The sequence below is a fragment of the Pedobacter sp. SYP-B3415 genome (assembly GCF_004138205.1).
Taxonomy (GTDB): domain Bacteria; phylum Bacteroidota; class Bacteroidia; order Sphingobacteriales; family Sphingobacteriaceae; genus Pedobacter.
The window spans coordinates 56,879-172,221 of the sequence record NZ_RXNQ01000033.1; the positions used below are offsets into that span (position 1 = coordinate 56,879).

Here is a 115,343-nt window from a genome sequence, read left to right on the forward strand (position 1 = left end):
TGAGTCGGTATTTGGGATTGAGCCTAACGACCATGCGATTTACTTAGATGTGAAGCAGTACCTTGCCAACCAGCGCCAGGGAACGCACAAAGCTAAGCAACGTAACGAGATTGCCGGTTCTACCCGTAAATTGTATAAACAAAAAGGTACAGGTGGTGCCCGTGCAGGAAATATCAAATCGCCATTGTTTAACGGTGGTGGTCGTGTTTTCGGTCCTCAGCCACGTGATTATGGTTTCAAACTGAACCGTAAACTGAAGTCTCTGGCCCGTAAATCGGCCCTGGCGTACAAAGCAAAAGACAACAATGTTGTTGTTCTTGAAGATTTCAGCTTTGATTCAATCAAAACCAAAAACTATATCAACCTGGTTAACGCCCTGAACCTGGGTGGTGAGAAAACCCTGTTGGTATTACCTGCGCAAAACAACAATATCTATTTATCAAGCAGAAACATCCAAAAGGCAAAAGTGATCACAGCTGCTGAGCTGAACACGTACGACGTGCTGAACGCCGGCAAACTTTTGTTGACCGCTGATTCTGTTAAAACGCTGGAGGAGGCATTTGCCAAGTAATATGGAGATTTTAAAGAAACCAATATTAACAGAAAAGGCTTCTGCATTAACAGAAAAGTCTAACCGCTTTACTTTCAAAGTAGATCACAAAGCAAACAAGCTTCAGATCAAACAGGCGATTGAAAAAATGTATGGCGTAAACATCGTTGCTATCAATACCATGGTAGTTGATGGTAAAGCTAAATCACGTTACACAAAAGCAGGTTTTGTTTCAGGCCGCAGCCCGAAATACAAAAAAGCAGTAGTAACGCTGAAAGCAGGAGAAACAATTGATTATTACGCAAACATTTAATAAGAATCATTTATAACTATGGGCTTAAGAAAATTTAAACCGGTTACTCCGGGCACCCGCTTCCGGGTCGGTGCTTCATTTACGGAGATCACAGCAACCAAGCCCGAAAAATCATTGGTTGTATCAGTAAAGAAGTCCGGTGGACGTAACAACAGTGGTAAGATGACTATGCGCTACCTGGGTGGTGGCCACAAGAAGTCTTACCGTCTGATCGATTTCAAACGCGATAAGTTTGATATCCCTGCTACAGTAGCATCTGTAGAGTACGATCCGAACCGTACTGCGCGTATTGCCTTGTTGCACTACGCTGATGGCGAGAAACGTTATATCATTGCTCCTGAAGGTCTTCAGGTAGGTCAGACGCTTGTGTCTGGCGTATCAGTAGCTCCTGAGGTTGGTAATGCATTGAAACTGGCTAATATTCCTTTGGGATCGATTGTTCATAACCTGGAGATCCATCCTGGTAAAGGTGCGCAGCTGGCGCGTTCAGCAGGTGCTTATGCACAGCTGGCAGCCCGCGACGGGAAATACGCCATCGTTAAAATGCCTTCGGGTGAAACACGCATGATCCTGGCTGACTGTATGGCTACCATCGGTACCGTATCTAACTCAGACCATGCAAATGAAGTATTGGGTAAAGCAGGCCGCAACCGTTGGTTGGGTCGCCGTCCGCGCGTTCGTGGTGTTGCCATGAACCCGGTAGATCACCCTATGGGTGGTGGTGAAGGCCGTTCATCAGGTGGTCACCCACGCTCACGCAAAGGTGTACTGGCGAAAGGTTACAAAACCCGTACCCTTAAGAAATATTCTAATCGTTTCATCATAGAGAGAAGGAAAAAATAATGGCTCGTTCGATAAAAAAAGGACCCTATATTGACCACAACGTAGAGAAAAAAGTAGTCTCTATGAATGATTCAGGCAGAAAGTCTGTAATCAAAACCTGGTCACGCAGATCAATGATCTCTCCGGACTTCGTTGGTCATACATTCGCAGTACACAACGGTAATAAATTTATCCCTGTGTATGTTACAGAAAACATGGTAGGTCACAAACTGGGAGAGTTTGCTCCGACCCGTACATTCAGAGGACACGCTGAAAAGAAAAAATAATTAGACAATGGAAGCAGTAGCAAAATTAAATAATTGTCCAACCTCACCGCGCAAAATGCGTCTGGTTGTAGATCTTATCAGAGGTGAACGTGTTGAGAAAGCATTGCATATCTTAAAATTCACCAATAAAGAAGTAGCAATCAGAGTTGAGAAACTTCTGTTGTCTGCCATCAAAAACTGGGAGAACAAGAATGAAGGTGCCCGCCCTGAAGAAAATCAGTTGTATGTTAAAACCGCAACTGTAGACGGTGGTCGTCAGCTTAAACGCCTCAGACCTGCACCTCAGGGACGTGGTTACAGGATCCGCAAACGGTCTAACCATGTTACGCTGGTTGTAGACAGCAAAATTCAAGAAACTCAAAACTAATAGGAGAAATGGGACAAAAAGCACATCCAATAGGTAACAGATTAGGAATCATCAAAGGTTGGGATTCTAACTGGTTCGGTGGCAACAACTACTCCGATAAATTAGTTGAGGACGAAAAAATAAGAAAATACCTTTCTGCGCGTATCGCAAAAGGTGGTGTAGCTAAAGTAGTGATCGAGCGTACGCTTAAACGCATCACTGTGACCATTCACACTGCCCGTCCGGGTATCGTGATCGGTAAAGCAGGCCAGGAGGTTGACAAGATCAAGGAAGAGCTGAAAAAACTTACAAAAAAGGAAATTCAGATCAACATTTTCGAGATCAAAAGACCTGAGCTGGATGCACAGCTGGTAGCAGAAGGCATCGCAAAACAACTGGAAGCAAGGATATCTTTCCGCCGGGCCATGAAATCTTCAATCGCCTCTACCATGCGTATGGGTGCTGAAGGTATCAAAATCATGACCTCAGGTCGTTTAGGTGGTGCCGAGATGGCACGTACCGAGCAGTATAAAGAAGGAAGAATTCCTTTGCATACTTTCCGTGCCGATATTGATTATGCATTGGCAGAAGCTTTGACCACCTATGGTAAAATCGGTATCAAAGTCTGGATCTGTAAAGGTGAGGTTTACGGTAAGCGTGACCTTTCACCAAACATCGGTGCAGCCAATACCAACACCAAAGGCGGTCCTCGCTCAGAGTCGGCTTCTTTCGGTGGAAGAGATAACCGTGGTGGCGGAAGAGACAATCGCGGTGGTGGAAGAGACAACCGTGGTGGCGGAAGAGATAACCGTGGCGGTGGACAAAACAGAGGTCCCCGTAAATAATTAATTCAGTTTATCATAATCGTTTTTAACGATCCTATTTTAAAAGAAAATGTTACAGCCAAAAAGAACGAAGTTCAGGAAGATGCAAAAGGGCAGGATGAAAGGTTTAGCCACCCGTGGGGCTGAGCTTGCATTCGGTTCTTTCGGAATCAAGTCCCTGGAAGCTACCTGGATCACCAGTCGCCAGATCGAGGCTGCCCGTATCGCCGTAACACGTTACATGAAACGTGAAGGCCAGGTATGGATCAGGATTTTCCCGGACAAACCGGTTACCAAAAAACCTGCTGAAGTACGTATGGGTAAAGGTAAAGGTGCCCCTGAATACTGGGTTGCCGTAGTAAGACCCGGACGTGTTATTTTCGAAGCTGAAGGCGTGCCTTTGGAAATTGCCAAAGAAGCAATGCGTTTAGCCGCTCAGAAATTACCGATCCAAACAAAATTTGTAGTACGTAGAGATTACGTAGAAGCATAAGTTCAAAAGTTGAAGTTAGCAGGCGCTTGAGGCCATCTCAAACCTGCAACTGTCAACGCAAAAGAAGAATAAAATGAAGAACTCAGAAATTACAGGGCTTTCAAAAGAGGAGTTAGTAGCTAAAATTGCGGAAGAAAAGGAAAACTTGACGAAGTTGAAGTTTGCCCACACCATCTCAGCTATTGAAAATCCTTCGCGGATATCAAAGGTGAGAAAAGATATCGCCCGCTTAACCACTCAACTGACTGCGGTGAAGAAAGCCGAGTCAGCTTCAGAAACTAAATAATTTTAGCGTCGAAATGGAAAGACAATTAAGAAAGACAAGAACGGGCTTAGTAGTAAGCAACAAGATGGATAAATCTGTTGTGGTTTCAGTTGAACGTAAAGTGAAACACCCGATCTATGGTAAGTTCGTAAAGAAAACTACCAAATTTATGGCTCATGACGAGAAAAACGAATGTGGTATCGGTGACACCGTACTGATCATGGAGACTCGTCCGCTGAGTAAGAACAAAAACTGGAGATTGGTACAAATTTTAGAAAGGGCTAAATAACATGGTACAGCAGGAATCAAGATTAAACGTTGCTGACAACAGCGGCGCAAAAGAAGTATTGGTTATCCGTGTGCTTGGTGGAACCGGCAAACGTTATGCATCTATCGGCGACAAAATCGTTGTTACCGTTAAAAGCGCATTGCCTTCAGGTAACATCAAAAAAGGAGCCGTTTCTAAAGCAGTGGTAGTAAGAACAAAGAAAGAGATCAGAAGAAAAGACGGTTCTTACATTCGTTTTGACGACAATGCAGCAGTATTGCTGAATGCCCAGGATGAGCCACGCGGTACACGTATTTTTGGCCCGGTAGCAAGGGAATTACGTGAAAAACAATTTATGAAAATTGTATCATTAGCACCGGAGGTATTATAAAATGGAAAAGAAAGTAGCAAATCCAAAATTAAAGATCCGCACAGGTGATTTAGTGAAAGTAATTGCCGGCGACTCAAAAGGCCAGCAAGGTAAAGTACTGCAGGTACTGACCGATAAAAACAAAGCCATTGTTGAGGGCATCAACCTGGTGTCAAGACACACCAAACCAAATGCTGCAACCCCGAATGGCGGTATCATTAAAAAAGAGGCTCCTCTTCATATCTCAAACCTGATGCTGGTTGACCCTAAATCAGGAAAAACAACCCGCGTTGGCAGGAAACTGAACGCTGATGGCAAATTGGTAAGAGTAGCTAAAATTTCAGGAGAGGAGATCAAATAATGGCACAGACACCAAGACTTAAAAGCAAATACAAAGAGGAGATCGTAAATAACCTCAAGGAGAAGTTTAACTATAAAACGGTTATGCAGGTTCCTAAACTTACAAAGATCTCCATCAATCAGGGTGTTGGCCGTTTTTCGGTAACCGACAAAAAGATTATGGACACTTCTATCGCTGAACTGACTACCATTACCGGTCAGCAGGCTGTAGGTGCCAAATCAAAAAAGGATATCTCTAACTTCAAACTCCGTAAAGGTATGCCTGTTGGGGTTCGTGTTACATTGCGCGACAACAACATGTATGAGTTTCTTGACCGCCTGATCGCTGTTGCCCTGCCACGTATTCGTGACTTCAAAGGTATCAATGACAAAGGCTTTGACGGAAAAGGAAATTATACCCTCGGTATTACCGAGCAGATCATTTTCCCTGAGATCAACATCGATAAGATCAATAAAATTTTAGGGATGGATATTACTTTCGTAACTTCGGCGAATTCTGACGTAGAAGCGCTGGAATTACTGAAACAATTCGGTTTACCATTTAAAAATCAAAATATCATTACTAATGGCTAAAGAAGGTGTAAAAGCGCGCGAATTAAAACGCCAGAAACTGGTAGCGAAATTCGCAGAGAAACGTGCAGCATTGAAAGCAGCCGGCGATTATGAAGCTTTGGACAAGTTGCCAAAGAATGCATCACCGGTACGTTTACACAACCGTTGCAAGCTTACCGGCCGTCCGCGTGGTTTCATGCGTACATTCGGTATCTCAAGGGTAACTTTCCGCGACATGGCGCTCGCAGGTAAGATCCCCGGGGTAAAGAAAGCAAGCTGGTAACAAGCCCGAAGGATCAAAATCAAAGACTGAAGCGCGCTCAGGCCGCTTTGGTCTTTGGTTTTACATCGTTTGGCATTTACAGAATTTTAACCGGTAGAAGGTCCGTTAATATTGGAGAGGAAACCACTACCACAACAAAATCATAATGAATACAGATCCAATAGCAGATTATTTAACAAGAGTAAGGAACGCCATTAAGGCCAACCACAGAGTTGTAGAAGTTCCTGCATCAAACCTTAAAAAGGAAATTACTAAAGTTCTTTTTGACAAAGGTTACATCGCGAATTACAAGTTTGAGGATAACAATGCTCAGGGAACGATCAAGATCGCCCTTAAGTACAATCCGATTACAAGAATTCCTGCTATTCGTACATTGGTGCGAGTAAGTAAACCAGGTTTGAGACAGTATGCAGGCGTAGACAATATGCCAAGAGTATTAAACGGTTTAGGTATCGCAATCTTATCTACTTCCAAAGGTGTAATGACCGACAAGGAAGCAGCCAAATTGAATATTGGTGGTGAGGTATTGTGTCACGTTTATTAATAGGAGGAAAGCACAATGTCAAGAGTAGGAAAAGCCCCAATTACAATTCCCGCAGGTGTAACAGTTACCGTTTCAAATGAAAATTTGGTAACAGTGAAGGGTCCGAAAGGAGAATTACACCAGGCAGTTGATTCAGACATCACTGTACAACAGGAAGACGGCGTTTTAACCGTTGTTCGTCCGTCAGATCAAAAAAGGCACAAAGCATTGCACGGTCTTTACCGCGCTTTGATCAACAACATGGTTGTTGGTGTTACCGAAGGTTACAAGGTTGAGCAGGAACTGGTAGGTGTGGGTTACCGCGCCAGCAACCAGGGAAATACACTGGACCTCGTTCTGGGTTATTCTCACCACTATGTATTCCAGGTGCCAAAAGAAATTAAAGTTACAACCGCTTCTGAGAAAGGCCAGACGCCAAAGATCATTTTAGAGAGCATTGACAAACAACTGATTGGCCAGGTAGCGGCAAAAATCCGCTCACTGCGTGCACCAGAGCCATACAAAGGTAAAGGTATCAAGTTTGTGGGTGAGGTATTGAGAAGAAAAGCAGGTAAATCAGCATCTAAAAAATAAGGAATCATGGCAGGTAAAAAATTATCACGAAGAGATCGTATCAAAAAAGGGATCAGAAAAAGACTTACCGGTTCTGCTGAGCGCCCTCGTTTATCGGTATTCAGAAGCAATAAAGGCATCTATGCGCAGGTTATCAATGATGTTACAGGCAGTACCATCGTTTCAGCCTCAAGTTTGTCAAAAGATTTTTCTGCATCAGGCAGCAAATCTGAACAGTCTCAGGCTGTTGGCAAACTGATCGCAGAAAAAGCCATTGCAGCTGGTGTAAAAGAAGTTGTTTTTGACAGGAATGGTTACTTGTACCACGGACGTGTCAAATCACTTGCAGAAGGTGCACGTGAAGGTGGTTTAGTATTTTAATTCATAACACAGATCAAATGTCAACTATCAATATAAAAAGAGTTAAGTCTAGCGAGATCGAGTTGAAAGACCGTCTGGTTAGCATTCAGCGTGTTGCCAAAGTAACCAAAGGCGGCCGTACCTTCAGCTTCTCTGCCATCGTGGTAGTAGGAGACGAGAACGGTGTTGTTGGTTACGGTCTTGGTAAAGCGAAAGAGGTAACAGAAGCGATTGCCAAAGGTGTGGACGACGCGAAAAAGAACCTGGTTAAAGTTCCGGTTCTGAACGGTACAGTTCCTCACGAGCAAATCGGTAAATTTTCAGGCGGTTTTGTTCTGATCAAACCAGCTGCAGTCGGTACCGGTGTAATTGCCGGTGGTGCGATGCGTGCAGTATTGGAGAGTGCAGGTATCCATAACGTACTTGCCAAATCAAAAGGTTCATCCAACCCACACAACGTGGTAAAAGCAACTGTAGATGCATTGACTAAAATGCGCGATGCCTACACCGTTGCACAACACCGTGGGGTTGATCTTAACAAAGTATTTAACGGATAATAAAATGGCTAAGATTAGAATAACCCAGATTAAAAGCGTTATCGACAGAAGCGAGCGCCAAAAGAAAACCGTTCAGGCTTTAGGTTTGTCAAAAATAAACCAATCTGTAGAGGTTGAAGCTACTCCCCAGATTATCGGGATGGTGAGAAAGGTAAATCACCTGGTAGCTATCGAAAGTATATAATTTAAAAAGCTGTATCTGTCTTCAGGCAGGTACGGCTTTTCATCATGTTTAATCGTTGTCCCTGATTAGTGAAAGCGAAGGGCAACACAACAAGTTTTAAAATGAACTTAAGTAATCTGAAACCTGCAAAAGGTTCTGTTAAAGGTGGTAAAAGAATTGGTCGTGGTACAGGTTCAGGCCGTGGTGGAACATCTACACGTGGTCATAAAGGTGCCGGATCCCGCTCAGGAACAAGCACAAAGGTAGGTTTCGAAGGTGGTCAGATGCCACTTCAGCGCCGTGTACCAAAGGTTGGTTTCAAACCAATTAACCGTACAGAGTATGTAGGTGTAAACCTCGACGTACTGCAGGGTCTTGCTGAAAAATTCAATTTGGAAAGCGTAGATTTCGCAACCTTGAAAGAACATGGTCTTGTTTCAAAGAACGACCTGGTAAAAATTCTTGGTCGTGGCGAAGTTAAAGCTAAATTGAATGTTAAAGCACACGCCTTCTCAGCATCTGCACAAAAAGCGATCGAAGCTGCCGGCGGGTCAATCGAAAAATTGTAATGAAAAAGCTATTTACTACTTTAAGTAATATCTGGAAAATTCAGGAATTAAAAGAGCGTATCTTATTTACGCTCTTAATTCTTGTTATCTACAGGTTCGTGTGCCAGGTTGTATTGCCGGGCGTAGACGCGAACGTGTTGGGCCAAAATCAAAAATCAGGTCTGCTCGGCCTGTTAGACATGTTTGCCGGTGGTGCCTTTTCGAAGGTTTCTATCGTGGCGCTTGGCGTAATGCCATACATCTCTGCCTCTATCGTGGTGCAGTTGCTTGGTATCGCCGTTCCCTCTTTCCAGAAAATGCAGAAAGAAGGTGAAAGCGGACGCAAAAAACTAAACCAGATTACCCGTTACCTTACCGTTGCCATTACCATCGTTCAATCTGTTGGTTATGTGAAAACGCAGGTTCCGGAAGATGCTATTCTGATTAACCATACCCTGTTCTACATCCTTTCTACTTTCGTGCTTACTGCGGGAACACTTTTCGTGATGTGGCTGGGTGAAAAGATTACCGACAAAGGTATCGGCAACGGAACATCACTTATTATCATGGTCGGCATTATTGCGCGCCTTCCTATTGCATTGCAGCAGGAAGTAAGTTCGAGAGCTGCCGGACAAGGCGGCGGCCTGATTGCCCTCGTGGTAGAGATCGTTGCACTGTTTGCTGTTGTGATGTTTACCATCCTGATTGTTCAGGGTGTGCGTAAAGTTCCTGTTCAGTATGCCAAAAAAATTGTAGGCAACAAACAATTTGGCGGTGTAAGACAATACATCCCATTAAAGGTTAATGCTGCCGGTGTAATGCCGATCATCTTTGCTCAGGCGCTGATGTTTATTCCTGCGGGTCTGACCGGGTTTTTCCCGTCGCTTCAGAACAGCTGGCTGAGCGCGTACAGCGACTATACGTCTGTTACCTACAGCGTAACTTTTGCAATTCTTATTATCGCGTTTACATTTTTCTATACAGCCATCACGGTTAACCCGACTCAGATGTCTGACGACATGAAAAAGAACGGCGGCTTTATTCCGGGTATCAAACCAGGCTTTGCTACATCAAGCTTTATTGATGATGTGATTTCGAAGATCACCTTTCCCGGTGCAATCTTCCTTGCTATCATTGCAATTCTGCCATCTGTAGCTGTTAAATTTGGTATCGCTTCTGAGTTTGCACATTTTTACGGTGGTACATCACTTCTTATCCTGGTGGGCGTTGTTCTTGATACGCTGCAGCAGGTTGAGAGTTATTTGCTTATGCGTCATTACGACGGTTTGATGAAAACCGGCCGTGTAACCGGACGTACAGGTATTCCTGCAGCAGGCAATAACGCCGCGTTGTAATCAGCACTGATGTCAAAGATACGGTACAAGACAGACGACGAAATCGAATTGATCAGGGAAAGCGCGATGTTGGTTTCCCTGACTCTTGCTGAAGTAGCAAAAGTGATCGCTCCTGGCATTACGACACTGCAGCTCGATAAGCTTGCGTATGAATTCATCAGCGACCATCAGGCTATTCCCGCGTTTTTAAACTATAACGGGTTTCCATATTCTTTATGCATATCGCCTAACGAGCAAGTGGTTCACGGCTTTCCGGGCGATCATGTGATCAGAGAAGGTGACCTGATCTCGGTCGACTGCGGCGTAATCAAAAACGGATTTTTTGGCGATTCTGCCTTTACGTTCTCGATTGGCGAAGTGAGCGCTGAAAAGCAAAAGCTGGTTCGTGTTACGAAAGAATGCCTGGATCTGGCTGTCAGTAAAGCCACAGCCGGAATGCGTGTTGGCGATGTTGGTTTTGCCTGTCAGCAGCATGCTGAGGTAAACGGCTTTGGTGTGGTTCGGGAGTTGGTTGGTCACGGCGTAGGGTTTGAACTTCATGAAAAACCGGAGGTAGCCAACTATGGGAAACGCGGCAGCGGAATCAAACTCGAAGAGGGGATGGTGATAGCGATTGAGCCTATGATCAATGCCGGGGTAGCCGGTGTTAAATTCTGGCAGGATGGCTGGACAGTTACAACCAAAGACAACAAGCCTTCCGCTCATTTCGAACACACGGTAGCCGTGCGTAAAGGGAAACCCGACGTGTTGTCGAGCTTTTCTCCCATAGAGGAAGTTTTGCAACAAAAAAAATAAATATTTGATTTTTTTTATTTAATTTTGCAACCCTGTTTAGAAGCAGCTAATTAAGTAAATATCAATAAAATATGGCTAAACAAGCCTCAATTGAACAAGACGGAGTAATTAAGGAAGCATTGTCAAACGCTATGTTCCGGGTAGAACTGGAAAACGGGCATGAGATTATTGCACATATTTCGGGCAAGATGCGGATGCACTACATCAAAATTCTTCCCGGTGATAAAGTAAAACTGGAGATGTCGCCTTACGACCTAACGAAAGGCCGGATCACTTATAGATATAAATAACAATGAAAGTAAGATCATCAATCAAGAAGCGTAGCGCTGATTGCAAGGTAATTCGTCGTAAAGGGAAGCTTTACGTGATCAACAAGAAGAACCCGAAATACAAGCAACGTCAAGGTTAGTAAAGAAAATTAATCAATTTTTAAAGCTAAGAGTCGCCGGCTAGAGGCCGGACGATACTTTAAAATAACAAAAGCATGGCAAGGATATCAGGTATTGATTTACCAAGAAACAAAAGAGGAGAAATCGGACTAACCTACATCTACGGAGTAGGCCGGTCAACTGCGCAGCGTATCTTAACGCAGGCAGGTATCGATTTCAGCAAAAAAGTACAGGACTGGTCTGATGACGAACTGTCAGCCATCCGTACCATTATTAACGACGAGATCAAAGTAGAAGGTGCTCTGCGTTCTGAAGTTCAACTGAACATTAAACGTTTGATGGATATTGGTTGCTATCGTGGTCTTCGCCACAGAAAGGGTCTCCCTTCACGTGGACAGCGTACAAAGAATAACTCACGTACCCGTAAAGGCAAGAGAAAAACAGTTGCAAACAAGAAAAAAGCTACTAAATAACAAGTAGTATCAAACAATAATCATGGCTAAGAGTAAAAAAGTTACCAAAAAGCGTATTGTTGTGATCGAACCTGTTGGGCAGGCGCACATCAATGCTACTTTTAACAATATCATCGTTACCCTGACCAACAACAACGGTCAGACTATTTCATGGTCTTCTGCAGGCAAAATGGGCTTCAAAGGTTCTAAGAAGAATACGCCTTATGCAGCAGGTCAGGCAGCTTCAGATTGCGGAAAGGTCGCTTTTGACCTGGGTCTTCGCAAGGTTGAAGTGTTCGTTAAAGGACCAGGTGCTGGCCGTGAGTCAGCAATCCGTACCCTGCAGGTTGCAGGTATCGAAGTAATGTCTATCAAAGACATCACCCCGCTTCCGCACAACGGTTGCCGTCCTCCAAAGAAAAGAAGAGTTTAATCAATCACTTTTAAAGCTAAGAGTCGCCGGTTAGAGGCCGGACGATACTTTAAAATATACTACAATGGCAAGATATACCGGACCAAAATCCAAAATCGCCCGTAAATTCAGAGAGCCGATCTTCGGCCCTGATAAGGCATTAGAAAGAAAAAATTACCCTCCCGGACAACATGGTGCGTCTAAAAGAAGAGGTAAACAATCAGAGTATGCAATCCAGTTAATGGAGAAGCAGAAAGTAAAATACACTTACGGTGTATTGGAAAAACAATTCAGTAACCTTTTCAAAAAAGCATCTTCACGTCAGGGTATTACTGGTGATAACCTGCTTCAATTGCTCGAGGCACGCCTTGACAATACTGTTTATCGTTTAGGTCTTTCGACTACACGTTCAGGTGCAAGACAGCTGGTTAGCCATAAACACATTACAGTGAACGGCGAAGTTGTGAACATTCCTTCTTACCAGCTTCGTGCCGGTGATGTTGTTGCTGTTCGTGAGAAGTCTAAATCGCTTGAGGCCATTTCTGCTTCGGTTGCAGGCCGGAAGATCAATAAATTCTCCTGGTTAGACTGGAATGCTGATGAGTTGAGCGGAAAGTTCCTGACTTATCCAAACCGCGATGAGATTCCTGAGAACATCAAGGAAAACCTGATCGTCGAGCTTTACTCTAAGTAAACTTTTAGTGTCGATTGCCTGTTTCAGGCAATTGGCATTTTTGGCTTTACATAATTAATAACGAAAAAGAAACATTATAAATGGCAATTTTAGCATTTCAAAAACCGGATAAGGTGATCATGCAGAAATCAACAGATTTCGATGGTACATTTGAATTTCGTCCTTTAGAACCCGGTTTCGGTGTGACAATCGGTAATGCCCTGAGAAGAATTTTACTTTCTTCTCTCGAAGGGTATGCCATTACGACCATTCGGTTCTCTGGTGTCTCGCATGAGTTTTCAACCATCAAAGGTGTAGTAGAAGACCTTACCGAGATCATCCTGAACCTCAAACAAGTTCGTTTCAAAAAAACCGGTGAGTCTGGTGATTCCGAAAAAGTATTCATTATCGTTAACGGACAGGACCAGTTCAAAGCCGGCGACATCACTAAGTTTTCTAACAACTTCACCGTTCTGAATCCTGATCTGGTGGTTTGTAACATGGAAAAATCTGTAACCCTGGAGGTCGAACTGACCATCAATAAGGGTCGCGGTTATGTTCCTGCTGAAGAGAATAAATCAAGTGATGCTGTGGTTGGTGTGATTGCGATCGATTCGATCTACACACCAATGAAAAATGTAAAATACACCATTGAAAACTATCGTGTTGAACAAAAAACTGACTATGAAAAGTTAGTGCTTGATATTTCAACAGATGGTTCTATCCACCCTGAAGAAGCACTTAAAGAGGCTGCGAAAATTCTGATTCAGCACTTTATGCTGTTCTCTGATGAGAACCTTGTACTTGAGTCTCAGACCAAAGAAGAAACCAAGGAGGTTGACGAGGAGATCCTGCACATGCGTAAGATCCTCAAAACTGAACTTGTAGATCTTGATCTGTCGGTTCGCGCATTGAACTGCCTGAAAGCGGCAGACATCCGTACCCTGGCTGATCTCGTTTCTTATGATGTAGCTGATATGCTTAAGTTCAGAAACTTTGGTAAAAAGTCACTTACCGAAATTCAGGAACTGGTAAAATCAAAAGGTCTGTCTTTTGGCATGAACCTGTCCAAGTTTAAACTGGACGAAGAGTAAGCAATGTTTTGCCGCAGCGGGGTGCGCCCGCAGTGGCCTGGCATAGAATAAAATAATTATTCACAGTGCATAATTCCCTCGCAAAGAGACGGTATGCACTCAATTAAATAACAATGAGACACGGTAAAAAAGTAAACCACCTAGGAAGAACCGACAGCCACCGCAAAGCAATGCTTGCTAACATGGCTTCATCACTTATTCTTCACAAAAGAATCACCACCACGCTTGCTAAAGCTAAAGCATTGCGCACGTATGTTGAGCCAATCATTACTAAATCAAAGAATGATACAACCCACTCACGTCGTACTGTATTCACTTATCTGCAAGATAAAGAGGTAGTGAGCATTCTTTTCCGCGAGATTGCAGAAAAGGTTGCAAACCGTCCGGGTGGTTATACAAGGATCATCAAGTTAAACAACCGTATGGGCGATAACGCCGAGATGGCACTGATTGAACTTGTTGATTATAATGAAGTTTACGGTCAGGAAGCTGCTGCGAAGGAAGAAAAGAAAACTACACGTCGTGGAAGAAGCAAAGCCGGTGCTGCAAAAACAGCTGATGCTCCTAAAGCAGAGGCGAAAGAAGAAACTGCAGCTCCTGTTGCGGAAGAGGCTGCACCAGCTGCTGAGGAAACTCAGGCAACTGAAGCACCTGCCACTGAAACTGAAGAAAACAAAGAAGGCAAAGGCGAATAATTTTTTCGTCGGTCTTATCGAACCCCGGGACATCAGTCCCGGGGTTTTTTGTTTAAATGGAAAATGCCATCCTCGGCGCGGCAGAGCTTGCATAATATGTCAGCCTCCCCGGCTGATTGCTCCTGGGGGCGTGGAAACCTTTTTTTTACCGAGATGCGCTCAAGTCATTTCAGCCAGAAAAAATCCCTGCTCACTTCACTATTACGCGAAAAGGCTTTCAAGACTTAGTTGTTTTGGACCTGCCAGAAAACTAAACTCATGAAAACGCTGCCATGCACGTCCGTCATGTTTCAGCAGCGTGAACCCCGATGATACAAAAGATGCAAAAAACTTTCTGCGTTTAAAACGGCCCATGATAAGTGGGTAGACTTCTGCAATATCACGATAGGCAATTGTAAAATGAGGATGAAACGGTCCGGAGGGTGCTTTAACCGGGAGGTTGGAAACGATTTCTTTGCGTAGCCGGGTGAGTGCAGCCGTTTTTTTTACATCGATAAACACGGCCACATTTTCAAAACCACCGAAGTTTTCAAGCTCAACATTGAAGGGACTTTGGTTACAGGCGCGTTCAAGGTTGGTAACGAGGTTTTGCTCGCGCGAGCTGTCCATACGCAGCGGCGCAGCAAGGGTCATATGTACCGGCGGCCGCAGGGATGCCAGTGTGCCAAAGGCCTCAGCACATTCCTGACGGATCAGATGCACGCGTGCAGAAATATCGGGCGGTGGCAAGATCGCGATGAGATACATTGATTCCATGGCCGAAAATACTAAAAATATTAGTAATTCATCCCTTTCGGTTGATTTTTTTGCGTTCGCAGGTAAAATAGTTCTGCAGGCCGGGCCATTTAAACCCGGGCGCAGCGGCAGCCCCGAAGTATGAGGGCTATAGCGAAGCACGGGGCAAACGCTCATTTCTCAAGAGGCCGTGCTTTCCAGATGTATCATTTTACATAAGCCAGGGCATGCTACTTCTGCCTTTCTTGGCCGAAAATGGTACCTTTGCAATGATGTCAGAATCAGGAACAAGCCCGGAAACATTTGCCAGCCGTGTAGCGGAGAGCCTTCATAATAAAACCTTTGTTAAACTTTCATTCGGTAATTATCGCGGTGAAGAGCCGGAGCTAAAGCAGGTTCTGGTGCGTGAGGTGGAGATCAAACGAAAGCAGATGCTGGCGTTTACATTCCGTTACCGGAGCCGCGATATCGTGAAGAACTTTACACTTGATGAGGGAACGGATAAGGCGGCCACGCTTTTGAATTCCGGCTTCCGCATAGCAACCCACTTTTCTACAACAGCAGATTTTATTATTGAATACAGGGAGAGGACTGGCTGGTCGGCACGGCAGCAGCAAGCGAGCCGTCGCGAAAAGCCTTCTGTATCGCATGACCATGCAAAAAAACGTTTGATTACGGCCGGTTCAAAACCTTATCTGCATGCGCTTGGCATAACCGGTTCTGATGGACAGGTTCTTAAAAGTGCTCAGGATAAGTATAAACAAATTAATCACTATATTGAACTGCTGGATCCGCTTATCCGGGAGGCAGGAACGATACGTCATGTAGCTGATATGGGATCGGGAAAGGGGTATCTGACGTTTGCCCTGTACGATTACCTGAAGAATGTGCTGGAGACGGAAGCTACGGTGACCGGTGTTGAGTACCGGCAGGACCTTGTCGACCTCTGCAATGCCATTGCTGCTGAGAGTAATTTTGAAAGTCTCAGCTTTGTGCCGGGAAGTATTTCAGACTATAACGCCGCCGGTACAGATCTGCTCATTGCCTTACATGCATGCGATACGGCGACAGACGATGCTGTTTATAAAGGTATTGAAGCCGGGGCCAAGTTGATCGTGGTAGCGCCATGCTGCCATAAAGAGGTGCGTCGTGAAATGGAGAGAAACAAGGCTGTCAACCAGGTTTCATTTTTAACCAGGTATGGCATATTTCTGGAGCGCCAGGCCGAAATGGTTACTGACGGCTTGCGGGCTCTGCTTCTTGAATATGCTGGTTACAAGACGAGGGTTTTCCAATTCATATCAGATTCACACACCCCTAAAAACGTGCTGGTTGTTGGCATAAAGGCTAAAGAACCAACGGCAGCAGACCGGGTAAGGCTGCTCGACCAGATTAATACAATAAAAGCTGACTTCGGAATTAAACGTCAGCACCTTGAACAGCTCCTGTTTTCAAAGTAAGACGATCGCTTGGAGGAAGGATGATCGACAAGGTTTGCTTTACCTGCAAGCCATCAGATTCTTTACCGGCCGCCCCGGTAAGACAGCAACGGGTGAATTGTAGATGAATCTTTAGTCTGACAAGGCCCCGCTGGTAAAATGATATGGCGATATCCTCAAAAAAGTCGTTTGTTCTGACAACGTGTCAGCGTGGCGCAACATGGCAACTGTCGAAATTTTCGCGAAACTGCAGAGAGAATGACAATTTGGTGTGAAAACTCTCTTGGCACAAGCATTGTTCTTAGAGAGAAAACGAAAACAGAAAAAGGAAATATACATCAAGATGGGAAAAATAATTGGAATAGACTTAGGAACAACCAACTCGTGTGTTGCAGTAATGGAAGGCAGCGAGCCGGTCGTTATCGCAAACAGCGAAGGTAAACGTACTACACCGTCTATTGTTGCTTTTGCAGACAACGGTGAACGTAAAGTGGGTGAACCGGCAAAACGCCAGGCGATCACCAACCCGACAAAAACGATATATTCGATCAAACGCTTTATGGGCAGCAGCTTTGACGAGAGCAGCAGGGAAGTTTCCCGCGTGCCATACAAAGTGTTGAAAGGCGACAACAACACGCCGCGTGTTGAAATTGATGACCGCAAGTACACGCCGCAGGAAATTTCTGCTATGGTACTTCAGAAAATGAAAAAAACGGCTGAGGATTTTCTTGGTCAGGAAGTAACAGAAGCAGTAATTACTGTTCCTGCATATTTTAACGACGCGCAGCGTCAGGCTACTAAAGAAGCCGGTGAGATTGCTGGTCTGAACGTAAAACGTATCATTAACGAGCCTACTGCAGCCGCGCTTGCTTACGGTTTGGATAAAGCACATAAAGATATGAAAATCGTTGTGTTTGACTGCGGTGGCGGTACACATGACGTTTCAGTGCTTGAACTTGGTGACGGCGTGTTTGAAGTAAAAAGTACAGATGGCGATACACACTTAGGTGGTGATGATTTTGACCATGTAGTGATTGAATGGCTGGCTGATGAGTTCAAAAACGAAAATGGCATGGACCTGCATAAGGATCCAATGGCATTGCAACGTCTTAAAGAAGCTGCTGAAAAAGCAAAAATCGAGCTTTCAAGCACTACTTCAACAGAGATCAACCTGCCATATATCACTGCAGATGCGACAGGACCTAAACACCTTGTGCGCACCTTGAGCCGTGCAAAATTCGAGCAGCTGGTTGGCGACCTGGTGAAGCGTACTATTGAACCATGCAGATCTGCCTTGAAAAACGCAGGCCTGAGCACTTCAGATATCGATGAGATCATTCTCGTTGGCGGTTCTACCCGTATCCCTGCTATCCAGGAAGCGGTGAAAGCTTTCTTCGGAAAAGAACCGAGCAAAGGTGTAAACCCTGACGAAGTTGTAGCAATTGGTGCGGCAATTCAGGGTGGTGTTTTAACCGGTGACGTAAAAGACGTTTTATTGCTTGACGTAACTCCGCTTTCTCTCGGTATCGAGACCATGGGCGGTGTAATGACTAAACTGATCGACGCCAATACAACTATTCCGACGAAAAAATCTGAGACTTTCTCGACGGCAGCAGATAACCAGCCATCTGTAGAAATTCACATTCTTCAGGGCGAACGCCCGATGGCAAACCAGAACCGTACCATCGGCAGGTTTATCCTTGACGGTATCCCACCTGCACCACGCGGTGTGCCTCAGGTTGAAGTAGCGTTCGATATTGATGCAAATGGTATTCTGCATGTAAGTGCGAAAGATAAAGCAACCGGAAAAGAACAAAAAATTCGCATCGAAGCGTCTTCAGGTCTTACTGATGAAGAGATCAAAAAGATGAAAGAAGAAGCTGAGAGAAATGCTGACGCAGATAAAAAAGCAAAAGAAGAAGCAGATAAGATCAATGGTGCCGATGCACTGATATTCTCTACTGAAAAGCAGCTTAAAGAGTTTGGTGAAAAATTATCAGCGGATAAAAAGGCGCCAATCGAAGAAGGGCTGAAAAAACTGAAAGATGCTCATGCCGCCCGTAATTTCGCAGACATCGATGCCGCTCAGGCCGAACTGCAAAATGCATGGAATGCAGCTTCTGAAGAAATGTACAAAGCGGGTCAGGAGACACAGGGCCAGCCTGGTGCTGAACAACCTCAGGGTGGTGCTCAGTCACAAGACGGAGGCGACCATGTAACCGATGTTGACTTTGAAGAGGTAAAAGAAGACGACAAAAAATAAATCGTCTGCTCCAATTAAAAAAAAGCCGGTTATCATTCGATAACCGGCTTTTTTTATTCTCTGAAAGGCGATTTTATGCCCAAAGGCTTTCCGGATAACTTCCGTTGTTGACAAGTTCTGTAATGCTGTCCTGAACAATCGGCTTGTCTTCTTTATAGGTTACACCAAACCATTTGCTGCTGGTTGGAATTACTTTGAAGTCTGCTGTCTGAGTTTGCACCAGGTGATCGGCTACAAGCGGAATAAAAAATTCTGCCTTCGGTTTGTCTTTGTTATCTGCTGCGAACTTTACGAAAAGTTCTTCAGTAGTCTTGAAGACCTCAGGCGTAAAGCCCCAGAAATTCATTGATACGCGCGTATCGGGAGAAAGCGGATATTCCTTACCATCCTCTTCATAAACCACAGTATCATCTTTTCTGTAAACTTTCGTGCGCTCGTTGATGTCTGTAAGTTTGTCGTTCTCAACGTTACACACGCCACGTGACACTGATCCGTAATCAGAAAGGGTTTTACCAATCTCGTAACCTACCAGTGAGTAGGTGCTTCCGTTTGCCTCAGATGTAAGGAATTCTACCATCTTTTTGAATGCATCAGGACCGTAATAATCATCTGCATTGATCACACAAAAGGGCTCGTTAATCACTTTACGCGCGGACAGGATTGCATGTGCGGTTCCCCACGGCTTTTCGCGGTAGATCTCTTCGTTGATGCCGAACTGTGTCAGGTCAAAGTTTTGAAATACGTAGTCGGTTTCGATCTTGCCATTCAGTTTTGGCTCAAAGATAGACTTGAAGTTGTCCAGAAATTCTTCTTTGATAATGAACACAACCTTGCCAAATCCGGCTTTGATTGCGTCATATATCGAATAGTCAATGATCGTCTCTCCGTTAGGGCCAAAACCATCAATTTGTTTCATGCTCCCGTAGCGGCTCGCCATTCCGGCTGCCAAGATTAATAAGGTTGGTTTCATTCACGAAAATAACAATTCAGGACTAATTGAGTTTACCCGAAGCAAAAAATTATTGTTTTTGTAATCTGCCGTTCACAGCCTTATGTGCTATGCCTCAGGCAGTAAACATATTCGCTGCCCCAAAGGCTATGCTTGCCCGGCACCACAATTTTGTTATTTTTGCAGACCTTAGGGTGCAAGACACCCTGATTAAAAAGACAATCATGAGTATTCAAGCAAAGAACGAAATTTTCGACAATGTAGCCCAGCGTCTTAAGCTGGAAGGTTTCAATGTTGTAACAAAAGATGACACGCGCCCGTGGGGTGGCTTCTTCGTTTTAGACGAAGCCCAGGCCCAGCAATTCGCCGATACCTATTTTGATGGCCTTGATGTAAACAGCCTGAAAATCGGCGGAAAACTGAGTCCAAAAATTTTGGTAGTTGCGCCTGAGAAAAGACTTTCGTGGCAGTATCATCACCGTCGTGCAGAGATCTGGCAGGTTGTAACCGGTACGGTTGGCATCAAAACCAGTGAGACTGACGAAGAGGGCGAGATCAAAACATATGGTCCTAAAGATCAGATCAAATTGCAGAAAGGTGAGCGCCACCGGCTTATCGGTCTCGATGACTGGGGTGTTGTAGCAGAAATCTGGCAGCATACAGACGCGTCTAACCCTTCGGATGAAGATGATATTGTTCGCGTACAGGATGATTTTGGCAGATAAGTGAGTATTCCAAGAACTAAAGACCAGCTTTTAGCGTATTAACAGGTACAAGACACATACATGATTATTCTTATATTTTTTCTTACGCACTGGTTTCTATCACTTTTCTCGCAGACATTTTTTCTTCACCGGTATGCATCCCATAAGATGTTTAAAATGGGAATGTTCTGGGAGCGTTTTTTCTATGCCTTTACGCTGGTAGCACAGGGCTCTTCATTTTTGAATCCCAGGGCTTACGCCATTCTTCACCGGATGCATCATGCCTATAGTGATACTGAAAAGGATCCGCATTCGCCGCACTTTTTCAAAGATGTATTCGGAATGATGATCGCGACTAAAAACATGTACCTGAACTACCTTCGTTTCAAAATTGAACCGGAGCCGGCGTTCAGAGGCAAATACCCCGAATGGCCACTTGTAGACCGCATTGGCGATTCATGGTTTTGGCGGATTGGCGTTGGTTTGTTGTATATCGCATTTTATGTAACCTTCGCTACCCACTGGTGGATGTACCTCTTACTGCCGGTTCACTTTCTGATGGGGCCGATCCACGGGGCCATTGTAAATTGGTGCGGTCACAAATACGGGTATTCGAATCACGAGAATGATGACCATAGTAAAAACTCATTACCTCTCGATTTTCTGATGCTGGGTGAGCTGTTTCAAAACAACCACCACAAGCGGCCGAACAGCCCGAACTTTGCTTCGCGCTGGTTTGAATTTGATCCGACCTATCCTGTAATGAAGGTGCTTCACTGGATGCGTATCATTCGCATTCGGAAGGTCTAAATTGATGTGCGCCATGCTTTGGCGCAGGGCCAAAACAAGGTATAAAGCATAAAAAAGCCACCGGATATTCCGATGGCTTTTTTCTATTGGTGCCTGTTTCCGCGGCTGTAAAATTTCCGCTTGTTTGCGCTTTTAGGTCCGCCTTTGCTGCCTCCTCCTTTTGAGTCTTTCTGCGCCGGCCGCTTCACCTCGTTTTTTGCCAGCATGTTCTGCCAGCTAAGCGGGTAGGGGTGGTCTTCGATAATTGGAATGGTCCGTTTGATGAGTTTGTGGATATCGATCAGGTACTCATTTTCTTCAGAGTCTACAAATGATATCGCGTGACCACTTGCTCCGGCCCGACCTGTACGACCGATACGGTGCACATAGGTCTCAGGGACGTTCGGCAAGTCATAGTTGAATACATGCGTCAGTTCATCGATGTCGATACCGCGGGCGGCAATATCTGTGGCGACCAGGATTCGGGTGCTTTTATCTTTAAAATTGGTCAGAGCCCGCTGACGCGCGTTCTGCGACTTGTTGCCATGTATCGCCTCAGCCTTAATACCTGCCTTCCACAGGTCTTTTGCAATGCGGTCGGCGCCATGTTTGGTACGGGTAAACACAAGTGCCGTTACAATGTTTTCATCCTGCAGCAGGTGAATCAGCAATTTCTTTTTCTCGTTCTTGTCTACAAAATAAACCGACTGGTTGATGGTTTCAGCCGTCGATGATACCGGCGTTACCTCTACAGTAACCGGGTTGTTCAGGATCGTGTTTGCCAGCTTTTGAATCTCAGGCGGCATCGTTGCCGAGAAAAACAAGGTCTGTCGTTTCTGTGGCAATTTTGCAACTACCTTTTTAACATCATGAATAAAACCCATATCAAGCATGCGGTCGGCTTCATCCAGAACGAAAATTTCCAGGTCGGCCAGGCTGATGTGACCCTGGTTCATCAAATCGAGCAGGCGTCCGGGTGTAGCAACGAGGATATCAGTTCCCTTTCGCAGCGCATCTACCTGGGGTTGCTGGCCAACGCCGCCAAAAATAACCGTCGATTTTTCAGGCAGGTTTTTGCCATAGGCTGTAAAACTTTCCTGTATCTGGATAGCTAGTTCGCGGGTAGGTGTGAGAATAAGCGCTTTGATTGCCTTTTTCGGTTTCTGTCTGTGCCGCATATGCAAAATTTGCAGCATGGGAATAGCAAAGGCGGCTGTTTTCCCGGTTCCTGTCTGTGCACAGCCAAGAAGATCTTTGAGTTTTAATATACTTGGTATAGCCTGTTCCTGAATCGGGGTAGGCTTGGTGTAACCTTCGCTCTGAAGTGCCTCGGCAATCGGTGCGATCAGGTTCAATTTTTCGAATGACATGTCAATTAAATAAAGCAGATACGCTCTGTCGGTATCTGGCCTGCAAAGATACGGCAAAAAGGTGGGATGGGGAAATGCTGCCGCGCGGCAGGGGGGGGGGCCAAGGTCTATGTGCAGCATCGCGCCCCAGTCGCCTGGATAGAGCTCGACTCCTGCAAAGTTGGTAGCTTTCGCAAAGCTACCAACTTTAAGTTAAAAAAATACTATTTGTAGCTAATTTCTTTCCTTAAAACGACTAAAACAAAGTAAGGCTACTACGCATAGTACAAAGCCTAGGATACCGTTTAGCCGTAGGCCGAAATCATTTCCCGGGTCTTTGCCGTAAACCGTCAGCATAGCGAAAACACCTATACCGATAGTCTGACCAAGTTTAACAAACAGATATTTGACCGCGAAAAACATGCCTTCGCGGTTTTCGCCGGTTTCTTCAGCCTCCCGTTGTGCAATGTCGGCCAGAATGGCGTTAGGCAAAATGCCCAGCGCAGCAAGTGGAAACGATGCCGATACAACAAGTACTCCGATCTGCATCTTTGGTGTCATGGGCAGGCGCCCCAGAAAATAGATCGTTACGAAGATCAGACTGAGTACCGCAAACGCCACCAGAACGATTGGCCGTTTACCAAATCTTGCTGAACCATAATTGATCAGCGGATAAAACAGGAGGGAACTCAGTACCATGATGGCCATGAATTTTCCGCCTTCTGCTTCGGGCAATCCCAGTAATACCGTTACGAAATACAGAAGTCCGCTTGAAATGATGCTCAATGCAGTATAGTAGGCGAAGTCTGAAATGAGATAGTATTTAAAATTGCTGTTTCTGAAGGTGCTTTTAATTGCACGAAAAAATGGGATGTGCGCCGATTGACCACGCGTAAACTTTCGCTCATCAATAGACAGGATCGGCAGCAGCATCGCAGCGCCTGCAAGTGTAGCCAGCGACCAAATCGTAAACTGTACAGCCCGCGCCCGTTCCGGTACCGCAAAAACATCCTGAACCAGATCTGCAAAGTTATTGACGAGCGCAGAAATGATAATGCCCACCACAAACCCAACCTGCTGAAATGTGGAGAGTCTTACCTTCTGAGGCTGCGTGTGCGCCAGTTCGGCAAGCAACGCATTATAGGGAATGATGTAAGAAGTTACTGAAACAAAAAACAGACACAGCAAAATAACCAGCCACCAGGCGTTACCTGTGCTTGCTGCGGCGTGCGGCGGTGTGAAGACGAGGCAGCAGCATACCACGGAAGGAACAATTGCCCAGCGCATGATCGGTATGCGCCGGCCCCGGGGGTTCGTGCTTCTGTCGCTCACCGCAGCGATGAACGGATCGTACAAGGCATCAACCAACCTTCCAGAGGCCGCGATCAGCGACAAAACATTAAAAATGCCAAAAAAAAGCAATTGGGGCACGAGCACGGGCAGCCCGGCATTGTTGGGCGGCAGGTAGAAATAGGGAAGCATGACGATGATCAGGTTGCTCATGATGCTCCAGCCCATCATGCCTGCTGCGTAAGCGTATTCTTGTTTTTTATTCAGAGTGATCGGTAGGGATGACATCAAGTCGCGGTTTTTCTCTTGTTTACGGCATGAAAGATAAAGTAAATGAGGCAGAAGCCTGCAAATGCGCCGACCCCTGTCAGTGCAGCCGCGGGATCATCGCCATAAATGCTAACGGCTACAAATACATAGGCCAGGATGAACAGAAGAGGGATAAACGGGTATAACTTTACTTTGTAAAAAGTACTCTCATCCTTCCCTGCCTGCGCTTTTCTTAACATAAAGATCGCTGCTGCGCCGCTTGCCATGCTGATACATTCCAGGAAAATAGTGTAGTTTAAAATCTTATCAAAGGTCTTTGCAAAGAAAATGATCAGTACAGCCATGGCCGTATATACGCTCAGACTTACTGCCATGACATTTTTCCTTTTCGTAGTTTGGGAAAAAACCGCAGGCAGGGCGCGCTCCTGACCCATGGCAAACATAATGCGTGGGTTGCTGAGCAGATTCACGTTTACATAGCCTAAAACCGACAGAAAAATAAGCACCGAAAGGATGGTATAACCCTTTGGCCCGAAAATGCTGCCAGCCAGTATAGCTGCTATACTGTCGGCCGAGCCCAGTGCGTCAAAGCCGATTACCCATACATAGGCGTAATTGATCAGGAGATACAAAGAGATAATGAGCAGGAGACCGATAATAATGGCACGCGGCAAGATACGCCTTGCCTCTTTGGTTTCGCCGCCAAAGTTTATCGTGGCCTGGTATCCGGCGAAGCTGAAAGAAACGGCGATCAGGCACAAACCAAGCATTTTCCCGTAATCCTGCCAGCCCGTTGCCGCCGGCAGAACTGTCCCTGATGCAGGCGCCTGAGGAGTGAAAAGTATTGCAGAAATCAGTACCACTACCGTAAGAATTTTTACAATGGTCAGCACATTTTGTGTCTTCGAACTTGCTTTTAACCCAAGCAGGTTTATGCAGTATAACAGTAATATGCTTGCAATGGCAATGCCCCCGCGGTATGTTTCGTCGGTCGCTTTTTCCGGGAAAAAGATGGCGCAGATATATTCCGAACCAATCAGTGTTACCGCCGCTACCGATGCAGCTGAAGAAACAATTCCTATACAGTTGATTGAAAATGCAACCGCCGGATGATAACCAATAGAAAAGATCTTATAGTATGCTCCGGTCAGCGGGTAACGGGAGCCGATCTCGGCAAAAGTGAGTGCGCCGCAAAGCGCAACGACCCCGCCGGCTATCCAGGCAGCAAAAAACAACTCGACACTGCCCGCCTTTGCAGCCACGTTTACCGGGGTGCGGAAAATGCCCATCCCGATGACCAGGCTTACAACAATCATGGCCAGATCAAAAAGGGAAAGTTGTTTTTTTATTTGCATGTTTGGTGAGTATGGGGGCTGAAGATACGGCTAATTGTGTATTTGTTGAAACTTTCAGGCTGTGTCAGCCATAGAAAAATCATAAATTTGTATGTCGTAAAATCCTGCCTTCCGGCGATGCCTGGCATGCGCAGCATTCATCACCGCTAACTTTTGAAACATATGGCTGAAGCTACTTATAATGATGACAGTATTCGCTCGCTCGATTGGAAAGAACACATCAGGCTGCGTCCGGGTATGTATATCGGGAAACTTGGCGATGGCTCTTCGGCAGATGACGGCATTTACGTGTTGCTAAAGGAGATCGTAGACAATTCAATCGATGAATTTGTGATGGGTACGGGTAAAACCATCGAAATCAACGTATCAGACCAAAAGGTAAGCGTGCGCGACTATGGTCGTGGCATTCCCCTGGGTAAAGTCATAGACTGCGTTTCCAAGATCAACACCGGCGGTAAATATGACAGCAATGCGTTCCAAAAGTCGGTGGGCTTAAATGGCGTTGGTACAAAGGCAGTAAATGCACTTTCAACCGTATTCACTGTGCAAAGCTACCGCGAAGGCAAAACTAAAAAAGCTGAATTTTCAAAAGGTGAACTGACGACAGAGCATCCTGAAATAGAGACCACCCAACGCAATGGTACGGCCATCAACTTCGTGCCGGATGAAAGTATTTTCCGGAACTTTCACTTTATCCCTGACTTTGTTGAAAAGATGATCTGGAACTATGTGTTCCTGAATACCGGGCTTACCGTCAATTTCAATAACCAAAAGTATTTTTCAGAGCGTGGTCTTTACGATCTGCTTATGCGTGAGGCCGACGTAGACAGTCTTCGGTATCCAATCATCCACCTGAAGGGTAATGATATTGAGGTTGCCATGACGCATGGTCAGCAGTACGGTGAAGATTATCACTCTTTTGTGAACGGCCAGCATACTACGCAGGGAGGCACACACCAGGCCGCCTTTCGTGAAGCGGTTGTAAAAACCATCAGGGAGTTTTACAAAAAAGAGTTTGATGCGGCAGACGTTCGCGCTTCTATCATCGCTGCGGTGTCGGTGCGGGTGCAGGAGCCCGTTTTCGAATCCCAGACAAAAACAAAACTCGGCTCTCTGAATATGGGCCCGGACGGACCAACTGTAAGGACCTTTGTTAATGACTTTGTAAAAAAGGAGCTTGATGATTACCTGCATAAACATGGTGACGTTGCTGATGCGCTTCTGAAACGTATTCAGCAAAGTGAACGTGAACGCAAGGATATAGCCGGTATCAAAAAACTTGCGAACGACCGTGCGAAAAAGGCCTCACTTCACAATAAAAAACTCCGCGACTGTAAGGTACACTTCAACTCGACTCATGAGCGGCGCTACGAAACAACCCTTTTTATTACGGAAGGTGATTCAGCTTCGGGATCGATCACAAAATCGCGCGATGTCGAAACTCAGGCTGTATTCAGTTTGAAAGGCAAACCGCTGAACTGTTACGAGCTTACCAAAAAGGTGGTGTACGAGAATGAAGAATTTAACCTGCTGCAGCATGCGTTAAATATTGAAGATGGCATTGAAAACCTACATTACAACAATATCGTAATTGCTACAGATGCAGACGTGGATGGCATGCATATCAGGCTGCTGATGATGACGTTCTTTCTGCAGTTTTTCCCTGACCTGGTCCGTGCAGGCCATGTGTATATTCTCCAGACGCCTCTTTTCCGCGTGCGGAACAAGAAGGAGACGATCTATTGTTACAGTGACGAGGAGCGGCGTAACGCAATTGAAAAGCTGGGTAATAAACCGGAAATTACCCGCTTTAAAGGCCTTGGAGAAATCTCACCTGAAGAGTTCGGCCTGTTTATCGGTGCAGACATCAGGCTTGATCCGGTTATTTTGAAAGAACAAACCATCAAAAGCCTGCTCGAGTATTACATGGGTAAGAACACGCCAGAGCGGCAGCAGCATATTATCAGAAATCTGCGTATAGAAAAAGATGAAATTGCCCCTGAAAAGGCAATTGACCTGGACGACTCCGTAGTGACCGGTGAAGTAGCTTAATATCAGGATTCCGTCGTTTCTTCCGGATGCTGCGGCGGCAGTTCGCTTACTTCTTTCTCAATGATGACGGTTTTCAGATGCACCGCGTATTTTGTGGGTTTTATCCCTTCGTCAAACTTTTCGGCGAATGCCTGCGTAAATTCTGCACCGAAGTACAGAATAACTGCAGTATAATAAATCCAGGTAAGAATGACGATGATTGATCCGGCGGCGCCGAAAGCAAGTCCCGGATTGGATTTCTCCAGATAAATGCCGATTGCCCATTTGCCAAGGCCGAATAACAGCGCCGTGAATCCGGCTCCAACCAGCGCGGATTTCCATCTCAGGACGACATCCGGTAATACCTTGAAGATAATGGCAAAGATTGTCGTTACGACTGCAAACGTCAGCACGTTATTGACAAGCATGACGATAAATGTCGTGGTGCTGTCTATTTCAGGGATATAACGGTGTAAAAATCGCTGAATTTTATCGCCGAAGCTAAGCACAATGCTGTTGATAACAAGCGAAACCAGCAGCAAAAAACCCATGGAGACGATCAGAGAAAATGAGAGCAGCCGGTTGGTGATTAGTTTCTTCCAGCCTTTCTTTGGCACGGCCTTCACCTTCCAGATCATATTTATGCTGTCCTGGATTTCGATAAAGATTGCTGTTGCACCCATAATAAGGGTAACAATACCGATGATCAGGCCGATCGAACTTTTGCCAGACAGGTTGGCATTGTTTACGAATCCCTGGATTTGCGCGGCGGCTTCGGCCCCGACAAATTCATTAATCTCCCCGAATAGTTTACCCTCCAGCGCTTCCTCCTTGTACAGAATGCTTGTTACCGAAAGAATGATCAGCAGCAGCGGAGTAAGCGAAAACAGGGTATAATAGGCCAGGGCAGCGCTGAGTTTCATAACCCTGTCTTCGCTGAAACCTTTGCCGGCTGCGGCCAGCAGCTGGTAAGTATTTGTTCCGAATTTCTTTATCTTGTTTATTGTAGTCATTGTCTAGAATGGATATCCGATACCGATATTGAGGATCAGGTTTTCTCTTCTCCAGCCCTTATCGCCAAAGGCCACCTCATCAAATACCCAGCGTTGCCCCTCAGGCAGGTATGGTTTACGGATAGGAAAAGCAAGGTCAAGACGAACAACAAATATGCTGGCATCTACACGTAAGCCGGCACCGGTACCAACCGCAAGTTCATCAAACGCATTTGAAAGCCTGAATTGTGATCCGGGCCGGAGCGGGTCTTCCCGTCTTAGCCAGACGTTACCGGCATCGACGAACAGGGCGCCATAAAGTACACTGACAAGTTTTGCACGAAGTTCTGTATTCAACATCATCTTCACATCACCGCCCTGGTCTGCGAAGAGCGCATTCGGGCTTACGCGGTAGGTGCCCGGACCGAGCGATCGGGCTGCAAAAGCTCTGATGTCATTACTTCCGCCTGCAAAGAACTGCCTCACAAATGGCAGAGAGGAACTGTTGCCGTATGCATACCCGTAACCGAGGTTCAGCCGGTTTGCCCAGGTGAGCCCCCGCGTGATTTTGAAGTAATCGCGCAGATCTGCCTCGAAACGCACAAACTGTGTAAGGGATGTATTAAAAAGGCGTTTTGAACCGTCCTCTTTTTCTTTAAAGAACAACCCGACCACATTACCTGCCGTCTGCACATTGCCCATAAAGAAGAGGTTATTGCGGCGGGTCTGATCAATCTGGTTATTGTACGTATAGGTATAGTTTGAACCGATGATGAACTGATTCTCATATGTGCTGAACAAAACAGGGTTGTTCTGTCTTGCCAGGCGGAAGGAATCCGTCTGACTGATCAGCTTCACGAAGTTGATGGAGATCGGGTTTAGTACGTGTTCCTTAAATGCGCTTTCCTTCCAGTTGTAACCAAATTCGCCTTTGGCAGAACCCATAGAAAAATAATTGGCGCGGTTGATCAGCTGGAAGCCCAGCGTCACATTGGTTTTGGGTACGAAAGCACTTGTGCTCTTTGGCTCAAAAAACGGCGTGATGAAACGCGGGAAAGAAAGTTTTCCTTCGGCGCTTAGTGAATAAGAGCTTACACCAGCCTGCGTTCCTTTAACCTGTGTTTCGAATCCGCCGCCTACACTTATATTAAGCTGTTCGGCACCGCGGAATACATTGCGGGTCAGCTGTGTCAGCGTTACTTCAGAACCGACAAAGTTATTTGATTTACTTGTTCCGGTAACAGCGAGTGAAAGCGAGTTTCTTTTCAATGGTGTCAGATACACACTTAAATCAAGCTGGTTATTTTTGAAACTGTCGACCGGATTAAATTCTGCCTTTACAAACTTAAAGGTGTTCAGGTTCACCAGACGGTTCAGTGAAAGATTATGGTCCCTGCGGTTATAAACATCCCCTTTGTTGAAGAAGATCATGCGCTCAAAAACCTGCGGTTTGAACGTGTTGCGCCGATCATATATCTCAAAATCTTTGTATTGAACCGGTTTGGTTCGTCTGATGACAGAATCAAGGTTCAGGTAATAGTTAGGATAGATCCGGATGTTGTTGATCGTATATGGTTTCAACGACGCATCAGGCGTTGTTTCTTTAACCCTGAGGTTTACGTTTACTTCGTGTTTACCTATCGTACTGTCTACCTTCAAGATCATATAGTCGGGGCTGAAATAAAAGAAGCCCTTTTCTTTAAGGTCATTGTCTATTCTTTCGCGTTCCTGTTTAAATACATCCAGACTATAATAAGAGCCCGGTTTCAACAGCGATTTTTCTTTGTTCGCATTCACAATTGCTGCGATAGGGGAGCTATCCGGCGGAAATGTCACCCTGTTTATCTTGTATCGCTGGCCCGTATTAGCCGTATAGATTGCCTTGGTTTTGCGGTTTTTAGTTACGGTGTCGCCGGTTACAGTAGCCTGCAGATAACCCTGGCTGATCAGGTTGCTGCGCAACACGTCATTATTCAGCTTCAGTCTTACCTCACTGCTCAATACAGGCGGTTCACCCACCTTGGTACGAAGCCAGTGGCGAAGGCCCTTTTTCTTCTTAGGTTCACCTGCGATGTTATAGATGTACAGCTTCGGACGCAGTCCAAGAATTTTCTTATTGGGCTTAGGTCTCGTTTTACTTTTCAGTTCAGCCTTCAGTCCCTTCTCGTCTTTAACCCGTCCCGAAGAGTCTGGGTTGATAACAATCTCCGCACCGGTATAGAGGTTTTGTCCCGGTTTCAGGTATTTAATGTTGCTGCAAGCGGCCAGTAAACCGGCAACCAGCAGGAGGCATAAAGGGTTAGTCTTTCTTATCATCCCTTGGTCTTTGTTCTTTATTCTTTTTTTCACGGCTGCGCTGGAAGATTTCGCGGAAACGGTTGTAGTCTACCACCAGGGCAAAGCCGACACCTGTTTCAATAATCTGCCCTTCTATAATGCCTTCATATTCGTTCCGGCGATATGCGCGAAGGCGGTACCGTCCATCATTCGAAAGCAGGTACTCAATGTTGACATTTCCTGCTATGTTACTTGTTTTCTGATTGTCCGGTCTCGGTCCTTCGAGTCCGAAAGAACTGCCTACAGATACTGTAAGGCGATCGTTCAGCAGGCGTTTTGACAAGCCTACTTCCAGGTCTGTTTTATTTTCCAGCTGACCGGTAGAGTAGTCTTCGGTAGAATTTACGCCAAAATTAAGATCTACACCTTTGATCAGGTCTGAGGCGAGGTTGTTCAGCTGCTCGGTAAGGAGTTTACTCACGCTCTGACGTGCCAGCGTAGATACGCCACCGCCGCCTGCAAGGCTTTGGAATGGATTGTCAGCGATAAACCTGCCCAGTGCAAGCAGTGCGAACACTTGTTTATTCAGTTCATTCGGATTCGCATTAACCTGCTGAATCTTCGTTTCTGTCTCAGCGCGTACAGGTCCGCCTTGTCCTTCCGGCATTTCCAGTGCGAAACTGATATCGGGTTTCATAAGTTCACCGTCAAGATTAAGCAGCACCCGGAACGGGAATTTTTGTTTGAAGCGGTTCTGCTCGAGCGTAGAACGGTTTTCAATCTGGTCAGCGACCAGGTCAATCGGAGCGGCTTCCACTTCATAAATGGCGGTCATATCCAGATTTGCCGAAGTAGGTTCTCCTGTCCAGGTAATGGTGCTGCCATTCTGGATCTTAAACTCCCGCTTCAGCGGGCCTACACTTAGATTGTAGCCGCCATCATTCAATTCATAGGTGCCGGTAAGACTGATCTTTCCGCTTGGATCCATAGTGGCATTCAGTTCAGCCTGTCCCTTTACGCGGAGGGCATCACCATTTGCGGGATCAACAACCACGTTGAATTCAGCGTCTTTGTCGATATCAATGTTCGCACTGAAGCTGATTCCTGAAATAGGCGATTTGGTCAGGCTGTCTACATTTAGTGCCGGTTTGCCGTTAAACGGAGCGGCATCTTCGTCAATAAACTGAACAATTCCATCCTGCTCTATTACTGCGGGGTCATTCGACGGAATAGCAAAGTAAAACTTGGTCTTGTCATTGATACTGATGTCTGCATCAACATCGGGTTGATTCAGATCACCCCGCACTTTTATGTTGCTGCTCAGGAAAACGGTTCCATAGAACAATTCGTTGTCTGCAACCGTCGAATTTAATACCCGGAAGTTGTCTGTTTTAATGTCTAAACCAAAACGGAAGTCGCGGAAGGTCTGCGTGTAAACACGTCCGTCAATAACTGCTTTCTGGTTCAGGGAATCGATCAGCGTAAAATTATCAAACGCAATGCCCTGGTCATCGAACAGGATCCGTTCGTTTGGCAAACGGAAGAATGAGTTGATCATGGCTACATTGAAACCGGCATTGCGGAATGTCAGGTCGCCGTTTACGCGGGGTGCGGTCAGGCTTCCTTTTACGGCAAGCTGTCCGGTCAGATTTCCGGTTCCCTGTCTTATTTGTCCGCCAGATAAGCTTTCTATTTCTTTTAAATCGATCTTATCGATATTCAGGGTCAGGTCTATTGAACTCTGCGGTGCCGTGTAATAAAACCCGTTTGCACGTAACTCATGTACGCCGCTCAGCGCAATATTTGTTTCAAACGCATTCTCTGTGTTATTGTTAACTGCTACGCGCAATGTTCCGAGCTGATCTTTCTGGTAGCGTAGCTGGTCAATCGTGAGATTCGCTTCAAACTTAGGCGAGCCGGTAAGGTCTTTGGCTATCGCATTACCATTGATTTTACCACCTACCAGCGTTGTATCTGTTTCAGCCAGGCGGGTGATGGTCTCAATCTGGAAGTCTTTAAATGTAACTTCCAACGGCGAGTTGGGGGTCGTACCTGTGCTGTTGATGCCCAGTAGCTGATTGTTGTTACTCAACTGGAACTGATTAACAAGAATACCCGATTTTCCAAACTGGATGAAATTGTCGGGAGAAACCGCCCATTTCTCATATGCGAGAACGAGTTTGTTTGGATCCATGCTGAAGCGGTAGTCCTTGTTAATGGATTCAAAGGTTCCGCCGAGCACATACTTATCCTTTGCTCCGCTGTCGCGAAGGAAGATATTCACGAGAAGTTTGTTGTTGGCTGCGTTGCCGGTCAACTCTGTATTAAACAACTGGATCGACGGGTTTTTAAGGCTTTTTACAAATAAGCGGTAATCAAGACGCTGATCCTTGTTGTCAACAACCAGGCGGGTGCTGTCTATCGCGAAGTCGCCGTAAACGATGCCGGGGAAGTCCGCATTAATCTTCAGGCTGTCTTTTTGCGTATCAACAAGGCCGTAAAATACTGCGGGTTTGAAAGTGGTCAGTTCTGGCACAAAATCCTGGATGATCTTCGGGTTCTTTATGCGCATGAAAAACCGCAATCTCTGGTCAGGTATGTTGGCAACCGTACCAAACTGGTAGTATTTGTTTATCTCATTGATAACGGCAGAGCCCACTTTTGTAAGCTGGTATTTTCCGTCGATTGTGGCATCGAGGATCTCAGAACGCAAGGTCAGGCTGTTTTCTGCAGCGCTGCTTGCTGCGCGTACTGAAATTGTGTCTACGTTAAAACGGCGGCCGTCTTTGGCAAGCTGCAATCCGGTTAAATCAAGGCTTCCGTTCAGGTAATCGGCATCGGCCGTTGCAAAATCTGCTTTGATGAGGCCGGCGGCGCTCAGCTCAGTTTTGCTGAAATTGAGTTTCTGAAGATCGAGCCTGCGGAGATCCAGATCGAGTTTTACCGCAGGATATTTTCCGGCCAGGCTTGCAGCGGCATCAAGTCTGAAGTTGGCATTGCTGTCGGGCATACTGCCTTTCACGGTAACCCGCTGCCTTGCATAGGTTCCCTGAAGCCTGAGATTCCGGTAAGTATAGTTGTTGTAATAGGCGTTGACAAGATCGGCGGTAAACCTCGCGTTCAGTGTCTTTGGATCGATACCCGTTCCGGCAACTTTCGCGCGAACAGTGACCCGGCCAAGCTTTGGCTGCTGTTTGAGCAAACGACCCACGTTGAAGTTGTTCAGCGCTACGGTGGCATCGTATTGTTCGCGGCCCTTTGGCCCGCTCATCTTCGCGAGGATACGGGCATTACCCATGTCGCTGCGCAATTGCAGCGCGGTATTGAAATTGGTCACGCCGCCGCGAAACGTTCCGTTCAGGTTAACAGTATTCGGGAGCGTCATATTTGACGGAAGCGATTTTCTTGGAATCACTACCAGAAGATCTTGTTTGGTCAATGAGAACCGTTTTATGTTCAGATCGAGGAAGGCCTTGTTTACGTCAGGGAGACCTTTGGCCGTTCCGCTGACGTCGATTACGGTGTTTTTGAGACCGTTTACCTGCAGCTGCGGAATGTTCAGGTTGTTCATGTAACCGTCAACCCGTGCATTAATGCGCAGGGTTTCATTGCGGTAAGCAGCAGGAACAGCGTCAGAAAAGTAGCCGGCATCTTTTACGCCGATGACAGTGTTGGTTAATTTCAGATCTATTTTTACACGTTCGGGATGTTTGGTCAGATCGTCGAGCGAGCTGAAACGGAGATCGGTACTGTTGTTAATGGTTGTGTTTGGCGTGCGCAATACAAAATTCTGCAGGCTGATCATCTGATCAGTATACACCGCATTGCCTTTCAGTTCTTCCAGGACAAAGCCGCTTTTGTCTTTCAGCGAGGCGTTGTTGACCTTCGCGCGAATCCCCGCTGCGCCGTAACTGATCTGTTCAGCCCCGAGGTTAAGTCCTGAAATAAGCAGGTGGTTAAAGTCCAGGCCGCGTTTGGCCGGTTTTGCAGCCAGGTTGTCAAACCGCACCGTATTATTTTTCAGGTTGATTTTTTGGACAACCAGCGCGAGGCCCTGGGTGTTATCGGCAGCCGGCTTTGTTTCTTCAAGTGCCTTGTCAACTTTTTTAACCTCGGCTGGTTTGAACGCAAACCGGATGTCGGAGTTATTTAATAATGCATCGTTCACGCCAAATTTCGAGTCGGTGAGATTTACTGACAGACCCTTCAAGCCAAGCTCGCCCACCTTCAGATCGGCATTCATATTTGAAATACGGTCATTGAATGCCACTTTAACCTGCTTGAAACTAAAGTCTTCAACTTCAATATATGGCAGCTTGCCTGAAGAGGCTTTTGCTGTATCAACACTGTTTTCAAGATGATTGGCCAGCTGCACGAGCGGCTTTTGCTGCATGTAAGAAAGATTCGTGTTGTCCAGACTGAAACGGCTGATTACGTACCGCTGATTTGCCAGATCAAAATCCTTGATCCGGGTTGTGAAGGCACCGAGGTAAACCCTCACGTCGTTACCGGCAACATCATCCCGGTAGTTGATTCCAATATCCTCAAACTCTACTTTGCTTACAGAAAATTTCAGGGTGGAGGTGCTGTCTTTCACGGTTTCTTCTTCCGGCTTTTTCTGATCCGATGCAAAGGCATCGACGAGGAAGGAAAAGTTGAAACTCGTATCGGGAGCAATCCGTTTAACGTTTGCCCGCACATTACGAAGCTGTATATCGTTTACCTCAACCTGGTTTTTCAGCAGTTTAAGCAGGCTGATGTCTACCTGTAGCTTGCCAGCATACAATAAAGTGTCTTTGTTGCGGTCTTCAATGTAAAACTTGTTGAGCACAACATCTTTAGGTAATGCAATCTTGATACTCTCCAGGCTAACCTGGGTATTTGTCTTCTTTTTAAGCCAGGTAATGGCTTTGTCTTTTACGAAGTTCTGAACGGCTGGAATGTTTAATGATGCAGCGATGCCAACCACAAGGACAATGATAATGGCTACAATCCAGAGAAGTACTTTTAGGGTTTTGCGTATGTATTTATTCAAGGGTAATGGCAGTTTGCGGTTACTAAAAAGAGACGGTCTCACACTTCATGCCGTTGTTCGTCACCTTTAATACAAAAAATCAATTAAATTGTTCAGGAAATAAACAAATGTTACAACCCGGGCTGTGAGACCCGTTTTTACCGTTATGGAAAAAATCAGTTTACATATTCACTATCATCGGTTTACGAGTGTCGAGGCACTTAATGAAAATGAGCAGCGGCTTTGCAGGGCGGCGGTTTCAGCCACCGAAACTTCTTATTCACCTTATTCTGAATTTCGCGTCGGTGCTGCGCTGCAGCTTGAAGACGGGCAGATCGTATCAGGCAGCAACCAGGAAAATATCGCTTACCCGTCAGGCCTGTGCGCGGAGCGTACAGCGTTGTTTGCCGTTGGCACACAATTTCCGGGTACCGCCATTACCGTCATGGCTGTAACAGCCCGGACAGATCGTTTTGTAATCAGGCAGCCTGTCACTTCCTGCGGTGCCTGTCTGCAGGTGATGGCTGAGTTTGAAAAACGCCAGAAGCAGCCCATCGCCGTGCTTTTTTATTGTATTGGCGGGGAAGTGATCCGCGTAAATTCAGTACGCGACCTGCTTCCTTTTGCTTTTAACGAAGAGCGGCTGAAAGCCTGACTTTGTGCTTCTAACATCTGTGTGTTTAAAACTTGTACGGCAGAATAGTGCTGCGCATGATTATCTTTACGGTTTCCAAATAAACAGGATAGAATGAGTGAAGAACTGAACGACAACATCAGCGATGAGAGCATGCATGCCGTTACGCCCATAACCGGGTTGTATGAAAACTGGTTTCTTGACTATGCCTCTTATGTGATACTTGACCGCGCAGTACCCCATATCAACGACGGACTAAAACCTGTGCAGCGAAGAATTATGCACTCGCTCAAGGAAATGGACGACGGCCGGTTTAATAAAGCCGCAAACGTGATCGGCAATACGATGAAGTATCATCCGCACGGTGATGCATCTATCGGCGATGCGATGGTACAGATCGGGCAGAAAGATCTTCTTATTGATTGCCAGGGAAACTGGGGGGATCCGGTTACCGGCGACAGTGCTGCGGCCCCCCGGTACATCGAGGCGCGGTTATCAAAATTTGCCAACGAGGTTGTATTTAATCCTGACACAACCGAGTGGCAGCTCAGTTACGATGGCCGTAATAACGAACCGATCACACTCCCTGTAAAATTCCCGCTCCTGCTTGCCCAGGGCGCAGAAGGTATTGCTGTCGGTCTGGCGACCAAAGTGATGCCGCATAACTTTATCGAGTTGCTTGATGCCTCAATTGAGGCGCTTAAAGGCAATCGGCCAAACATTCTTCCTGACTTTTTTACCGGCGGCATGGCCGATTTTTCGGCATACAACGAAGGCATGCGCGGCGGCAAAATCCGCGTTCGGGCTAAAATTACCGAACGTGACAAAAAGACGCTTGTCATTACCGAAATTCCCTTCAGTACCACAACCGGTTCTGTTATAGACAGTATACTTTCTGCCAACGATAAAGGCAAGATCAAGATCAAAAAGATCGAAGATAATACTGCTAAAAACGTAGAGATCGTTGTTCACCTGGCGCCCGGCATTTCTCCTGATGTGACAATCGACGCCTTGTACGCTTTCACTGCGTGTGAGGTTTCGATCTCGCCAAATACCTGTATCATCCGGGATGACAAACCACACTTTATGAGTGTGAATGATATCCTGATAGAGAATTCAAAATTTACCAGGGCGCTGCTCAAGAAAGAACTGGAGATCCGTCTGCACGAACTTCTCGAAAAAATATTCTTTTCATCACTCCTGAAGATATTTATCCAGGAGGGAATGTATAAAAACCCTGAGTACGAAAATGCCGGCAGCTTCGAACATGTAGTTGATGTCTTAAATCTGTTGTTTGCTCCGTTTAAAGAGTCGCTTTATCGCGAGATCCGCCCTGAAGACCTGAAAAGGCTTATTGATAAACCAATGAGCAGCATTACAAGGTTTGATGTAAAAAAGGCCGACGAGCAGATGCGCGCGCTGGAGGCCGACATCAAAATTGTTAAGAATCACCTGAAACACCTGACCGACTATGCCATTGCCTGGTTCGAGAAACTGCGCGATAAATATGGTAAGGGCAGAGAGCGCAAAACCGAGATCAGGCTCTTTGATAAAGTAGAAGCGGCAAAGGTGGCGCTTGCAAATGTCAAGCTTTATATGAATCCGCAGGATGGCTTTATCGGCACCGGATTGAAAAAAGATCAGTTTGTTGCAGATTGTTCTGACCTGGACGAAATTATTGTCTTTCGTGAGGATGGGAAATGTATTATTACCAAGGTTGCCGATAAAACATTTGTCGGCAAAGGAATCCTCCACGCACAGGTGTTCAAGAAAAATGATGAACGTACCGTTTACAACCTGGTATATCGTGATGGCGCTTCGGGGGTATCGTATGTAAAGCGCTTTTCTATACTGGGCGTAACCCGCGATAAGGAATACGACCTGACAAAAGGAAGTAAGGGGTCAAAGGCGCTTTATTTTACAGCAAACCCGAATGGCGAGGCTGAAGTGATTAACGTGCAGCTTAAGCCTCATTCCAAGTTACGCAAACTGCAGTTTGACCTTGACTTTGCAGAGATAGCAATAAAGGGTCGCGGCTCGCAAGGCAATATCGTTTCTAAATATCCGCTGAAAAAGATTACGCTGAAAAGCAAGGGCGTGTCTACTTTAGCAGGACGCAAAATCTGGTATGATGATTTGCTGAAGCGATTGAATGTGGATGCGCGTGGCCTATATCTTGGCGAGTTTGACGGCGACGATAAAATACTGCTTGTTCACAAAGATGGCTGGTATGAGTTATCATCTTTTGATCTCAGCAACCATTTTGATGATGGCCTGGTGCTGATACGTAAATTTAACGCGGAAGAAGTTTTTGCCGTAGTTCATTATGATGGGAAAGCGAAAAATCATTTTATAAAAAGATTTACGTTTGAACCTGTTGTGGTAGGCAAAAAGGTTTCTATAATCAGTGAGGAACCGGGATCCCGTATGCAATACATTACGTTTAACCCCGGGGCGACGCTTGAAATCGATGTGCTCAAAGGGAAAACGCAGATACCGGAAACGCTTACAACCGCTATAGCCGAAATGATTGATGTGAAAGGGATGAAGGCAAATGGTAACCGTGTATCAGCACACGATATACAAAAAATTACGCTTCATGAGCCCGAGGTGATCGCGGCTGAAGAGGAGGAGGGGCCCGGTGATAATGGGGGTGACGCGGGTACTTCAACAGAAGTGGACGGTCAGCCCGAAACAAATTTACCGGAAGATGTACAGGGCAACGTAGCCGATAAACCGGATGAGCCGCAGCCGGGCAGCGGCCCAGCTCCAGCGGCTGAGGAGAAACCTGTTCCGGAACCCTCAGAATCGTCGCCGGTTCAGAAGCCGGCAAAAAAGATCGATTTCGAAATCACGAATAAAGACGATATCGAAATAGATGATAAAGGACAATTAGGTTTATTCTAAAAAAGAAGCCTCCGGTTGTTCAGGAGGCTTCTTTTTATTCAAACAATTCTGGTCGGATTTTATCACGAAATTCTTCGGCAAATTTGTTCAGCTTCGGCTGAATGACAAAACTGCAATAGGGCTTGTACATATTTTGCATGAAGTAATTCTGGTGATATCCTTCAGCCGGATAGAAATCGCCTGCGGCCGCCAGTTCGGTTATGATCTCCCCGTCGAAAATCTTCCCGTCAGTAAGTTCCCTGATTATCTCCTCAGCCTGTCGGCGCTGCGTTTCGCTATGCCAGAAAATGACCGAGCGGTACTGTGATCCGATGTCATTTCCCTGCCGGTTTCTTGTTGTTGGATTATGTGTCCTGAAAAAAATAAGCAACAGTTCGGGGTAACTGATCTTTTCCTCGTCAAATTCAATCTGAATCACTTCTGCGTGCCCGGTATCACCATTGCTTATTTCCATATATGTCGGGTGCCGCGTTTCTCCGCCGCTATAGCCCGACGTTACTTTCTCAACGCCGCTTAACGTCTGAAAAATAGCCTCGGTGCACCAGAAGCAGCCACCGCCAAATGTTGCTGTTTGCATATCTTAATAAACGAATTTCGCAGACACTTGGTTTTCAGGTTCAAACAGCGTTGTCAAGCCTGAATATCACAGCGCAATAAAAAAGCCCCTTTCGGGGCTGTGTATTATTGATACTGAATGTAGATCGGCTTAGGTTTTAGCTTTACAAGGTCTTCCGGTGTCATCAAAACGTTCGGCGACTTTTTCAGGTCGTTCTTATAAAAGATTTTAAATCCGGTGAACTGAACAGGTTCTGAATAAATGAAGTGACGGTAGGTTCCTTTTTTAAGCTCTGGTTCGCCCCAGCCATCCATATGCATGACCACCTGAACTTCGCGTGTAGGTTTAATGTTTGCACTATTTGTAACCATCTTTTTAGTGAAGCGGTGTACCACGAATACTTTTGGCGGCAGATTATTGTCTTTTACCAGCTTTCCAAGATAATTTATGCAGTAGTTGATGTCAGCAGCGTCATAAGTGCCGATCCGTTTACCTGGTCTCGAACCGTCCTTCATTGAGAACTCAGGGTCAATACCAAGGTGTACATTTGGCAGTTTCAGGTATTTTTCCAGGCGAGGCAGCTCATCGCGGATGGTACTGAGCGAAACCTGAATATCCAGGAATACGATCATGTTGTTGCGCATTTTTGATATGGTCATAACCGAATCAATCTGTTTGTCTGGCATCCGGAAACGGTATTTGCCGTCCTTACCGCCATCGCCCTGCGCCACAACGGCGATATAATGAAGGGCGGGCTGAACAGGAGTTCCCGGATCAGCTTTCTCCCATCTCTTCACCTCGATATCAAGTTTGGCCAGCATTTGTTTTGGCGGCAACTCTCCTAAAATACCCATGTTTTTCGAATACAGGTTACCGTAGTAGGCCACGATGCGTTTATAAGGAAGGATAGCGCCGTCTTTCGGATAAATTTTTGATTTAACCGGCCATTTTCCGGTGGTGTCGCCATTGGCAAGCTTGCGCATCAAAGAGTCGTACACAACGGTATCAATAGGTTGCAAAACCTCTTCTTTTGCTGCGGCTCCCTTCTTTGTTGTGTCAGACAGTCCTGTTTGTTTGTTTTTTGCATCTGTGCTGCAGCTGACCAGCAGCGTACAGGCCGTCAGCGCAGTGAAAAAAGTTGCGGCCAATTGTGGCATTTTCATAGTGATCTTGGGTTATATTTCTTGTAATCTGTTGTTCATTTTTCATAACTTGGCCCACGCAGGATTGTTCCTGCACGGGCGCCCGTATGTTTTTCATTGTCGAGGGTAAGTGCACCATTTACAAGCACATACCTGAACCCGGTCGAATACTGGTGCGGCTTGTTATATACCGATTTATCGGCAACTGTAGCCGGGTCAAACACAACAACATCTGCTGCCATGCCCGCTTTGAGCAAACCGCGGTCCTTAAATTCCATCTTCTGCGCAGGCAGCGATGTCATTTTACGGATGGCGTCTTCCAGACGGATGATTTTCTTCTCTCTTACATAACGTCCGAGTACGCGGGCATTACTGCCATATCCCCTGGGATGAGGGACGCCCTCGTTCCATACCCGGATTGAAGCATCAGAGGCAATCATGGTATAAGGGTATTGCATGATCTTTTCTACATCCTGCTCATCCATTCCATGAAAAACCATTTGGGCACCTCCGTTTTCCATCATTTCCAGGATGGTTCGGATTTCGTCTGCCGGCCGGCTTTTCCTTCCGCGCAGCCTGTTTATTTCCATGATGCTTTTCCCGTTCAGGCTTGTGTCTGCCCTGTAGTTAGCTACCATAGCATAGTCAAAGTTTTTTCGCTGACGGCGTTTCAGGTCGCCAACCATTTCCGCTTCGAGTTTTTTATAAATCTGTGGATTTTTCAGGCGGGCCTTCAGTGAGTCGGTTCCGTCTGCCAGGGCCCATGACGGGATAATAGAACTCAGGCCGGTACTGCTCGCCGTGTAAGGATACTGATCTACGGTAACATCGATTCCTTCCAGTCGTGCATCTTCGACTTTTTCGATCATTTCCGCTGTCCGGCCCCAATTTGGTTTGCCCACCTTAAAATGCGATATCTCTACGCGCATTTTGGCCTGACGGCCGATGTTGATCGTCTCATCGATGGCCTCAAATATCTTATCAGCCTCACTTCGCATGTGTGAGGTGTAGAGGCCGCCGTAGCTGGCGGCAACTTTTGCCAGTTCGATGACTTCCTGCGATTTTGAGTAGGTTCCGGGGGTGTAAATAAGCCCCGTTGAAAAACCTACGGCGCCGGCTTTCATTGCTCCTGCAATATGGCTGCGCATTTTGTCCAGCTCTGCAGCACTTGGTTCGCGCATAGCCATGCCCATGGCGGCCCTGCGGACGTTATTGTGACCGATAAATGAAGCGACATTTACCGATAACCTGAGGCTGTCTATAAAACTGAAATACCTGGGCAGGTCGTTTTCAGAGCTGCCGCAGTTTCCTGTAACAACTGTGGTTACGCCGTCATAGATAAAGTTATCGGCCGTTGGTTGTTTGCGCTCGTCATCCTCGATATGCGTATGCACATCAATGAAACCCGGCGCAACGACAAGGCCGCCGGCATCCAGGGTTTTCGCTGCGGTGGCATTCTGCAGATTGCCAACCGCAGCAATCTTACCGGCCTTGATTCCCACATCACCTTTAAACCAGGGATTGCCGCTGCCATCAATGATCCTGCCGTTCTTAATCAGCACATCAAAGCGTTGCTGCGCAGCTGCACCAATGAAACAGGCAGCAAACAGAATAGACAGCGCAGTTTTTCTCAATTTTTTAATTTTTTTTGAAAATTAGTTGAACAGCAGGTTTTTTCGAAATAAAGTATTCAACATTTACACACTGCAGAATTTGCCGAAAACGCCGAGCGGAAGTTTTACACCACTTGTTGCCTGCAGAAATAATTCTCCGGTTTCGAGATTTTTAACCGCCGGGAACGACGTTCGGATCAGATTTTCTACGATAACCGATGAAAAGCCCAACGAATAAGTGTTCAGGATCAGGAAATGTTCCTTTTCATCCAGAAGCTGTACAACATCCTGCATCATTTCCTGAATGTGGTCTTCCAGTTTCCACTTTTCACCATTTGGGCCATGGCCATATGCAGGCGGATCGAGAATAATACCATTGTATTTTTTACCCCGTTTTAATTCGCGCTTCACAAATTTAAGGGCATCTTCAACCAGCCACCTGATATCTTTCAAACCTGACAGTTCCTGGTTTTCATTTGCCCAGGTAACAACCTGCCTGATCGAATCAACATGCGTAGTATCAGCCCCTGCTGCGCGCGCAACCATGGTAGCTCCCCCTGTGTATGCAAACAGGTTCAGCACTTTTGGCTGGGGCGTCCGGAATTTTTTTATAGACGAAGAAATATAATCCCAGTTTACTGCCTGTTCCGGAAACAGGCCCACATGTTTAAAAGAAGTAAGTGCAAGCCTTAGTTTAATAGACACATCCTCGTTTCCATAAGTGACGTGCCAGCGGTCAGGAAGTGACGGTGTTTTTTTTACCCATTCGCCCGATGTCGCCGAGCGACCCCTGAAGGTAATATGCGCAGCTTTTTTCCACTCCTGCTCGCTGAGAATTTTTTTCCAGACAGCCTGGGGCTCCGGCCTGATCATGACGACGTTCCCGAAACGCTCAAGCTTTTCAAAATCACCGCAATCAAGCAGTTCGTAGTCTTTCCAGTGCCGGGGGCTTAATAGTTGAATCATAAAGGCACGAAGATAGGGAGTTTTGCTCAATAGACCATGAACTATGAACCACGGTCTACAGACTATAGTCTATCTAAAACTTCGCTTTCGCAGCTTTCATAAACCGGCTGGCAAAAACAAAGTCGTTCAGTTCTTCGATGTCGGTATGGGCGATCTCCTTGTTTGATCCTTCCCAGAACTTTTTGCCTTCGTACAGGAACAGGATATAGTCGCCGATACCCATAACCGAATTCATGTCGTGCGTGACCACGATCGTTGTCGTGTTGTATTCTTCGGTAATTTCTTTGATGAGTTCATCAATAACGATCGATGTCTTCGGATCAAGCCCGGAGTTCGGCTCATCACAAAACAGGTACTTCGGGTTCATCGCAATGGCCCGCGCAATACCCACACGTTTTTTCATGCCACCCGAAAGCTCTGCCGGAAACAGCTTGTTCTTGCCCTGCAGGTTTACGCGTTCCAGGCAAAAATCGACCCGATCCCGCTTTTCGGCCAAAGACTGATCTGTAAACATGTTTAGCGGGAACATGATGTTTTCCTCAACCGTCTGGCTGTCGAACAGCGCTGATCCCTGGAAAAGCATGCCGATTTCCTTACGGATTTCAATCCGCTCTTCGAAAGTCATCGGTGTAAAGTCCCGGTCGTCATAAAGCACTGAGCCCGAATCCGGCTGGTGGAGTCCGACCATACACTTTAGAAGTGTTGTTTTACCTGACCCTGAACCGCCGATGATCAGGTTGGTGACACCAGATTCGAACTTACTGGAAATTCCTTTCAGCACCTGGTTATTGTCGAACGACTTGTTGATATCCCTGATCTCGATCATAGCAGCAATTGGGTTACAATGTAATCGCAGGCAAGAATTGAGATACAGCTTACCACGACCGCCCGCGTACTGGCCTGCGATACCTCTACTGCACCACCTTTAACATAAAAGCCTTCGTATGCCGGCACAGACGTAATAACGAACCCGAAAACAAATGCTTTAACCAGTGCAACCACGATCGTGTAAGGATTGAAGTCTGTGGTAATACCCTGCATATATTCTGCCGGTGAAACAGCTCCTGAAAGCGTACCGCCGATGTAACCACCGGTAATGCTCAGAAACATTGATATAATTACCAGCAAGGGTACCATTGTAATTCCGGAGATAATTTTCGGAAGGATCAGGTAGCCCGGTGCGTTGATTCCCATAATCTCCAGCGCATCAATCTGTTCGGTAACACGCATTGTTCCGATCTCAGAGGAGATGGCAGAGCCGATTTTCCCGGCTAATACAATGGCGCTGATCGTCGGACTAAGCTCTAAGATACTTGAATCGCGATTCACAGAACCAATAATTGTTTTCGGAATAAAATCACTAACCAACTGAAAGGCGATCTGCAGCGTCATTACCGCACCGATAAAGGTGGAAATGATGGAAATCAGTCCAAGCGATCCAACTCCTATATAGTTCATCTGCTTGACCAATTCCCGGATGTAGATTTTGAGTTTCTCGGGTCTTCTGAAAACTGCCTTAAGAAGAAGCAGATACCTGCCGAAGTTGGTAAAATTCATTCAATAGTAAACATTAACCGTGTTTGTACAATACTAATACAAAGAAACGATAAAATTGTTGGGACCATTAAAAGATTGTTAAAATATACAGGCTTTCTGCCATCTTTACCACAGCATATTTAATAAACAACAAGAATTATGAATGCAGTTATTACAGGTGCGACGCGGGGCATAGGGCGCGCTGTTTCGCTGAAGCTGGCGAGTCTGGGTTACAACCTTTTTGTGTGTGCACGAAATGGATCTGAGCTTGAAGAGCTTAAGATTGAAGCGGGTCAATCAGGGGGCAAAGTTTACACCTTTGCAGCAGATGCCGGCAATAAGGAAGAGCTGCGAAAGTTTTGCGAAAATATAGCGGCTAAGGTTTCAAAAATCGATGTACTGGTTAATAATCTGGGCATATTCAGACCAGGGGGGCTGCTTGATGAAGATGATGAAGCCCTCGAGACACAACTGCAGATAAATCTGAATGCGGCATATTATTCCAGTAAATTTATCGGCAAAATGATGCGTTCCGCAGAAAGCGGGCACATATTTACCATATGTTCGGTAGCAAGCAAAAAACCAGAACCGAATGCCGGAAGTTACAGTGTAACAAAAGCGGCTCTGCTAAGTCTTAATGATGTATTGCGGCAGGAACTGACCCCGCATCGCGTAAAGGTAACGGCAATTTTGCCGGGCTCAACATACACTTCCTCATGGGAGGGAACAACGCTTCCGAAAGAGCAGTTTATACAGCCCGAAGATATTGCAGAAACCATCGGCAGCGTACTCCGGTTAAGTCCCGGCGCGAATGTTGAAGAGATCGTGATCAGACCGTTGCAATTCAAGGGATGAATTAGAAAATAGAGGAGAATTAGTCATGGAAAACAGGCTTTATAGAAACGAACATAATAAGATGATTGCAGGTGTGGCCTCAGGCCTCGCCGATTATATGCAGGTAGACATTACCATCGTGAGGCTGCTGTTTGTGCTGGCCGGAATCTTCATGTTTGGTACCGGGTTACTGGTTTACATCGTGATGTGGATTATCATTCCGGTAAATAACGATCCTGTGGCACGTTTTACCCGGTTCAATGAATACTTTGCGAAAGAACAGCAGAAGTATAATCCGTTCGGTGCGCCACCGGTCAATGCAGAGCCGGGCGCTTCAAATGCAGGAAGTCAGCCAGACTGGACCAGCACCAGTTTTGGTCAGAAACCTGCAGATTTCAAAACCACACCGAGAAACAATGATACCGGACGCATCGTGGGCGGATTGTTTCTACTCGTACTGGGGTGTTATTTCCTGTTGGATCAGTTTGATTTTATACCCTACTGGTTCAGTTTAACGAAGTTATGGCCCCTGATTTTTATAGCGATCGGCGTTATCTTCATTGCCAGATCGAGACGAAAGAATGAATGGGAAAAATTCAAGGCAGCTAATGCTGATGAGCCTGTTGTTACAAACTCAGCGCCTGTTGAGCCGGTTCCGCCAGCAGACGTGCCTCCCGGTCAGGTTGGTGGTACCTATGGCGGCACAGAAACGGGAAGTGTTGATCCGCACAAACCTGATCACAACTAACAAAAATGAAAACGGTGCTCAGGCATCAGTAAAAGCTTTCTAAAATGAAAACTGATAAATTAATCTGGGGAATTCTGCTGCTATTTGTGGGTGGCGTACTCCTGCTCGAAAACTTTGGCGTCATTGAATTTTACTGGCGCAATGTATGGCGCTTCTGGCCTGTATTCCTCATCATTGCAGGCTTGAATGTGCTCTTTAACCGCAACAACTCAAAAACCGGCGGAATTATATCACTGGTCGTGGTAGTAATCGTGCTTGGTTTTGTATTTGTCAAAGGGCAGGAAACGCCGCGTAACCGTGGTTGGTGGGCTGGTAAGCTCAAGGAAGATATAGACATTGAACTTGGCGACCGCGAAAAAAGACAGCTACATTTTTCTGAGCCGTTTTCTGCCGGCACAACACGTAAAACTATTCTGAATATTTCAGGCGGTGGTACTACATACACCCTTAAAGAATCGACAGACGAATTGGTTACCGCAGATGTAGAAAACCGCTCCGGAAACTTTTCCCTTCAAAAACAGGTGAGCGACAGCGTACAGGAGGTTTCTCTGAGAATGAAAGAGCAAAACCGGAAATGGAACTTCAGTGATGGAGGGAATGATGTAACGCTCCGTATTAACAAAGAGCCGGTTTGGGATGTAAATATGAAAGTTGGCGCCGGCGAGGTTAATTTCGACCTGAGCCAGCATAAGGTGCGCAACTTCGTTTTTAACGGTGGTGCGGCGGCTCTTGATATCAAATTCGGAGACTTGCTTCCCGTTGCCGATGTAACCGTAAAATCCGGCGTAGCCGACGTAAAGATAAAGATCCCGAAAGCTGCAGGCTGCAGGATCAGGGCAAAAGGCGGCTTATCGGCAAAAGACTTCACCGGTTTTACCAAACTGGACAATGGCCTTTATGAGACACCCGGATATGCATCTGCTGCAAACAAGATTTTCATTAACTTCGATGGCGGGCTCAGCAACTTTGAAGTAGACCGTTATTAAGCAGTAGAAATATGGATGGCTACCTTGTTGTCATAGGCGGTAAACCACAGGGACCGTACAGCCTGGAACAAATAAAACAGATGTCGATCAGCCCCGGAACTTTTGTCAGAAAACAGGGTATGGACGATTTCAAAGAAGCTCACGCAGTGGAAGAACTGCGTGAGCTTCTCGGTTTTAAGTTCAAAAAAACCGCTCCCCAGTACTTTGCAGGTTTCGATCAACGGCTACTGGCCAGCGCTATTGATCATTTTATGATTTTCGTTATCTACACCATGCTGGTGCTCGTTTCCTTTTTATTTGTCACTGGTAAGGATGAGCGGCTTATCGTGTTTCTGGCGCCCCTTCCGGTTATCTTTATTGTCAAACTGATTTACGGAAGTTTTGCAGAATCATCGCCGGGACAGGGTACGGTCGGGAAGAGACTTGTAAACATCAAGGTGACCGGTCTGGATGGCAGCCCAATCGGCTTCAATCAGGCACTCGGCCGGAACTTCGCCAAGGTCCTTTCCGTTATACCGCTTTTTTTCGGGTATTTGTATAGTTTCTTTAACCGGAAAAACCAATGCTGGCATGATATCGCCGCAAACACGCTGGTGATCAAAGACCGTCTGCTTTAAATTTGACCTGTCGCCAAACCGGCCGGTAAATTTTCCGGAACCAGACATCTCCGATTTCAATCTGTATCTTTGCAACCAAATGGAACAAGCAGCAATACATAAGCTAGCAGGTGCTTACTGCAATGACCTGAGCAATTACTCACGTTTTATAACCCGTGAAGTCATGATAGGCGATATCGGTATCGGAGGGAACAATCCGATCCGGATCCAGTCTATGACGACAACAGATACGATGGATACCCTCGGCACGGTCGAGCAGACCATCCGGATGGTTGAATCAGGATGTGAGATTGTCAGAATCACCGCGCCAAGTGTAAAGGAAGCTGGAAACCTGGCACAGATCAAAAAGGAACTGCGCGCGCGGGGATATACGGTGCCACTTGTGGCCGATATTCATTTTACACCAAATGCGGCAGAGTCTGCGGCACGTATCGTCGAGAAGGTTCGCGTTAACCCCGGCAATTATGCTGATAAAAAGAAATTTGAAAATATAGACTATACCACGGCTGCTTATCAGGCAGAACTGGACCGTATTTACCAAAAGTTCACTCCGTTAGTTAAGATCTGTAAAGAATATGGAACGGCCATGCGGATCGGAACAAACCATGGTTCGCTTTCAGACCGGATTATGAGCCACTATGGCGACACGCCGCGGGGTATGGTCGAGTCTGCTATGGAATTTATCCGCATGTGCGAAGCACAGCAATTCTATAACCTCGTCATTTCAATGAAAGCCAGCAACACGCAGGTCATGGTTCAGGCTTATCGCCTGCTGGTTGAAAGCATGGTTAAGGAAGGCATGAATTATCCGCTGCATCTAGGGGTAACGGAAGCGGGAGATGGCGAAGATGGCCGAATCAAATCTGCTGTTGGCATCGGCACGCTGCTTGAAGATGGGCTTGGTGATACCATTCGCGTCTCGTTAACCGAAGATCCGGAGTTTGAAGCGCCTGTTGCCCGGGATCTGGCTGCCCGCTATGTGAACCGTGAACGCAGGCCTTCTGCCTATGCCGCGTACCTGAATACCTCGCCGGTAAGTTACAGCCCTTATGCCTACCAGCGGCGCGTTACTCAACCGGTTGCCGGCATCGGCGGGCATCAACACCCAGTGGTCATGCTGGATATTTCAAAACAGAACCTTAAAGATCCCTTTGTACTGAATGGCTGCGGTTACCAGTATAGTGCCGTGCTTGATAAATATAACCTGAGCGACCAGGCCTGCGACCTGGTCTATTTAGGTGCATCGCTGCCATCCTTTTCTTTTCCCGGCGGGCTCAAACAGATCTATGACTATGAGACCTGGGTGGCGCTGGCCGATCAGATGAATTGCCATCCGCTTTTTACAGTCGAGACATACATGACGGCGGCTCCGCGCGACACGCAACTGAATCTTTTGTCTGTAGATGCTTCAGCCATGTTACCGGGGCAACTGCCCGAGATCGATCATACCACTGTAGTGGTGCTGGAAACCACCGAAGGATCAATGTATGATCAGCGCGGCTTTTTCGAACTATTGAATCGGTCGGGCTCGCATGTGCCCGTCATTATAAAGCGCGTATATCCTGAGACTGACAGCAGCAGCCTGATGCTTGATGCAGCAACAGATCTTGGTGCTTTGCTCACCGATGGTTTCGGAGACGGGATATGGATTGAAGCTCCGGCGGCTGAGCTTGCCCCGGTTAATTCAACCTCATTCGGTATTCTGCAGGCAACCCGCACCCGGATCAGCAAAACTGAATACATCTCCTGTCCAAGCTGTGGCCGTACCTTGTTCGATTTGCAGGAGACCACCCAGATGATACGGGCAAAAACCGATCATCTGAAAGGTATCAAAATTGGTATCATGGGCTGCATTGTAAACGGACCAGGCGAAATGGCCGATGCAGACTATGGATATGTCGGCACCGGCCCTGATAAGATTACCCTGTATCGCGGCAGGGAGGTTGTAAAAAAGAATGTACGCTCTGCATTTGCCCTCGATGAGTTGATTGAGCTGATACGCGAAGATGGCAACTGGGTAGAGCGGGCTGTCTAATCTGTGGTTAAAAAAGCTGTGCTTCTTTCCACAACCTTCAGCAGCTGTGCAGGTATGGTATCGCTGCGATGCGGATGCGTGGCGCCGAATACGTGATTTGCTTTTTCAATTTTAAGCAGACGGCTGTTAGGCTGCGCATCGGCCAGGCGCTGTGCCACTTCAAAGGGTACATTTACATCCTCATCGCCCTGAACAATCAGCCAGGGGATATTGATTTTTTTGGCGGCAGACAAAATGTCTAACCCGGCGGCGTTTTCATTCAGATCGTCGAGCAGGGTCTTATCAACAGGCATGTCTTCGCCCGTACGTGCATTCTTTACATAAATGCGGCCGGTCCTGTTCCATTCCTCTTCCTGCTCAGGTTTCCAGAGACTTTTAAAATTGTCTATTGCACTTAAGGTGATCAGCTTTTTGACGCGGGTATCTGTCGCTGCCTGAATAATGCTTAGCCCGCCGCCGCGGCTGTGACCAAGCAGATGCAGGCTGTTATCCGGACTATAAGATTCGAGGATAAAATCGATCACTTTTTTAAGGTCAAAAAGCTCCTTTGAAACCGTATTCGAAGCAAACACCTCAAGGTCAGTCACGTCATCAGGCTGTTCTGCAGTGACGCCATTGTGTGAAAAATTAAACTTGACATACCTGAAGCCACTGGCTGCAAACTGCCGCGCTACCAGGTTATGGGCTCCCCAGTCCTTGAACCCTTTAAACCCGTGTACAAAAAGAACCACTGGCTGCTGTACATTCTTCTCTTCAAATGTTACATCGCCGGTAATCAATTTTCCATCTGCGCCAATCAGGCTAAAATCATGTTGTACGATCATATGTTGAATTTTTAGGTTTAAATGTATGCAGGTGTGTAAAAGGTGGGCTGCCAGGACTATTGCGTTGCCGGTTCATAATTAGCTCTGTATGCACCGGAGGCGATAAAAGTCATTGAAGTTCATTGATATAGACCTCAATATAGGCTGTGTGAAACCACCTTCCAGATGGCGAAAGCAGCTCGGGAAACTAAAAAACGGTGTTTTCAATGGGTGCAAATGAAGGATATAAATCATTGTTAATTTATTTATAATCTTTCTAAATTAAGGCAAATTACAGCTCAATGACACGAGAATATAACGGCTGTATTACTTTTGTACCCGTTATAAGTAAAGACGGGAACCAACTTGGAATTTTTAAAAGTAATAGCTTTCACGCATCATCACATCGACTTGAAGTCTCTGGGGAAACTGGTCATTTGTGATGAGAACTTAGAAGGCAGGCTAAAAAATATCCAGTCTCAACTTAACATCAGCGAAATATTCTACATCGGTACCTGTAACCGCGTCGAATTTGTGTTTTTAACAAAAGAACGCACCGACAAGGCCTTTATTGCCAAATTTATGCAGGTACTTGACATGGGGCTGGCTCCTGAATTTATGGAGCGGTTCTTAGACACCCTGACCCTGTATGAGAACGAAGACGCGTTTAATCACTTACTGAGAACGTCCTGTTCGCTGGAAAGTTTGATTGTTGGTGAAAAAGAGATTCTTGCACAGGTGAGGCGGGCTTATGAGAACTGCCGGGATGCGGGCTTCACCGGTGATCACATGCGTCTGATTATGGACCGGGTGGTCAAAACCGCGAAAGAGGTTTATACCCACACCAATATTTCAAAAAACCCCGTATCTGTGGTTTCACTGGCTTACCGTAAACTTCGTGAACTCCAGATGTGCGGTAATTCACGCATTCTGATGATCGGTGCGGGAGAAACGAACCAGAATATTGCCAAATATCTTAACAAGCATAAATTTTCCAATTTTTCTATATTCAATCGTACTTTCTCTAAGGCGGAAGCACTGGCGACAGAGCTTAACGGCAAGGCATTTACACTTGACGAACTTGAGCATTATACAGAGGGATTTGATGTAATAATTACCTGTACCGGGGCAACCGAGCCGATTCTGACCAAGGGATTATATAGTAAACTGCTGAATGGAGACACCGGGAAAAAGGTCATTGTCGATCTCGCGATTCCAAATGATACGGCACCGGAAGTAGTACATGATTTCCCGATCCATTATATCGAGGTTGAGTCATTGAAAGAGATTGCCCGGAAGAACATCCAGGAACGTTATACCGAACTGGTGCACGCCGAGCAGATCATTGCTCAGAATACCGAAGAGTTCGAAAAGGTTCTGAAACAGCGCAGAATTGAACTGGCCATGCGTCAGGTGCCTATTAAGATCAAAGAGATCAAACAAACTGCTATTAACGGCGTATTTGCTGACGAGATCAATCAGCTTGACGAGTCATCGCGCGAGCTGCTCGAAAAGGTGATGTGTTACATGGAAAAAAAATACATCAGTGTACCCATGGTGATGGCAAAAGAGATCCTTGTCAAGAACGCCTAGTTACATCAAATCATAAAACATTTTCTGGAAAACGTGCCGTATTTTGGCGTTTGAACACAGATTAATTCTGTTTTTTTATCGTATTCCTATAAATTTGAGAAATTTTTATCATAGTGAAGAAACTGATCATCGGAACCCGGGGAAGTGACCTTGCTTTATGGCAGGCCAATCACATCATGAGCGAACTTGCAGGCATTGGCCTGGAAGCAGAAATCAAAATCATCAAAACCCAGGGAGATAAAATTCTGAATCTTCGGCTTGATAAACTTGAAGGAAAAGGCTTTTTCACAAAAGAGCTGGAAGATGAACTGATGGCGGGCAGTATCGATATAGCGGTACATTCGCTGAAAGATCTTCCCACTGTTAACCCGCCGGGCTTAACTATTGCGGCAATTCCCCAACGTGAAGAGGCTACCGAATATCTGCTGATCCTGAAAGATTGTGTAGATGTTTCCCAGAAACTTTCGCTTAAAAAGGGTGCTATGGTGGGTACATCATCAAACCGGCGTAAATCGCAGCTGCTTGGGTTACGGCCCGACCTGGAGATTGAAGATTTGCGCGGTAATGTCCCAACGCGTATCGGCAAGCTGCGCAATGAAGACTACGATGCGATTCTGCTGGCCAAAGCAGGAGTAAAGCGGCTGGGGCTTGATCTGAGTGACCTTCATGTTGAAGAGCTCCAGACAACAGAACTGATCTCGGCTCCCGCCCAGGGCGCACTTGGTATCCAGATCCGCGAATCAGACACCGAACTCTACCAGGCGCTGCAGCCTTTAAACAACCCCCGTACAGCCGAAGAAGTTGGTGTGGAGCGCAAAGTGCTGAATTTATTTGAAGGCGGCTGCCATATGCCGCTGGGGTGCTATTGTAAAAAAGAGGCGGATGGTTTTGAGGTCTGGACCGCAATGGCCGATACAGCAGAGGACTTTCCGAACCGCTTATTTCTTCGTGCGAACGACAGCGCCGGACTGGCTGAAAAAATCGTTAGTGCGTTCAACAAAGAGAAAAAGAGACCGTCGAAAGTTTTTATCTCGCGCGAAATCGGCGAGTACAGTTACTTCAGGCGGGCGCTAACCCAGAATGGTATTGAAATAGAAGGACGATCGCTCATCCGGACTTTTCCTATCGTAAACATTCTTGATCCTTTTTATCTGAAAAACATAGACTGGATATTCTTCAGCAGCCGTAACGGCGTCGAATACTTTTTCAAACTGAATCCACAGCTTTCGAAAAGGATAAAATTCGGTGTTGTCGGCCACGGATCTGAAGATGCACTGCGGAAGTTTGGACATTTCGCCGATTTTGTAGGTGAAAGCGGCGATATTGCGGAAGTGGCCGCAGATTTTGCAGCTCTTGTTGCCGGTGAGACCGTTTTATTTCCGCGGGCAGCTGACTCTCTTCAAACAATCCAGAAATCGTTGTCTGCTGAAACAAAGGTAATTGACCTGCCGATATACGAAACCGTGATCGAAGAAAACATCGATGGTTCATCAGCCGACGTGCTTATTTTCACAAGCCCCTCAAACGTCGATGCGTATTTTGCCGATAACCTGCTCGAACCAGGCCAGCAGGTCATCGCCATCGGTAACTCCACCGGACGGAAGTTTGATGAGATGGGCGTTGCCTATACACTGCCGTATGCGCCTGATGAAATTGGTCTTGCGGAAGCCGTGTTTGGCATGGAAATCAGATAACACAATTTGATTGTGCCGTGATTAAAGCTTGACATGGCCATGATGCAAACCCTGTATTTTTCGTGAGGGTATGCGGATATTTGCACCCATAAACAACACACAGTTATATGTTACACCGGCCGCGAAGATTGAGAAAAAATCCCCTTGTAAGGGAAATGATTGCTGAAACAAGGTTGTCAAAGGATATGTTCGTGTATCCTTACTTCGTTGTTCCGGGAAAGAACGTGATCCGCAATATCGATGCAATGCCGGGTGTCAGTCATTTCTCAGCCGATACCCTTGTCGCCGATGTGGAAAAAGGACTGGAGAAAGGTCTCAACAAAATCATGCTTTTTGGTGTGGGCGATGAGAAAAGTGAGGATGCGCGGTCGGCATACGATCCCGACTCGCTGGTCCCTGAAGCCGTAAGACTTTTGAAAAAGCAATTTGCTGACGATCTTTATATTGTAACAGACGTTTGTGTGTGCTCGTATACCAGCCATGGTCACTGCGGCATTATGCACGATGACTATGTGCACAACGATCTGACAGTAGAACTGGTTTCAAAAATGGCCGCTGTTCATGCTGAGGCCGGCGCGGACATGCTGGCCCCCTCAGATATGATGGACGGCCGTGTGGAAGCCATCAGAAAAACCCTTGATGAAAAGGGATATGTGAACACGGCGATCATGTCTCACGCTACAAAATTTGCTTCATCTTATTACGGACCATTCCGTGAAGCCGCAGACTGCGCGCCGAACAAAGGCGACCGCAAGGCATACCAGATGGATTTCCGGAACCCCGGCGAGGCGCTTCGCGAAGCGCTTCTTGACGAAACACAAGGTGCTGATGTACTGATGGTAAAGCCGGGACTTGCCTATCTGGATATCTTAGCCCGTCTGAAAACGGTTGCTTCATTACCGCTTGCCGTTTACAATGTCTCGGGTGAGTATTCCATGATCAAGGCAGCAGCTGAGCGGGGTTGGATCGACGAACAAAAGGTAGTCATGGAAACTATGCATTCCTTTGCCCGGGCGGGTGCCAGCATTATAACAACCTACCATATCAAAGATATTTTGAATCAAAACTGGTTATAGCACCGTACAGGTGCACGCCAAAAACACGATACATGTTAGACTCATTGAAAAAGATGTTTGCCGGAAATGAATCGGATATTCCGGTACACCAGGGAAGCAAACCGGATATTTCCAGAGAGAAATCTGCCGAGCTGTATGAAAAAGCAAAAAAGTATTTTCCGGGGGGAGTAAACTCACCCGTTCGTGCTTTTAAGTCAGTGTATGGTACACCACTCTTCATCCAGAAAGGGGATGGCTGTTTTGTATGGGATGCGGATGGCAACCAGTTTATCGACTTTTGCGGCAGCTGGGGGCCGCTCATTCTTGGTCATAATCATCCTAAGATACGCGAAAAAGTTACCGAAATCATGCAGAATGGTATGAGTTTCGGCGCGCCTACAGCGCTTGAAAATGAACTGGCAGAGTTGCTGCTCAAACATAACCGCTATATTGAAAAAATCCGCTTCACAAGTTCGGGCACCGAGGCGGTCATGTCTGCAATTCGGCTCGCGCGCGGATTTACCGGTCGCGATAAGATCATCAAGTTTGATGGTTGTTACCATGGTCATTCAGACTCCCTGCTTGTTAAAGCGGGATCGGGGCTGGTCACCTTTGGCGAGACTTCGTCTGCAGGTGTGCCAAAATCATTCGCAGAAGAGACAATCGTTATTCCTTTAAACGACCGCGAAGCCGTAGCGGCTGCGTTTGCCCAGTTCCCTGAGCAGGTTGCTGCGGTAATTATTGAGGGTATACCTGCAAACAACGGATTGCTGCTTCAGGAACCTGAGTATATGAAGTTTCTGCGCGAAACCTGTACAGCAAACGGGGCGTTGCTGATTCTTGATGAGGTGATTACAGGTTTCAGGATCGGGCTTGAAGGTGCTGCCGCACATTATGATATCAAGCCAGATATTCTGACTTACGGTAAAATTATTGGCGGTGGTTTGCCTGTAGGGATGTATGGCGCTTCAAATGAAATTATGTCACATATCTCTCCGGACGGCGGTGTTTATCAGGCAGGAACGCTTTCAGGGAATCCGGTTGCCATGGCCGCAGGCATCGCACAATTAACAGAGCTTTCCAGATCAGGATTTTATAAGGATCTGAATTCAAAAGCCCAGGAATTTGTAGCCAGCATTCAGCGATTTGCCGCTGCCAGAAACTACCGCTTTAAGGTCTTCACCGTGGGGTCCATTTTTTGGTTTGCCTTTACTGATCAGGAGCATATCCGCACATCGGCAGACATTGATGCGGCCAGCATGGATAAGTTCAAAATCATGCACCGTGAACTCCTTAACCGGGGCGTTTATCTTGGTCCATCGGGTTATGAAGTTGGTTTTGTAAGCGCGGCGCACAGCAAGATTGAACTGGAGAAAGCCAAGCGTGCTATCTTCGAGGCGCTTGACGTGGTTTTCAGCAATAAATAATTGATACATTTGAGCATCAAAAAGATTCGGAATTGAAAAAATCGCTGTTGATATTTTATGTGCTGCTGGCCTATGCGCTCATGGAAATGTTCTGGTGGGGTGTCGTCATTGTACGTCTTAAACCAGACCGCATGAGTATGCTGATGGGCGAAGGTGCAGTGTTTCTTTTTCTTCTTTGCGTTGGTGGATACTTCATCCACAAATCGATCAGGAAAGAAGATAAGATGCATGAACAGCAGCAGAATTTCCTGCTTTCAGTAACGCACGAGCTGAAATCGCCCCTTGCCGCGATTAAACTGTCTCTCCAGACTATTATAAAACGTGATCTGGACAAACAGAAACAAAATGAGCTGCTTGGCAATTCGCTCAAGGATATTGAGCGGCTTGATGACATGGTAGAAAATATGTTGCTTGCTACCAGGATCGAAAACCGGTCGTATTCGTATCCGAAGGAAGAGTTTGACCTTTCAGAACTTGTACTGCGTATTACAGACAGGCTCCAGATTCACTCATGCGGCTGCGAGCAGATCATTAAAACGCATATTGAACGTGGTATCTCGGTTGTTGCCGATCGTTTTGCGCTGTCGTCTGTGGTAACCAATCTTGTTGAAAATGCTGTTAAGTATTCCGGCCCCTGCGCCGAGGTGTATGTCGAGCTGACACGCAAAGATGACCATACGATACTCAAAGTGGCAGACAAAGGACCCGGTATACCGGATAATGAAAAAATGCTCATATTTGATAAGTTTTACCGCGTGGGCAACGAGAATGTGCGGAAAACAAAAGGGACCGGCCTGGGTTTGTTTATTGTGAAAGAAGTGGTTCAAAGTCACGATGCTGATATCATCGTAAAAGATAATGCGCCCCAGGGTGCCATTTTTGAAGTAACATTTAGTTAATCAACGTATGTCGCAAAAACAAAGAATTTTACTGGTTGAAGACGAAGATCACCTGTTGGATGCCATCAAACTGAACCTTGAACTTGAAGGCTATAAAGTACATGCGGTAAAAGACGGGAAGACTGCCCTTAAAGTTTTTAAGGAAGAACGTTTCAACCTCATCGTTCTTGATGTCATGCTGCCGGAAATGGACGGCTTCCAGGTGTGCGAAACGATTCGCCTCGAGAACACTGAAGTACCTATTTTGTTCCTGACAGCGAAAAATACCTCTGAGGACCGTGTTCTTGGTTTGAAAAAAGGTGCAGACGACTACCTCGTAAAACCTTTCAATCTTGAAGAGCTTATCCTGCGCGTTGGCATTCTGGTTAAACGCAGCCTGAAGCCTGATGATCTGAAAGAACTTAATTCGTACCGCATCGGTGACAAAACCATCTATTTTAACTCGTTCGAACTTAAAAATGATGATGGCACAATTACGCCGCTGACCAAAAAAGAGACGATGCTGCTTAAGTTGCTTATTGAACGTAAGAACGAAGCCGTTTCGCGCGAGCAGATTCTGGAAACCGTTTGGAATTATGACGTTTATCCATCGACCAGAACAATAGACAATTTTATCCTGACTTTCAGAAAGTACTTTGAGCCTGATCAGAAGAATCCGATATATTTCCATTCAATCAGGGGCGTCGGCTATAAATTCACCGAAAACGCGTAATGTTTAATGCCCGTGCGCGGTATACCCTGATGGCCGTTTTTGGCCTGAGTGCGGTGGTATGCCTTTTTTATCAACAGTATCAGCTTGCTACCCTCGGAGCTTTCTTCGTGGGTTTTGTGCTGTGGAGTCATTTTAAACAAGGCTCTGTACTTCAGGCCTCAAAATATTTTAAGAACGGTGATCATGCCCGAGCGGCGGCACTGCTTGCTGAAACCAAAAATCCCGACCGGCTGGCCCGAAACCGCCGGGGCTATTATGAATTCATGCTTGGCAATATTGCCTTAAAGCAGGAAAATTTCGATGCTGCCGAGTTACATTTTCAGATTGCCAGCAGGTTTCCTGTTGGCGGGAAAAACGACAAGGCTTTTGTACTGATCCACCTTGCCAACCTGGCGCTTCGCAGGAAAGATAAGGAGCGGGTCACCGCCTATATCAAACGCGCAAGGGAACTGGCTGTAACCGAACGTGCCAAAAGCATCATTGAACAAATAGACAAGCAGGCAAAAAAAATGCCTTCCCAGACCGGACCCGGTGCCGGACAGGAAAATTAACCATACATATGCAAAATACTTTATTTTTAGATGCCGCCTTTTCCAGGCCTACGCCCCGCCCACCCGTATGGATGATGCGCCAGGCCGGACGTTTCATGCCGCAATACTGGGAGATCAAGAACAAATATTCGTTTCTTGAGATGTGTAAAACGCCTGAAATTGCGGCAGATGTAACCATGCTGCCGGTAGACCTTCTCGGCATAGATGCGGCTATCCTGTTTTCTGATATCCTTGTAACGGGCGAGGCAATGGGCGGAGACCTGAGTTTTACCCAAGGCGTCGGACCAAAGTTTGCGAATCCGGTGCGTACCGCTGCGGATGTAGACCGCCTGGAAACAGATGTGAATGACCGGCTGCAATACGTTGCAGATGCCATCAAAGTAATTCAACAGCGTCTGAATGGCAGTATCCCGCTGATCGGATTTGCAGGCGCGCCCTTCACCGTAATGAGTTACCTCGTTGAAGGCGGTTCTTCCAAAGATTTCAAAACAACGAAGCTGCTGCTTCACAATGAACCGGAACTGGCACACCGCCTGCTGGCAAAAATAGCAAAGGTTACTACCGCATATCTGAACCTTCAGATCGAAGCCGGCGTAAATGCACTGCAGATTTTTGACAGCTGGGCCCTGGCGCTTTCCTGGGATGATTATGCCGAGTTTTCGCACCACTACATTACCGAGATCATCAGCGGACTTAACCGCAAGGATGTTCCCGTCATCTCATTTTGCAAGGGAAGTTCCGTATTTGCGCCCATGATGGCAGAAGCCAGGCCGGATGTCATTTCGGTTGATTGGAATGCCGATCTTCTGAATATCAAACAGACCCTGCCATCGGGCATTGCCGTTCAGGGAAATCTTGACCCGCATATTCTTTACGCAGATAAGCCTGTTATCAAAAAACATATCCATAAGCTCTTTGAGCGTATGCGCGGCGAGAATGGCTTTATCTTTAACCTTGGCCATGGGATTATGCCAGACATTCCTTTCGATAACGTGAAATATGCGATTGAAGTAGTCCGGCAATTCAGCTATTAACTATGAACGCCTACAATTACGTCCTCGCCATTCACATCATTTTTGTCGTCAGCTGGATGGCGGGGCTGTTTTATATTGTTCGACTGTTTATCTATCACACCGAAGCAAATGACTGCCCAGAGGCAGAGCGGCTTATTCTGCAGCGGGAATATATCAAGATTGAAGGCCGGCTCTGGTCAATCATCACTACGCCCGCCATGCTGTTAACGGTTGCTGCCGGCATAACCATGATCTTTTTGAATCCGGGGCTCCTTCAAACACCCTGGTTTCATGTTAAACTTGGTTTTGTCTTGCTGCTTCTGGCGTATCACTTCAAATGCCAGCACATCCTGCGGCAGCTGCGTCAGAATATTTTCAGGTTCACATCATTCAGGCTGCGGCTGTGGAATGAAGTGGCAACAATTCTTCTTGTCGGCATTGTATTCACAGTAAAACTAAAGAGTGCCGTCGATTGGGTTTGGGGTCTGCTTGGTCTCCTGCTCTTTTCTATGGTCATCATGACCGCCGTCAAATTGTATAAGAATTACCGCAAAAAGAAGGGAATCTAAACCAGTTTCCCTAGAAAAGTTTAGTTTTTTCCTGAAGCGCAGGGGCAGGAAGCCCTATACACTCTGCAGTCCTGCTGTCCGCTTTAGCCTTCGTTCCTCAGGGCTGCCGCTTCCATCAGGGCTATCAACCAAAGTATACTCTTCGAACGCAGGGATGCAAGACATAAACAGTTGCACGATCTCAAGCACAGAAATTTTTCAGCTGAGCATAATTAATATTCGTCTGCGTCGTTTTTAGTGTTGACTGTGGCTGATTTTCGCTACCGTCATACCACTGCCGCTGCAGTTTCTGCGGCAGGTAACACATCAATCTTCAGGGGGTCATTTTAAGGAAGCCATTCCGGCTACCGGTTTTTTTTATCGCGCAGCTGCGCAAAAAAAGTAGAAATGACAAAAATACACCACATGATCCCTGTGGCAAAAAGTCGTCTTCCGTATCAGCCCCGCGAGCCAGGACGGTCCCTTACCGCCGCATCCTGATATGCTGCGTTGTTCGCTGACGCATTTACTCCATCATCCTCTACAAGAACACTTATGAACATCCCCATCATCCCCCTTCAGCTGATCAAGGCTAACAAACCAGCCATGAACAACACGGCGGTTCAGCACGTGAGCAAACACTTTGACATTGTGCTGGGCATCGACTTTCACTGGACGGTTTTTCCGTTTATCCCGTCGTTCAGCATCATACCCTTTCCCTTGCCGCATCCCTTTGTCGGTATTGTTTTCGACCCGGTCGATTACCTGCGCTTCAATATCCCCGTACCTTCCTTTTTGCAGGGCATGCTGGGTACGGAAAGCATCCCCATGGGCGGTTCGATCTTTGTACACGGGCGGCATAAGGCGACCACCACCACATCTGTAATGGGGGTGCTGCTTCCTTTCAGGCACATTACCTCTATTCCGGTTTATTTTATCGTTAACATTCCCGGCTCGCCGCATGAGGGGGAAGTGTACTGGGGTTCAAAAACAGTGCTTGGCCAGGGTGCAGAAATGAGCGGTTCAGAACCACAACAGGTGCTGACCTGCTGGTGCCCGCCTATGGGCTTAAAGCCTTTGCCTACCGTTCCGGGCAAAATCAAAAAGAATCCGCTGGCTTATTTTGCTTTTTACAGCGATCTGCTGAGCATGTATGTGCAGATCAATACCGGCAACCCGGTGCTGATCGGCGGCGAGTTTATCCCCCACAAATACACACCCGGCGAACTGCTGATGCGTTTTGCAGCCATCGGGATCATGCGGGGCCTGACCAAAATAGGAGGCAAGGCGCTTAAGGGACTGAACCAGATGCTGCAGAATATGTTCGGCAAAAACAATCCGCTGTCAAAGCTGCTGTGCCACTTCGGACTCGAACCGGTCAACTTTGTAACCGGGGCCATGTTTTTTGAATGGACCGATTTTGAACTGGAGGGTGGCAGGAAACTGGAATGGAGGAGTACCTGGCGAAGCGATAAGCCGTTTAGCGGTATGCTGGGCAATGGGGTATACAACAATTATGACCTGTACATCTACCCGGATGAAAAGGCAGGTATAGCGGGCTTTAACCATCCGGCTGAAAATATGGTGATGCCTGTGCAGGTGATCGCGCCCGGATCGGGCAGGCACTATGACCGGGAGCAGCGGCTCTGGCAGGAGCGGCCTGATGAGGAGAGCTGGATCATCACCCTGGGTGCTGACCGGTATGAGTACCGGAGATTCCGGGAAGAAGAGTTTGGATCCATTTACCGGATCAGCCGGATCAGTTATAAGGAAGGCGTCATGCTTACTTTTCGTTATGACACGGGTGGCAAGCGGGCCATGATGCAGGAGATTGAAGATGATTCAGGAAGAAAACTGGTGGTGCAGCCAACGGCAGACGGTCGGTACATACAAACGGTGCATTTCTGTTACGGCGATACCGATGACCTGCTGGTTCGTTACCAGTATGATGAAAAGGGAAACCTGACACATGTTTACGACCGGGCAGGGAAGAGCCTCCGTTTCGGTTACGATCAGGAGAACCGGGTTATCAAACGGCGCAACCGCAATGGCATGGAGTACAGCTGGAGGTATGATGAGCACGGCCGGGTGGTCCATACCGAAGGTGAAGGCGGCTTTATGCGGGGCGAGATCAGATATCACCCGAAGGAGGGCTACAATGAAGTGATCTACCGCAAAGACAAGATTGAGCAGTACTGGTATGACGAAAGTCAGCAGGTGTATAAAAAGGTAGATGCACTGGGCGGGGAGACCTGGTATGAATACAACCGCTACAACGAACAAACGATGGTGTCGAGCCCTGAGGGACGGGTAAGCGGCCGGGAATATGACCAGATGGGCAATATAACGACCTGGCACCTGCCCGACGGCGAGCAGGAACATGCAGCGTATGATGAGGCAGGCCGGATGATCAGTTTTACCGATGCTGCAGGCAATAAGGAAAGCTGGACGTATGATGAACTGGGGAGGCTGGAAACACACCGACAAAAAGATGGTCAACTGATCACCTATACATATAAAGGCGGAACAAGGAAACCGGCTGCTGCAACAGACGGGCACGAAGTGGAGGTACGCTGGCAGTACAATGCATTTCATCAGGTGGTGTTGTCAGAAAGCGGCGAAGGGCTGCGAAAGCGATGGGAATATGATAGCTATGGCCGTTTAAAAGTCTATGATGCAGACGGCGGCAGCGAAACGAAGTGGATCCGCGATGAACTGGGGCGTGTAAACAAACTACAAGTTAAAGGATCCCGGGACCTGGAAATTCGCTACGACGCCTATGATCTGCCCGTATTCGTCTCAGACGGCAGGGAAGAATGGCAGCTCAACTATACCCCCATGGGCAAGGTAAAAACCCAGGTTCGAAAAAGTAAAAACGGCGCGGATACGCAGGCGCTGAAGTTTACCTACGATAGTTGGGATAATTTGTCGGCGGTAGTCAATGAGAAAAATGAAGCATACAGGTTTGATCTTGATGCCTGTGACCGGGTCATCAAAGAAACTCACTTTGATGGACAAGAGGAACACTTTAGGCTGAATGCCGATGGACAGGTAGTTCAAAAAAGCTTTGCTGACGGGGCAGTCAGTTACCATTCGTATGACCAGGGTGGGCGGCTGGTCTACACGCGTTTTGACGATGGCACGTATGAAGCCTTCCAATATGATAAAAACGGATTACTTGTACTGGCAGAAAATGAAAATTCGACAGTCAACATAAAACGGGATGCGTTTGGACGGGTGACGGAAGAAGATCAGAATGGTCACAAAGTGCGATACAGGTATGATGCCGGCGGAAACCTGCAAACCTTAAACACTTCGCTGGGCGCTTCGGTCCGGTATCAATATGATCCGCTCGGTTTTCTCAAAGACATGTCTGGTAGTTTGCCTGGCATGGACACCTGGCAGGCGGCAATTAGCCGCGATAAGTTTGGGCGGGAAATTGCGCGAAACTCCGGAAACGTCCGGCAGGTTCAGGAGTATGATCCGGTTGGCAGGCCATCTCTTCAGCGTGTAGAAGCGGGCGGTACACTTCAGACCTACCGGCAATACAACTGGGCTGGGAGCGACAAGCTCTTGGCAGTGTTAAACAATGTAACGGGGAGCCGTACCGATTACAGGTATGATACATTCGGCAGTTTGTTTGCGGCCAGTTATAGCGACGATGCAGTAGTTCAGTACAAGGCCCCAGACGAAACCGGCAATCTGTACAGGCGTGCAGACCGTACAGACAGGCGTTACGGCCCCGGAGGAAAGCTGTTGAAAGACGATCAATGGTACTATCAATACGATGCGCGCGGTAATCTGATCCAGAAAAGTAAACGAAATATCAACGGGCTGATAGGGGCAAAACGCAATGAGCCGGTACGAGAGGGGCCGGCCGGGCTCTTTGACACCACGGTTAGCTGGAAAACAGTATTGCCCGGAATGGCCACAGACCAACAGGTTAGCGGTCTGGACGATTCCGAACCGTCTAACCCCGGATGGCAGCCAGGCGACTGGTCTTACAGCTGGGACGCTAATGGCATGCTGCAGGCAGTTAAAAATCCGCAAGGTGAGTTGATCCGTTTCGAATACGACGCGCTGGGTCGGCGTACAGCGAAGATTTCGGCCAACCGCATCAGGCGTTTTGTCTGGGAAGGAAATGTATTGCTGCATGAATGGGAGTACGCGCTCGCTGAACGGCGGGGCGCCGGGGTTTCGGCCTCAGGCAAATTAGAAGCCGGGGCAGAGCCGGTAGAAAACCTGATCACCTGGCTGTATGACCAAAGCAATTATACGCCGGTAGCAAGGTTGCAAGACGGCAGGCGCTACACCATTGTGAGCGATTACCTGGGCACTCCGACTGAAGCCTATGACGAGAACGGACGCAAGGTGTGGAGTTGTGAGCTGGATATTTATGGCAAAGTACGTAAATTGACCGGCGACAGGGGTTTTATCCCTTTCCGGTACCAGGGGCAATACGAGGATGCGGAAACGGGTCTATATTATAACCGCTTCAGGTACTATGACCCGGAGAGCGGGTTGTATATTAGTAAGGACCCGATCGGACTTGATGGCGGCGTGAAGCTCTATAGTCATGTGGAGGATACCTGCCGCCAACTGGACATTTTCGGGATGGAAGAAACGCCCTGGCATCAAATGGCGGCCAAAAACCTCGACTGGACGCCACATAACAACAAACATGTAAGTCCGCCGATAAATAAAGCAGATTGGCCCGCTATTGTAAAATCGACAAAAACTGGCCCGGCAAAGTATCTTCCCGGAACCGACATTGAAGCACTTGAGCGAAGTAAGTGGGATGAAGGGACACCGGTGACAAATGGCAAAACTTGGAAGGTCTTTGATTTCGGGGAGGAAGTGATTGGGGCCTCCGAGGGTCGGGAGGCAACAAAAATGCGTATAGAGATGAGCGCCAATACCATCCATGGCCATCCGATAAGTGACGCGGAATTCCGAAAGCTTACAAAAATTGCCAAAACAAAAAAAGGAAAGTACAAGTAACATGAGCGATATTAAATCGATATTAAATACAGCCCGGGGTAAAATCGTTTTCGATGACCTAAGCATGCTTGACGTTGTAAATGATACCGTTGCAGACTCGGATGATCTTAAAGAGGATATGCTACAGATTCAATATGACAACAACCTCATTATAGATGTTGGTTGGTACCCTTCATTCTCCCGCAAAGGGAAATTTACTGTGGTGCTTATTTACAACATGGACTGGGACAACCCCGTCCGAAAGAAGACGGCCAGGACATGGTCGACTTTGCTAGAGACGCTTAAAGAAATTATTGCTGTGGCTAACTCGTTCCAGGCCTGAGGCAACATTTCGGGGCCGAATATCTTTTGGGCTTACCTAATCCCGAATGCGGGGATGGCAATCCGGTTTAATCAGGAACCCAACAGCTGAACAGGCGATAAATCATTTAGAATTAACGGTTCGGAGAACATTTCTGAGTTTGGGCAAGAATTATAACTAACTATGAATTGGACAGGCGAACTATATGGCTTCTATACGAACAAAACAGCAGCGGTCATTTTTGAGAAGATGAAAAAATCCGCCCTCGAGCTAGGATATCAGTATGAATACACGGATTCAGGCTTTGATGAGGTGCTTTTTTTCTATCGCGATCAGGCGATGCTGGACCACCACCTGGAGCACGGATATAATACCGATCCTAATGGTAAAGGGTGTTTCTCTTTGGAAGCGAAGGTCGTACGTCTCGATGCGATCGCCTCGCTTCATGAACTTGAGGGAGCTGCCGATTTCGAGCCTTACGACATCAATCTTGCTTTTAACGAAGTTACTTACATTGTACTTGTGTTGCCAGATTTCGTCGAAAATTCGGCTTTTGCGGCGGAGATCCATGCGCTGTTCAAATCACTTCTTCTCACTTGATATGATGGGCCGAGTTAGCTGAAAGTTATGTCTGAGGTACCTGGCCATGTAGCATTTTGGGAGCAGTTTTTCGAACACTTAGCGGCCGGAAAACACAAGGCCGCCGACTGGCAAATGCCCTTTTACAACACGCGTTTTGCCGATGGAGAAGAATTTGGCGATGGCAATCCAATCTACTCCGTAAAAAATCTGAAAACCGGAAAGTTTGTAAAGATCGTACAGGAACATCCTGCTCCGGGTGAACGGCTGCTGAGCCATTGGGAGGAAAAGCATGAGAAGGATGAACTTGTTGTGGTTTGCGGTACGGACGCTGCCGATATGGAGCGCGCGCAATAAATAATCGCTGACTGGCTTACAATCCAGCCGGAGGACCAAAATTAGATCCCTGATTCTAACCCGGTTTTTTCCGGTACTTTTTCCTGAAGCATATATACCAACGCCGAAATAAGGCAGGTACAAGTAGCATGAGCGATATTAAAGCGATATTAAATACAGCCCGGGGTAAAATTGTTTTCGATGACCTAAGCATGCTTGCCGTTATAAATGATATCGTTGCAGACACGGATGATCTGAAAGAGGATATGCTACAGATTCAATATGACAACAACCTCATTATAGATGTTGGTTGGTACCCTTCATTCTCCCGCAAAGGGAAATTTACTGTGGTGCTTATTTACAACATGGACTGGGACAACCCCGTCCGAAAGAAGACAGCCAGGGCGTGGTCGATCTTGTTGAAGGCGCTTGAAGAAATTATTGCTGTGGCCAACTCGTTCCAGGCCTGAGGCAATGCTTTTGGGGCCAGGCACCTTCCATCATCTAGCCTGGAGTAGCAATTAAACGCATTAATGAAACAGATTTGCTCTTTTTGCAAATTCTATGCACCTTCATCGCAGCACGGTCTGCAGTTCGCTAAACCCGGTTGCAGCGAAAAGCCCGCAGCGAGGTATGAGCGAGGACTTGCAGCGGAAAACGGTGCTGCCGGAACCGACTGCCACAGATTTCGCTTTCATGAAAAGCATAATAATGTTGCCGCTGAAGCATAAAACGTAACCCCGCAGACAGATAAAACCCATAAATTAGCGGCATAAAAAAATATCATGAATCTTCGCCCCTGGGCTCTACTTCTAATAGCGGTTGCTTCCTGGCTTCCGGCGGCTGCACAATTTGACAACAGCGCATTTTATAACCGGATTAAAACCGACAGCACAGAGACCGGCTCACTTCGTCTCGACTTCTATAATTTCAATTACGTCCGCAATTACGAGTTCTTCGGCCCCTTTCAGGATGGTTATACGCTGTATGGCACACAGCTGCAACCCAGGCTGGTCTACCAGGCGCATCCGAACCTGGTTGTATCCGCCGGCGCCTGGCTGCGAAAAGATTTCGGCGCAAACGGCATAACCGATGCTAAACCACTTTTCCAGCTCAAGTACCAGAAAGCCGCAACCTCGCTGATCTTTGGTAGCCTGGAGGGCGGCCTGCATCACCGGTATATTGAGCCGCTCTATGACTTTGAACGCCAGCTTACAAATCCGATCGAATATGGGACGCAACTGCTTATTGACAGGGAAAAGTTTTTCCTTGATGCGTGGATCGCGTGGCAAAAGATGATTTACAAGGCATCGCCGGTGAAAGAGGAAATCCTCGCAGGATTGTCGGTCGAAAAAACTGCTGTAAAAAATGATGATGTGCAACTCAGCTTCCCGCTTCAGCTTATGGTTTACCACCAGGGTGGACAGATCGACACGCTAAAATCGGTGCCGCTGTCAACGCTGTTCAACGGCGCTGCGGGATTCAGGTTGCATAAAACGTCTCCCGGTTTTGTGGCTGACGTTTTTACAGACAATTACCTGGTCGCGTATAAAGATTTCTCACCAGACAAACGCCGCGCATTTGATGGTGGTTTCGGGCTCTGGCTGAACGCGGGTCTGCGGACGCAAAAGTTCGGTACCTTTATCACATCCTTCTGGCATGGCAACAAATTCCTGTCAGTCAAAGGTATGCCACTGTATCAGAGTGTGTCCCAGAACATGGGCCTGGAAGGGTATACCGAGCAAAATCGCGATGTGCTGATGTTCAGGTACGTGTATCAAAAGGAACTCCTGCCGAAGCTGTTTCTTGATGTGCGGCTGGAGCCACATCTGGATCTCAGCAGTCCGAAAGTTTCGCAGATCGAGTTTTCAAACTCTTTTTTCCTGACCTACCGGGAGGACTTCAGACTCTTTAAAAGAAAAAAATAAATTTTTTTTGCGACCCCTTGCAACCATTACCTGATACCGGTCATCTTCTCTATACAAACACACAATGAAATTGACGCGAAGATATACGATAGATGATTTACTTGAAGGTTGTAAAGCCGGCGACCGCAAAATGCAGGAGCAGCTTTATCGCCTGACCGCCCCAAAGATGCTGGCCGTTTGCCTTCGCTATGCTAAAGACCAGATGGAAGCCGAAGATGTTTTACAGATGGGGTATGTAAAGGTTTTTAAAAAGATCAATGACTTTCGTGGAGACGGATCATTTGAAGGCTGGATCAGAAGGGTTATGGTGCATACGGCTATTGAAAGCTTCAGGAGAAACCAGCGGGCGCTTCAGGTTGTAGAAATAGACGAAGCATATGAGCAACCGTCTACCGGTTTTGACTTTAGCCGGCTCGGCATGCAGGACCTGATGAAAGCCATTCAAAAACTGGCAGACGGGTATAAGATGGTCTTCAACATGTACGTCATCGAAGGTTACTCGCACAAAGAAATAGGAGAAGCCCTGGGTATTTCAGAAGGAGCAAGCAAATCGCAGCTTTCCAGAGCCAGAGCAATTTTAAAGGAAGAAATTATAAGAATGGAGGGATTTGGTTATGCAAACTATGCAGGATAACGATTTTGATAACTTATTCAGAGAGCGCTTTGAAAATGCAGCGGTCGAGCCGAAGAAGGATCTTTGGGCCGGAATCAGCCAGGAACTGGAGCCTAAAAAAAGAAGACTGACACCAGTTTACTGGAGCGCCGCTGCGGTTGTGTTGCTTGGTGTTGGCATCGCTTTCCTCTTCAGGCCGGAAGAAAAGGTGCAGCTTACAGCGCACAACAAGCCACAGCGTATTAAGCCGCAGGCAGTCCAGGATGCTTCTGAACAGACAGCAACTCAGCAGCAAGTTTCACGGGACCTGGTAAAAGAAACGCCGGCAGTCCAACCTGAAAAGTCTATTGTTACTGAGGAACGTAAACCTACAGAAAGGCAACCGGAAGAAGCCGCGCAGCCAAAGGAGCAGCATGCGCAACCTGAAACGATGATAGCCGCAACAGATACGCGGAGAGAAAACAACACAGATGTGACGGGTCAGATTTCGCAACCGGAAACGGTTATCGCCAGGGTAGAGCAGCCGCAATCAGGCAACGATGGCTTTCGCACAAAACCGGCGTTCCCTGAGGCTGCAGCAGACAGGGCAGATGAAAATGAACCGAAAGAGCGTGGCGCAAGAAGAGAAAAAGGTTTGTTCGCTTTCGTCGGAAAGGTGAAAGAAAAGTTTGACAAAACGACAAAAAATATCATTACAGAAAAGAATGGAACCATGAGCATCGACCTCGGTTTCGTGAAAATAGACAAAGAAATAAACTAACACTCAACACACACATAACATGAAAAGGATAGTTCTCGCTGCATTGTTAACAGGTTTTTCGATCAGCACCTTCGCGCAGACAGATTCGGTACAGACAGATACGACAGGTCGCAAAAAAGCAACCATCAAAATAAAAGAGGTAGGCGTTAAGTCAAAAAGTGACCGGGCATATTTCGGTATCGGACTCGGCTTTGACTTTGGCTGGAACAGGTTTATCGACCAGGGCATTGCCGCTAACCCGCAGCAGGTGAAAGATCTTGCGCTCGAACGCGGTCCTAACTTTGGTTTCAACCTGATCACGGCTCGTGTAGACCTGGCAAAAAATCATGCTGTCCGCTTAAAAACTGCCCTGGGTCTGGACTATAATACTTACCATTTCCGCAAGGCAATCACCTTGCAACCTGATCAGGATGTTCTGACCTATACAATCGATGAGAACAGAAATTTTGATAAAAACCTGCTTCGTTCTACCTATCTGAGAATTCCATTATTGCTTGCAGTAAGGCCGGTTAAGGATTCCAGTTTTGAACTGGCCGGTGGCGGCGAAGTCGGCGTACTGATCTGGGGAAAAACCAAACAGATCAGTGATGAAGCCGGAAAAGTGAAGATCAAAGACACATATAACCTGGAACCCTTTCGTTACGGTTTAACATTCAGGGTTGGTTACAGCGGCTTTAACCTGTATGGAAAATATTACCTGAATGATGTCTTTGCTAAAAATCAGGGTCCTGCAGGGCTGAGTAACGTTGCCTTCGGTATCTCGTTCGGCGGAATTTAAAGAAACACAACTACACACAAATCAACCGGTCCCGCACCCCAGAAGGTGCGGGATTTTTTATTAGGCTGAAAGACACCTCGCCTGTTCCCTTCGCTTGTCGCAGCCTTTTTATTTATCTTTACCGGGTGAGCACAACCCTAATCAGCGTTGATAAGCTGAATAAACAATACCTTCCAGGTCAGGCTTCGGGCATATCTGATCTGTCTTTCGATATATCATCCGGCCAGATATTTGCCATTATCGGCGAAAGCGGCAGTGGTAAATCAACACTGTTAAAAAGCATTTACGGTTTGTTAAAGCCAGACAGCGGAACCATTCTTTTTGAAGGCAAAAAGGTGAAGGGACCGGATGAACAACTAGTGCCGGGACACCCGCAGATGAAAATGGTAACGCAGGATTTCTCGTTGAATATTTATGCCAAAGTTTATGACAACATAGCCTCACAACTTTCCAATACCAATGTCAGGCTCAAGGAAAGTAAAACCCTGGCCATGATGGAACAGTTACGTATTGCTCATTTACGCAACAAAAAAATTGTAGAGCTGAGCGGCGGGGAGCAACAGCGCGTTGCGATTGCCCGTGCCCTGGTGAGCGATACCCGGGTTCTTCTTCTTGATGAACCGTTTAGCCAGGTAGATTCCCTGCTTAAAAATCAGCTTCGCGCAGATATAAAAAACTTGGTTGCAGAAACGGGTGTAACAGTGATCCTGGTTTCGCATGATCCGGCAGACGGACTTTTTCTGGCAGATCAGCTGTTGATTCTTCGCGCAGGTAAGCTGCAGCAAACCGGTACACCCAGAAACGTCTATGAACATCCTCAGAATATCTACACAGCGAAATTGCTCGGTAATGCGATTGTCTTAAACCGCAGCGAGGCTGATGCTATAGGGATCAAAACGGGGAAAGAACATGTCGTTATATACCCCGAATGGGCCAGCCTTAACGGCGGATGGAACAGCCGCCGGTTCGAAGTAAAAGAAATTTTTTACAAAGGCTTTTACGAAGAACTGGTATTGGAAAGGAATGGAGTTGAAATCCGCGCGCTCCAACTTAACAGCACTGCACATAAGAAACATGAGCATGTGCAGGTACAGCTAACACGTTTTCTTGAATTTTAATGAACTGACGGCCGGTCATAAAAAAGGGGCAGAATCGAATTTGGTTCTGCCCCTTTTTTATTCATATTTCCTTTACTATTCAGCAGATGCAACCAGTACAACCCGTGTGGTTATTTCAGCGGTAGGCCTTGCCGGCAATACGTTCTGATCGTATTGATTTTGAAGATAAATACGAACTTTTCCAGGATACGACGTATAGCTGTAACGAACACCACCGAAACTAAATGGCAGTGCATCGTATCCATCATCATTGAACCTTGCAATAGAGACAATTACGCCGTCTACTTCGTAACGTTCAATTTCCTGATTGTTGATGTCTACATAATAATAACGGCCTTCGCTATCCTGCGCAGTTTGCCATTGTGTCGGCTGAATGCTGGCAAAAATTGTAAAGTTCTGGGTCTGCGGCGCGATGACGTCTTTTTTGCATGACACAAAGCCCAGCGTTGTGATGCAGAGGAGTAAAAATGTTAATCTTTTCATGGTTATAGTATTTGTGTGTTTTTTCACAGAATACAACTATACTGCCAAAGTTATGAAGCACCATGTAACAACTCAGATATCGATTAATTTGTTGATATACAAGTTGTTGAGTTTATGGCGGCGTCTTTCGCTGTATTGTGTAAATGACAACGCTTCTGACAGCTGTATAGTTTTAGCCAATAAAGTCTTCGCGCGCCGGGTTAAAGACATCGATAAGCAGACCCGCTTCCAGGCAGGTCACGCCGTGCGTTACTGCCGAAGGTGCAAAAAATACATCGCCGGTTTGCAGGATACGTTTCTCCTCACCGATCTGAACTTCAAACTTCCCGGTCGCCACATAACTCATCTGCAGATGCGGATGCTGGTGCAGGTAACCGACAGCGTCTTGTTCAAAGCGCACCTTAACAAGCATCAGTTCGGGTGTATAACTCATTATTTTACGCGACACGCCGGCATCGACCTGCTGCCATTCGAGCGAGTTATCTTCGGTAAAAATCTGGCCTGGATCAATCATACAAGATATTCAAAAAGGGTTTGGTCCTGATTTAATTCTATTACATTGAATTTGAAATCTCTCATGCGCTGCAGGAGGCCCTGGTAATCCTGTGGATCTTTCAATTCAATCCCAACCAGTGCCGGTCCATTTTCACGGTCTGTCTTTTTTATAAATTCAAACCGGGTAATGTCATCATGGGGGCCAAGCACGTTTGATACAAATAACTTCAGTGCTCCCGGCCGCTGCGGAAAACGTACAATGAAATAATGTTTAAGGCCTTCAAACAAGAGAGATTTTTCTTTGATCTCCTGCATCCGTTCAATGTCATTGTTCCCGCCGCTTACGACACAAACAACCGTCTTGCCGCTTATTTGCTCGGTCAGCTGGTCTAGCGCGGCAATAGACAGGGCACCTGCCGGTTCGGCAACGATGGCATCTTCATTATACAGTTTTAAGATCGATGTGCAGATCTTTCCTTCAGGAACGAGCAGCATTTCGTCAAGGAGAGAGCGGCAGTAGGTGTAGGTTAGTTCCCCGACCCGTTTAACGGCGGCCCCGTCTACGAAGCGGTCAATGTGTTCAAGCGTAAGCGGTCCATCGTTCTCAAGCGCGCCTTTCATCGAGGGAGCGCCCAATGGTTCGGTGCCAACCAGCCGGACATCTGGTTTTACGGTCCGGATATAACTGGATACTCCCGCTGCCAGGCCGCCGCCGCCCACCGGCATCACGATCATATCGAGATCGGGCAGGTCTTCAAAGATCTCAACACCGACTGTGCCCTGGCCCTCGATAATCTTATGATGATCAAATGGCGGGACAAACTTCATCGAATGTTCTGCTGTATACTGAAGCGCTTCGCGCAGGCAGTCGTCAAAGGTATCACCTACCAGCACAACTTCAATGTTCTCGCCGCCAAACATTTTTGTCTGTTTAACTTTCTGTTTCGGTGTGATCTCCGGCATGAAGATGACGCCTTTTATATTCAGTTTTTTGCAGGAGTAAGCCACACCCTGGGCATGGTTTCCGGCACTCGCGCAAACCACACCGTTGCGGGCCTCGGCAGGTTCAAGCGAGCTGATCATATTGTAGGCGCCCCTTAGTTTATAAGAGCGTACAACCTGCATATCCTCCCGCTTGAGGTAAATATTTGCATTATAATGCGCAGACAAGCCTGCATTAAATTCCAGCGGTGTGCGCTTTACAATGCCACGCAGCCTGGCGGCGGCGGCTGTAAAATCAAGGGAAACGGCGGGTTCTGTGGTTTTCATGTATCGTCTTGGGGCGGTACCCCATTTTTGTCAAACAGGCGAACCGCTCAAAGCTGGTTCGCCTGAAGTGGATAAGTTATGCGCCTGCTTTGACCAGGTGTGTAACAACGAGTTGGTTCAGGTCAGCATCATTGATGTCTTTTTTTGCATCGGCAAGGTCCAGGAAAGCCGTGTACAGAACTGCGAGCTGTTCTTTATCGGGCGAATGCCCAAGACGCTCCAGGTGGTGTTTGAGGGCATGGCGTCCGCTGCGTGCTGTAAGTACGATCGCGGCAGACGGGAAACCAACATCTTCCGGCTTGATGATCTCGTAATTTTCACGGTTTTTCAGGAAACCATCCTGGTGTATACCTGAACTGTGCGAAAATGCGTTTGCACCGACGATTGCTTTATTTGGCTGTACCGGCATGTTCATTTGCGACCGCACCGTGTGGCTGATCTCGAAGAACCGGGTAGCATCGATATTTGTATGCAGTCCGAGTGTTTTGTGCGTTTGAAGGATCATAACTACCTCTTCCATAGATGTGTTACCGGCCCGTTCGCCGATCCCGTTTATGGTACATTCAACCTGGCGCGCCCCGTTCTGGAGGCCTGCTATGCTGTTGGCTGTAGCAAGGCCAAGATCGTTATGGCAGTGTACAGAGATAATCGCTTTGTCAATGTTGCTGACGTTTTCTTTCAGAAAACGGATTTTCGAGCCATATTGGTCAGGCAGGCAGTAACCGTTTGTGTCAGGAATGTTGACAACGGTTGCGCCTGCCGCGATCACCGCCTCGACCATACGGGCAAGGAACTCCACATCTGCACGCCCCGCGTCTTCTGCATAAAATTCTACATCCTCAACATATTTTTTTGCGTATTTCACCGCCTCAACGCCGCGGGCAAGAATTTCATCGCGGGTACTGTTGAACTTGTGTTTGATATGGAAATCAGATGATCCGATACCGGTATGGATGCGTGGCCGCTTTGCATACTTGAGCGCATCTGCGGCCACGTCGATATCATTTTTGTTGGCGCGTGTCAGCGCGCAGATGATCGGATTACTTACAGCTTTTGAAAGTTCAATCACGCTGTTAAAATCACCGGGACTGGAAACCGGAAAGCCGGCTTCGATGATATCCACACCCAGTAACTCCAGTGCTTTTGCGATTTCAATTTTTTCATGGGTTGCCAGCTGGCATCCCGGTACCTGCTCACCATCTCTGAGGGTGGTGTCGAATACATAAACTTTGTTTGGGTCGTGAAGCATGGTTATTAAAGTTTAGTTTGCTGTTTGATTGTTTTGCAGGTAGCCGAGGACAAGAGCACCCATTTCGGCCGTACCTAAAATTTTGTTGGTATCGGTTGCTGCGTCTGCGATATCACCTGTACGGTAGCCCTCTTTCAGTGCACGGTCAACAACGGCTACAACAGCTTTCGCTTCTTCGGCCAGACCGAACCCGATTTCCAGGATCAGCGCTACTGAGAGGATAGAGGCGAGCGGGTTGGCTTTATTCTGACCTGCAATATCGTGCGCAGAGCCGTGAATAGGCTCATAGAAACCGGTACTTTCACCAACTGAGGCCGAGGCGAGCATGCCCATAGATCCGGCGATCTGCGAGGCTTCATCGGTCAGGATATCGCCGAAAAGATTTGCAGTTAATACAACATCAAATTGTTTAGGGTTTTTGATCAGCTGCATGGCGGCATTATCTATAAACATGTGTTCTGTTTGTACATCAGGGTACAGTTTGGAAATTTCCTGAACGGTCTCGCGCCATAGCCTTGAGCTCTCAAGTACGTTTGCTTTATCAACTGAGCACAGGCGTTTGCTGCGTTGCTGCGCTGCCTGGTAGGCCTTGTGTGCGATGCGCTCAACTTCATAGCGGTGGTAGATCATTAGATCTGATGCGGTATTGCGGTCTTCTGAGCGAATTTTTTCACCGAAGTACACGTCGCCGGTCAGTTCCCGGAAGAAAAGTATATCGGTGCCTTGTAAGATCTCGGGTTTGATGCTTGATGCTTGTAACAGCTCATCAAACAGCATAATTGGTCGCAGGTTCGCGTACAGACCCAGCTCTTTGCGAATTTTAAGAAGACCCTGCTCAGGCCTCACCTTTGCAGAAGGATCATTGTCATACTTGGCGTGGCCAACGGCACCAAACAAGATGGCGTCAGATTTTCTAGCTTTATCAAGTGTCTCATCAGGCAGCGGACTTCCTGTGGCTTCGATAGCTGCATGCCCCATCAGGGCTTCGTCAAAAGAAAATTCATGGCCAAAAGATGCGCCTATTTGCTTAAGCACGGCTTTTCCCCAGGTGGTCACTTCCGGACCTATCCCGTCGCCGGGTATAACTAAGATGTGTTTCTTCATAAAATGCGTTCAAATAAATCTTCGGCAAGTTTGACCTCGCCTTGTTCAAGTATAAGTTTTTTTTGTATGCAGGATGGCAGCGCCGATTCGAAATGACCCACATAAATCATGGTCAGGCCGTTTTCGGCAAGTGCATCAACCAGCCGGTTAAATTGTGTTGTCTGCTGATCGTCAAGACCCTGGCAGGGTTCATCAAGGATCAGCAGTTCCGGATTCTTTATAATTGTTCTGCCAAGCAGCGCAAGACGCTGTTTACCCAGAGGCAGGCTGCCCAGTGGCGCATTGCGTTCGGCCGCAAGCCCCAGGAAAACAAGCAGAGCATCTACCTGCCGGCTTTGTTTGTACCCGGGCTGCTTATACAGGCCAATGCTGTCAAAGAACCCCGACGCAACGCTGCTAAAAACGGTTGTGCTGGTATCGAAATACCAGTGCAATTCAGGAGATATAAGTCCAATTCGCTGTTTAATATCCCAGATACTCTCTCCGCTGCCACGGCGGCGGCCAAACAGATGGATGTCGTTTGCATAAGACTGCGGATGGTCACCGTTTATCAAACTCAGCAGCGTGGATTTACCGGAACCGTTGTGTCCCTGCAAAAGCCATTTCTCACCTGCCGCAATCTTCCAGTTTATGTTTTTAAGTACCTGTTTGTCGCCATAGCTGATATTTACATTCGCCATACGGACGATTTCATCAGACGTGTATGCAGGCGGTAACTGAAGAAACTCGGGCAGCGAAAGCTCAACAGGCACGTGATCTGCCTGTATTTCGCCAATTCCACTCGTTTCTATCAGGTGTCTGTCTCTTATTTCTGCAAATTTATTTATGCATGATGGCAGCCCCGCATGGTTACTGATAATGATCAGTTGTGTGCCTGATGCAGCCAGTTGGTTAAAAAGCCGGTTCAGCTTTTCCCTTGATTCCCTGTCCAGACCGGTGTACGGCTGGTCGATAACAAGGTACTGCGGTTTCAGCCAGAGCGCTTTCAGCAGCTGTAATTTTTTATGTTCCCCGCTTGAAAGCTCGAGCAGCGTAGCATTCATCAGCTTTGAAAAGCCCAGTTCTGTTGCCAGCACACCGGCTGCCTGGGGATCAAGACTATGCTCAGCGCCAAAGTTGTTCAATTCGCCACGAACACTGATCACGTCTTTTGCTTGCAGGCTGGTGTACCTTTGCTGATAGTAAAAGTTTGCCGCACCTTCCAGGTTCTTAAACTGGTACCAGCTTGCTACATACAGCACCTGCTGTGGCAGCGGGCTAAGCGGATCAAACCGGATATCTAACGCGCCATGACTACCAATCAAACCACCAAGAACCTTAGCAAGTGACGTCTTCCCGCTTCCGCTCGGTCCGCTCAACAGCCAGTGCTCACCCTCGCGGATGATCCAGTTGAGGCCATCAAACACCGTATTTTGCTGGTATCTCAGTTTAAGGTCTCGTATATGGATTAATCTGTCCATGCTGCTTCGGTGATGTTATGCGTTTGCGCGCTCGTTTTCGAATTTTTCGATCAGCTCTTTTTGATTCAAAATAAAATCGATGTCGTCATAACCATTGATCAGACAGGCTTTTTTATAAGCATTGATCTCAAAGTTTTCACTCAGCTCTGCTACCGGCAGGCTGATGGTTTGGTTTTCAAGGTCGATAACTATTGCAGTGTTCGGATCTTTGGAAACGGATTCAAAAATAGCGTGTAAGAACGCGTCAGAAACCTGTACCGGAAGCAGGCCATTATTCAGGGCGTTGCCTTTGAAGATATCGGCAAAGAAGCTGCTGACCACAGCATCAAAACCGTAGTCTTGTATGGCCCAGGCGGCGTGTTCACGACTGCTTCCGCAACCAAAATTTTTCCCCGCAACCAGGATTTTTCCTGTATAAATTGAGTTATTTAATACAAAATCCGGCTTAGGTTCGTTTTGAGCATCGAAGCGCCAGTCGCGGAACAGATTATTGCCAAACCCCTCGCGGGTGGTGGCTTTCAGAAACCGGGCAGGTATAATCTGGTCGGTATCTATATTTTCTATCGGCAGCGGAACCACTGTCGATGTAAGTTTTTCAAATTTCTTCATTTCTTATTTGTCTTGCTTAACGTTTCCAGGCTTTGATACGGAGCCGTTTATAGTCAGCGACCCACGCGCCATCAACAAAATTGGTTTCTTTTAAAATGGCGACGGTTTGCTGCTGGACACGCTGTTTCTCAGCCTGGGTCATTTTTTCGAAGGCTTGAGCTGGAAATTGTTCAAGCCAGGCGAGCATACCGTCTTCGCCGTTCAGCTTTGTCGGGCGGTCGAATAACCAGGCGTGTTCAATTGCGAACCCATGCTTCTCGAGCAGGGTGGTGTATTCAGCTACGGAAGGGAAATACCAGAAATCGCTCACCAGCTTCTTTTCGAGACCCAATGTTTTTGCAGCCCGGGCAATTGCCGACATCATGCTTTGAACGTTGTCTTTGCCGCCCAGTTCAGCAACAAGCCGCCCGCCGCGTTTCAGAGCCGAAAACATATTTTCGGTCACCTTCTCCTGCTCTTTGATCCAATGCAGGGTTGCATTTGAAAAAATTGCGTCAAATTGCGCGAAATAGGAAAGACGGGCTGCATCGGCCTGTTTAAATACAATTTCCGGATGTTTAGCCGTAGCAACGGTAATCATCTCCTGTGAGGCATCGAGGCCGGTTACTTCGGCTCCTGTCTGAGCAATTTTGGATGTAAGCTGTCCGGTTCCGCAGCCGAGATCAAGTATGTATTCTCCCCGCACCGGTTGCAGCCATTGTAAAAGGTCTGCACCATAATCAGTTACAAAGTGATGACGTGAATCGTATAAATTGCTGTCCCAGATCATTATGCCAGTTCAGGTTGATTTAATAAAGTTCTAACATCGGTAATTTGGCCGGTAATAGCTGCAGCCGCTGCTGTCAGCGGACTGACCAGCAATGTTCTTGCATCAGGGCCCTGGCGGCCTTCAAAGTTCCGGTTTGATGTTGAAACGCAGTATTTTCCTGCGGGAATTTTATCTTCGTTCATTCCCAAACAGGCGCTGCAGCCGGGTTCACGAAGCCTGAAGCCAGCGGCTTCGAATACCTTGTCAAGTCCCTCTTCAATAGCTTGTTTTTCAACTTGTTTTGAGCCAGGAACGATCCAAACTTCAACACTTTCGGCTTTCTGTCTGCCATAAACGAATTCGGCTACCTCCCGCAGATCCTCAATCCGCGAGTTCGTACAGCTACCGATAAATACATAATCGACAGGTTTACCGATGAGCGGTTCATCGTCTTTGAAGCCCATATAGTCGAGGGCTTTCTGATATGAGAACTGCTCTGTTTCCGGCTGCGACCCTGTGGCCGGTATGTGCTGGGTAATGCCCATACCCATACCCGGATTGGTACCGTAGGTAATCATCGGCTCTATATCGGCAGCATCAAACGTAAGTACACGATCAAATTTCGCGTCAGCATCGCTGTAAAGCGTCTGCCAGTAAGCAAGCGCCTTATCCCATTCTTCACCTTGCGGTGCAAATTTGCGGCCCTTTACATAGTCAAAAGTGATCTGGTCGGGAGCGATCAGGCCCCCGCGCGCGCCCATTTCAATACTCATATTGCAAATGGTCATGCGCGCTTCCATGCTTAGACTCTCGATTGCTGTACCCGCGTACTCAATAAAATAACCGGTACCGCCTGCGGCCGAAATTTTCGAGATGATGTACAGGATGATGTCTTTTGCGCGTACACCTGTATTCAACGTGCCGTTTACTTCGATCTTCATCGTCTTTGGCTTCTGCTGAAGCAGGCATTGAGTTGCCAGAACCTGCTCAACCTGTGAGGTTCCAATTCCGAAAGCGATGGCACCGAAAGCGCCGTGCGTAGAGGTATGGCTGTCGCCGCAAACCATCGTCTTGCCTGGTAAAGTAATGCCCAGCTCTGGCCCGATGACGTGTACAATTCCCTGGAAGGGATGTCCGAGGCCATACAGTTCCACACCGAATTCAGCGCAGTTTTTTGTAAGCATATCAACCTGGAACCGCGAAAGCTCTTCCCTGATCGGAAGGTGCTGATCGACCGTAGGAACATTATGATCGGCTGTAGCCACCGTCTGTTGCGGCCTGAATACGGGAAGGCCGCGTTTGCGCAGGCCGTCAAACGCTTGCGGACTTGTTACCTCATGAATTAAATGCGTGTCAATATACAGGATGTCAGGAAAGCCTTCCTCACTTTTCACCACATGGGCGTCCCATATCTTTTCTACCAGTGTTTTTGACATTTTTATGTTTTGTTAGTTAGTCAGTATAAAACCTCCCGATGCAGGCACCGGGAGGGGTATGTGGTATCAGGTGGTTTTTATCGCCTTCATTGCAGTCATAGCTTTTCTCAATTCTGCACCGATCAGTTCTACCTGGTGACTGCGGATATTGTCATTTACGCTGATCAGTTCGCGGTTATCAACGGCACCGTCTTTACCTTCGTTGTAATTTTTACCGATCACATCTGTGTCTATTTTGGTCATAAAATCTGCCAGCAGCGGTTTACAAGCGTGGTCGAACAGGTAACAGCCATATTCTGCTGTATCAGAAATTACCCGATTCATTTCAAACAGTTTCTTGCGCGCAATCGTATTGGCAATGAGCGGTGTTTCATGAAGTGATTCATAGTAGGCTGATTCAGGCTTGATACCTGCTTCTACCATAGTCTCGAATGCGAGTTCAACACCGGCACGGATAAATGCAACCATGAGCAGTGCGTTATCAAAATACTCCTGCTCCCCGATCCTTACATCGCCAGCGGGCGTTTTTTCAAAGGCAGTTTCGCCGGTAGCGGCGCGCCAGGTTAATAGTTTCTGGTCGCCGTTAGCCCAATCCTCCATCATGGTGCGGCTAAATTCGCCACTCATGATATCATCCTGGTGTTTTTGAAACAGCGGGCGCATAATTCCCTTCAGCTCTTCAGATAACTCGAACGCCTTGATCTTGGCTACATTACTCAAACGGTCCATCATTGCCGTAATCCCGCCTTGTTTCAGGGCTTCAGTAATTACTTCCACACCATATTGAACCAGTTTTGATGCATAACCGGGTTCGATGCCTTTTTCGATCATTTTATCAAACGAAAGGATCGAACCGGTTTGCAGGAGCCCGCAAAGAATGGTCTGCTCACCCATCAGGTCAGATTTTACTTCAGCAACAAAGGATGAACGGAGTACACCTGCACGGTGGCCGCCGGTACCTACGCAATAGGCCTTTGCCTGTTCAAGTCCTTTACCTTCCGGATCGTTTTCAGGGTGAACGGCGATCAGGGTTGGCACGCCGAAGCCACGAACGTATTCTGCACGCACTTCACTACCGGGGCATTTTGGTGCTACCATGATAACCGTAATGTCTTTACGTACCTGCATACCTTCTTCAACGATGTTGAATCCGTGAGAATAAAGCAGGGTAGAACCCTCTTTCATCAGGGGCATTACGGCGTTGACAACGCTGGTATGTTGTTTATCTGGTGTTAGATTGATAACGAGATCGGCAGTTGGGATCAGTTCTTCATATGTTCCAACCCTGAAGTTGTTTTCGGTAGCATTTTTCCAGGAATCCCTTTTGCCTTCAATTGCCTCTTTCCGAAGCGCATAAGAGATGTCCAGCCCACTGTCTCTCAGGTTCAGACCCTGGTTGAGGCCTTGTGCGCCGCAACCTACGATCACCAGTTTTTTGCCTTTCAGCGCTTCTACGCCGTCTGAGAATTCTGCGCTGTCCATAAAGTCGCATACGCCCAACTGGTTCAATTTTTCTCTGAGAGGTAGTGTGTTAAAATAATTTGCCATTTTATTGGTTGATTTGGTTTTAAGTTTTAATTATCGGTAGTGTAATGGTTTAACGTACAAGTTTTCGCTGTGCCATCGCGTATCCCAGATGCAGGTGGTCATGCGAGACCGAATAGGCCGCAGCTTCAATAGCGGTAGTTATTCTGATGCCAAGCGAATTTGAAAAAGGCTGGAACCCGGCAAAAGTAGCCGCGTCAAGATCGCGCGAAAGGGTGTCTGTCAGGGTAAAGGCGAGCGTTTTAAGTTCAGCAACTTCTGTTGCACTAATGAAACCTTCAGGTTTGCTGCCCCTGACATATCTGGGAATGTACACCGGGTCTATTCTGGCCATAAAGCCACCGCGCTCATAACATAATGCTTGCTGGCTGACAACGATGTGCCCGAAGTTCCAGGCTATGTTATTTGCGAAGCCGGCAGGGATTTTATTTAACTGTTCGATGGTCAGCCCGTCCAGCAGTTCTACAAAACGCTCACGCGTGATCCGGGTGTTCTCTATTATTCTTTCTATAACCTGGGTACTCATTGTTTGCTTTAGTTAACACGTTCAGGCGGCTGCTGCGTAAGCAGGCCCGCGGTTTTACATGGTAAAGATCTTATCGCCTTTATCGAGGTATTCATTTTCAATTACTTCCTCGCCTGGTTCCATGGCCTCAAATTCTTTGAGCTTTTCGTGAAAGCCTGCACTGTCTTTTATGATCGCCACACGTGCGCTGCGCACGAATTCAATTAATTCAAACGGTTCCAGAGCCTTCACAAGCGCATCAGTTTCTTCGCGGTGTCCTGTTACTGCAAATACCGTATAATCTTTTCTGATCACCACAGCACTTGCTCCATACTGACGCAGCAGGCGTTCTACCGTTACCTTTTCAGCAATTTCATCGGTTGAAACTTTATACAGCGCAAGTTCCTGCCAGATGATTTCGTTGTTCGTATTGTAATAGACCTTTAGCACTTCAACCTGCTTTTCTATCTGACGTGCAAGTTTACGCACCACCTCGGCCGATTCGTGGATCACGATATTAAACCGGTGTATCCCCTCGATCTCTGAGGGCGAGGTGTTCAGGCTTTCGATATTGATTTTTCTCTTCGAGAAGATAATGGCAATGCGGTTTAGCAGGCCGATGCGGTTTTCAGCATACACAGTAATCGTGTATTCTTCTTTACCATGCTCATTTTCTGATGTGCCGCTTATTGTTTGGGTACTCATGTGCTTTCGTTTTTGCTTTATTTTAACCTGATTTCGCTTACACTGCAGCCCTGCGGAACCATTGGAAATACGTTGTTTTCTTTGCCCACCATTACTTCGAGCAGATATGACCCCTCATGGTTAATCATAGTCTCGAGTGCTGCGCGCAGGTTAGTCCGTTCCTCAACCCGATTGGCCTCGATGTAATAGGATTTTGCAAGGGCTACAAAATCGGGACTTGTGATATTCACAAAGGAATAACGTTTGTCGTGAAAAAGCTGTTGCCACTGGCGTACCATACCCAGGAACCGGTTGTTCAGAATCAGGATCTTAACTGCGGCCCCGAACTGCATGATTGTTCCCAGCTCCTGCGGGGTCATCTGGAATCCGCCGTCGCCGATAATCGCAATGACCGTCCGGTCTGGCGCACCGTACTTGGCGCCGATCGCGGCCGGCAGTCCGAAGCCCATTGTTCCAAGTCCGCCTGAGGTAACATTTGACCGGCTTTGGTTAAATTTCGCATAACGGCATGCTACCATCTGGTGCTGGCCTACGTCTGTAACGATGACCGCATCGCCGCCGGTGATTTCATTGATATTGCGTAAAACTTCGCCCATCGTCATTTCTTTGCCCTGTGGATACAGTTCAGGCGTAATCACCTGATCCTGTTCTTCCTTGTTGTATGACCGGAAGCGTTCCAGCCATGCATCGTGACTGCGCGCCTCGACCAATGCGGTTAGTAACGGAAGCGTAGCTTTACAATCGCCCCAGACACCGACATCAGCCTTTACGTTCTTGTCGATTTCAGCGGGATCTATATCGAGATGGACGATCTTAGCCTGTTTAGCGTATTTATCCAGGCGGCCTGTAACGCGGTCATCGAAACGCATGCCTATAGCAATAAGCACATCGCATTCATTAGTCAGCACGTTAGGACCATAGTTTCCATGCATGCCGAGCATGCCAACGTTCAGCGGGTGATCTGTCGGTATGGCACTTTCGCCCATGATGGTCCAGGCTGCGGGAATGCCGCTTTTTTCGATAAATGCTTTGAATTCCTGTTCTGCTTTTCCGAGGATAACACCCTGCCCGAACAGCACAAAGGGCTGTTTCGCAGCATTGATAAGCGCCGCGGCTTCTGCAATGAACTCCTGCCTGATCTGCGGGGCGGGCCGGTAACTGCGAATGTGGTTGCATTTGCGGTAAGCGGCGAATTCCTCGACCTGAAGCTGTGCATTTTTTGTGATGTCGATAAGGACAGGACCAGGTCTGCCGCTTTTGGCAATATAAAAGGCTTTGGCAAGAACTTCAGGAATTTCTTTGGCATCTGTTACCTGATAATTCCATTTTGTTACCGGGGTAGTGATATTGATGACGTCTGTTTCCTGGAATGCATCTGTGCCCAGAAGATGCGCAAACACCTGCCCGGTTATACAGACAAGCGGCGTGCTGTCTATCTGTGCATCTGCCAGACCGGTAACCAGGTTGGTTGCTCCCGGTCCACTTGTAGCAAACACCACACCTACTTTACCTGATGTGCGCGCGTATCCCTGGGCTGCATGAATGCCACCTTGTTCGTGGCGTACAAGGATATGTTCCAACCTGTCGCTGTAATCATAGAGGGCATCGTAAATCGGCATGATGGCACCTCCGGGGTAACCAAATATGGTGCTGACACCTTCCGCGATGAGTCCGTTAAGCAAGGCCTGAGAACCGCTGCCCGTAAATGTTTTTGCTGGCTCTTGCCTGGTTTCTGTGCCGGCTACGGCAAGATCTTGTGCAGTTTCCATGTTCATGTGGTTTAAGCTTCGTCAGTTACACAGCCCTCGGCCGCATTCTTTACACTGACAGCATATTTATATAAAATTCCTTTTTTTACTTTCAACTCGGGCTGTATCCATGCTGCGCGGCGGCGGGCGATTTCATCATCGCCTACCTTTAGCACGATGCTGTTTTTTGTTGCATCTATTTCAATCCGGTCATCATCATGAACCAGGCCGATCAGGCCGCCGTCGAATGCCTCCGGCGTGATATGGCCAACAACAAAGCCGTGTGTGCCGCCGCTAAAACGCCCGTCTGTGATCAGCGCAACGCTTGCGCCCAGACCGGCACCAAAGATGGCCGATGTTGGTTTGAGCATTTCTGGCATACCCGGTGCACCCTTGGGCCCCACGTTTCGGATCACGACAACGTCGCCCGCTTTTACCCGGCCGCTTGTAATGCCATGTATGAGCTCAAACTCACCATCGAATACCCTCGCAGGACCTTCGAAACTGATGCCTTCCTTTCCTGAGATCTTTGCCACACTTCCGCCTTCGGCCAGGTTACCATACAGAATCTGAAGATGTCCTGTAGCTTTGATCGGGGTTTCTGCCGGGGTAATGATTTTCTGGCTTTCGAAGTTAAGGTCAAGAACGTTTTCCAGGTTTTCTGCAAGCGTCTTTCCGGTAACAGTCAGGCAATCGCCATGTAACCAGCCTTTGCTCAGCAGATATTTCATCACTGCCGGAACGCCGCCGACTTTGTGCAGGTCTTCCATCATATAACGTCCGCTTGGCTTCATGTCTGCCAGTACAGGAATGCGGTTACTGATGGTCTGAAAATCATCCTGTGTAAGCGGTACGTCTACACTTTTTGCCATAGCGATCAGGTGAAGGACCGCGTTCGTTGAACCACCGAGAACCATGATCGTTACGATCGCGTTTTCGAAAGCTTTACGGGTCATGATATCACTGGGTTTGATATCTTTCTCAAGAAGCAGCAATATGGCCTTTCCAGCCTCTGCGCATTCCTGTTTTTTCTCATCGCTCAGGGCCGGGTTCGATGAAGAATAGGGGAGGCTCATCCCAAGCGCTTCGATGGCTGCCGCCATGGTATTTGCCGTGTATATACCACCGCAGGCACCCGCGCTCGGGCAGGCATTACGTACAACTTCTTTGAAGTCGATATCGTCGATCTGTCCCGCAATTTTTTTGCCCAGGGCCTCAAACGCAGAAACAATATTCAGGTCTTCACCCTTGTAATGACCTGGTTTGATGGTGCCGCCATACACCATAATTGACGGGCGGTTAAGGCGCCCCATGGCAATAAGTGAACCTGGCATATTTTTATCGCAGCCCGGCAGCGTGATCAGCCCGTCATAATACTGGGCGCCGCAAACCGTTTCGATCGAGTCTGCAATCACATCACGGCTTACAAGCGAATAACGCATGCCCTCAGTACCATTGCTCATGCCATCACTTACCCCGATGGTATTGAAGATCAGCCCGACCATGTCGTTGTCCCAAATACTTTCCTTAACAATCTTAGCCAGGTCATTCAGGTGCATGTTACAGGTGTTGCCATCGTAACCCATACTGGCAATGCCCACCTGGGGCTTTCCCATATCTGCCTCTGTAAGACCTATACCGTACAACATGGCCTGGGCTGCCGGCTGGGTCGGATCCTGTGTAAGTACTTTACTGTATTTGTTTAATTCCATTGTTATTATATATGTCGTTTAGTTTTGGTCAGGTATGCCTTTGCGGCGTGTTCTTGTTGGTTTCTGCCTTCATCCCGCAGCCGTTAAATAACAGCTATGGCGTCTTTGGCACTGCATCATGTTTAGATGATGACTTCGTAGTTCACTTTTTCGAGCACGAGGTTCTTATAGGCCCGCTGGATCACTGCACCGATTGATTCGTTCCAGTTTTGAGGAAAAACAATACTGTCTACAGAATGAATCCCTACAATTTCTGCGGCTGTTCCGCAGAGAAATGCACTGTCTGCATTTTTTAGTTCGATCGCTGTCAGTTCCTTTTCAATAACGTCAATATCCAGGACCCGGCAAAGTTCGATCACCGTACGGCGGGTAATACCCGGAAGAATGTTGCCGGTTTTTGGTGTATACAGTTTTCCGTCGCGTTCAATAAAGATATTAGCGTTTGGTGCTTCAGCAACCTTGTCATGATGATCAAGTAAAATGGCATCGTCAAAACCGCGAGCCTTTGCTTCGGTCGATGCAAGAATCGAGTTGACATAATGTGCGCTCAACTTGGCTTCTACCGGAGCTGACTTCGGGTTGGGCCGCTGATAGGATGAAACAGCCAGGCTAAGTAATTTATCGCCAAAATAAGCCGCCCACTCCCATGCACAGATAACGATTGATACACCGGCTGGAGCACTGAGCGACATGTTGGGATCGCACATGACCAGCGGACGGATATAAGCGTCTTTGAGTTTGTTCAGCTCAAGAAGTTTATACGTATCGCGCATCAGCTGCTCCGTATCCCAGGGAAAAGGAATATTGGCCAGTGCACACGAGCGTTTCAGCCTTTCAAAGTGTTCGCGGGCTTTAAAAATCCGCGTGCCATTGTGCGTTTTATACGCCCTGATGCCTTCAAAAGCGGCATAACCGTAGTGGAGCGACTGACCGTAAAGATCGGTCGAGGCTTCGGTCGCCTTGATGAAATCGCCATCTACGTACACCAGTGTTTTGTTGTTATAATACTGCATCATCATGACATTAAAAAAGCGCCTTTTTTTTGAAAGGCGCTCGGATGTTTTGTATCGTTATCTAAACCGACTGCGCCTGCTTCGTGCCATTCAGCAGAATGACAGCCAGCACCAGCAGCAGGTTGCGGTTAGACATGCTGTTCGTGTTGCTGACAGGAAGAAAATTGGCTGCAATCATTTTGCTCGTTTCTGTTATACCAATTTAGTTTTTGGTCTATTTAATCGCAAATACAAAATGAAAAAAATGAAACCAGAATATTATTCTGTTTAATTGTTAATCCGCGGGATAATATATCTTTTTATAGTGACTTTTGTTGCTTACCCTTGTTTGATTGTATACCAAAGTTGAAATTGGTATTCGGTATAGATATTATGCTTGCATTATAAATAAGGGTAATTTCTTCGCGGATTTACATTTCTGTGAAAAAAAGCGTGACAAATTTCATTGTTATAGGAATAAAAAAAGCCCCGTTTGTTCACGGGGCTTTCTGTATAATTTGTGCGTAACTACGCCGTGCCTTCGGCCAATACTACAATCTTATTATGTATGGCCTCAACTACGCCTCCCTTGATAAAGAAAGTGTTTTCTTCTTTGCCGGAACGGATGATCACATTGCCGTCTTCCAGTGTAGAAATGATCGGCGCATGGTCTTTCAGGATCTGGAAGGAGCCAAGCGTACCCGGTACAGTAACCGAACTTACTTCGCCTTCGAAGATCTTTTTATCGGGAGTTAATATTTCTAAATTCATTCTTCCAGTTATTTAGCAGCGCTATGCGGTTTGAAACACAAAGCCCGCGCCCGGTTTAATCCGTGCGCAGCCTTCAAATTAGTCGTTCGCTTCCGCGAGCAGTTTTTTGCCTTTTTCAATGGCTTCCTCGATGCTGCCTACAAGGTTGAAGGCTGCCTCAGGATATTCATCAACCTCACCGTCAATGATCATGTTGAATCCTTTGATGGTATCTTTGATGTCTACCAGTACACCTTTAAGGCCAGTAAACTGCTCTGCTACGTGGAAAGGCTGTGACAGGAAACGCTGTACACGGCGCGCACGCTGTACGGTTAGTTTATCTTCTTCAGAAAGCTCGTCCATACCAAGAATGGCGATGATATCCTGAAGTTCTTTGTAGCGCTGAAGAATTTCTTTTACACGCTGAGCGGTATTGTAATGCTCATCGCCCAAAACAGCAGGAGATAAAATTCTTGAAGTCGAGTCAAGCGGGTCAACCGCCGGATAGATACCAAGCTCAGCAATTTTACGTGAAAGAACCGTTGTTGCGTCAAGGTGGGCAAAGGTTGTAGCCGGTGCAGGGTCGGTCAAGTCATCCGCAGGTACATAAACAGCCTGAACGGAAGTAATTGAACCGCGTTTTGTCGAGGTGATACGTTCCTGCATCAGACCCATCTCGGTTGCAAGCGTTGGCTGGTAACCTACCGCTGATGGCATACGACCAAGAAGTGCGGACACTTCTGAGCCTGCCTGTGTAAAACGGAAGATGTTATCAACGAAGAAAAGGATGTCTTTTCCTGCGCCTTCACCGTCGCCATCGCGGAAATATTCTGCTACGGTCAGACCTGAAAGGGCAACCCGTGCACGCGCGCCCGGAGGTTCGTTCATCTGACCGAATACCAGCGTTGCTTTAGATTCTTTTAATTTTTCAACATCAACTTTGCTCAGGTCCCAACCGCCCTGTTCCATCGAATGCAAAAACTCATCGCCATAGTTGATTACACCCGATTCGATGAATTCGCGTAAAAGGTCGTTTCCTTCACGGGTACGCTCACCTACGCCGGCAAATACTGACAGACCAGCATATGCTTTCGCCACGTTATTGATCAATTCCTGAATCAATACCGTTTTGCCTACACCTGCACCACCAAACAGACCAATTTTACCGCCTTTTGCATACGGCTCAAGCAGGTCGATTACTTTGATACCGGTGAACAGAACCTCAGTTTCGGTAGAAAGTTCGTCAAACTTAGGAGGCGCGCTGTGAATGGGTTTACCATTTGCATTATCGATCGTATTGATGCCATCGAGTGCCTCGCCAACTACGTTGAAAAGACGACCTTTGATCTCATCGCCAACAGGCATTTTGATCGCAGAGCCGGTATCGACAACTTCCATACCACGAACCAAACCATCGGTCGAGTCCATGGCAATGGCGCGAACGCGGTCTTCACCCAGGTGTCGCTGAACCTCTAATACGATTTTTTGGCCGTTTGCTTTTCTGATCTCGAGTGCATCGAAAATTTTTGGCAGGTGTGCCTCATCTGCGAAGCTCACGTCCACCACCGGTCCGATAATTTGCGCTATTTTTCCTAAGTTAGGCATATAGTGATATTGGATAAATTTATAAAAATCAATTTGTTAAAGCTGCTCTGCAGGCTCTCGAATTTGGATGGCAAAGTTAAGAGTTATTAATGAAATTTTAATGGAATATCCAAAAGTTTTTCCACAGATTTTTTTACGTTATTTTTAGCGCTATGAAAACGATTCTGGTAACAGGCAGCAATGGTTTGCTGGGACAGAAAATAACGGCTGCCTGCGCAGGAAATCCGGCCTTCCGGCTCATTGCCACATCGAGGGGTGCCGACCGCTACCAGGGCTATGCACATTATATATATGCATCTCTTGATCTGCTTGACGCGGCGGGGGTAAAGGAGGTTCTTGATACGTACAGGCCGCAGGTTGTTATCCATACCGCTGCCATGACCAATGCTGATACCTGTGCTGAGCAGCCGGAGGCTTGCCGCGCGCTGAATGTTGCCGTGGTTGCAGACCTGGTAACAAATTGCCGGTCAATCGGGGCACATCTGATTTATCTGAGTACCGACTTTGTATTTGACGGGGAACAGGGGCCTTACGGCGAAGACGACGAGCCGAACCCCCTGAGTGTTTATGGTGCATCTAAGCTGGCTGCCGAGCGTCTGGTTTCGGCGATGCAGGGTTCGTGGTCAGTTGTCAGAACAGTGCTTGTTTATGGGGTGCTGCCTGACATGAGCCGCAGCAACATTGTTCTATGGGCTAAGGAATCACTTGAGAAGAAAAAGAAGATTCAGGTCGTGAACGACCAATGGCGAAGTCCCACGCTTGCCGAAGACCTCGCTGCCGCCTGCCTCGAAATAGCTAAAAGGAAACTTTGCGGTATTTATCATGTCAGTGGTCCGGAGTTTCTGAGCGTGGCCGCGTTTGTGAGGCGTGTAGCAGCCTTCTGGGAACTCGACGAAAGCCTGATCACCGAAGTGTCTTCGGCAGCATTTGTTCAGCCGGCCAGGCGGCCAGCCCGCACCGGCTTCAGGTTAGATAAAGCCAGAACAGATTTCAGCTATCAGCCGCATGGCATTGAAGAAGGTCTCGCTATTGTAGACCGGCAGTTGAAAGCGATCTCCGGAGAAAATATATCTGCCTGAAAGAGCGGCGTTTGTAAAAAAGTTCAAAAATTTATTGGGAAAAACAAATGCAAGCATTACTTTTGCAGTCCGTTAACAAACGGAATCGGACTTGTAGCTCAATTGGATAGAGCATCTGACTACGGATCAGAAGGTTAGGGGTTCGACTCCCTTCAAGTTCACCAACAGAGTACAAAGCCTTGCTGCCAAACGCAGGAAGGCTTTTAACATTTAAAGACAACCTTGATGCTTAACTTAGTTCTCTTTGGGCCTCCGGGTGCAGGCAAAGGCACTCAATCTCAAAAGCTGATCGATAAATATCAACTGATTCATATTTCAACCGGCGATCTTTTCAGAGCTCATATTACCAACCAGACCGACCTTGGCAAAAAAGTCAGTGAGCTGATTGCAAACGGAGAGCTGGTGCCAGATGAAATTACGATCGCCATGCTGGAGGAAGAGGCGCACAGAAACAAGGACGCTAAAGGCTTTATCTTTGACGGTTTTCCGCGTACCGTTGCGCAGGCGCAGGCACTTGATCTTTTCCTGATCGGCCGGGACACAAAAATTACCGGTGTCATTGCGCTTGATGTAGACCAGGAAGAACTTTCCCGCCGTATTGCTGAAAGAAAAAAAATCAGCAACCGCGTAGATGATGATGCCGATAAGCTGAAAAGACGCATTGACGAATACTTTTCAAAAACCGTACAGGTGCTGCCTTACTATGAAGAACAGGGCAAGCTGACCAAAGTAAACGGAATCGGCGAAATTGATGCAATCTTTGCATCACTTTGCGCGGTGATCGATAGTTACCAGACAAATTCATAAGGCAGGTTCTGCCGCTGCATAAGTAAGTACCATGTCTCAGGGCTCAAATTTCGTAGATTATGTAAAGATCTGCTGTCGTTCGGGCAAGGGCGGCGCTGGTTCTGCGCACCTTCACCGGGACAAACATACAGCTATGGGCGGTCCTGATGGTGGAGATGGCGGCCGCGGCGGACATATTGTGCTGCGCGGAAACGCCCAGTTTTGGACGCTTCTGCACTTAAAATACCGCAAACATATTATTGCGGAAGACGGGCAGCCGGGTGGAAGCGGTCATAAATTTGGCCGTCAGGGTAAAGACGAAGTGCTCGATGTGCCATTGGGCACGATTGCCAAAAATGCCGAAACCGGCGAAGTACTGTTCGAAATTACTGAAGACGGCGAAACCCGGGTGCTTACGCCGGGCGGCCGCGGTGGTCTTGGCAACGCTCACTTTAAATCTGCCACGCTGCAGACACCCCGGTTTTCGCAGCCCGGAGAGCCAGGGCTCGAAGAGTGGATGATTCTCGAGCTGAAGGTTCTGGCAGACGTCGGACTTGTCGGCTTTCCAAATGCGGGTAAATCAACGTTGTTGTCGGTCGTTTCTGCAGCTAAGCCGGAAATTGCCGACTATCCCTTTACAACCCTGGTGCCCAATCTCGGTATCGTATCTTATCGTAACCATAAATCTTTCGTAATGGCCGATATTCCGGGTATCATTGAAGGTGCATCGAAAGGTAAAGGTCTCGGTTACCGGTTTCTCCGGCATATTGAACGGAACGCCGTATTACTTTTTATGGTCCCTGCAGATACCCACCGCTCAATCGCTGAAGAATATGAAATCCTGAAATCTGAATTGCGCGACTATAACCCGGAGCTTATGCAGAAGCCGCATCTCCTGGCTATTACCAAGTCAGATATGCTCGATGACGAACTCCGCGAAGAAATGAAGGCCCAGCTGCCTGCCATTCCATCAATATTTATCTCAGCTGTGGTTCAGAAAGGTATTTCAGAGCTTAAAGACATGCTTTGGCAGGCCATCAATGAAACGCCGGTAAACAGCTAAATCAGATTTCTGGTTATTTTTCCTTTTATAAGATACAAGGCCACGATGTTCTCGCGGTCAATGATGATATCTCCACGGTATTGTGAATTAGACGAACGCAGAATCACTTTCGTTTCATCGGGATGTTCATGCAGAAACCGTACGCAGCGCAGATCGTTTGCCTTGTTGTTCGTAAGTACAAGATAGGCTTCTCCCCAAAGCAGTACATTACGGTTCCAGATTTCTTTTACGGCTATGATATCTCCCGATGAATAAGCGGGGTGCATACTGTTGCCGTACACTGGCAAATATGCAGAGCAATCGTTAAATGGTTTGTAGTTTACATAATATGCCGGCTCGCGCTCCATCATTTCAAGATTCTCTTCAGCCAGCTCTTCAATATCTATATCATAATAAGGTATCCCTTCCTTTTCATTAACCGCCCGGGTGGCCTGTTCGCGGAAAATAGGCCCTTCGCCGGTTTCCAGCCATTCTTTATTTACCTGATGGATGAATGCAAGCCTGTCTTTGATCGCACTGGATACACCTACGCGCTGCCTGAGAATATCTGATAAAGATCCCGATTTGATATTGATCGAGTCTGCAAATTCTTTTTGCGTGTTAAACCCAAGTTTGCCCTGGAGAAATTTCACGCGTTCATTTGGGGTCATAGCTAATGTTTATAAGTTTTAAGAAATAAATTTTGTAGTTTAAGTTTTTCGAATAATTTTGTGGTTAAAGGCAATTATAAAAAATAATAGAGAAATTATAAAATATTTTAAGTTGTTATTTTAACCTAAAGATTATGATAGCGAATCGGATGCAGAAAGAAGTGTATAGTCGAAAATTACGGTCAGCAGTTCAATCATTTTTTGGCGGGGCTTCACTGCAGGCCTCCAGGCGAATGCTGCAAGATCTCTTTCTGGCGGGTAACAGGGCAAGCATGGCCGGAATTACCGATCCTGCTGTTGCGTTGTTTTTTATCCGTTTTCGTCATTTACTCGACCGGCTTCCGGTCTTGCTCCAGAGCGGGTTGCAGATCACTGACGCGCAGCCCGGCGTTCAGGAGGTATATCAGCGCGGGTACCCGGGTGTGTTACCGGCCGAAGCAAGGCTTAGACCGGGTAAATGGCTGCAGGCTTTCTTGTCGGTGGTGGTGGTGAAAAAAATCAAAAGGCTGCTGTTCGTATGTATCTCCGCTGCGAACGGAGGTCCTCAACGCTTCTTGCTAAACACCACCGGGTTCCAGGAAATTGAACAGGTACTTGAAGCCTGCTGGTATATTTTATATCCTTATCAGCAATCAGGCAGTGATACGGCGTTACGCAAGTCGTTCCAATTCACGGGTCCGCTTGATCTGACCCGTTCGGAGCGCGCAGATCCTGTTGCAGTCATCGCTGATTTTTTTTCGGGCTGGACCGTCCTGTCAGCTCAGCGCATGCTAAAAATATGGTTCAAAGCGGCGCTCATGCCGGGATATAAAATTGAAGATAATCTCGCCGCCGAACTTATTCACTTCAACAACGAGTTTACGCGTCTTCTGGAAGCAGGGCAGCTTGTCATCCATAGTTCTGTACAGCCTATACGGCCTTTGTCAGTTGATACAGCCATGCTCAATGGTCTGCTTGATTCTGAGGCTCCCGATCATTCGTTTTGTTTGCTTCGGTTAAAACCGCTGCAGGAAACCGAGCTAAATGACCTGGCCAAATTATTCTCTGCGAAGCACATCAGGAAGTTGCGCACTGGCATGCACCACTGGATGCTCGCTGCATTTAGCCGTTCTGCATCTGTTACCGATCTTGATGAAATGTATCTATTCCCGCAGTTTGAGCGCATGGAAGCCATCGTCTTTGGCTTGTACAGGCTGGTAGGCGTAACAGAAGAATGTTTAGAAGAAGAGTCAAAATAAAATGTCTGGCTGTGAAGTAATCGATATACAAGGTCCGGTATCGCTTGCAGATGAACCTCTTGACCGTGCTCCTGACTTAAGTTCTTGTCCGCCGGGGTTACGTCCGGCACTCAAACTGATTTTAAGCCAGCTGCCTGTGGTGTATGTATTCCTGGTTTGTACGCAGACCAGTACACCGCATTTGCTGGTGGTGTGCGGCCCGGCGTGCGATCGAAAGTTAGCCGGCTTCGAACCGCTTGTTGAGCTGGCTTTGTTATCGTGTCCGCTTTCTTTTGGTCTGTATAGTTACGCGTCAATCCGTTCACTTCTCTCAGCCGGCAATCCGTACTACTCCGTGTGTTGCCGGGTAAACAACCTGATCTATATGAAGCAAGGCTTTGCCATTCCGCCGGCAGGGCGCGGGGCCAATATGCATATGCTGGCTTCGGCGGCCCGGTTTGAACAGGGGATGGGCAGATCGCTTGCTTTTTACGAGAATGCGGCTTCGTTCTTAAGCTCGGGTCAGTTGGGTATGGCGGCGTTCTCTATGCATCAGACCTGTGAACAAAGTTTGCGCATTCTCGCGCTGTGCGTGCGTGGCCGCGAAATACGTAGTCATTCGCCTACTGTCCTTTACAGGCACGCCAGAACGTTCGCTGCGCTGGATGGCTCATTTGGTGCTGTACCTGCAGAAGAAACACGTATGCTGCGGCTGCTTGAGGAAGCTTATTCGGGTGCGAGATATGATGAAGCGTACACAATTTCTGAATCTGATGCCTTCCGCCTGTTTGATCTTTGTGGTGGGCTAGTTAGTCGCTGCTGTGAAGCCTTTACCCTATATATTGATAACTGGCTGGCAAAAATGCAGTTTGAAGGCTAAGAAACCATCCTTAAAGCCAGGGAATGTGTTGATTTTTACACAATCCCGCATTCCGGTTCGGGCTGATGTCTCAAGAACTGCTACCTTTGCCGTATTAACGGGCAAATGAGAATAGCAATAAATGGCTTCGGCCGAATCGGGCGGGTGTTTCTTCGTCTGGCAATTGAGCAGGGACTCGATGTCGTGGCAATCAACGATCTTGGTAATCCCGAATCACTGGTGCATCTGTTTAAATATGATTCTGTGCACCGGGGTTTCAAAGGTAAGGTTTCTTATCATGAGGGTTCGCTTGTGGCTGGCGAACAGTTGATAAGGCTGCTTTCGGAGCCAGACGCAGAAAAACTGCCATGGAAAGATCTTGCTGTAGATGTGGTTGTTGAAGCTACAGGCCGTAACCTGACCCGGGCTAAAGCACAGGCGCATCTGGCCGCCGGGGCCAGCCAGGTGCTTATTTCTGCACCATCCGCAGACAGGGATATACCGATGGTTGTGCTCGGGGTAAATGACGATAATGCCGACCTGGATGCGCCGGTGCTTTCAAATGCTTCCTGCACCACCAACAATGTCGCGGCAATGATAAAAATCCTGGACGACACCTGGGGAATTACAGAAGGGTACATTACCACTGTGCATTCTATGACCGGCGATCAGAACCTTCACGATGCGCATCACAAAGACCTCCGGCGTGCGCGGGCTGCTTCCGCATCGATTATCCCAACTACAACAGGTGCCGCGAAGGCTATTACCCATGTTTTTCCGCATCTTGAAGGTAAACTGGGTGGCGCCGGTATCCGTGTACCTGTGCTAAATGGCTCACTTACCGATTTCACCTGTCTGTTGAACAAACCGGCAACAGTTGCTGAAATTAACGGAGCTTTCCATCGCGCTGCAAATGGTCCGCTCAGAGACATCCTGGAATACACGGAAGATCCAATTGTCTCAGTAGATATTCTGGATAATCCGCATTCTTGTATATTTGACGCACAGCTAACTTCCGTTGTCGGCGATCTTGTTAAGGTTGTAGGCTGGTATGATAACGAATACGGTTATTCAAGCAGGCTGGTCGATGTATTGAAGAAAATACAGCTTCGGAACTACAATAGCCCGGACGAAAAGGTATGATCGGATTGATAAAAGCCGCTGATACACTACCATTGCGAAGCCTTGTGCTGCGGGATGGAAAACCGCTTGATGCCTGTATTTTCCCTACAGACGAAATTGAAGGGTCGTTTCATGTCGGGTATCTTTCAAACGATGAGCTTGTCTGCATTGCATCGTTTTTTCCTGAGGAGCATCCTGGCGATGGTGGTGTTGGCTACAGGCTGAGGGGAATGGCTACAAATCAGCATTACCAGGGGCAGGGGCTCGGGTCTGAACTGGTAAAGTTTGCCATAGCCTGCCTGACCGAACGGCACGCAGATTATCTTTGGTGTAACGCCCGCGCTGCTGCAATGAATTTTTACCGGCGACTGGGCTTTGAAGTAATTTCAGCTGAGTTTGACATCCCGGGTATCGGGCCGCATTTTGAAATGAAGTTAAATCTAAAATAAATACAATGAACACGATTGATCAATTTGATTTTAAGGATAAAAAGGCGCTCGTCAGGGTCGACTTCAATGTTCCGCTTGATTCAGAATTCAAGATTACAGATGATAAACGTATGGTGGCTGCGCTGCCTACCATCCAAAAAATACTTCAAGATGGTGGTTCGGTTATTCTGATGTCGCACCTGGGCAGACCAAAAGACGGTCCGACGGATAAATACTCCTTGAAACACATTTTGGGCGACTTGTCGCGGATGCTCGATCTTGAGGTGAAGTTTGCTGATGACTGCATAGGCGAGGATGCGGTGAGTAAAGCTAAAAATCTGTATCCCGGTCAGGTATTGTTGCTTGAAAACCTGCGTTTCTACAAGGAAGAAGAAAAAGGTGATGAGGCTTTTGCAGAGAAATTGTCTAAGCTGGGTGATATATACGTAAACGACGCCTTCGGGACCGCGCACCGTGCGCATGCCTCTACCGCGGTTATAGCGCAGTACTTTTCGGGTGCAAAATACTTCGGTTACCTGATGGCTGAGGAGCTGAAAAATGCTGAAAAAATTCTGAATCATGCTGACCGTCCGTTTACGGCTATCATGGGCGGCGCAAAGGTTTCTGATAAAATCCTGCTTATCGAAAAACTGCTTGAAAAAGTAGATAACCTGATTATTGGCGGTGGTATGGCTTATACTTTTGCCAAAGCGCAAGGCGGCACCATCGGAACTTCCCTGCTTGAAGCCGACAAACAGGAGCTTTCACTCGAACTTTTAAAGAAGGCTGAAGAGCGCGGCGTAAAAATCTACCTGCCATTCGATACCGTTGTGGCAGATAAATTCGACAATGAGGCCAATAGCGAAATCGCTCCGACAAAGGCCATTCCTGACGAATGGATGGGTCTGGATATCGGACCTGAGACGCGCAAATTGTTTGCTGATGTGATCAGCAACTCAAAAACGGTACTGTGGAACGGACCTATGGGTGTATTCGAAATGGCCAATTTTGAGCATGGTACACGCGCGGTTGCCGACGCGGTCGTCGCAGCGACGAAAGCTGGTGCATTTACCATGATCGGAGGCGGGGATTCTGCAGCCGCTATTGCCAAATTTGGTCTTGAGGATCAGGTAAGCTTCGTGTCTACAGGCGGCGGTGCGTTGCTTGAATATATGGAAGGCAAAGAACTGCCCGGCGTGAAAGCAATCGGATAAGTCTGCCACTTTCTACCACCACAACCCATTTTATAGGGTCCGGTGTGTAAAATAGCTATAACAATCTGCAAGACCGGCCAGAGTGAATGCTCTGGCCGGTTTTCTTTTGGGAAAAAATCCCACCCTTTACAAACGCGTCTTTTGTGCGTTGCAGCGATATTTTAGGGCCTCCGTTCTGGCTTGAAAATTGTTGAAAACTTTTTTGTGGTAAAAAGTGGTGTAAAGTGGGAGAAGTGATTTACTTTTACACTAGATAAAAACTGCATAGACCGTAATGATTCAACTGCTGGGAGAATTCGATTGTAAGCTTGATGCGAAAGGCCGCCTGAGTGTGCCTTCTTCGCTCAAGAAGCAATTGCCCGATGTTGAGCGCGACGGTCTTGTCGTGAATCGTGGATTTGAAAAACATCTGGTCATCTACCCTAAGAAAGTTTGGGAGCAGATTGTAGCCGATTTGTCAGCACTGAACCCTTACGAGAAAAAGAATCGCGATTTTATCCGGTTCTTTACCAGGGGGGCTACCGATCTGTCGCTGGATGCAGCTGGCAGAATTCTTTTGCCGAAAGCGCTGACCGAGTTTGCCGGTATTGGTAGTGATGTTGTGCTGGCTTGCCAGCTTGATAAAATCGAAGTCTGGGACAGAGGTGCCTACGAGGGATTGTTTGATGATGAGCCCGAAAATTTTGCAAACCTCGCCGAAGAGGTGATGGGTGGTAAGGAAAGGGGGATTCATGGCGTATAATTACCATGTGCCTGTTTTATTGCAAGCATCGGTAGAGGGGCTGAATATTCGTCCTGATGGTGTTTATGTCGATGTGACCTTCGGTGGCGGAGGGCATTCGCGCGAGATACTCAGCCGGCTTGGACCAAACGGGCGCCTGGTTGCTTTTGATCAGGATCCGGATGCGCAACGCAATCGTCCGGGCGATGAACGTTTTATTTTTATAGATCAGAATTTCGGCTTTCTGAAGAATAACCTCCGTCTGAAGGGGTTCAGGCAAGTAGATGGTATACTGGCCGATCTGGGTGTTTCCTCGCATCAATTTGATGAGGCGGACCGGGGTTTTTCGATCCGCGCAAATGCTGCACTCGACATGCGAATGGATCAGCAGCGAGATCTGACGGCTGCTCAGGTTCTGAATACCTACCCTGAAGAAGGTCTTCATAAAATCTTTGGCATTTACGGCGAAGTGAAGAATGCGAAAACGCTTGCCCGTACGGTCGTTACATCACGTTTGTCTGCTCCTTTCACTGATATTGACGGTTTTAAAGCTGCGATCGGGTCATGTATTCCAAAAGGGAAAACGCATAAGTACCTGGCGCAGGTTTTTCAGGCACTTCGCATAGAAGTAAATGCAGAGATGCAGATGCTTGAGCAATTCCTGGAGCAGTCTGCCGAGGTGCTGTCGCCGGGCGGGAGACTGGTAGTTATTTCTTACCATTCACTTGAGGACCGGCCGGTAAAAAACTTTATGGCGCGCGGAAAAATCCGTGGCGAGGTGGAGAAAGATTTCTTTGGTAATCAGCAGAAGCCGTTCAAAGTCATTACGCGCAATCCTGTCGAAGCAGATGAAGCAGAGATAGCGGCAAATAACCGCGCCCGCAGCGCGAAACTCAGAATTGCAGAGAAGATATGAACAAGTTCAGGGAAAATATCGAAATCATGCCGGAGGCAGAGGAGGATCTCGGAATCAGGATCAAACCTGCGGCCGCGCCATCGTCTGCTGCGTCAGAAGAGAAAAACCTGCTAACCACCTTTTTCAGAGAAGGTGTGGTATCAAAAGAAACGGCTACAGAAATGCTGCCTTTCCTGATCTTCCTGGCGTTTATCGGCATGATCTACATCGCTAACAGCCATTTTGCTGTGCGGAATATGCGGAACATTGATAAGCTGAGCAAAGAAGTTAAGGAGTTAAGCTGGGAATATAAATCGCTTAAAGCTGACCTGATGTTCAGAAGCAAGCTGACCGAGGTTGCGAAAACGGTCGATACATTAGGTATAAAAGAACTGGTAGAACCACCAAAAAAAATAGTCATCAACGAAAATGAACATTAGAACCAATATTCTTCTTCGTGTATACCTGGCTTTCGGGCTGATTGTGCTGTTGGCGGTTGCGGTATTGGTAAGGCTTTGTCAGGTGCAATACATCCAGGGAGGCAAATGGCGCGCCATGGCCGACAGTCTGTCTACCCGATACATGAACGTAGAGGCCGTACGGGGTAATATTTATTCTGTAGATGGAAGCCTGCTTGCTACTTCGGTTCCCGAGTACGAATTGAGGGTTGATCTTTTTGCCGGCGGCATCCAGGAAGACCAGCTGTTTAACAGCAAAGTCGATTCGCTGGCGCTGAAACTGGCCTCTTTTTTTAAGGATCGTACGGCAAAAGAATATTCACGTTACCTGCGCCGTGCAAGGCAGGATAGTGTTCGTTACCTGCTGCTTAAGCGCCGGGTATCTTACCAGGACCTGAAAGAAGTGCGTACATTTCCCTTGTTCAACGTAGGTAAGTACAGTGGCGGACTTATCGCTGTCCAACAAAACAAGCGGGTGTTGCCTTTCCGTGCCCTTGCGGCCCGTACAATCGGTTATAAAAATGACAATGTTTCGAACCCGGTTGGGCTGGAGGGCGCGTACGGGGATTATATTAATGGTGAAACGGGAAAACGCCTGATGCAGCGCATTGCCGGCGGCGTGTGGATGCCTGTCAATGACGAAGCTGAGGTGGCACCTAAAGATGGCGCAGATATTATTTCTACAATTGATATCAATATGCAGGATCTGGCCCAGAATGCGCTTGAAAAGCAGCTGATCAAGGCCGATGCAGACCATGGTACGGTAATCGTTATGGAGGTGAATACCGGTGAAGTGCGTGCGGTAGCCAACTTTACAAAAGACGGAGAAGGGATATACAAAGAGAAATTTAACTACGCCATCGCGGCAAGCCAGGATCCGGGTTCGACCTTTAAGCTGGCTTCTTATATGGCATTGCTGGAAGACGGTAAAATTGATACGAACAATTACGTCGAAACGGGAAATTATAAGATACCCGGGCATACCATCAAAGACTCTCACGGGAGTATCGGTACCGTAACGGTCAAAAAAGCTTTCGAAGAATCGTCTAACGCGGCTATTGCCAAACTAATCAATACGCATTACAAAGACAACCCGAAGCAGTTTACGGATCATCTTTATGATATCCATATGAACGAAAAGCTGCAGCTGCAGATACCAGGGGAAGGCAGACCGGTCATTAAAAACCCATCTAATAAAAGCTGGAACAAAAACATGACCCTGCCGCAGATGGCTTACGGTTATGAAATGCAGATTACGCCGCTGCAGATGCTTGCTTTCTACAACGCGGTTGCGAATAATGGCAAATACATCTCGCCAATTTTTGTGCGCGAGATCAGGAGGCTGGGCAGCCCTGTTGAGCAGTTCCAGGCCCGTGTAATCAAGGACCGCATCTGTTCTGAAGAAACGATAAAAAAATTGCAGGAGATGCTTGAGGGCGTAATCTCCGAAGGAACCGGTAAGCAAATCATCTATAACCCGCTGTATAAGGTGGCCGGTAAAACGGGTACTGCACAGGTAGCTGATGATAACCGCGGTTATAAAGGAAAACGGTCTTATCAGGCATCGTTCTGCGGATACTTCCCGGCAGACAAGCCAAAGTATTCAATGATCGTCGTGATCAACAACCCAAAGAAGATCAGCTACTATGGTGCCTTTGCCGCAGGTCCGGTGTTCAGGGAAATTGCCGACCGCATTTATGCAAGCGACATGCGCATGTATAACCCGGTTTCGGAATATATTGCCGGAAATGTAGGTATGCCCCGCGCAAAGTCAGGGCAGATCAAGGCTACTAAAAAAGTTTATCATGCCTTTGGCCTGAAACCATTATTCGCGTCTAATTCGGAATACTTCAATGCCGTAGACGATAGCGGCGGACTTGTGTTCGAAGAAAGCAATACGCCGAAAGGAACGATGCCGAACGTAAAAGGTATGGGGCTTAAAGATGCCCTTTATCTGCTAGGCAATGTCGGACTGAAAACAAGAATTAAAGGCAGCGGTAAAGTGGTTGCGCAGTCGATCGCGCCTGGAAGCCGCATAGGTAAAGGTTTGTCGGTTTTTATTGAATTGGAATAGACGATACATGCAGTTAACAGAATTATTATACGGTGTTCAGCTCCTGGAAGTGAATGGAAGTACAGAGAAAGAAATTTCTTCTCTGTGTTTTGATTCGCGCAAGGCTGTACCGGGCTGCGCTTTTTTCGCCATCAAGGGAACGCTGAGTGATGGTCATGTCTTCATTTCTCAAACAATTTCCGCGGGCGCTACGGCTGTCGTTTGCGAAGATTTTCCGGAAGAACTTCAGCAGGAAGTTACCTATATACGCGTTGCCGAACCGGCAGCTGCGCTGGGAATCATGGCCGCCAATTTCTATGGCAATCCTTCTGCTGAACTCAAACTTGTCGGTATAACCGGTACGAACGGCAAAACCACCATTGCAACCCTGCTGTTCAGGCTATTCCGTGATATGGGTTACAAAGCCGGCCTGCTCTCAACCGTAGAAAATCAGGTAAATGACCGGATTGTTCCGGCTACGCATACCACGCCCGATCCGCTTTCGCTAAACCTGCTTCTCCGCGAAATGGTTGATGCCGGTTGCGACTACTGTTTTATGGAGGTGAGCTCACACGCAGTGGCCCAGCATCGCATTAGCGGACTGTTATTTTCTGGCGGCGTGTTTTCAAACCTGACTCATGATCATCTGGATTTTCATAAAACCTTTGATCAGTATCTGGCTGCAAAAAAAGCTTTCTTTGATGGTCTGCCCAAGTCGGCCTTTGCCTTGACAAACGTTGATGACAGGAACGGGCTCGTGATGCTGCAAAATACCAGAGCGCACAAAAAAACCTATGCGCTGAAACAACTTGCTGATTTTAAAGGCAAGGTGCTTGACAACCAGTTTTCGGGTCTGCACATGGAGGTTGATCATGAGGATGTGTACTTCCGCCTGGTTGGTTCGTTCAATGCATACAATATCATGGCGGTTTACGGCACGGCTGTTCTTCTTGAGCAGGATAAACTCCGCACGTTGACGGCGTTAAGCCGGCTGCAGGGAGCAGAGGGACGGTTCGACTACCTTGTATCGCCCGAAGGGATCATTGGGATCGTAGATTACGCACATACTCCTGATGCCGTTCAAAATGTGCTGAGCACGATCCAAAACATACGGAAAGGCACAGAACAAGTCATCACGGTGATCGGTTGTGGCGGCGACCGCGATAAAAGTAAAAGACCGGTGATGGCCCAGGTTGCCTGCGACTGGAGTGACAAAGTGATTTTTACTTCCGATAATCCGCGTACAGAAGATCCCCAGGCTATTTTGGAAGATATGCAGGCCGGTGTTACCCCGACCAACAGCAGGAAAGTTCTGGTCATCGCTGACCGGAAAGAGGCAATTAAAACCGCTTTTCACCTTGCGACGAAAGGCGACATCATCCTGGTAGCCGGTAAAGGGCATGAAAAATACCAGGAAATCAACGGAGTGCGCAGGCATTTTGATGATAAGGAAATATTAACAGCACTTTTTAACCCGGCAAGCTAATGTTGTATCATTTATTTGAATACCTGCGTGAGCACTACAACTTCCCTGGGGGACGGTTGTTTCAGTACATCACTTTCCGTACTTCGCTTGCCATTATTTTGTCGCTCGTTATCACAACGGTCTTTGGTCGCCGCATTATCGATTTCCTTCATACAAAGCAGGTTGGAGAAACGGTGCGTAACCTTGGTCTCGAAGGCCAGATGCAAAAGCAAGGAACGCCTACCATGGGCGGAATTATGATTCTGCTTGGCATCCTCATCCCGACATTGCTTCTGGGTAACCTTACCAACATATACGTTCTGCTAATGATCATTACGACTGTCTGGATGGGGGCTATCGGTTTTCTGGACGATTATATTAAAGTATTTAAAAAGAATAAAGAGGGACTGGCCGGCCGGTTTAAAATAGTGGGGCAGGTTGGCCTTGCGCTGATCATAGGCTGGACCATGTATTTCCATCCGAACATCGTCGTGCGCCAAACCGTAGGTGATACCAATCCCGAATCGCAGGTGCCAATTGTTCTGCGTAAAAAGGGTGAAAGCTTTTATTATACGCAGGATATCAAGTCGACCAAAACCAATGTTCCGTTTTACAAGAACAACGAATTTGATTATGCCAAGGTGCTTAAGTTTTTAGGGCCGGGATACGAAAAATACGCTGTCTTTACATTTATCCTGTTTGTGGTCATCATCATTACGGCCGTATCAAATGGTGCAAACATTACAGACGGGATAGATGGCCTGGCCACGGGCACCTCGGCGGTTATTGGCATAACGCTGGGTATCCTGGCTTATGTGTCCGGCAACACGGTTATTGCCGAATACCTGAATATCATGTACATTCCGAATTCGGGCGAGCTGATGATCTTTGCCGGAGCCTTTGTGGGCGCCTGCGTGGGTTTCCTGTGGTATAATTCATATCCGGCACAGGTTTTTATGGGCGATACCGGGAGCCTGGCCATCGGCGGTATCATTGCTGCCTTTGCAATCATGATCCGTAAGGAACTACTTATCCCAATCTTGTGCGGCATCTTCCTGATCGAAAACCTTTCGGTGATCATCCAGGTGTCTTACTTTAAGTATACTAAAAAACGCTTCGGCGAGGGACGCCGAATATTTCTGATGTCGCCGCTGCACCACCACTACCAGAAAAAAGGGTACCATGAGGCTAAGATCGTAACCCGGTTCTGGATCGTCGGGATCATGCTCGCTATCATCACGATTGTAACGCTAAAAGTAAGGTAATGAAGGGGAGAAAGATCGTTATACTCGGTGCAGGAGAAAGCGGGGTTGGGGCGGCCATGCTTGCAAAAAAACATGGCTTTGAAGTCCTGGTCTCAGACTCAGGCGCAATTGCGCCGCATTATAAAGCGCAGCTCCAGCAAATGGGTGTCCAGTTTGAAGAGCTGCGCCATACAGAGGCGGAGATTCTGGCTGCCGATGAGGTTATAAAGAGTCCGGGTATACCCTCAAACGCACCGCTGGTGCAGGCGCTGAAACAGCGGGAAATTCCGGTTATTTCAGAGATCGAGTTTGCAAAGCGTTACACAAACGCGCGAACCATCTGTATTACCGGATCGAATGGCAAGTCGACCACGACCATGCTGACCTACCACATTTTGAAAAATGCAGGTGTAAACGTGGGCCTGGCGGGAAATATAGGGCAAAGTTTCGCAGCGCAGGTGGCCGCATCAGACTTCGACTGGTATGTTCTCGAAATCAGCAGTTTCATGCTTGATGACATGTACGCCTTCAGGGCAGACATCTCGGTCTTGCTGAATATCACCCCGGATCATCTGGACCGCTACGATTACAAAATGGAAAACTACGCACGCTCAAAAATGCGCGTGCTGCAAAATCAGACTGAACAAGACGCCTTTGTGTATTGCGCAGATGATCAGGAGATCATCAAAGCGCTGAAAAATATAGAGGTCAAACCGAAACAATACCCCTTCAGCCTTACACAAAAGGTGCAGGAAGGCGCTTTTTTAGAACAGAACGAACTATTTATCAATATCAACCACCAAGAACTATTCACCATGTCTATTTCAGAACTCGCGCTGCAAGGCAAACACAATATCCACAATTCAATGGCCTCAGGTATTGTTGCCAAAGTTATCGAGCTGCGCAATGAATCCATACGCGAAAGCATGGGGAATTTTAAAAATATTCCGCATCGCCTTGAGCATGTTGCAAAAATATCTGGAATTGATTTCGTGAACGACAGCAAAGCGACGAATGTGAATTCTACCTGGTATGCGCTTGAAAGCATGAACAGCGACGTGGTGCTGATCATGGGTGGTGTTGATAAGGGAAATGATTACCAAATGCTGAAAGACCTTGTACAGTCTAAGGTTAAGGCCATCGTCTGTCTTGGTAAAGATAATAAGCGCATTCATGAAGCATTCGAAGATGATGTCGAAGTTATCGTCAATACATTTTCTGCGTTCGAAGCTGTGCAGATTGCCTACCATCTGGCAAAAAAGGGAGACACTGTGCTGCTGTCGCCTGCATGTGCCAGCTTTGATTTGTTTACAAATTATGAAGACCGGGGTAACCAGTTCAAACTGGCCGTTAAAGAATTGTAATTATGTTTTCCATCCAGGCATTACTCAGTAAAACAAAGGGCGACCGGTGGATCTGGCTGATCATCGTGCTGCTTTCGCTTATCTCGATCCTGACGGTTTACAGCGCAACAGGAACGCTAGCCTATAAGCAGGGTAAAACGGTCGAAAAACTGCTGCTTACAAAGCACCTGATTTTTGTGCTGATGGGTATTGCCATGATCTATTTTTCGCATTTGCTCGACTACCGGTATTATGCAGGAATATCAAAGATTTTGATGATCATAACCATTCCGCTGCTTTTTTATACCGCAGTTTTTGGTGAGAACATCAATGAGGCATCAAGATGGGTCAAGATTCCAATCATCGGTCTGACCTTTCAGACATCCGATCTGGCCAAGGTGGCCCTGATTACATTTCTGGCGCGGATGCTGACCAAGAAACAGGAACAGATTAAAAACCTGCGGGAATCTTTTCTGCCGATTATGGGCTCGGTTTGTGTTGTTTTCGGACTGATTGCATGGGCGAACATGTCTACCGCGATCATGCTTTTCGGCGTGAGTATCCTTCTGCTTATTATGGGGCGAATCAGCATCAAACAAATCGCAGCGGTTTGCCTCGGGGGCGTTGTTCTGCTCACATTTATCGTCTTCCTGGGCCCAAGGTCGGGAACATACAAATCAAGGATTAATTCCTTTCTGCATCCCGAACTTCAGCATTCAGACAAGACGTTCCAGGCAGATCAAAGTAAAATTGCCCTGGCTACCGGCGGGCTGTTTGGCAAAGGGCCGGGAAACAGTACACAGCGAAACTTTTTGCCGCACCCGTATTCAGATTTCATCTTCGCCATCATTGTTGAAGAGTATGGGCTGTTTGGCGCGCTTGTTATGATTACACTGTACCTCGTGTTACTCTACCGGTGTATAAAAATAGTAACTAAAGCCCCGAAAGCATTCGGGGCGCTGCTGGCTGCCGGACTCAGCTTCAGTCTTACCATACAGGCTTTTGCAAACATGGCAGTTGCCGTAGGGCTTGGGCCGGTTACCGGTGTGCCCTTGCCGCTGGTAAGTATGGGCGGTACCTCAATTATTTTTACAAGCGTGGCATTCGGAATCATCTTGAGCGTTAGCAGGGATGTGGAAGAAGGCAGTAATAAAAAAGTGGTGATCGGCGAGATACCGTCGATGGGTTAGGGAATGTGGACGATGGTCCCATGACAAGACAAGAAAACAAAAAATGAATAATTCCCCAAAAATTATCATATCAGGCGGAGGCACCGGCGGGCATATTTTTCCCGCCGTGGCCATAGCCAACGCCCTGCGCCGGTTGCGGCCGGGATGCGAGATTCTTTTTGTGGGCGCTAATGGCCGTATGGAGATGGAAAAAGTTCCCGCGGCAGGTTACCAAATCAGGGGACTGAACATTAGCGGCATCCAGCGGGGATCAATTTTAAAAAATCTTGTACTTCCCTTTAAGATTATCGGCAGCATTCGCCATGCACTGCGTATCCTGAAAGAGTTTAAGCCGGATGCGGCGGTCGGTGTTGGGGGATACGCATCAGGTCCGCTGTTGTACGCGGCGTCACTACGAAATATTCCTTACCTGATCCAGGAGCAGAACTCTTATGCAGGTAAGACAAACAAATGGCTTAGCAAAAAAGCGCGTAAGATATGTGTGGCATTTGACGGGATGGAAGAATTCTTTCCGGCGGCAGCCATCTTAAAGACGGGTAACCCGGTAAGGACTGATGTTGTAAATATAGAAGGGAAACGTGAGCAGGGCGCAGCACTGCTGGATCTTGATCCGAATAAAAAAACAATTCTCGTAACAGGCGGAAGCCTCGGTGCAGGAACTTTGAATAAAAGCATTGAAAAGCACCTTTCAGAGATTATTTCCAGCGACGTACAGGTGATCTGGCAGACCGGAAAGTTCTACTATAAGGGAATCCTGGAGCGGCTGGGTCCGGGAAGACATCCCAATGTCAGGGTCATGGAGTTTCTGAACCAGATGGATCTGGCTTATGCAGCGGCAGATGTGATCATTTCGCGCGCAGGGGCAGGTACGATCGCCGAGCTCTGTCTGATCGGTAAACCGGTTATCCTGGTTCCTTCGCCGAATGTGGCTGAAGACCATCAGACAAAAAACGCGATGGCACTGGTAAAAAATAAGGCCGCTCTACTGATCAATGACAGGTCGGCAGAAGATACGTTAGTCAGGGAAGCCCTGGCACTGCTGAAGAATGCCCCATTGGCAAAAGAACTGGGAGAAAACATAAACAGGATGGCATTGGCTGATGCCGACGAGGTCATCGCTGCCGAAGTTTTGAAACTGGCAGATCAGAACAAATAATATGGAACTGGAAAAAATAACACAAGCGTTTTTCGTGGGTATCGGTGGTATCGGTATGAGCGCCCTTGCACGTTATTTTTCCAAAAGGGGCGTAAGGGTTTACGGGTACGACAAGACCTGCACGACACTGACAACCGCGCTCGAAAACGAAGGGCTAAGCATTACCTATACAGATGCGGCTGACGAAGTGCCTGAAGGGTTCAGACAGCCGGGTTCGGATAAACTTGTTGTTTACACACCCGCCATTCCAAAAGATTCAGCCATTCTAAATTATTTAAACGCCCGGGGTTTCGTCATTCACAAACGTTCTGAGGTGCTGGGAATCATTAGCCGCGGCATGTTTTGTATAGCTGTTGCGGGCACCCATGGCAAGACGACTACTTCTTCCATGATCGCCCATATCCTGCACGACAGCGGATTTGGCTGCACGGCATTTCTAGGTGGTATAGCTGCAAGCTACAATACAAATGTGCTTTACGGCGAAAACGATGTTGTGGTTGTGGAAGCTGACGAATATGACCGCTCATTCCTTACGCTGAGCCCGAGTATAGCCGTGATCACGTCTATGGATGCTGACCACCTTGACATCTATGGTGATGCAGGCAGCCTTGAAGAATCTTTCCGTCTGTTTGCAGCGCAGCTTAAAGCCGGAGGACAGTTGTTCGTCAAATCCGGATTGCCTTTGAAAGGGAGCACATATGGCATCGGTACTGATGCCAGCGTGATGGCAACAAATATCCGCGTATCAGCGGGCGCTTTTGTCTACAATTATGCTGATGAGAAAGGTGTTATTGAAAATATCAGCTGCCGGCTGCCAGGAAGGCATAATGTTGAGAACGTAACCGCCGCCATTGCTGTAGCACGTGTACTAGGAATTTCGGCAGAAAAAATCAGGGCCGCGCTGGAAAACTTTAAGGGTGTAAAAAGGCGTTTTGAATACCATGTGGTCCGGCCGGAATGTATTTACATAGACGACTATGCGCATCACCCGGAAGAACTCAGGGCATGTTTTGCGGCGCTGCGTGAGTTGTATCCGCAACGCAAACTGACGGCTGTATTTCAGCCGCATCTTTACAGCCGTACACGCGACTTCGCGGCAGGTTTTTCTGAGGTGCTTTCGACCGTTGACGAGCTGATCCTGCTTGACATTTATCCCGCGAGGGAATTGCCTATACAGGGAATAACCTCAGGGTGGCTCCTGGACATGATCAGCGGACCTGAGAAAAGACTTGCTGAGAAAAAGGATGTCACTGCATTACTGGCAACATCAAAACCTGAACTGCTTGTAACCGTCGGCGCAGGTGATATAGATACTTTGGTCGAACCCCTTAAAACACTGCTGGACCATGCTTAAAAATATAAACTGGAGGCTGATCGGATTGACTTTATTCTGGCTGATCTGCCTGGGCGGAACAGTCACGCTCATGAGTTTTATTGGCATTAAAAAGAAAGAGCTAAGGTGTACGAACGTAGACATCCTGATCCCTGGGGCAGATAACTTTATTGAGCGCGAAGAGATTGACCAGATTATTAAAGACGGCAACGGCATCCTGATAGGCCGGGTTTTGCAAGACATCAACCTCAACCGTATTGAAAAAAACATCCAGTCAAATCCTTACATCGCTTTTGCAAAGGTCTACGCAGATATGGACGGTGTTATCCATATTGAGATCAATCAGCGGCAACCGGTGTTGCGTATCATTAATGTGGGCGGCCAGGATTATTACATTGATAAGGATGGTCTGAAAATGCCGGTTTCGTCAAATTTTACAGCACATGTGCTGGTCGCTACCGGCAACATCCGCGAGCACTTTGGCGGCAAACCCGATACCCTGCGCAGCAAACTGGCCCGCGATCTTTACGAGACTGCGCTGTATCTTAAAAAGGATACGCTGTGGGATGCCCAGATCGAGCAGCTGGTGGTAGATGAACGCAACGATATCACCATGATTCCGCGTGTAGGCAACCAAAGGATTATTCTTGGCAATGCAGATTCGCTTGATGTAAAGATGAATAACCTGCTGATCTTTTATAAAAATGCCATGCCTAAAGTTGGCTGGGATACCTACAAAAGCATCAGTATAAAATATACGAACCAGATCGTCTGTGAGAAAAACAAAGGCGATTCCGGATTTGTTAAGCCGGTGCGTCCGCTGAGCCCGGCAGACAGTGCTAGGGTAAGCCGGGATGTGATCGATAAACTTGTCGAAAAAACAATCCTGGATGAGGTAGCAAAAGATGCAGAAAAACCGGCCGAGCGCCCGGTAATAGCAAACGCGCAACCCCGTGAAGACGGTAGCAGCCAAACACGCGGCAATGCACCGGCAGCGCCCCAAAAGGGCACCGAAAAAAAAGATGCTGCAAAGAAAGCGGCATCGGGTAAGCCTGCCGGCAATGACAACAAAACCGGCAACAAACAAACTAAGATTTAACTCAACAACTGATCACATATATGGAAAAGGCAAAGTCTAACCAACAATCTCCTATCGTAGTCGGACTCGATATCGGTACTACGAAAATTTGCGTTATCGTGGGGCGTAGAACGCAGCATGGCAAAATTGAAGTACTCGGCATAGGTAAAGCTGAGTCGGCCGGTGTAACAAGGGGTGTGGTGTCGAATATCCAGAAAACCGTTCAGGGAATTGCTGCGGCCGTCGAACTGTCGAGCGCACAATCAAACGTGGAAATACGCGTAGTAAATGTCGGTATAGCCGGACAGCATATTAAAAGTTTACAGCACCGCGGCATTCTCACGCGCCGCGAGCTGAATAACGAAATCAGCAGGAAAGACCTTGATAAGCTGATCGACGACATGTTCAAACTGGTTATGCCTCCGGGCGAGGAAATCATTCATGTCCTTCCGCAGGAATTCACGATAGATAACGAACCTGGTATTAAAGACCCGATTGGCATGGCTGGTGTTCGTCTTGAAGCGAATTTCCATATCATTTCCGGTCAGGTTACAGCCATCAAGAACATCATGAAATGTGTAAGCAATGCCGGCTTACAGACTCAGGAACTGATCCTGGAACCACTGGCATCCTCAGAATCGGTGTTGAGCGAAGAAGAGAAAGAAGCCGGTGTTGCCCTGGTCGATATTGGTGGCGGTACCACAGACATTGCCATCTTCCATGAGGGGATTATCCGCCATACCGCTGTCATTCCTTTTGGGGGTAACAGCGTAACTGAAGATATCCGCGAAGGTTGCTCGGTGATGCGTAACCAGGCCGAGCTGCTGAAAACCCGGTTTGGTTCTGCACTTGCTGAGGAAAATAAAGAGAATGAGATCATCTGCGTTCCGGGTCTGCGGGGCAGGGAACCAAAGGAGATATCCGTTAAAAACCTGGCTTATGTGATCCAGGCCAGAATGGAAGAGATCATTGAACATGTGTATTATGAAATCAAATCGTCTGGTTACGAGAAAAAACTGATCGGCGGTGTGGTTATTACCGGCGGGGGTGCCCTGCTCAAACACCTGTCTCAGCTTGTTGAATATGTAACCGGTCTTGACTGCCGCGTTGGTTACCCAAACGAGCACCTTTCTAAGTATGAAGAAATGAGCAAAGCCGTATACGACGATCTGAAAAGCCCGATGTATGCAACCAGTGTTGGCCTGCTGATTAAAGGCATCCAAAAGGCAGAAGACCTGCTGGAAGAGATGAAACAGCCAGGTGTATATGTTCAGAAGCCTGTCGTTGAAAAGGAAAAAGCAAAGCGTAACGGACTGTTTGATAAACTACTTGCCAAAACGACACGTTTTATACAAGACGACATGGATGTAAGCGACTCGGACTATATCCGTCCGTAGCAATTTTCCACAAGCGGTAAGTTTTCCACATTGTTAACACTTGTGGAAAACGCATGTGAAAAAAATGTTAATATTACGTCTAAGAATAGAAAGCGAAATCACAAATTTAAATAACTGATACCTAATATTATGCAGTTTGAAATGTTAAAAGATAAGTCGTCCATCATCAAAGTAATTGGTGTTGGGGGCGGTGGAGGCAACGCGGTGAACCACATGTATCTGTCTGGTATAAACGGTGTGGATTTCATTATCTGTAACACTGATGCCCAGGCTTTAGAGTTAAGCCCGATTCCAAACAAAGTGCAGTTAGGAGCCAGTTTGACTGAAGGGATGGGTGCAGGTTCAATGCCTGAAGTGGGAAAAAATTCTGCAATTGAAAACATTGACGACATCAAGGCTATGCTTGGCAATACGACCAAGATGTTGTTTATCACAGCCGGAATGGGCGGCGGCACCGGAACAGGCGCCAGCCCGATCATTGCCAAGGCAGCAAAAGAACTTGATATTCTGACCGTGGCGATAGTAACCACACCTTTTTCGTTTGAAGGAAAACGCCGCCGCATGCAGGCAGAAGAAGGTCTGGATGAATTAAAAAAATACGTCGATTCATACCTGGTCATTTCAAACGACCGCCTGCGGGAGATCTTTGGAAACCTGACGTTGGGATCAGCTTTTGGCCAGGCAGATGATATCTTAACAACCGCTGCAAAAGGAATTGCTGAAATCATCACCGTTCCCGGTTATATAAACGTCGACTTCAAAGATGTTCGTACCGTTATGAAAGAAAGCGGCGTGGCCATCATGGGTAGTTTCGCAGCCGAAGGCGAAGACCGCGCACTGCGTGCCGTTGAAGGCGCTCTTGCTTCGCCGCTGCTAAAAGACAGCGAGATTGAAGGCGCACGGTATATCCTGCTGAACATCAGTTCTGGCAGCAAGGAAGTAACGATGGATGAGGTTTCAATCATCACAGACTACATCCAGGAAAAAGCCGGACTTTCAGCCGATCTGATCTGGGGTAACTGCCAGGATGAATTACTGGAAGAAAAACTTTCGGTAACAATCATTGCCACCGGGTTCCAGACTCAGGAAGAACGTGCCTCAGAAGAACGTAACAAAAAGAAAATATCCCTGCTCACGCCGGAAGAGGCGCCGCTTGTACGCCCTGTAGAGCCCGTTAACTCTTTCATTCAGCCAAGGCAGGAAGAAACCCCTCAAAACGAGGAAATCCAGCTTAAAGCCAAAGAAGAGATCAAACAGGCAGATCTTTTTGGCGGCATGTTTAATAAGCGCCCCGAAGTTCAGCCTGCAGTTGAAAGTACGCCGCAGATCATTCGCCATAGTTTGATCGAAGAGGAGCCTCAGAATGATGAGGCGAACGAACCGGCATTTGAGTTTGAGCTTAAAACCGCAGAAACAGAGTTTGTCTTTGAGAAACCGATTGCAACAGTTGAGGATGAACCAGAGGTTCAGGCGGCTCCGGAACCTGTTATAGGTCTTGACGATGATAAAAACGATGATTCGATCGAAGAGCAATTGCGCAAATCAAAAGAACGTATTCTGCGTCTTAAGGATCTTAGTATGAAACTTCGTACCAGCAATGGTCTGCAGGAACTGGAGAATGAGCCAGCTTACAAGCGTAAACAGATGCAGCTTCAGCAGGTTCAGCATTCATCTGAATCGCAGGTTTCACGTTTTACGCTCAGTAATGACGAGGATGGTTCTACAGAGATCAGACCCAATAACTCGTTCCTTCATGACAACGTAGATTAACCAACATGTTGAGTACATACAAAAAGCCCCAAAGATGCAATCTGATGGGGCTTTTTTGGCATAATACTGGCTACGTGGTCCATTAGTTGATATTAAACGCAATTAGCGTTAACTTTGCAGCAAAAAATATTAAAATACAATACATTGGATATATTCGATAAAATCGCAAAACACATGGGGCCGATTGGTCAGCACCAAAAATGGTCTCATGGGTATTTTTCGTTTCCTAAACTGGAGGGGGAGATTGCCCCGCACATGAATTTTCGCGGGAAGGAACATCTTGTATGGAGTTTGAATAATTATCTCGGGCTTGCCAACCACCCTGAGGTGCGTAAGGCCGATGAA

Annotated in this window: 114 protein-coding genes and 1 tRNA gene (2 of these 115 running past the window's edge); 82 read left to right on the plus strand and 33 right to left on the minus strand. The window is 47.2% G+C overall.

Annotation, left to right across the window (positions count from 1 at the left end; all coding sequences use genetic code 11):
* The 28 genes from rplD to rplQ all read left to right on the plus strand — a co-directional run.
* Nucleotides 1–571, plus strand: partial view of a 50S ribosomal protein L4 gene (rplD, locus tag EJV45_RS13670; RefSeq protein WP_129716299.1) — the 3' portion only. The gene continues 59 nt to the left of window position 1, outside the view; only the last 571 of its 630 coding nucleotides appear in the window; its start codon lies off the left edge, out of view; the stop codon is at nt 569–571.
* A gap of 1 nt (nt 572) precedes the next feature.
* Nucleotides 573–863: a 50S ribosomal protein L23 gene (gene rplW / locus EJV45_RS13675; protein WP_107214535.1), complete on the plus strand. Its 291-nt coding sequence runs from the start codon at nt 573–575 to the stop codon at nt 861–863.
* An 18-nt stretch (nt 864–881) separates the two neighbouring features.
* Nucleotides 882–1,706 carry a 50S ribosomal protein L2 gene (gene rplB, locus EJV45_RS13680; protein WP_129716301.1) on the plus strand — a complete coding sequence of 275 codons (825 nt, stop codon included), beginning with the start codon at nt 882–884 and terminating at the stop codon, nt 1,704–1,706.
* Nucleotides 1,706–1,972, plus strand: coding sequence for a 30S ribosomal protein S19 (gene rpsS, locus EJV45_RS13685; RefSeq protein WP_129716303.1), 267 nt, complete (start codon nt 1,706–1,708; stop codon nt 1,970–1,972). Before rplB ends, rpsS begins: the two co-directional genes overlap by 1 nt.
* A 7-nt stretch (nt 1,973–1,979) precedes the next feature.
* Nucleotides 1,980–2,339 (plus strand): 50S ribosomal protein L22, encoded by a 360-nt coding sequence (gene rplV / locus EJV45_RS13690; protein WP_129716305.1) that lies wholly within the window; start codon nt 1,980–1,982, stop codon nt 2,337–2,339.
* Between the two features lie 8 nt (nt 2,340–2,347).
* On the plus strand, nt 2,348–3,163 hold the full coding sequence (gene rpsC, locus EJV45_RS13695) for a 30S ribosomal protein S3 (RefSeq protein WP_129716307.1): 816 nt from the start codon (nt 2,348–2,350) through the stop codon (nt 3,161–3,163).
* Nucleotides 3,164–3,212: 49 nt separating this feature from the next.
* Complete coding sequence (gene rplP / locus EJV45_RS13700) at nt 3,213–3,635, plus strand: 50S ribosomal protein L16 (protein ID WP_107214540.1); 423 nt, start codon at nt 3,213–3,215, stop codon at nt 3,633–3,635.
* Between the two features lie 73 nt (nt 3,636–3,708).
* On the plus strand, nt 3,709–3,921 hold the full coding sequence (gene rpmC / locus EJV45_RS13705) for a 50S ribosomal protein L29 (protein ID WP_129716310.1): 213 nt from the start codon (nt 3,709–3,711) through the stop codon (nt 3,919–3,921).
* 13 nt (nt 3,922–3,934) lie between these two features.
* Nucleotides 3,935–4,189 (plus strand): 30S ribosomal protein S17, encoded by a 255-nt coding sequence (gene rpsQ, locus EJV45_RS13710; protein ID WP_010599901.1) that lies wholly within the window; start codon nt 3,935–3,937, stop codon nt 4,187–4,189.
* Between the two features lies 1 nt (nt 4,190).
* Nucleotides 4,191–4,559 (plus strand): 50S ribosomal protein L14, encoded by a 369-nt coding sequence (gene rplN / locus EJV45_RS13715; RefSeq protein WP_107214542.1) that lies wholly within the window; start codon nt 4,191–4,193, stop codon nt 4,557–4,559.
* A 1-nt stretch (nt 4,560) separates the two neighbouring features.
* Nucleotides 4,561–4,899, plus strand: coding sequence for a 50S ribosomal protein L24 (gene rplX, locus EJV45_RS13720; RefSeq protein WP_129716312.1), 339 nt, complete (start codon nt 4,561–4,563; stop codon nt 4,897–4,899).
* Nucleotides 4,899–5,471, plus strand: a complete 573-nt coding sequence (gene rplE / locus EJV45_RS13725; protein ID WP_129716314.1) for a 50S ribosomal protein L5 — start codon at nt 4,899–4,901, stop codon at nt 5,469–5,471. Before rplX ends, rplE begins: the two co-directional genes overlap by 1 nt.
* The gene (gene rpsN, locus EJV45_RS13730; protein ID WP_129716316.1) at nt 5,464–5,733 is read left to right on the plus strand and encodes a 30S ribosomal protein S14; all 270 of its coding nucleotides are present in this window, start codon (nt 5,464–5,466) and stop codon (nt 5,731–5,733) included. The genes rplE and rpsN overlap by 8 nt, the downstream gene beginning before the upstream one ends.
* Nucleotides 5,734–5,875: 142 nt before the next feature.
* Nucleotides 5,876–6,277: a 30S ribosomal protein S8 gene (gene rpsH, locus EJV45_RS13735; RefSeq protein ID WP_239494955.1), complete on the plus strand. Its 402-nt coding sequence runs from the start codon at nt 5,876–5,878 to the stop codon at nt 6,275–6,277.
* A 15-nt stretch (nt 6,278–6,292) separates the two neighbouring features.
* Nucleotides 6,293–6,850: a 50S ribosomal protein L6 gene (gene rplF / locus EJV45_RS13740; protein WP_129716318.1), complete on the plus strand. Its 558-nt coding sequence runs from the start codon at nt 6,293–6,295 to the stop codon at nt 6,848–6,850.
* A gap of 6 nt (nt 6,851–6,856) precedes the next feature.
* A complete protein-coding gene (gene rplR, locus EJV45_RS13745) occupies nt 6,857–7,210 on the plus strand; it encodes a 50S ribosomal protein L18 (protein ID WP_129716320.1) in 354 nt (117 codons plus the stop codon).
* A gap of 17 nt (nt 7,211–7,227) precedes the next feature.
* The gene (gene rpsE, locus EJV45_RS13750) at nt 7,228–7,746 is read left to right on the plus strand and encodes a 30S ribosomal protein S5 (RefSeq protein WP_107214549.1); all 519 of its coding nucleotides are present in this window, start codon (nt 7,228–7,230) and stop codon (nt 7,744–7,746) included.
* A 4-nt stretch (nt 7,747–7,750) separates the two neighbouring features.
* The gene (gene rpmD / locus EJV45_RS13755; RefSeq protein WP_205942390.1) at nt 7,751–7,930 is read left to right on the plus strand and encodes a 50S ribosomal protein L30; all 180 of its coding nucleotides are present in this window, start codon (nt 7,751–7,753) and stop codon (nt 7,928–7,930) included.
* A 101-nt stretch (nt 7,931–8,031) separates the two neighbouring features.
* Nucleotides 8,032–8,478, plus strand: coding sequence for a 50S ribosomal protein L15 (gene rplO / locus EJV45_RS13760; RefSeq protein WP_129716323.1), 447 nt, complete (start codon nt 8,032–8,034; stop codon nt 8,476–8,478).
* A complete protein-coding gene (gene secY, locus EJV45_RS13765; protein WP_129716325.1) occupies nt 8,478–9,812 on the plus strand; it encodes a preprotein translocase subunit SecY in 1,335 nt (444 codons plus the stop codon). The genes rplO and secY overlap by 1 nt, the downstream gene beginning before the upstream one ends.
* 9 nt (nt 9,813–9,821) lie before the next feature.
* Nucleotides 9,822–10,607, plus strand: coding sequence for a type I methionyl aminopeptidase (gene map, locus EJV45_RS13770; RefSeq protein ID WP_129716327.1), 786 nt, complete (start codon nt 9,822–9,824; stop codon nt 10,605–10,607).
* Nucleotides 10,608–10,678: 71 nt separating this feature from the next.
* Entirely contained in the window at nt 10,679–10,897 is a 219-nt protein-coding gene (gene infA, locus EJV45_RS13775; protein ID WP_079643278.1) for a translation initiation factor IF-1, read from the plus strand.
* A 2-nt stretch (nt 10,898–10,899) separates the two neighbouring features.
* On the plus strand, nt 10,900–11,016 hold the full coding sequence (gene rpmJ / locus EJV45_RS13780) for a 50S ribosomal protein L36 (RefSeq protein WP_107214554.1): 117 nt from the start codon (nt 10,900–10,902) through the stop codon (nt 11,014–11,016).
* A gap of 75 nt (nt 11,017–11,091) precedes the next feature.
* Nucleotides 11,092–11,469, plus strand: a complete 378-nt coding sequence (rpsM, locus tag EJV45_RS13785) for a 30S ribosomal protein S13 (RefSeq protein WP_129716329.1) — start codon at nt 11,092–11,094, stop codon at nt 11,467–11,469.
* 22 nt (nt 11,470–11,491) lie between these two features.
* Nucleotides 11,492–11,881, plus strand: coding sequence for a 30S ribosomal protein S11 (gene rpsK, locus EJV45_RS13790; protein ID WP_107214556.1), 390 nt, complete (start codon nt 11,492–11,494; stop codon nt 11,879–11,881).
* 64 nt (nt 11,882–11,945) lie between these two features.
* Nucleotides 11,946–12,554, plus strand: a complete 609-nt coding sequence (gene rpsD, locus EJV45_RS13795; protein WP_129716331.1) for a 30S ribosomal protein S4 — start codon at nt 11,946–11,948, stop codon at nt 12,552–12,554.
* 80 nt (nt 12,555–12,634) lie between these two features.
* The gene (locus EJV45_RS13800) at nt 12,635–13,627 is read left to right on the plus strand and encodes a DNA-directed RNA polymerase subunit alpha (RefSeq protein WP_129716333.1); all 993 of its coding nucleotides are present in this window, start codon (nt 12,635–12,637) and stop codon (nt 13,625–13,627) included.
* 113 nt (nt 13,628–13,740) lie between these two features.
* Nucleotides 13,741–14,322, plus strand: coding sequence for a 50S ribosomal protein L17 (rplQ, locus tag EJV45_RS13805; RefSeq protein ID WP_129716335.1), 582 nt, complete (start codon nt 13,741–13,743; stop codon nt 14,320–14,322).
* A gap of 201 nt (nt 14,323–14,523) precedes the next feature.
* Here rplQ and EJV45_RS13810 read toward each other — a convergent pair whose 3' ends face one another.
* Complete coding sequence (locus EJV45_RS13810; protein ID WP_165305062.1) at nt 14,524–15,078, minus strand: 2'-5' RNA ligase family protein; 555 nt, start codon at nt 15,076–15,078, stop codon at nt 14,524–14,526.
* Between the two features lie 248 nt (nt 15,079–15,326).
* On the opposite strand from EJV45_RS13810, the gene EJV45_RS13815 reads away from it, so the two are divergent.
* Nucleotides 15,327–16,517, plus strand: coding sequence for an SAM-dependent methyltransferase (locus EJV45_RS13815; protein WP_240755288.1), 1,191 nt, complete (start codon nt 15,327–15,329; stop codon nt 16,515–16,517).
* Between the two features lie 322 nt (nt 16,518–16,839).
* Nucleotides 16,840–18,759: a molecular chaperone DnaK gene (dnaK, locus tag EJV45_RS13820; RefSeq protein ID WP_129716340.1), complete on the plus strand. Its 1,920-nt coding sequence runs from the start codon at nt 16,840–16,842 to the stop codon at nt 18,757–18,759.
* Between the two features lie 73 nt (nt 18,760–18,832).
* Here the strand turns inward: dnaK and EJV45_RS13825 are convergent, their stop codons facing one another.
* Nucleotides 18,833–19,729 (minus strand): sugar phosphate nucleotidyltransferase, encoded by an 897-nt coding sequence (locus tag EJV45_RS13825; RefSeq protein ID WP_129716342.1) that lies wholly within the window; start codon nt 19,727–19,729, stop codon nt 18,833–18,835.
* A gap of 203 nt (nt 19,730–19,932) precedes the next feature.
* Between EJV45_RS13825 and EJV45_RS13830 the strand changes: the two genes are divergently transcribed.
* Together EJV45_RS13830 and EJV45_RS13835 are read left to right on the plus strand one after the other, a co-directional pair.
* Nucleotides 19,933–20,433 carry a phosphoheptose isomerase gene (locus tag EJV45_RS13830; protein WP_129716344.1) on the plus strand — a complete coding sequence of 167 codons (501 nt, stop codon included), beginning with the start codon at nt 19,933–19,935 and terminating at the stop codon, nt 20,431–20,433.
* A gap of 60 nt (nt 20,434–20,493) precedes the next feature.
* The gene (locus EJV45_RS13835; RefSeq protein WP_129716346.1) at nt 20,494–21,222 is read left to right on the plus strand and encodes an acyl-CoA desaturase; all 729 of its coding nucleotides are present in this window, start codon (nt 20,494–20,496) and stop codon (nt 21,220–21,222) included.
* Between the two features lie 83 nt (nt 21,223–21,305).
* Here EJV45_RS13835 and EJV45_RS13840 read toward each other — a convergent pair whose 3' ends face one another.
* The 3 genes from EJV45_RS13840 to EJV45_RS13850 all read right to left on the minus strand — a co-directional run bounded on the left by EJV45_RS13840 (nt 21,306) and on the right by EJV45_RS13850 (nt 25,465).
* Nucleotides 21,306–22,571: a DEAD/DEAH box helicase gene (locus tag EJV45_RS13840; RefSeq protein WP_129716348.1), complete on the minus strand. Its 1,266-nt coding sequence runs from the start codon at nt 22,569–22,571 to the stop codon at nt 21,306–21,308.
* Between the two features lie 213 nt (nt 22,572–22,784).
* Nucleotides 22,785–24,128: an MFS transporter gene (locus tag EJV45_RS13845; RefSeq protein ID WP_129716350.1), complete on the minus strand. Its 1,344-nt coding sequence runs from the start codon at nt 24,126–24,128 to the stop codon at nt 22,785–22,787.
* Nucleotides 24,128–25,465, minus strand: a complete 1,338-nt coding sequence (locus tag EJV45_RS13850) for an APC family permease (RefSeq protein ID WP_129716352.1) — start codon at nt 25,463–25,465, stop codon at nt 24,128–24,130. Before EJV45_RS13850 ends, EJV45_RS13845 begins: the two co-directional genes overlap by 1 nt.
* A 162-nt stretch (nt 25,466–25,627) precedes the next feature.
* Here EJV45_RS13850 and EJV45_RS13855 point away from each other — a divergent pair, with 162 nt between their 5' ends.
* Entirely contained in the window at nt 25,628–27,517 is a 1,890-nt protein-coding gene (locus tag EJV45_RS13855) for a DNA topoisomerase IV subunit B (protein ID WP_129716354.1), read from the plus strand.
* Between the two features lie 2 nt (nt 27,518–27,519).
* On the opposite strand, the gene EJV45_RS13860 is transcribed toward EJV45_RS13855, so the two are convergent.
* The 3 genes from EJV45_RS13860 to EJV45_RS13870 are packed head-to-tail and all read right to left on the minus strand — an operon-like array spanning nt 27,520 to nt 35,800.
* On the minus strand, nt 27,520–28,509 hold the full coding sequence (locus tag EJV45_RS13860; protein ID WP_129716356.1) for a YihY/virulence factor BrkB family protein: 990 nt from the start codon (nt 28,507–28,509) through the stop codon (nt 27,520–27,522).
* A gap of 3 nt (nt 28,510–28,512) precedes the next feature.
* On the minus strand, nt 28,513–30,804 hold the full coding sequence (locus tag EJV45_RS13865) for a BamA/TamA family outer membrane protein (protein WP_129716358.1): 2,292 nt from the start codon (nt 30,802–30,804) through the stop codon (nt 28,513–28,515).
* Nucleotides 30,788–35,800 (minus strand): translocation/assembly module TamB domain-containing protein, encoded by a 5,013-nt coding sequence (locus tag EJV45_RS13870; RefSeq protein WP_129716360.1) that lies wholly within the window; start codon nt 35,798–35,800, stop codon nt 30,788–30,790. The genes EJV45_RS13865 and EJV45_RS13870 overlap by 17 nt, the downstream gene beginning before the upstream one ends.
* A 145-nt stretch (nt 35,801–35,945) precedes the next feature.
* Here EJV45_RS13870 and cdd point away from each other — a divergent pair, with 145 nt between their 5' ends.
* Complete coding sequence (gene cdd, locus EJV45_RS13875) at nt 35,946–36,434, plus strand: cytidine deaminase (RefSeq protein ID WP_129716362.1); 489 nt, start codon at nt 35,946–35,948, stop codon at nt 36,432–36,434.
* 93 nt (nt 36,435–36,527) lie between these two features.
* Nucleotides 36,528–39,320, plus strand: coding sequence for a DNA gyrase/topoisomerase IV subunit A (locus tag EJV45_RS13880; RefSeq protein ID WP_129716364.1), 2,793 nt, complete (start codon nt 36,528–36,530; stop codon nt 39,318–39,320).
* Between the two features lie 34 nt (nt 39,321–39,354).
* Here EJV45_RS13880 and msrA read toward each other — a convergent pair whose 3' ends face one another.
* The 6 genes from msrA to EJV45_RS13910 all read right to left on the minus strand — a co-directional run bounded on the left by msrA (nt 39,355) and on the right by EJV45_RS13910 (nt 45,154).
* Nucleotides 39,355–39,897 carry a peptide-methionine (S)-S-oxide reductase MsrA gene (gene msrA / locus EJV45_RS13885; RefSeq protein ID WP_129716366.1) on the minus strand — a complete coding sequence of 181 codons (543 nt, stop codon included), beginning with the start codon at nt 39,895–39,897 and terminating at the stop codon, nt 39,355–39,357.
* A 104-nt stretch (nt 39,898–40,001) separates the two neighbouring features.
* Nucleotides 40,002–41,039 carry a hypothetical protein gene (locus EJV45_RS13890; protein ID WP_129716368.1) on the minus strand — a complete coding sequence of 346 codons (1,038 nt, stop codon included), beginning with the start codon at nt 41,037–41,039 and terminating at the stop codon, nt 40,002–40,004.
* A gap of 35 nt (nt 41,040–41,074) precedes the next feature.
* Entirely contained in the window at nt 41,075–42,652 is a 1,578-nt protein-coding gene (locus EJV45_RS13895) for an amidohydrolase family protein (protein WP_129716370.1), read from the minus strand.
* A gap of 63 nt (nt 42,653–42,715) precedes the next feature.
* Nucleotides 42,716–43,597 (minus strand): class I SAM-dependent methyltransferase, encoded by an 882-nt coding sequence (locus EJV45_RS13900; RefSeq protein WP_129716372.1) that lies wholly within the window; start codon nt 43,595–43,597, stop codon nt 42,716–42,718.
* Between the two features lie 73 nt (nt 43,598–43,670).
* The gene (locus tag EJV45_RS13905; RefSeq protein ID WP_129716374.1) at nt 43,671–44,423 is read right to left on the minus strand and encodes an ABC transporter ATP-binding protein; all 753 of its coding nucleotides are present in this window, start codon (nt 44,421–44,423) and stop codon (nt 43,671–43,673) included.
* A complete protein-coding gene (locus EJV45_RS13910) occupies nt 44,420–45,154 on the minus strand; it encodes an ABC transporter permease (RefSeq protein WP_129716375.1) in 735 nt (244 codons plus the stop codon). The genes EJV45_RS13905 and EJV45_RS13910 overlap by 4 nt, the downstream gene beginning before the upstream one ends.
* A 138-nt stretch (nt 45,155–45,292) precedes the next feature.
* On the opposite strand from EJV45_RS13910, the gene EJV45_RS13915 reads away from it, so the two are divergent.
* The 5 genes from EJV45_RS13915 (at nt 45,293) to ispG (ending at nt 50,353) form a co-directional block, all read left to right on the plus strand.
* Entirely contained in the window at nt 45,293–45,988 is a 696-nt protein-coding gene (locus EJV45_RS13915; RefSeq protein ID WP_129716377.1) for an SDR family oxidoreductase, read from the plus strand.
* Between the two features lie 25 nt (nt 45,989–46,013).
* The gene (locus EJV45_RS13920) at nt 46,014–46,715 is read left to right on the plus strand and encodes a PspC domain-containing protein (protein ID WP_129716379.1); all 702 of its coding nucleotides are present in this window, start codon (nt 46,014–46,016) and stop codon (nt 46,713–46,715) included.
* A gap of 44 nt (nt 46,716–46,759) precedes the next feature.
* A complete protein-coding gene (locus tag EJV45_RS13925; protein WP_129716381.1) occupies nt 46,760–47,701 on the plus strand; it encodes a LiaI-LiaF-like domain-containing protein in 942 nt (313 codons plus the stop codon).
* An 11-nt stretch (nt 47,702–47,712) separates the two neighbouring features.
* Nucleotides 47,713–48,318: an RDD family protein gene (locus tag EJV45_RS13930; RefSeq protein ID WP_129716384.1), complete on the plus strand. Its 606-nt coding sequence runs from the start codon at nt 47,713–47,715 to the stop codon at nt 48,316–48,318.
* A gap of 79 nt (nt 48,319–48,397) precedes the next feature.
* Nucleotides 48,398–50,353 (plus strand): (E)-4-hydroxy-3-methylbut-2-enyl-diphosphate synthase, encoded by a 1,956-nt coding sequence (ispG, locus tag EJV45_RS13935; RefSeq protein WP_129716386.1) that lies wholly within the window; start codon nt 48,398–48,400, stop codon nt 50,351–50,353.
* Here the strand turns inward: ispG and EJV45_RS13940 are convergent.
* Complete coding sequence (locus EJV45_RS13940) at nt 50,350–51,177, minus strand: S9 family peptidase (RefSeq protein ID WP_129716388.1); 828 nt, start codon at nt 51,175–51,177, stop codon at nt 50,350–50,352. The genes ispG and EJV45_RS13940 overlap by 4 nt on opposite strands.
* Nucleotides 51,178–51,522: 345 nt before the next feature.
* On the opposite strand from EJV45_RS13940, the gene hemA reads away from it, so the two are divergent.
* From hemA to EJV45_RS14035, 19 genes are all read left to right on the plus strand, one after another.
* Nucleotides 51,523–52,749: a glutamyl-tRNA reductase gene (gene hemA, locus EJV45_RS13945; protein WP_129716389.1), complete on the plus strand. Its 1,227-nt coding sequence runs from the start codon at nt 51,523–51,525 to the stop codon at nt 52,747–52,749.
* Nucleotides 52,750–52,862: 113 nt separating this feature from the next.
* Nucleotides 52,863–54,443: a hydroxymethylbilane synthase gene (gene hemC / locus EJV45_RS13950; protein WP_205942391.1), complete on the plus strand. Its 1,581-nt coding sequence runs from the start codon at nt 52,863–52,865 to the stop codon at nt 54,441–54,443.
* Between the two features lie 107 nt (nt 54,444–54,550).
* Nucleotides 54,551–55,519, plus strand: a complete 969-nt coding sequence (hemB, locus tag EJV45_RS13955) for a porphobilinogen synthase (protein ID WP_129716393.1) — start codon at nt 54,551–54,553, stop codon at nt 55,517–55,519.
* A 32-nt stretch (nt 55,520–55,551) separates the two neighbouring features.
* Entirely contained in the window at nt 55,552–56,925 is a 1,374-nt protein-coding gene (gene hemL, locus EJV45_RS13960) for a glutamate-1-semialdehyde 2,1-aminomutase (protein ID WP_129716396.1), read from the plus strand.
* A gap of 32 nt (nt 56,926–56,957) precedes the next feature.
* Nucleotides 56,958–57,824 carry a sensor histidine kinase KdpD gene (locus EJV45_RS13965; protein ID WP_129716398.1) on the plus strand — a complete coding sequence of 289 codons (867 nt, stop codon included), beginning with the start codon at nt 56,958–56,960 and terminating at the stop codon, nt 57,822–57,824.
* Between the two features lie 7 nt (nt 57,825–57,831).
* On the plus strand, nt 57,832–58,536 hold the full coding sequence (locus tag EJV45_RS13970; RefSeq protein WP_107214583.1) for a response regulator transcription factor: 705 nt from the start codon (nt 57,832–57,834) through the stop codon (nt 58,534–58,536).
* Nucleotides 58,536–59,087, plus strand: coding sequence for a hypothetical protein (locus EJV45_RS13975; protein WP_129716400.1), 552 nt, complete (start codon nt 58,536–58,538; stop codon nt 59,085–59,087). Before EJV45_RS13970 ends, EJV45_RS13975 begins: the two co-directional genes overlap by 1 nt.
* Before the next feature lie 8 nt (nt 59,088–59,095).
* Entirely contained in the window at nt 59,096–60,121 is a 1,026-nt protein-coding gene (gene hemE / locus EJV45_RS13980; RefSeq protein ID WP_129716402.1) for a uroporphyrinogen decarboxylase, read from the plus strand.
* A 2-nt stretch (nt 60,122–60,123) separates the two neighbouring features.
* Complete coding sequence (locus tag EJV45_RS13985) at nt 60,124–60,669, plus strand: CopD family protein (protein WP_129716404.1); 546 nt, start codon at nt 60,124–60,126, stop codon at nt 60,667–60,669.
* A 534-nt stretch (nt 60,670–61,203) separates the two neighbouring features.
* Nucleotides 61,204–65,649, plus strand: coding sequence for an RHS repeat-associated core domain-containing protein (locus EJV45_RS13990; RefSeq protein WP_129716406.1), 4,446 nt, complete (start codon nt 61,204–61,206; stop codon nt 65,647–65,649).
* A gap of 1 nt (nt 65,650) precedes the next feature.
* Nucleotides 65,651–65,971: a hypothetical protein gene (locus EJV45_RS13995; RefSeq protein ID WP_129716409.1), complete on the plus strand. Its 321-nt coding sequence runs from the start codon at nt 65,651–65,653 to the stop codon at nt 65,969–65,971.
* Nucleotides 65,972–66,133: 162 nt separating this feature from the next.
* A complete protein-coding gene (locus tag EJV45_RS14000) occupies nt 66,134–66,550 on the plus strand; it encodes a hypothetical protein (protein WP_129716411.1) in 417 nt (138 codons plus the stop codon).
* Between the two features lie 27 nt (nt 66,551–66,577).
* On the plus strand, nt 66,578–66,886 hold the full coding sequence (locus EJV45_RS14005; protein WP_129716413.1) for a hypothetical protein: 309 nt from the start codon (nt 66,578–66,580) through the stop codon (nt 66,884–66,886).
* A 128-nt stretch (nt 66,887–67,014) separates the two neighbouring features.
* Nucleotides 67,015–67,335, plus strand: a complete 321-nt coding sequence (locus tag EJV45_RS14010) for a hypothetical protein (RefSeq protein ID WP_129716415.1) — start codon at nt 67,015–67,017, stop codon at nt 67,333–67,335.
* 315 nt (nt 67,336–67,650) lie between these two features.
* Complete coding sequence (locus tag EJV45_RS14015) at nt 67,651–68,793, plus strand: hypothetical protein (protein ID WP_129716417.1); 1,143 nt, start codon at nt 67,651–67,653, stop codon at nt 68,791–68,793.
* A gap of 64 nt (nt 68,794–68,857) precedes the next feature.
* The gene (locus EJV45_RS14020) at nt 68,858–69,427 is read left to right on the plus strand and encodes an RNA polymerase sigma factor (protein ID WP_129716419.1); all 570 of its coding nucleotides are present in this window, start codon (nt 68,858–68,860) and stop codon (nt 69,425–69,427) included.
* Nucleotides 69,417–70,166 carry a hypothetical protein gene (locus EJV45_RS14025; protein ID WP_129716421.1) on the plus strand — a complete coding sequence of 250 codons (750 nt, stop codon included), beginning with the start codon at nt 69,417–69,419 and terminating at the stop codon, nt 70,164–70,166. Before EJV45_RS14020 ends, EJV45_RS14025 begins: the two co-directional genes overlap by 11 nt.
* A gap of 19 nt (nt 70,167–70,185) precedes the next feature.
* The gene (locus EJV45_RS14030; protein ID WP_129716423.1) at nt 70,186–70,944 is read left to right on the plus strand and encodes an outer membrane beta-barrel protein; all 759 of its coding nucleotides are present in this window, start codon (nt 70,186–70,188) and stop codon (nt 70,942–70,944) included.
* Nucleotides 70,945–71,069: 125 nt separating this feature from the next.
* Nucleotides 71,070–72,062, plus strand: coding sequence for an ABC transporter ATP-binding protein (locus tag EJV45_RS14035; RefSeq protein ID WP_129716425.1), 993 nt, complete (start codon nt 71,070–71,072; stop codon nt 72,060–72,062).
* Between the two features lie 75 nt (nt 72,063–72,137).
* Here the strand turns inward: EJV45_RS14035 and EJV45_RS14040 are convergent, their stop codons facing one another.
* The 17 genes from EJV45_RS14040 to atpD all read right to left on the minus strand — a co-directional run bounded on the left by EJV45_RS14040 (nt 72,138) and on the right by atpD (nt 90,477).
* Nucleotides 72,138–72,545, minus strand: coding sequence for a WW domain-containing protein (locus EJV45_RS14040; protein ID WP_129716427.1), 408 nt, complete (start codon nt 72,543–72,545; stop codon nt 72,138–72,140).
* 172 nt (nt 72,546–72,717) lie between these two features.
* Entirely contained in the window at nt 72,718–73,059 is a 342-nt protein-coding gene (locus EJV45_RS14045) for a cupin domain-containing protein (RefSeq protein ID WP_129716429.1), read from the minus strand.
* The gene (gene ilvA / locus EJV45_RS14050) at nt 73,056–74,309 is read right to left on the minus strand and encodes a threonine ammonia-lyase IlvA (RefSeq protein WP_129716431.1); all 1,254 of its coding nucleotides are present in this window, start codon (nt 74,307–74,309) and stop codon (nt 73,056–73,058) included. The genes EJV45_RS14045 and ilvA overlap by 4 nt, the downstream gene beginning before the upstream one ends.
* 76 nt (nt 74,310–74,385) lie before the next feature.
* A complete protein-coding gene (locus tag EJV45_RS14055) occupies nt 74,386–75,558 on the minus strand; it encodes a 2-isopropylmalate synthase (RefSeq protein ID WP_129716433.1) in 1,173 nt (390 codons plus the stop codon).
* A 12-nt stretch (nt 75,559–75,570) separates the two neighbouring features.
* Nucleotides 75,571–76,662, minus strand: coding sequence for a 3-isopropylmalate dehydrogenase (gene leuB / locus EJV45_RS14060; protein WP_129716435.1), 1,092 nt, complete (start codon nt 76,660–76,662; stop codon nt 75,571–75,573).
* Nucleotides 76,659–78,122: an ATP-binding cassette domain-containing protein gene (locus EJV45_RS14065; protein WP_129716437.1), complete on the minus strand. Its 1,464-nt coding sequence runs from the start codon at nt 78,120–78,122 to the stop codon at nt 76,659–76,661. Before EJV45_RS14065 ends, leuB begins: the two co-directional genes overlap by 4 nt.
* Nucleotides 78,123–78,137: 15 nt before the next feature.
* Entirely contained in the window at nt 78,138–78,731 is a 594-nt protein-coding gene (gene leuD, locus EJV45_RS14070; RefSeq protein ID WP_129716439.1) for a 3-isopropylmalate dehydratase small subunit, read from the minus strand.
* 16 nt (nt 78,732–78,747) lie between these two features.
* Nucleotides 78,748–79,500, minus strand: coding sequence for a trans-aconitate 2-methyltransferase (locus EJV45_RS14075; RefSeq protein WP_129716441.1), 753 nt, complete (start codon nt 79,498–79,500; stop codon nt 78,748–78,750).
* The gene (gene leuC, locus EJV45_RS14080) at nt 79,500–80,915 is read right to left on the minus strand and encodes a 3-isopropylmalate dehydratase large subunit (RefSeq protein WP_129716443.1); all 1,416 of its coding nucleotides are present in this window, start codon (nt 80,913–80,915) and stop codon (nt 79,500–79,502) included. Before leuC ends, EJV45_RS14075 begins: the two co-directional genes overlap by 1 nt.
* A 66-nt stretch (nt 80,916–80,981) precedes the next feature.
* Nucleotides 80,982–82,463 (minus strand): ketol-acid reductoisomerase, encoded by a 1,482-nt coding sequence (gene ilvC, locus EJV45_RS14085; RefSeq protein WP_129716445.1) that lies wholly within the window; start codon nt 82,461–82,463, stop codon nt 80,982–80,984.
* Nucleotides 82,464–82,512: 49 nt separating this feature from the next.
* Nucleotides 82,513–82,986 carry a DinB family protein gene (locus EJV45_RS14090; RefSeq protein WP_129716447.1) on the minus strand — a complete coding sequence of 158 codons (474 nt, stop codon included), beginning with the start codon at nt 82,984–82,986 and terminating at the stop codon, nt 82,513–82,515.
* Between the two features lie 54 nt (nt 82,987–83,040).
* A complete protein-coding gene (ilvN, locus tag EJV45_RS14095) occupies nt 83,041–83,670 on the minus strand; it encodes an acetolactate synthase small subunit (protein WP_129716449.1) in 630 nt (209 codons plus the stop codon).
* Nucleotides 83,671–83,687: 17 nt separating this feature from the next.
* Nucleotides 83,688–85,439 carry a biosynthetic-type acetolactate synthase large subunit gene (ilvB, locus tag EJV45_RS14100; RefSeq protein WP_129716450.1) on the minus strand — a complete coding sequence of 584 codons (1,752 nt, stop codon included), beginning with the start codon at nt 85,437–85,439 and terminating at the stop codon, nt 83,688–83,690.
* A gap of 11 nt (nt 85,440–85,450) precedes the next feature.
* Nucleotides 85,451–87,130: a dihydroxy-acid dehydratase gene (gene ilvD / locus EJV45_RS14105; protein WP_129716452.1), complete on the minus strand. Its 1,680-nt coding sequence runs from the start codon at nt 87,128–87,130 to the stop codon at nt 85,451–85,453.
* A 122-nt stretch (nt 87,131–87,252) separates the two neighbouring features.
* The gene (locus EJV45_RS14110) at nt 87,253–88,149 is read right to left on the minus strand and encodes a branched-chain amino acid transaminase (RefSeq protein ID WP_370291406.1); all 897 of its coding nucleotides are present in this window, start codon (nt 88,147–88,149) and stop codon (nt 87,253–87,255) included.
* Between the two features lie 501 nt (nt 88,150–88,650).
* Nucleotides 88,651–88,893: an ATP synthase F1 subunit epsilon gene (atpC, locus tag EJV45_RS14115; protein ID WP_129716454.1), complete on the minus strand. Its 243-nt coding sequence runs from the start codon at nt 88,891–88,893 to the stop codon at nt 88,651–88,653.
* A gap of 78 nt (nt 88,894–88,971) precedes the next feature.
* Nucleotides 88,972–90,477, minus strand: a complete 1,506-nt coding sequence (gene atpD, locus EJV45_RS14120) for a F0F1 ATP synthase subunit beta (RefSeq protein WP_129716456.1) — start codon at nt 90,475–90,477, stop codon at nt 88,972–88,974.
* 152 nt (nt 90,478–90,629) lie between these two features.
* Between atpD and EJV45_RS14125 the strand changes: the two genes are divergently transcribed.
* The 4 genes from EJV45_RS14125 (at nt 90,630) to obgE (ending at nt 93,405) form a co-directional block, all read left to right on the plus strand.
* A complete protein-coding gene (locus EJV45_RS14125; protein WP_129716458.1) occupies nt 90,630–91,556 on the plus strand; it encodes an SDR family oxidoreductase in 927 nt (308 codons plus the stop codon).
* An 87-nt stretch (nt 91,557–91,643) separates the two neighbouring features.
* A tRNA-Arg gene (locus EJV45_RS14130) sits at nt 91,644–91,720 on the plus strand.
* A 61-nt stretch (nt 91,721–91,781) separates the two neighbouring features.
* Nucleotides 91,782–92,363 carry an adenylate kinase gene (locus EJV45_RS14135; protein WP_129716460.1) on the plus strand — a complete coding sequence of 194 codons (582 nt, stop codon included), beginning with the start codon at nt 91,782–91,784 and terminating at the stop codon, nt 92,361–92,363.
* 31 nt (nt 92,364–92,394) lie between these two features.
* Nucleotides 92,395–93,405, plus strand: coding sequence for a GTPase ObgE (obgE, locus tag EJV45_RS14140; protein WP_129716462.1), 1,011 nt, complete (start codon nt 92,395–92,397; stop codon nt 93,403–93,405).
* Here obgE and EJV45_RS14145 read toward each other — a convergent pair.
* Nucleotides 93,402–94,055: a S24 family peptidase gene (locus tag EJV45_RS14145; protein WP_129716464.1), complete on the minus strand. Its 654-nt coding sequence runs from the start codon at nt 94,053–94,055 to the stop codon at nt 93,402–93,404. The two genes, obgE and EJV45_RS14145, sit on opposite strands and share 4 nt — an antisense overlap.
* 134 nt (nt 94,056–94,189) lie before the next feature.
* On the opposite strand from EJV45_RS14145, the gene EJV45_RS14150 reads away from it, so the two are divergent.
* The 19 genes from EJV45_RS14150 to EJV45_RS14240 form a co-directional block, all read left to right on the plus strand.
* Nucleotides 94,190–95,293, plus strand: a complete 1,104-nt coding sequence (locus EJV45_RS14150; RefSeq protein WP_165305063.1) for a hypothetical protein — start codon at nt 94,190–94,192, stop codon at nt 95,291–95,293.
* Nucleotide 95,294: 1 nt separating this feature from the next.
* Entirely contained in the window at nt 95,295–96,152 is an 858-nt protein-coding gene (locus EJV45_RS14155; protein WP_129716468.1) for a HEPN domain-containing protein, read from the plus strand.
* 105 nt (nt 96,153–96,257) lie between these two features.
* Nucleotides 96,258–97,274 carry a type I glyceraldehyde-3-phosphate dehydrogenase gene (gene gap, locus EJV45_RS14160; protein ID WP_129716470.1) on the plus strand — a complete coding sequence of 339 codons (1,017 nt, stop codon included), beginning with the start codon at nt 96,258–96,260 and terminating at the stop codon, nt 97,272–97,274.
* On the plus strand, nt 97,271–97,702 hold the full coding sequence (locus tag EJV45_RS14165) for a GNAT family N-acetyltransferase (protein WP_129716472.1): 432 nt from the start codon (nt 97,271–97,273) through the stop codon (nt 97,700–97,702). The genes gap and EJV45_RS14165 overlap by 4 nt, the downstream gene beginning before the upstream one ends.
* Before the next feature lie 5 nt (nt 97,703–97,707).
* A complete protein-coding gene (gene pgk / locus EJV45_RS14170) occupies nt 97,708–98,895 on the plus strand; it encodes a phosphoglycerate kinase (RefSeq protein ID WP_129716474.1) in 1,188 nt (395 codons plus the stop codon).
* A gap of 274 nt (nt 98,896–99,169) precedes the next feature.
* The gene (gene mraZ / locus EJV45_RS14175; RefSeq protein ID WP_129716476.1) at nt 99,170–99,637 is read left to right on the plus strand and encodes a division/cell wall cluster transcriptional repressor MraZ; all 468 of its coding nucleotides are present in this window, start codon (nt 99,170–99,172) and stop codon (nt 99,635–99,637) included.
* Nucleotides 99,627–100,532, plus strand: coding sequence for a 16S rRNA (cytosine(1402)-N(4))-methyltransferase RsmH (gene rsmH / locus EJV45_RS14180; protein ID WP_129716478.1), 906 nt, complete (start codon nt 99,627–99,629; stop codon nt 100,530–100,532). Before mraZ ends, rsmH begins: the two co-directional genes overlap by 11 nt.
* Entirely contained in the window at nt 100,529–100,951 is a 423-nt protein-coding gene (locus EJV45_RS14185; protein ID WP_129716480.1) for an FtsL-like putative cell division protein, read from the plus strand. Before rsmH ends, EJV45_RS14185 begins: the two co-directional genes overlap by 4 nt.
* A complete protein-coding gene (locus tag EJV45_RS14190) occupies nt 100,941–103,043 on the plus strand; it encodes a penicillin-binding protein (RefSeq protein WP_129716482.1) in 2,103 nt (700 codons plus the stop codon). The genes EJV45_RS14185 and EJV45_RS14190 overlap by 11 nt, the downstream gene beginning before the upstream one ends.
* Nucleotides 103,044–103,050: 7 nt before the next feature.
* Nucleotides 103,051–104,508 carry a UDP-N-acetylmuramoyl-L-alanyl-D-glutamate--2,6-diaminopimelate ligase gene (locus EJV45_RS14195; protein WP_129716484.1) on the plus strand — a complete coding sequence of 486 codons (1,458 nt, stop codon included), beginning with the start codon at nt 103,051–103,053 and terminating at the stop codon, nt 104,506–104,508.
* Nucleotides 104,508–105,752 carry a phospho-N-acetylmuramoyl-pentapeptide-transferase gene (mraY, locus tag EJV45_RS14200; protein WP_129716486.1) on the plus strand — a complete coding sequence of 415 codons (1,245 nt, stop codon included), beginning with the start codon at nt 104,508–104,510 and terminating at the stop codon, nt 105,750–105,752. Before EJV45_RS14195 ends, mraY begins: the two co-directional genes overlap by 1 nt.
* Nucleotides 105,752–107,095, plus strand: a complete 1,344-nt coding sequence (murD, locus tag EJV45_RS14205) for a UDP-N-acetylmuramoyl-L-alanine--D-glutamate ligase (RefSeq protein ID WP_129716488.1) — start codon at nt 105,752–105,754, stop codon at nt 107,093–107,095. Before mraY ends, murD begins: the two co-directional genes overlap by 1 nt.
* Nucleotides 107,096–107,097: 2 nt before the next feature.
* Nucleotides 107,098–108,264, plus strand: a complete 1,167-nt coding sequence (locus EJV45_RS14210; RefSeq protein WP_205942392.1) for an FtsW/RodA/SpoVE family cell cycle protein — start codon at nt 107,098–107,100, stop codon at nt 108,262–108,264.
* Nucleotides 108,265–108,307: 43 nt separating this feature from the next.
* On the plus strand, nt 108,308–109,420 hold the full coding sequence (murG, locus tag EJV45_RS14215; RefSeq protein WP_129716490.1) for an undecaprenyldiphospho-muramoylpentapeptide beta-N-acetylglucosaminyltransferase: 1,113 nt from the start codon (nt 108,308–108,310) through the stop codon (nt 109,418–109,420).
* A 1-nt stretch (nt 109,421) separates the two neighbouring features.
* Nucleotides 109,422–110,774, plus strand: coding sequence for a UDP-N-acetylmuramate--L-alanine ligase (murC, locus tag EJV45_RS14220; protein WP_129716492.1), 1,353 nt, complete (start codon nt 109,422–109,424; stop codon nt 110,772–110,774).
* The gene (locus EJV45_RS14225) at nt 110,767–111,852 is read left to right on the plus strand and encodes a cell division protein FtsQ/DivIB (protein ID WP_205942393.1); all 1,086 of its coding nucleotides are present in this window, start codon (nt 110,767–110,769) and stop codon (nt 111,850–111,852) included. The genes murC and EJV45_RS14225 overlap by 8 nt, the downstream gene beginning before the upstream one ends.
* Nucleotides 111,853–111,872: 20 nt before the next feature.
* Entirely contained in the window at nt 111,873–113,228 is a 1,356-nt protein-coding gene (gene ftsA, locus EJV45_RS14230) for a cell division protein FtsA (protein WP_129716494.1), read from the plus strand.
* A 129-nt stretch (nt 113,229–113,357) separates the two neighbouring features.
* Entirely contained in the window at nt 113,358–114,998 is a 1,641-nt protein-coding gene (ftsZ, locus tag EJV45_RS14235; protein ID WP_129716496.1) for a cell division protein FtsZ, read from the plus strand.
* A gap of 144 nt (nt 114,999–115,142) precedes the next feature.
* Nucleotides 115,143–115,343, plus strand: partial view of an aminotransferase class I/II-fold pyridoxal phosphate-dependent enzyme gene (locus EJV45_RS14240; protein WP_129716498.1) — the beginning only. Its footprint extends 1,041 nt past the window's final position; only the first 201 of its 1,242 coding nucleotides appear in the window; it begins with the start codon at nt 115,143–115,145; the stop codon falls past the right edge of the window.

Excerpts from the sequence above, each read along its gene's own strand:
- rplW (WP_107214535.1), top strand. The coding sequence starts at position 573 with ATGGAGATTTTAAAGAAACCAATATTAACAGAAAAGGCTTCTGCATTA.
- rplB (WP_129716301.1), top strand. The coding sequence starts at position 882 with ATGGGCTTAAGAAAATTTAAACCGGTTACTCCGGGCACCCGCTTCCGG.
- rpsS (WP_129716303.1), top strand. The coding sequence starts at position 1,706 with ATGGCTCGTTCGATAAAAAAAGGACCCTATATTGACCACAACGTAGAG.
- rplV (WP_129716305.1), top strand. The coding sequence starts at position 1,980 with ATGGAAGCAGTAGCAAAATTAAATAATTGTCCAACCTCACCGCGCAAA.
- rpsC (WP_129716307.1), top strand. The coding sequence starts at position 2,348 with ATGGGACAAAAAGCACATCCAATAGGTAACAGATTAGGAATCATCAAA.
- rplP (WP_107214540.1), top strand. The coding sequence starts at position 3,213 with ATGTTACAGCCAAAAAGAACGAAGTTCAGGAAGATGCAAAAGGGCAGG.
- rpmC (WP_129716310.1), top strand. The coding sequence starts at position 3,709 with ATGAAGAACTCAGAAATTACAGGGCTTTCAAAAGAGGAGTTAGTAGCT.
- rpsQ (WP_010599901.1), top strand. The coding sequence starts at position 3,935 with ATGGAAAGACAATTAAGAAAGACAAGAACGGGCTTAGTAGTAAGCAAC.
- rplN (WP_107214542.1), top strand. The coding sequence starts at position 4,191 with ATGGTACAGCAGGAATCAAGATTAAACGTTGCTGACAACAGCGGCGCA.
- rplX (WP_129716312.1), top strand. The coding sequence starts at position 4,561 with ATGGAAAAGAAAGTAGCAAATCCAAAATTAAAGATCCGCACAGGTGAT.
- rplE (WP_129716314.1), top strand. The coding sequence starts at position 4,899 with ATGGCACAGACACCAAGACTTAAAAGCAAATACAAAGAGGAGATCGTA.
- rpsN (WP_129716316.1), top strand. The coding sequence starts at position 5,464 with ATGGCTAAAGAAGGTGTAAAAGCGCGCGAATTAAAACGCCAGAAACTG.
- rplF (WP_129716318.1), top strand. The coding sequence starts at position 6,293 with ATGTCAAGAGTAGGAAAAGCCCCAATTACAATTCCCGCAGGTGTAACA.
- rplR (WP_129716320.1), top strand. The coding sequence starts at position 6,857 with ATGGCAGGTAAAAAATTATCACGAAGAGATCGTATCAAAAAAGGGATC.
- rpsE (WP_107214549.1), top strand. The coding sequence starts at position 7,228 with ATGTCAACTATCAATATAAAAAGAGTTAAGTCTAGCGAGATCGAGTTG.
- rpmD (WP_205942390.1), top strand. The coding sequence starts at position 7,751 with ATGGCTAAGATTAGAATAACCCAGATTAAAAGCGTTATCGACAGAAGC.
- rplO (WP_129716323.1), top strand. The coding sequence starts at position 8,032 with ATGAACTTAAGTAATCTGAAACCTGCAAAAGGTTCTGTTAAAGGTGGT.
- secY (WP_129716325.1), top strand. The coding sequence starts at position 8,478 with ATGAAAAAGCTATTTACTACTTTAAGTAATATCTGGAAAATTCAGGAA.
- map (WP_129716327.1), top strand. The coding sequence starts at position 9,822 with ATGTCAAAGATACGGTACAAGACAGACGACGAAATCGAATTGATCAGG.
- infA (WP_079643278.1), top strand. The coding sequence starts at position 10,679 with ATGGCTAAACAAGCCTCAATTGAACAAGACGGAGTAATTAAGGAAGCA.
- rpmJ (WP_107214554.1), top strand. The coding sequence starts at position 10,900 with ATGAAAGTAAGATCATCAATCAAGAAGCGTAGCGCTGATTGCAAGGTA.
- rpsM (WP_129716329.1), top strand. The coding sequence starts at position 11,092 with ATGGCAAGGATATCAGGTATTGATTTACCAAGAAACAAAAGAGGAGAA.
- rpsK (WP_107214556.1), top strand. The coding sequence starts at position 11,492 with ATGGCTAAGAGTAAAAAAGTTACCAAAAAGCGTATTGTTGTGATCGAA.
- rpsD (WP_129716331.1), top strand. The coding sequence starts at position 11,946 with ATGGCAAGATATACCGGACCAAAATCCAAAATCGCCCGTAAATTCAGA.
- EJV45_RS13800 (WP_129716333.1), top strand. The coding sequence starts at position 12,635 with ATGGCAATTTTAGCATTTCAAAAACCGGATAAGGTGATCATGCAGAAA.
- rplQ (WP_129716335.1), top strand. The coding sequence starts at position 13,741 with ATGAGACACGGTAAAAAAGTAAACCACCTAGGAAGAACCGACAGCCAC.
- EJV45_RS13810 (WP_165305062.1), bottom strand. The coding sequence starts at position 15,078 with ATGGAATCAATGTATCTCATCGCGATCTTGCCACCGCCCGATATTTCT.
- EJV45_RS13815 (WP_240755288.1), top strand. The coding sequence starts at position 15,327 with ATGATGTCAGAATCAGGAACAAGCCCGGAAACATTTGCCAGCCGTGTA.
- dnaK (WP_129716340.1), top strand. The coding sequence starts at position 16,840 with ATGGGAAAAATAATTGGAATAGACTTAGGAACAACCAACTCGTGTGTT.
- EJV45_RS13825 (WP_129716342.1), bottom strand. The coding sequence starts at position 19,729 with ATGAAACCAACCTTATTAATCTTGGCAGCCGGAATGGCGAGCCGCTAC.
- EJV45_RS13830 (WP_129716344.1), top strand. The coding sequence starts at position 19,933 with ATGAGTATTCAAGCAAAGAACGAAATTTTCGACAATGTAGCCCAGCGT.
- EJV45_RS13835 (WP_129716346.1), top strand. The coding sequence starts at position 20,494 with ATGATTATTCTTATATTTTTTCTTACGCACTGGTTTCTATCACTTTTC.
- EJV45_RS13840 (WP_129716348.1), bottom strand. The coding sequence starts at position 22,571 with ATGTCATTCGAAAAATTGAACCTGATCGCACCGATTGCCGAGGCACTT.
- EJV45_RS13845 (WP_129716350.1), bottom strand. The coding sequence starts at position 24,128 with ATGTCATCCCTACCGATCACTCTGAATAAAAAACAAGAATACGCTTAC.
- EJV45_RS13850 (WP_129716352.1), bottom strand. The coding sequence starts at position 25,465 with ATGCAAATAAAAAAACAACTTTCCCTTTTTGATCTGGCCATGATTGTT.
- EJV45_RS13855 (WP_129716354.1), top strand. The coding sequence starts at position 25,628 with ATGGCTGAAGCTACTTATAATGATGACAGTATTCGCTCGCTCGATTGG.
- EJV45_RS13860 (WP_129716356.1), bottom strand. The coding sequence starts at position 28,509 with ATGACTACAATAAACAAGATAAAGAAATTCGGAACAAATACTTACCAG.
- EJV45_RS13865 (WP_129716358.1), bottom strand. The coding sequence starts at position 30,804 with ATGATAAGAAAGACTAACCCTTTATGCCTCCTGCTGGTTGCCGGTTTA.
- cdd (WP_129716362.1), top strand. The coding sequence starts at position 35,946 with ATGGAAAAAATCAGTTTACATATTCACTATCATCGGTTTACGAGTGTC.
- EJV45_RS13880 (WP_129716364.1), top strand. The coding sequence starts at position 36,528 with ATGAGTGAAGAACTGAACGACAACATCAGCGATGAGAGCATGCATGCC.
- msrA (WP_129716366.1), bottom strand. The coding sequence starts at position 39,897 with ATGCAAACAGCAACATTTGGCGGTGGCTGCTTCTGGTGCACCGAGGCT.
- EJV45_RS13890 (WP_129716368.1), bottom strand. The coding sequence starts at position 41,039 with ATGAAAATGCCACAATTGGCCGCAACTTTTTTCACTGCGCTGACGGCC.
- EJV45_RS13900 (WP_129716372.1), bottom strand. The coding sequence starts at position 43,597 with ATGATTCAACTATTAAGCCCCCGGCACTGGAAAGACTACGAACTGCTT.
- EJV45_RS13905 (WP_129716374.1), bottom strand. The coding sequence starts at position 44,423 with ATGATCGAGATCAGGGATATCAACAAGTCGTTCGACAATAACCAGGTG.
- EJV45_RS13910 (WP_129716375.1), bottom strand. The coding sequence starts at position 45,154 with ATGAATTTTACCAACTTCGGCAGGTATCTGCTTCTTCTTAAGGCAGTT.
- EJV45_RS13915 (WP_129716377.1), top strand. The coding sequence starts at position 45,293 with ATGAATGCAGTTATTACAGGTGCGACGCGGGGCATAGGGCGCGCTGTT.
- EJV45_RS13920 (WP_129716379.1), top strand. The coding sequence starts at position 46,014 with ATGGAAAACAGGCTTTATAGAAACGAACATAATAAGATGATTGCAGGT.
- EJV45_RS13925 (WP_129716381.1), top strand. The coding sequence starts at position 46,760 with ATGAAAACTGATAAATTAATCTGGGGAATTCTGCTGCTATTTGTGGGT.
- EJV45_RS13930 (WP_129716384.1), top strand. The coding sequence starts at position 47,713 with ATGGATGGCTACCTTGTTGTCATAGGCGGTAAACCACAGGGACCGTAC.
- ispG (WP_129716386.1), top strand. The coding sequence starts at position 48,398 with ATGGAACAAGCAGCAATACATAAGCTAGCAGGTGCTTACTGCAATGAC.
- EJV45_RS13940 (WP_129716388.1), bottom strand. The coding sequence starts at position 51,177 with ATGATCGTACAACATGATTTTAGCCTGATTGGCGCAGATGGAAAATTG.
- hemB (WP_129716393.1), top strand. The coding sequence starts at position 54,551 with ATGTTACACCGGCCGCGAAGATTGAGAAAAAATCCCCTTGTAAGGGAA.
- hemL (WP_129716396.1), top strand. The coding sequence starts at position 55,552 with ATGTTAGACTCATTGAAAAAGATGTTTGCCGGAAATGAATCGGATATT.
- EJV45_RS13970 (WP_107214583.1), top strand. The coding sequence starts at position 57,832 with ATGTCGCAAAAACAAAGAATTTTACTGGTTGAAGACGAAGATCACCTG.
- EJV45_RS13975 (WP_129716400.1), top strand. The coding sequence starts at position 58,536 with ATGTTTAATGCCCGTGCGCGGTATACCCTGATGGCCGTTTTTGGCCTG.
- hemE (WP_129716402.1), top strand. The coding sequence starts at position 59,096 with ATGCAAAATACTTTATTTTTAGATGCCGCCTTTTCCAGGCCTACGCCC.
- EJV45_RS13985 (WP_129716404.1), top strand. The coding sequence starts at position 60,124 with ATGAACGCCTACAATTACGTCCTCGCCATTCACATCATTTTTGTCGTC.
- EJV45_RS13990 (WP_129716406.1), top strand. The coding sequence starts at position 61,204 with ATGAACATCCCCATCATCCCCCTTCAGCTGATCAAGGCTAACAAACCA.
- EJV45_RS13995 (WP_129716409.1), top strand. The coding sequence starts at position 65,651 with ATGAGCGATATTAAATCGATATTAAATACAGCCCGGGGTAAAATCGTT.
- EJV45_RS14000 (WP_129716411.1), top strand. The coding sequence starts at position 66,134 with ATGAATTGGACAGGCGAACTATATGGCTTCTATACGAACAAAACAGCA.
- EJV45_RS14005 (WP_129716413.1), top strand. The coding sequence starts at position 66,578 with ATGTCTGAGGTACCTGGCCATGTAGCATTTTGGGAGCAGTTTTTCGAA.
- EJV45_RS14010 (WP_129716415.1), top strand. The coding sequence starts at position 67,015 with ATGAGCGATATTAAAGCGATATTAAATACAGCCCGGGGTAAAATTGTT.
- EJV45_RS14015 (WP_129716417.1), top strand. The coding sequence starts at position 67,651 with ATGAATCTTCGCCCCTGGGCTCTACTTCTAATAGCGGTTGCTTCCTGG.
- EJV45_RS14020 (WP_129716419.1), top strand. The coding sequence starts at position 68,858 with ATGAAATTGACGCGAAGATATACGATAGATGATTTACTTGAAGGTTGT.
- EJV45_RS14025 (WP_129716421.1), top strand. The coding sequence starts at position 69,417 with ATGCAGGATAACGATTTTGATAACTTATTCAGAGAGCGCTTTGAAAAT.
- EJV45_RS14030 (WP_129716423.1), top strand. The coding sequence starts at position 70,186 with ATGAAAAGGATAGTTCTCGCTGCATTGTTAACAGGTTTTTCGATCAGC.
- EJV45_RS14040 (WP_129716427.1), bottom strand. The coding sequence starts at position 72,545 with ATGAAAAGATTAACATTTTTACTCCTCTGCATCACAACGCTGGGCTTT.
- EJV45_RS14045 (WP_129716429.1), bottom strand. The coding sequence starts at position 73,059 with ATGATTGATCCAGGCCAGATTTTTACCGAAGATAACTCGCTCGAATGG.
- ilvA (WP_129716431.1), bottom strand. The coding sequence starts at position 74,309 with ATGAAAACCACAGAACCCGCCGTTTCCCTTGATTTTACAGCCGCCGCC.
- EJV45_RS14055 (WP_129716433.1), bottom strand. The coding sequence starts at position 75,558 with ATGCTTCACGACCCAAACAAAGTTTATGTATTCGACACCACCCTCAGA.
- leuB (WP_129716435.1), bottom strand. The coding sequence starts at position 76,662 with ATGAAGAAACACATCTTAGTTATACCCGGCGACGGGATAGGTCCGGAA.
- EJV45_RS14065 (WP_129716437.1), bottom strand. The coding sequence starts at position 78,122 with ATGGACAGATTAATCCATATACGAGACCTTAAACTGAGATACCAGCAA.
- leuD (WP_129716439.1), bottom strand. The coding sequence starts at position 78,731 with ATGAAGAAATTTGAAAAACTTACATCGACAGTGGTTCCGCTGCCGATA.
- EJV45_RS14075 (WP_129716441.1), bottom strand. The coding sequence starts at position 79,500 with ATGATCTGGGACAGCAATTTATACGATTCACGTCATCACTTTGTAACT.
- leuC (WP_129716443.1), bottom strand. The coding sequence starts at position 80,915 with ATGTCAAAAACACTGGTAGAAAAGATATGGGACGCCCATGTGGTGAAA.
- ilvC (WP_129716445.1), bottom strand. The coding sequence starts at position 82,463 with ATGGCAAATTATTTTAACACACTACCTCTCAGAGAAAAATTGAACCAG.
- EJV45_RS14090 (WP_129716447.1), bottom strand. The coding sequence starts at position 82,986 with ATGAGTACCCAGGTTATAGAAAGAATAATAGAGAACACCCGGATCACG.
- ilvN (WP_129716449.1), bottom strand. The coding sequence starts at position 83,670 with ATGAGTACCCAAACAATAAGCGGCACATCAGAAAATGAGCATGGTAAA.
- ilvB (WP_129716450.1), bottom strand. The coding sequence starts at position 85,439 with ATGGAAACTGCACAAGATCTTGCCGTAGCCGGCACAGAAACCAGGCAA.
- ilvD (WP_129716452.1), bottom strand. The coding sequence starts at position 87,130 with ATGGAATTAAACAAATACAGTAAAGTACTTACACAGGATCCGACCCAG.
- EJV45_RS14110 (WP_370291406.1), bottom strand. The coding sequence starts at position 88,149 with ATGATGATGCAGTATTATAACAACAAAACACTGGTGTACGTAGATGGC.
- atpC (WP_129716454.1), bottom strand. The coding sequence starts at position 88,893 with ATGAATTTAGAAATATTAACTCCCGATAAAAAGATCTTCGAAGGCGAA.
- atpD (WP_129716456.1), bottom strand. The coding sequence starts at position 90,477 with ATGCCTAACTTAGGAAAAATAGCGCAAATTATCGGACCGGTGGTGGAC.
- EJV45_RS14125 (WP_129716458.1), top strand. The coding sequence starts at position 90,630 with ATGAAAACGATTCTGGTAACAGGCAGCAATGGTTTGCTGGGACAGAAA.
- EJV45_RS14135 (WP_129716460.1), top strand. The coding sequence starts at position 91,782 with ATGCTTAACTTAGTTCTCTTTGGGCCTCCGGGTGCAGGCAAAGGCACT.
- obgE (WP_129716462.1), top strand. The coding sequence starts at position 92,395 with ATGTCTCAGGGCTCAAATTTCGTAGATTATGTAAAGATCTGCTGTCGT.
- EJV45_RS14145 (WP_129716464.1), bottom strand. The coding sequence starts at position 94,055 with ATGACCCCAAATGAACGCGTGAAATTTCTCCAGGGCAAACTTGGGTTT.
- EJV45_RS14150 (WP_165305063.1), top strand. The coding sequence starts at position 94,190 with ATGATAGCGAATCGGATGCAGAAAGAAGTGTATAGTCGAAAATTACGG.
- EJV45_RS14155 (WP_129716468.1), top strand. The coding sequence starts at position 95,295 with ATGTCTGGCTGTGAAGTAATCGATATACAAGGTCCGGTATCGCTTGCA.
- gap (WP_129716470.1), top strand. The coding sequence starts at position 96,258 with ATGAGAATAGCAATAAATGGCTTCGGCCGAATCGGGCGGGTGTTTCTT.
- EJV45_RS14165 (WP_129716472.1), top strand. The coding sequence starts at position 97,271 with ATGATCGGATTGATAAAAGCCGCTGATACACTACCATTGCGAAGCCTT.
- pgk (WP_129716474.1), top strand. The coding sequence starts at position 97,708 with ATGAACACGATTGATCAATTTGATTTTAAGGATAAAAAGGCGCTCGTC.
- mraZ (WP_129716476.1), top strand. The coding sequence starts at position 99,170 with ATGATTCAACTGCTGGGAGAATTCGATTGTAAGCTTGATGCGAAAGGC.
- rsmH (WP_129716478.1), top strand. The coding sequence starts at position 99,627 with ATGGCGTATAATTACCATGTGCCTGTTTTATTGCAAGCATCGGTAGAG.
- EJV45_RS14185 (WP_129716480.1), top strand. The coding sequence starts at position 100,529 with ATGAACAAGTTCAGGGAAAATATCGAAATCATGCCGGAGGCAGAGGAG.
- EJV45_RS14190 (WP_129716482.1), top strand. The coding sequence starts at position 100,941 with ATGAACATTAGAACCAATATTCTTCTTCGTGTATACCTGGCTTTCGGG.
- EJV45_RS14195 (WP_129716484.1), top strand. The coding sequence starts at position 103,051 with ATGCAGTTAACAGAATTATTATACGGTGTTCAGCTCCTGGAAGTGAAT.
- mraY (WP_129716486.1), top strand. The coding sequence starts at position 104,508 with ATGTTGTATCATTTATTTGAATACCTGCGTGAGCACTACAACTTCCCT.
- murD (WP_129716488.1), top strand. The coding sequence starts at position 105,752 with ATGAAGGGGAGAAAGATCGTTATACTCGGTGCAGGAGAAAGCGGGGTT.
- EJV45_RS14210 (WP_205942392.1), top strand. The coding sequence starts at position 107,098 with ATGTTTTCCATCCAGGCATTACTCAGTAAAACAAAGGGCGACCGGTGG.
- murG (WP_129716490.1), top strand. The coding sequence starts at position 108,308 with ATGAATAATTCCCCAAAAATTATCATATCAGGCGGAGGCACCGGCGGG.
- murC (WP_129716492.1), top strand. The coding sequence starts at position 109,422 with ATGGAACTGGAAAAAATAACACAAGCGTTTTTCGTGGGTATCGGTGGT.
- EJV45_RS14225 (WP_205942393.1), top strand. The coding sequence starts at position 110,767 with ATGCTTAAAAATATAAACTGGAGGCTGATCGGATTGACTTTATTCTGG.
- ftsA (WP_129716494.1), top strand. The coding sequence starts at position 111,873 with ATGGAAAAGGCAAAGTCTAACCAACAATCTCCTATCGTAGTCGGACTC.
- ftsZ (WP_129716496.1), top strand. The coding sequence starts at position 113,358 with ATGCAGTTTGAAATGTTAAAAGATAAGTCGTCCATCATCAAAGTAATT.